Genomic DNA, 110,552 nt, shown 5'->3' on the forward strand with positions numbered 1-110,552 from the left:
CAGGCGCATCGGCGCGCGGCTGATGGGCGCGATAGATCGCAGCCCCCATCTCGGTCGGGAAGTCGGCGGTATCGATGATGTCCTTGATGCCGACCGCAATACCGCGCAGCGGCCCGGCAGTCTGCGCCCGCGCCTTGTCGTCGTGGCGGACGAAGGCGCCGATGGTCTTTTCCAGCGCGCCGATCGCCTCCAGCGACTGGCCGATGGCAGCCTCGGGCGACAGCGCGCCCTGCTCGATACGCGCTTTGAGGTCGGCAAGTGAGATCATGGTCGGCTTCCCCGGAATTGGCGACCGCTTGTAGCGCGTCACGCCCACTGCGCCAATGTCGTGGTTGATCACAATCCCAGGTTGGGCGAAGCTACGCTCCACATGCATGACCGGACGCCCAGCGCTGTAAAACTCACCGACACCGAGCGGCTCAACCGCCTGCGGCTGATCCGCTCCGACAATGTCGGCCCGCGCGGTATTATGGCGCAAACGCCACAAGCGGTTTCAGCACCTTAGTCACGCCTCAGTTTGAAATTTCTTTCTGATATTGTGTTATCGCGCGTCGCAGTAATTCTCTGACAGCAGACGCTCTATTCGGAAGGCGCTCGCGGAACCAAAAGTCTTCAATCGCCTTCTTGTCGTCTTCCGACAATTCCACCTGAAGACGATAAGGGCGCTCTGTCCGCTTCATTCCTCGAAGTCCTCTCGCGTCGTTGCGAAGGCCTGCCGCTAGCATAAAATGCAGCAAAGCGCCAAAGGGTCCTCACAGTTTGGCGCTGATCAAGCTTGGGGCGCTCAAATCTCTTCTAATACCACCTGTTCGAGCTCTAGCGCCGCAACGCAGGCAAGAAAGAAGATCGCCGTAAACGATCCGCGTTTGAGTTTCATCGTGATCCCGGCCTCTGTCTCGTCCTTGAGGCCGTGTTTTTTCAACCGCTTGACCAACTCGGCATAGGTCACGTCGGCTTTCTTCATTTCCGCCTTGAGGAAGTCACTGGCGCGTCGGCCCCATTCCTCTTCCGCCTTGGGTAGGACCATGGCATCTCCTATCGATTCCGTGAGCTAACAAATATGATAGACCGGCATTGACTTCCGGTCAAACGGATCATATCCGTTAGCTATCATATTCGATAGGATGCGGCAATGCGCGGCAGACCGACGAAAGACCCCCACACCCGCCCGGCCATCAACACCCTTGAACGGCTCCATATGGAGCTAGAGCATTTTCCGACCGGAAAGAATCGGGTGGGGATTCCCAAAACGGCGCGAGTCAGATTCAAGCTGCATGCTGGCGAGGGAGGCCAGCATGTATGGCCAGGGCGCTTTCGGTTGATCTTCGCCAAAGGGTGGTAGCCGCGATTGACGGTGGCATGTCCTGTCGACAGGCTGCTGAGCGCTTTGGTGTCAGCGCGGCCAGTGCGATCCGCTGGCGCGGTCGCCTCAAGAAAGTTGGCGACATCGTTCCTAAACGCCAGGGCGGTGACCGCAAATCGCAGCGCATCGAAGCGCATTCGCAATTGATTCTGGAGGCGGTGACAGCGAGGCCGGATATCACGCTTGCCGAGTTGCGAGAACTGTTGAAACGTCGTGGAATATCGACTGGCATCGCGTCGCTCTGGCGTTTTTTCCAGCGCAGAAAGATCACACTTAAAAAAAGACAGCGCACGCCGCCGAGCAACGGCGCGGCGATATAAATGCCGCACGTGAGGAGTGGTTCGAAGGGCAAATCGACCTTGACCCTGAGCGTCTCGTCTTCATCGACGAAACCAGCGCCAACACCAAAATGGCGCGGCGTTACGGGCGCTCGCCACGCGGCGAGCGATGTCGTGCAGCTATCCCACACGGACATTGGAAGACGACGACGTTCACCGCTGGATTGCGCTCCGACGGTCTGATCGCGCCGCTTGTTCTGGACGGTCCAATGGATGGCGACGCTTTCCTGGCCTACGTCGAGCAATTGCTCGCCCCATCGCTGCGGCCGGGCGATACCGTTATCATGGACAACTTGCCCGCTCACAAGGTCCATGGCGTTCGAGAGGCCATCCAGGCGGTCGGAGCTAGCCTGCTCTATCTTCCGCCCTACAGTCCAGACTTCAACCCGATTGAAATGGCCTTCTCCAAACTGAAAGCGCTGTTGCGGGCCGCCGCAGCGCGCACCATGCCCGATCTCTGGCAAGCAATCGCCAACGCTCTCAAACGCTTCTCACCCGAGGAATGTCAAAATTATCTCGTCGCGGCTGGTTACGACGCAACGTGATCGGAAAACGCTCTAGGCGGGCAGATACTCGCGAACCGGCAACAGCACGACGCCCTCAGCGAGCAGATGCGGCACGTCGAGGCCGTCATCAAGATGCTGGACCCCACGTACAACTTGGGGCGGATCGCGGTGAAGCGGCGGAAGCCTAACCCGTGGTTCAAGCGCGGCACCCTCTACAGGCGTGCGCTGGACGTGCTTAGGACGGCCACGGAGCCGATGACGGCTCCCGAGATCGCGGCGGCCGTGCTGGCGGCTCACGGTGTACAGGGCGCCTCCAAGGAGGACACGCAGGGCATTGCGCTGGGGATACAGCACAGCCTCAAGAACCACGAGGGGAAAGGCGTCGCGCGCATTGGTGAAGCCAGCCCAGCGCGATGGCAACTAGCAGACTAGGCCGCCGCTAGGTCACGAATGTAATTTCTAACCGCAGCAGGACTCCGCTGATGAAGCCCCTGCTCGATAAGTTTCTTGTCGCTGTGTGATAGAGAAGAAATGGAATCTTCGATCATGCTGGATAATCGCTCGACCTCTTCTTTTGTCAAAGATTCGGCCGAACGACGCTCTAAATGAAGAGCGATCAATTGATCTTTATAAGCGCTCAAAAGATGTTCGTGAGCGCGCCTTTTGGCCCTCAAGGCCAGCATAGCCCCAGCGAACGCAAATAAAGAACCGATCACCGCAGCGCTACTAGAAACTATAGCTAGTCCCTTCAGAAGAAGGTCGAACGTGGGCTCCATGACACCCTCACTCCGGGAACGACCGGTCCAATGCAACGTGCCACCAAAATCTTTCGGCGGCATGAAGGCAAGCTACGCCAATAAGTAGAGTTCCAGCGTAAGCGTCCATCACATGACTGGCAAATTCGCTGTGAACCGTATCTAGTAGCAAAGAACTAATAAACAACAGAATGTATACCACACGAAATATCTCAGTTCCAGCAGTAAATATAAACGTAGCTGCTAGAATAGCAGCAGTAATAACCATGGTTTCCTTGTCTAGAGCGTTTTCCGATCACGTTGCGTCGTAACCAGCCGCGACGAGATAATTTTGACATTCCTCGGGTGAGAAGCGTTTGAGAGCGTTGGCGATTGCTTGCCAGAGATCGGGCATGGTGCGCGCTGCGGCGGCCCGCAACAGCGCTTTCAGTTTGGAGAAGGCCATTTCAATCGGGTTGAAGTCTGGACTGTAGGGCGGAAGATAGAGCAGGCTAGCTCCGACCGCCTGGATGGCCTCTCGAACGCCATGGACCTTGTGAGCGGGCAAGTTGTCCATGATAACGGTATCGCCCGGCCGCAGCGATGGGGCGAGCAATTGCTCGACGTAGGCCAGGAAAGCGTCGCCATCCATTGGACCGTCCAGAACAAGCGGCGCGATCAGACCGTCGGAGCGCAATCCAGCGGTGAACGTCGTCGTCTTCCAATGTCCGTGTGGGATAGCTGCACGACATCGCTCGCCGCGTGGCGAGCGCCCGTAACGCCGCGCCATTTTGGTGTTGGCGCTGGTTTCGTCGATGAAGACGAGACGCTCAGGGTCAAGGTCGATTTGCCCTTCGAACCACTCCTCACGTGCGGCATTTATATCGCCGCGCCGTTGCTCGGCGGCGTGCGCTGTCTTTTTTTAAGTGTGATCTTTCTGCGCTGGAAAAAACGCCAGAGCGACGCGATGCCAGTCGATATTCCACGACGTTTCAACAGTTCTCGCAACTCGGCAAGCGTGATATCCGGCCTCGCTGTCACCGCCTCCAGAATCAATTGCGAATGCGCTTCGATGCGCTGCGATTTGCGGTCACCGCCCTGGCGTTTAGGAACGATGTCGCCAACTTTCTTGAGGCGACCGCGCCAGCGGATCGCACTGGCCGCGCTGACACCAAAGCGCTCAGCAGCCTGTCGACAGGACATGCCACCGTCAATCGCGGCTACCACCCTTTGGCGAAGATCAACCGAAAGCGCCCTGGCCATACATGCTGGCCTCCCTCGCCAGCATGCAGCTTGAATCTGACTCGCGCCGTTTTGGGAATCCCCACCCGATTCTTTCCGGTCGGAAAATGCTCTAGAGCGTTTTCCGATCACGTTGCGTCGTAACCAGCCGCGACGAGATAATTTTGACATTCCTCGGGTGAGAAGCGTTTGAGAGCGTTGGCGATTGCTTGCCAGAGATCGGGCATGGTGCGCGCTGCGGCGGCCCGCAACAGCGCTTTCAGTTTGGAGAAGGCCATTTCAATCGGGTTGAAGTCTGGACTGTAGGGCGGAAGATAGAGCAGGCTAGCTCCGACCGCCTGGATGGCCTCTCGAACGCCATGGACCTTGTGAGCGGGCAAGTTGTCCATGATAACGGTATCGCCCGGCCGCAGCGATGGGGCGAGCAATTGCTCGACGTAGGCCAGGAAAGCGTCGCCATCCATTGGACCGTCCAGAACAAGCGGCGCGATCAGACCGTCGGAGCGCAATCCAGCGGTGAACGTCGTCGTCTTCCAATGTCCGTGTGGGATAGCTGCACGACATCGCTCGCCGCGTGGCGAGCGCCCGTAACGCCGCGCCATTTTGGTGTTGGCGCTGGTTTCGTCGATGAAGACGAGACGCTCAGGGTCAAGGTCGATTTGCCCTTCGAACCACTCCTCACGTGCGGCATTTATATCGCCGCGCCGTTGCTCGGCGGCGTGCGCTGTCTTTTTTTAAGTGTGATCTTTCTGCGCTGGAAAAAACGCCAGAGCGACGCGATGCCAGTCGATATTCCACGACGTTTCAACAGTTCTCGCAACTCGGCAAGCGTGATATCCGGCCTCGCTGTCACCGCCTCCAGAATCAATTGCGAATGCGCTTCGATGCGCTGCGATTTGCGGTCACCGCCCTGGCGTTTAGGAACGATGTCGCCAACTTTCTTGAGGCGACCGCGCCAGCGGATCGCACTGGCCGCGCTGACACCAAAGCGCTCAGCAGCCTGTCGACAGGACATGCCACCGTCAATCGCGGCTACCACCCTTTGGCGAAGATCAACCGAAAGCGCCCTGGCCATACATGCTGGCCTCCCTCGCCAGCATGCAGCTTGAATCTGACTCGCGCCGTTTTGGGAATCCCCACCCGATTCTTTCCGGTCGGAAAATGCTCTAGCTTTCCGTCCCGTAGCCCTCCTATCACTATTGGAAGGCAGGGCAGCAGAAGAGTAGCCAAGATACTCATCATCCATGTGCCGATTTTGTTCAAAGAACCGTAGCCAATCCTTATAACGTTCCAACAAAATCTCGCGGGCCTTTGTACTATCCATTCAATCATAAGCGGCGGTCGCTCGACTCGATTGCAAAAAACATCAGTCACAACCGCGACAATCAGACGCGCGATGGCACCTGTCAAGTTTGGTGCCGCTGCCAGTAGCCAGTGAAGTCCACGGACTTGCCGCGCTTCATCGCCAGCGCCGCAATGCGGTTCACCTGATCCCCATTCGAGACTCGGCGATTGTCCTCACGCCATGAGGACTCCTGCGCGTAGCGAAGCAGGTAAGCGCCAGCAATATGATGGTGGATACCGATCTCAGCACGGCGCAAACGGCTGAAATACTCCTCCGCCTGATTAGTGCACGCGCCATCCAAGGAGTAAGCTTCTTGGTGGTTGATTCGTTTCATTTCAAAACGTTCGTGTAAACCATCCCAAGAAGCGGCTTCGTCGGCATGAACGACAGTCCCCTTCGCAATGCGAGCACGGATGAAAGCGGCGGCTTGGCTTTCAGAGCCAAACACTGCTGGCACAGAATTTCCGCCGCGCTCACGGACGACGACGACGACCTTCCGTTTCCCATTTTGATTGCGGGCGTATCGGCGGTCGCGGCGATATTCTTTCTGGTTTGCTGGCTTTACGTAACCGCCAAAATAACCGCCATCCACCTCAGCCGTTTTGCCTTCGCCACCGATGACGCGGCCCTTCAATTCCTCCGCCATTGCCTCGCGCAGCTTGTGTAGGAGGACGAACGCGGACTTGTAGGACAGACCCAGGTCGCGGCTGAGCGCCAGCGCGGACTTGCCCTTCACCTCGTTGCAGAACACCGCGATGGCCGCCAGATAGCCGCGCAGGGGCAGCTTGTGGCTGGCGAACAGAGTGCCGCTGGTGATGGTGAAGTCCTTCTTGCAGCCCTTGCAGCGGAAGCGCAGGGAGCCGTTCGGACGGCGCGCTTCGTAAGCCTCTACGGAGCCGCAGGAAGGGCATACGGGAGCGCCAGCGGTATCGGCCCAACGGATAGCCTTGAAGGCCGTCTCGGCTTCCGCGTCAGTCATGCGGAAGACCTGAGCTAGGCTCAGGGTCTTTGCCGCTTTGCTGAGGAGGAAGTGTTGGGACACAGCGTTACCTAACGAATACGATAGGTAACGAATATGATAGCTTTGGCCTTAGGTCAAGAAATCTATCGTTTTCGATAGGTCACGAATTCGTTAGGTGCAATGCGGCGATACCCTTTAGGTGTATTGCAGCCTTGGAACCCCAATAGGTAGTATTGGGGTATTTCAGGGGGCATTCAAATGAGGAAATGGTGGATCGTATGGCCGCTATACGCCGGCCTGATGGGGTTTGCGCTTGGCGCGTGCTTCTTCTTCGGCATGTACGGACGCAACGTGACGGAAGGCACCATAGCTGCCCAGCACGAACATGAGGCCGCCAACGAAGCAGCCAAGTCCAAGAAGGAAGAAGCCGACGAAGCTCTCGCGAACTATACGCTTTGGCTGATGGTCTTTACCGGCGTCTTGGCGTTCGCCACGGTTGGATTGGGCATCGCCACCATGTTCCTCTACGCCACCGGCGAGAAGCAATTCAGATTTGCCATACGATCCGGCGTTCGCCAGTTCCGCGATATGCAGGCTTCGATAGGGATTTCCCGAAAATCCGCCAATGCCGCCACCGCTTCGGTCGAACACGCTGAAAAAACCGCTCAATTGCAGCTCAGGGCCTATATCGGAGTCAGCGAGGTTCGAATCTACCACGCCAACGGCGAGTGGCAGCCGAACATTCAGATTAGCTACCGGAATTACGGACAAACGCCCGCCCATGCCCTTGGAAGTGGCGTCAACTATTTCTTTCATTTCCGTGGAGAGCCAAGCTTCTGGCCCGTGAAAATTGGCCAACGGCCCCTTTATCTCGCCCCGTCTCAAGAAAAAACGATATCGATCCTGATACCGCAATTCCAATGGGAGCCTCATAAGGAGGCTCTCGCTAAGAAAAGCGTCGGCTTCTTCATATTTGGCGAAATCCATTACATCGACGTCTTTGGAGAAGACCGATGGACCAAATTCAGGCTCCAACTTGATCCAGATGAGGATGGGATCAAGGAAGACGGCTTCATATTTTGCGCCGAAGGTAACGACGCTAACTAGGGCTGCGGCTATCAGTAACCCACACATCGTCCATTCCCTTCAAATGGACGGTATTCGACGCGAAGTGCGCTTGTGGCGTTTGCGCCATAATACCGGGCCCGCGCACCTTTGCATCGCTGCTCCGCCATTTTGGCGATGCGGCGCATGCGCTGGAGCGTCTGCCGGATCTGGCGCGCCGCGGCGGCGCGTCGGGGCCCGGGCGCATCACGAGCGAGGCCGACGCGGCTGCCGAGCTCGCGGCCTGCGCGAGGCACGGCATTGATCTCGTCGCGCCGGAGGAAGCGCATTATCCGGCGCGGCTTGCCACCATCGACGACGCGCCGCCGCTGCTTGCCGTGCGCGGCGCAAGGGACACGTTGATGCGGCCGATGATCGCGATCGTCGGCTCGCGCAATGCCTCCGGCGCCGGGCTGAAATTTGCAGGCACTCTCGCGCGCGATCTCGGCGACGCCGGCTTTGTCGTGATCTCCGGCCTCGCTCGCGGCATCGATCAGGCGGCGCATCGCGCGACCGTTGCGAGCGGCACGGTCGCGGTGCTCGCTGGCGGCCACGACAGGATCTACCCGCCGGAGCATGAGGATCTGCTGGCCGCCCTGCTCGAGCGCGGCGCGGCGATTTCGGAGATGCCGCTCGGCCATGTGCCGCGGGCGCGCGACTTTCCGCGCCGCAACCGGCTGATCTCGGGCGCATCGCTCGGCGTCGTGGTGGTGGAGGCCGCGCATCGCTCGGGCTCGCTGATCACGGCGCGGATGGCCGCCGAACAGGGCCGCGAGGTGTTCGCGGTGCCGGGCTCGCCGATCGATCCGCGCGCCGCCGGCGCCAACGATTTGATCAAGCAGGGCGCCACGCTGGTCACCGAAGCCGCCGACGTCATCAGCGCGGTGACGCCGATCATGGAACGCCCCGTCATGCTTGGCGCGCGCGAGGAGGATGAGCCGCTGGACTTCGCCACCGATGCGCCCGATCGCGCCCGCATCATCAATCTGCTCGGTCCGAGCCCGATCAGCCTCGACGATCTGATCCGGATGGCCGATGTCTCGCCCGCTGTCGTCCGCGCGGTGCTGCTGGAGCTGGAGCTTGCCGGCAGGCTCGAGCGTCACGGCGGCGGGCTGGTGTCGATGATCTAGAAATTAAGAGCGCACGCCCCGTGGCGCCGCACCTCTCCCCGTCATCCTGAGGAGCGGCTTCTTGGCCGCGTCTCGAAGGATGCACGGCCCCGCTGGTGGCCGTCGACCCTTCGAGACGCGCTTCGCGCTCCTCAGGGTGACGGGTCCAGATTTCAGTCGCCGTTCCGCGCATCAAAACTGCTGCGCGCGCCTTCGATCTCCGGCAGATGCGCGAACGCCCATTCGCCGAGCGCCTTCACGGGCGCCGCCAGCCCGCGGCCGAGATCGGTCAGCTCATAGTCGACCCGCGGCGGGATGGTCGGAAACACCGTGCGGGTCACCAGGCCGTCGCGCTCCAGTCCACGCAGCGTGAGCGTCAGCATCCGCTGCGAGATGCCGCTGATCATGCGCTTCAGTTCGTTGAAGCGCTTCGGCCCGTCGATCAGCATCATGATCACGAACACGCTCCACTTGTCGCCGACCCGCGCCAGCACGGAGGCGACCGCGCGGCAATCGCTGTGATCGGGACTCGGCCGCGGCGGCGGGGCAGTCACATGGATGTTCTCAGGTCTCATCGCTGTGCTCGGGTTTCAAAAATGTGCGTTCTTGCGGACATTTAGGGCGGTCACTCATATAGCGCCAGTTACAAACCTATACCAATGGTGATCCCAGCCATGAAACTTCTGCACATCGACTCCTCGGTCCTCGGCCCCCACTCCGTCAGCCGGCAGGTCTCCGCCGCCGCCGTCGAGCGGCTGCGCCAGGCCAATCCCGGCCTCGTCGTGAGCTACCGCGATCTCACCAAAACCCCGCTCGCCCACCTCTCCGGCCTCCACCTGGCCGCGAGCCAGGGCGCCGCACCGGACCCGTCGGTGCGCGACGATATCGCGACCGGCCAAGCTGTGCTGGACGAGTTCCTCGCCGCCGACATCGTGGTGATCGGCGCGCCGATGTACAATTTCACCATTCCCTCCCAGCTCAAGGCCTGGATCGACCGCGTCCTGGTTGCGGGCAAGACCTTCAAATACGACGCCACCGGCGTTCAGGGATTGGCCGGCAACAAGCGGGTCATCATCGCGATCTCGCGCGGCGGCTATTACGGCGCCGACACGCCGATGGCAGCCCTCGAGCATCTCGAGACCTATCTGCGCGGGGTGTTCGGCTTCATCGGTGTCAGGAATCTTGAATTCATCCCGGCCGACGGCATCCAGGTCGGTCCCGAGCATCGCGAGAAGGCGGTCGCAGGCGCGCTGCAGGCCGCCGGCAGCCTGAACGCCGCTTAACCCCAGAACCACTGTCGTCACCCGCGAAAGCGGGTGACCCAGTATTCCAGAGACGGCCGTTACTGAACCGGGAGGCCGCGGCGTACTGGATACCCCGCACGCGCGGGGTATGACAGTTGTGGGCGGGACAAGATCTTGGCCAAGCCGCAAGCGTCATGCGCGGGCGACTCGCCGGATGCCTCAGAACCAGACGCCCTGAATGCCGGCGATGACGGCGACGAGGGAGATCAACAAACCGATGCCGGAAAACAGCGCGACCGTCACGAACTGTGCCGTGTCCGAATTCTCGGACGCGGACGAAACTCTGACCGGAGTCGCAATACGAGCTGCTTTGGGCATGACGGCACTCCAAATGATTCCGTGGTGAAAAAATTCCCCGCCCTTTTCAGGAGTCCCGGGAGTACGTCAAAGGTTCAATTCACGCAATGATAGTCGCGCACGCAATCGGCCGGTATGAAGCGCTTCACACCGGCCGGTTCGTTACAATGAGAAACAATTTAGCCGCGATAGATCGGCGCGCCGGCGGGCGAAGCCGTTGCGCCGCCATCGATGAACAGTTCCTGCCCCTGCACATGCGCCGCGTCGTCGGACGCCAGGAACAGCACGGTCTTCGAGATATGATCGGGCTCGCCGATGCGCCCGAGCGGCGTGGTCTTGCCGATCCGCGCCTCGAACACCTTCTCGGCCTCGGGCGTTGCGATCGCCGCGCCCCAGATCGGTGTACGCACCGCCCCCGGCGCCACCACGTTGACGCGGATGTTGCGCGGCGACAGTTCTGACGCCATCACCCGCGCCATCGCGCGCACGCCGGCCTTGCTCGCGGCATAGGCCGAGTAGCCGGGATTGCCGAGCACCGAAATCACCGAGCCGTTGAGGATGATGGATGCGCCGTCGTTGAGATAGGGCGCGACCGCCTGCACCGTGAAGAACACGCCGGTGAGATTGGTGCGGATCACATTTTCGAAAGCAGCCAGCGTGGTGCCGCCGACCGGCGTCTGGCCGGGAATGCCGGCATTGGCAAACAGCACGTCGTATTTGCCGAACTTCTCGGCGCCCTGCTTCACCGCGGCTTCCAGTGCCGCGACATCGGTGGCGTCGGCCACCACCGCCAACGCGTTCGGCCCGAGTTCCTTGGCCGCCGCTGCAAGCGTCTCCTTGTTGCGCCCGGTGATGACGACCTTGGCGCCCTCGGCCACGAACAGTTTTGCCGTCGCAAGCCCGATGCCGCTGTTGCCGCCGGTGATCAACGCCGTCTTGTTTGCCAGTCTCATTGTCCGCCTCCAGTTGGTTGCATTATTAAACTTCGTTGCCTACCTAGGGCATCAGGTTTAATATTGCAACCACACAAGACCGTGATGGCCCAACTTCCGGAGACCGCGCCGTGAAACGAACCAGCCTCGCAGGCGATTCTTGCCCGGTGGCCCGCGCGCTCGACGTGTTCGGCGACTGGTGGTCGCTGCTGATCATCCGCGACGCCAGCCTCGGCCGGCGCCGCTTCGGCGAATTCCAGGCGAGCCTCGGCCTCGCCAAGAACATCCTGGCCACGCGGCTGCGCACGCTGGTCGAGCGCGGCATCCTGAAGATGGTCCCCGCCTCCGACGGCAGCGCCTATCAGGAATATCTGCTGACGCCAAAGGGTCACGGCATCTTTCCGATCCTGGTCGCGCTCCGGCAATGGACCGAGGAGTTCGACGAGCACCCGGACGAGATCGCGACCATCCTGGTCGACCGCGACAAAGGCAAGCCGGTGAAGAAGCTCGCGCTGTTTTCGCAGGACGGTCGCGTGCTTGATGCCGCCGACACGGCGCTGAAGCCGCGGCCTGCCGCGAAGCGCGCGCGGCGTGTATCGGCCTAACTCCGTCCATCAAGATGGCAACCGATGTTGCCCATTCGACACGACGGGCAACTCAGCAAAACCTGTCAATCCTCGCGCGTGAAAATATTTCTATTTATCAGAATGCCCAACTCAGTGTATGGTTCACCCGTCTCACCCGATCGAGGGGCGCTTCGCGGTCGTCACGAACGCGGCGTGAGATGCGGTGGACGCTGATCATGCGAGCGACGAACGCATGTGATGCGGACGGCGAAGTCGTGTGGTCCTGACGCCCTAGCGGCCGGTGTCTCGTCGCAACACGCGAAGGCGTGATGCGAAGGCGGTGACAAACAAGCCCAGTCTCGCCGGGGAGAGCACGAAATAAGCCGTAACCCATCGCGCAGGGAAAGCCGGAGTGTTCCCGGTTACACCTGTGGTCCTACCCCCGAGCTTTCTACCTTTTGCTCGGGGCCCATGGGTGCGATCGGCACCCGGCTTTCCCTGCGCCCTCTTCAAGAGTGAGGGCGAAACGAAATGCAAAGCTCGGACGATTCATGTCGCGAGAACGCAAATCTGTGTCCCCACCGGTACCTGTCATCGCCCGCGAAGACGGGCGATCCAGTACGCCGCGGCCCCTCGGCTCACACACCGGCGCCTCCGGAATACTGGATCACCCGCATGCGCGGGTGATGACACTGAACGAGCTGTTTGACCTTGAATCGAGAACCATCCCCACCGTTGTCCTGGCGAAAGCCGGGACCCATTTCCCCAAATGAGAATTGTTGTGCGATGCTGGGGCAACGATCCCATTCATCATCAAATTCAATGGTTATGGGTCCCGGCCTTCGCCGGGACGACGGTGGAGTGTGCGGAGAAAGTCGCGCGACGAACGCGAAGCTGCATTCTCATCAACATCTGTCATCGCCCGGCCTTGACCGGGCGATCCAGTACGCCGCGGCCTCTCGGCTCACACACCGGCGCCTCTGGAATACTGGATCACCCGCATGCGCGGGTGATGACACTGAACAAGCTGCTTGACCTTGAATCGAGAACCATCCCCATCGTCGTCCTGGCGGAAGCCAGGACCCATTGCCCCAAATGAGAATTGTTGTGCGATGCTGGGGCAACGATCCCATTCATCGTCAAATTCGGTGGTTATGGGTCTTGGCTCCCGTGCGCAATTGCGCACTAGGCCAGGACGACGCGGGGAGAGAGCCGAGCGCGACGTCCCCTCACGACAACCTCCTTCGGCTGCGCACACGCAACTGCTGGTCGGCTTCCAGGCGGGCCATCGCGAACAGCCGGTCGAGGACCTCGAATTTGTGGCGCTGGGCGAGTTTGGCGAGTTCGGTCGCGGCGGCTGCGATCAGGACCAGGGCGTCATCCGGACCGCCCTCCCCACCTGTCTCGTCGCCCGCCGGTCGTCGCCGGCCGGATGCCTTGCGCTTCCGGCCGCCCCCTGTGCTGCTCAAAAGGCCTAGTCCGATTCCCACCCCTATATATAAAGAGATACGCCGTTTCCGGCCGCAACTCTAGGACGTATTTTTCAACTCTTGGGATAGGAACTCCACAGCCTGGACCCTCCCTTCAATATCTGGCGATTTGACAGGGGCCGCCTCAGCACCCATGTTCGCCCCGACACGGCGGGCCGCGAGTCTAGCGGAACCCACCTTCAAGTTTTCCCGTAAGCTATTGGAATGACATGAATATCGTCATTGTGGAGTCGCCTGCCAAGGCCAAGACGATCAACAAATATCTGGGATCCTCCTATGAGGTCCTGGCGTCGTTTGGCCATGTCCGCGACCTCCCGGCCAAGAACGGTTCGGTCGATCCGGACGCCAATTTCCAGATGATCTGGGAGGTCGACGCCAAGGCCGCTGGCCGTCTGAACGACATCGCCAAGGCGCTCAAGGGTGCCGACCGTCTGATTCTCGCAACCGACCCTGATCGCGAGGGCGAGGCGATCTCCTGGCACGTGCTGGAGGTGATGAAGGAGAAGCGCGCGCTGAAGGACCAGAAGGTCGAGCGCGTGGTGTTCAACGCCATCACCAAGCAGGCCGTCACCGATGCCATGAGGGCGCCGCGCCAGATCGATGGCGCGCTGGTCGACGCCTATATGGCGCGCCGTGCGCTGGACTATCTGGTCGGCTTCACCCTCTCGCCCGTGCTGTGGCGCAAGTTACCCGGCGCCCGCTCCGCCGGCCGCGTGCAGTCGGTCGCGCTGCGGCTGGTCTGCGACCGCGAGCTCGAGATCGAGAAGTTCGTGCCGAGGGAATACTGGTCGCTGGTCGCGACGCTGCTGACGCCGCGCGGCGACGCCTTCGAGGCGCGGCTGGTCGGCGCAGACGGCAAGAAGATCGCGCGACTCGACATCGGCTCCGGCGCCGAAGCCGAGGACTTCAAGAAGGCGATCGAGGCCGCGTTGTTCAAGGTCGCGACCGTCGAGGCCAAGCCGGCCCGGCGCAATCCGCAGGCCCCCTTCACCACCTCGACCCTGCAGCAGGAAGCGAGCCGCAAGCTCGGCTTCGCGCCGGCGCACACCATGCGCATCGCGCAGCGGCTGTATGAAGGCATCGACATCGGCGGCGAGACCACCGGCCTGATCACCTATATGCGAACCGACGGCGTGCAGATCGATCCGTCCGCGATCACCCAGGCCCGCAAGGTGATCGGCGAGGACTATGGCAACGCCTACGTGCCGGACGCGCCGCGCCAGTACCAGGCCAAGGCCAAGAACGCCCAGGAAGCGCACGAAGCGATCCGCCCGACCGATCTGTCGCGTCGCCCCGCCACCATCGGCCGTCGGCTCGATACCGACCAGGCCAAGCTCTATGAGCTGATCTGGAAGCGCACCATTGCGAGCCAGATGGAGTCGGCCGAACTCGAGCGCACCACCGTCGACATCGAAGCCAAGGCCGGCGCCCGCACACTCGAGCTGCGCGCCTCCGGCCAGGTCATCAAGTTCGACGGCTTCCTCGCGCTCTATCAGGAAAGCCGTGACGACGAGGAGGACGAGGATTCGCGCCGCCTGCCCGCGATGAGCCAGGGCGAAGCGGTGAAGCGCCAGAGCCTTGCCGTCACCCAGCATTTCACCGAGCCGCCGCCGCGCTTCTCGGAAGCCTCGCTGGTGAAGCGGATGGAAGAACTCGGCATCGGCCGGCCCTCGACCTACGCCTCGATCCTGCAGGTCCTGAAGGACCGCGGCTACGTCAAGCTGGAGAAGAAGCGGCTGCACGGCGAGGACAAGGGCCGCGTCGTGGTCGCGTTCCTGGAAAACTTCTTCTCGCGATACGTCGAATACGACTTCACGGCCGATCTCGAGGAACAGCTCGATCGCGTCTCCAACAACGAGATCTCCTGGCAGCAGGTGCTGAAGGATTTCTGGAGCGGCTTCATCGGCGCGGTGAACGACATCAAGGATCTGCGTGTCGCCGAGGTACTGGATGCGCTCGACGAGATGCTTGGCCCGCACATCTATCCGCCGCGCGCGGATGGCGGCGACGTCAGGCAGTGTCCGACCTGCGGCACCGGGCGGCTCAACCTCAAGGCCGGCAAGTTCGGCGCCTTCGTCGGCTGCTCGAACTATCCGGAATGCCGCTACACAAGGCCGCTGGCGGCCGACAGCGCCGAGAGCGCCGACCGCGTGCTCGGCACCGATCCCGACACCGGGTTCGATGTCACGGTGAAGGCCGGCCGTTTCGGCCCCTACATCCAGCTTGGCGAGCAGAAGGATTACGCTGAAGGCGAGAAGCCGAAGCGCGCGGGGATTCCGAAGGGCACCTCGCCTGGCGATGTCGATCTCGAACTGGCGCTGAAGCTGTTGTCGCTGCCGCGCGAGATCGGCAAGCATCCGGAAACCGGGCAGCCGATCACGGCCGGCCTCGGCCGGTTCGGGCCGTTCGTCAAGCACGAGAAGACCTATGCCAGCCTCGAGGCCGGCGACGAGGTGTTCGACATCGGATTGAACCGCGCCGTCACCCTGATCGCGGAGAAGATCGCCAAGGGTCCGAGCGGCCGCCGCTTCGGCGCCGACCCGGGCAAGCCGCTCGGCGACCACCCGACGCTCGGCGCCGTCGCGCTCAAGAACGGCCGTTACGGCGCCTATGTCGCGGCCGGCGGCGTCAACGCGACGATCCCGAGCGACAAGACGCCCGACGAGGTCACGCTTGCGGAAGCGATCGCGCTGATCGACGAGCGCGCGGCCAAGGGCGGCGGCAAGGCAAAGGGCAAGAAGGCGAAGACGGCAAAGCCCGCCAAAGCCAGCTCTGAAAAGGCCAAGGCAGAAAGCGCCGACGGCGATGCCGAGGCCAAGCCCGCCAAGAAGGCTGCGTCCAAGAAGGCCGCGGCGAAGCCGAAAACGGATGCGACCAGCAAGGCGCGCGCGCCGGTCGCCTCCGGTGCCAAGACGTCGCCTGCAAAGTCATCGGCACCCGCGAAAGCGCCCGCGAAGAAGAGCGCCGGCAAGGCAAGAGGATAAGTGAAACCAAAACCCGACCATGGCTTTCCGGGCCGGGACGCCATCGTCGCCTTCATCCGCGCCAATCCAGGCAAGATCGGCACCCGCGAGATCGCGCGCGCGTTCGGCCTGAAGAACGCGGACCGCGTCGAGTTGAAGCGGATCCTCCGCGAGCTCGCCGACGACGGCACGGTCGCCAAGCGCGGCCGCAAAATTCACGAGCCGGCGGCGCTGCCGCCGACCGTGCTCGCCGACATCACCGGCCGTGACAGCGACGGCGAGTTGATCGCCACGCCCGCCGAGTGGGACTCCGAAGAAAGCGGCACCGCCCCGAAAATCCGCATCGAGACGCCGCGGCGGCCGAAGCCCGGTACCGTCGCCGGCGTCGGCGACCGCGCGCTGTTGCGGGTCGAGGTGACCAACGAGCGCGACGGCACGCCCTATCGCGGTCGCGTCATCAAGGTGATCGATCACGGACGCACCCGCATTCTCGGCATCTACCGCAAGAACCCTGAAGGCGGCGGCCGCCTGATCCCGGTCGACAAGAAGCAGGCCGGCCGCGAGCTCAACATCGCCCAGGCAGACAGCGGCGACGCCGAGGACGGCGACCTCATCAGCGTCGATTTGATCCGCACCCGCGGCTACGGGCTCGCCTCCGCCCGGGTCAAGGAACGGCTCGGCTCGATCGCGAGCGAGAAGGCGATCAGCCTGATCGCGATCAACACCCACGACATCCCGCAGGTGTTTTCGTCTTCTGCACTGCGCGAAGCCGAAGACGCAAAGCCCGCGACGTTGCAGGGCCGCGAGGACTGGCGCGACGTGCCGCTCGTCACCATCGACCCGCCGGACGCCAAGGATCACGACGACGCCGTGCATGCCGAGGTCGACCCCGATCCGAACAACAAGGGCGGCTTCATCGTCCATGTCGCGATCGCCGACGTCGCCTTCTATGTGCGGGCGGGCTCTGCGCTCGACCGCGATGCGCTGCAGCGCGGCAACTCGGTGTATTTCCCCGATCGGGTGGTGCCGATGCTGCCCGAGCGCATCTCCAACAATCTCTGCTCGCTGGTGCCGGGCGAACCGCGCGGCGCGCTCGCGGTGCGGATGGTGATCGGCGCCGACGGCCGCAAGCGCTCGCACACCTTCCACCGCGTGCTGATGCGCTCGGCCGCAAAGCTCAATTACGCGCAGGCGCAGGCCGCGATCGACGGCAGGCCCGACGACACCACCGGCCCCCTGCTCGATCCGATCCTGAAGCCGCTGTGGGCGGCCTATGAGCTGGTCAGGCTCGCGCGCAACGAGCGTGACCCGCTCGATCTCGATCTGCCCGAGCGCAAGATCCTGTTGAAGCCCGACGGCACCGTCGATCGGGTGATCGTGCCGCAGCGGCTGGATGCGCACCGGCTGATCGAGGAGTTCATGATCCTCGCCAACGTCGCCGCGGCGGAGATGCTGGAGAAGAAGGCGCTGCCGCTGATCTACCGCGTGCACGACGAGCCGAGCCAGGAAAAGGTGCACAACCTCCAGGAATTCCTGAAGACGCTCGACCTGCCCTTCACCAAGCAGGGCGCCCTGCGGCCCGCGCAATTCAACCGCGTGCTGGCGCAGGTCTCGGGCGAGGACTACGAGCCGCTGGTCAACGAGGTGGTGCTGCGCTCGCAGGCGCAGGCCGAATACTCCGCCGAAAACTACGGCCATTTCGGCTTGAACCTGCGCCGCTACGCGCATTTCACCTCGCCGATCCGGCGCTATGCCGATCTGATCGTGCATCGCGCGCTGATCCGCGCGCTCGGCCTCGGCGAAGGCGCCTTGCCGACGGATGAGACCGTGGAGACACTGGCCGAAATCGCCGCGCAGATTTCGGTGACCGAGCGGCGCGCGATGAAGGCGGAGCGCGAGACCACCGACCGGCTGATCGCGCATTTCCTTGCTGACAAGGTCGGCGCCTCGTTCCAGGGCCGCATTTCCGGCGTGACGCGATCCGGCCTGTTCGTGAAGCTCGATGACACCGGCGCCGACGGCCTGATCCCGATCCGCACCATCGGCAGCGAATATTTCAACTACGACGAAACCCGCCATGCGCTGATCGGCTCGCGCAGTGGAACCATGTATCGGCTTGGTGACGTCGTCGACGTGCGGCTGGTCGAAGCCGCGCCGGTGGCGGGCGCGCTGCGCTTTGAGCTATTATCCGGCGGCCAGGCAATTCCGCGCGGCAGAAAACGCGACGGCGCAAGGCCTGAGCGCAGCGCTGTGGGATTTGGCAAGGGACCAGGCAAGGGAACTGGCAAGAAGGCACACAAGGAGCGGAAGGCGCGCAACAAGAAGGACCGCAAGCCGGCGAAGTCCAAGCCCGGCAAATCGAAGCGAGGCACGTCATGGAAGTGACACCGCCGACAGTGGTCTGGACTCGCGACGGAGCCGAGCCCGAGAAGCGCGACGTGTGGACCGCGATGAAGCGCGGGTTCCTCAGCCGCTGCCCGCGCTGCGGCAGAGGCAAGCTGTTTCGCAAGTTTCTCAAATGCGACGGCCATTGCCCGGTCTGCGACCTCGACTTCTCGCCGCATCGCGCCGACGATCTGCCCGCCTATCTCGTTATCGTCATCGTCGGCCATATCGTGGTACCGACCGCGCTGTGGATCGAGACCGATTATTCGCCGCCGGTGTGGCTGCAACTTGCGATCTATCTGCCGTTCACGCTGTTCGCATCGCTGGCGTTGTTGCAGCCGGTGAAGGGAGCCGTGATCGGATTGCAATGGGCCCTGCGCATGCATGGCTTTGACGAAAATGCCCCTAGCGACATCCCGCCGGTCTAGCTAAACCGGACCCCAACAAGAAATGAAAGGGATGAAATGACTGAAGCTGCCGCACCTGCCGCCGTCGTCCACCAGGGCGAAAAAGAAGCCGATCATCATGCGTACTTCCGGCCGAAAGATGCGGCGACGCTGATCCTGATCGATCGCTCCGGTGCCAAGCCGAAGGTGCTGGTCGGCAAGCGCCACGACAAGGTGGTGTTCATGCCGGGCAAATTCGTCTTCCCTGGCGGCCGCGTCGACAAGGCCGACAACCGCGTGCCGGTCGCAGCCCCGATCACGCCGGAGCTCGAAGCCAATCTGCTCAAGGGTAGCCCGAAGATCACGCCCGGCCGCGCGCGTGCGCTCGCCAATGCAGCGATCCGCGAAGCCTGCGAAGAGACCGGGCTCTGCCTCGGCCGCAAGGTCGAGAAGACGACGAAGCTCGATGGTCCGTGGGCGCCGTTCGCCGACGCCGGCCTGCTGCCCGATCCGTCCGGCCTGTTCCTGATTGCGCGCGCGATCACGCCGCCCGGCCGCGTCCGCCGCTTCGACACCCGCTTCTTCACCGCCGATGCATCAGCGATCGCGCATCGCGTCGAAGGCGTGGTGCATGCCGACGCCGAACTGGTCGAGCTGGTCTGGGTCGAGATCGGCTCCGAGCCGCTCGCCGATGCGCATGCCATGACCAAGAACGTGCTCGCCGAGCTTGACCGCCGTCTCGCCACCGGCCCGCTCCGCCACGACGCGCCGGTGCCGTTCTTCCATTTCTACGGCGGCAAGATGCACAAGGACGTGCTGGGCGCGTAATATCAGTCAATGCCGGGACGCAGTGTCAGGTCAGTGCACGGCTGATATCACCGAGGGCAGCATGTGCGCGGCGACCACCCTGTGTCCCTCCGGCGTGAAGTGAATGTGGCCCGGCTGCAGATAATTGCGCAGCACCGCATTCCACCACATCGGGATCACGCGGATGCCCCGGCTGCGCAGCCGCGCCTCGATCGCCGCGAGCTCGGCGGTTTGATCCCCTTGATGCAATCGCCTGGCGTTCCAGCCGCCTCCGAGCCGGTCGAGCAGCACGATCTTCGTCCCTGCGGGGACCGCGGAATCGAGCCGGGCCAGCATGCCCGCATTGGTATCGCCGTTGATGCCGGCGTTGGTGACGTGAACGCTGCGGCCCTTCGCCGCGAGCATGCCTTCCAGTTGCGCCGGCCAGGCATCCGAACTGCTGACGCCCCGGCCCGCGACATTGCTCGCGCCGATCGCAACGATCTGCGCCCGCGCCGGGCTGCCGAGACAGAGCGCGATCGCAACCAGGAAGCCCGCGATCAGCCATGACCTTGCCGGATAGATCATGTCCCCCTCCACGATGACAAAGGCGTCGGGTTGAAAATATCCTCTGCTCGTCGCCCAGATTGCAAGATTCTTCTTAAGGACCCTCATGGCGTTGTCCGCGGCGCTCCCTATCTGTTCCGCTAACGACATCAAGAACGGAACGGGGCAATGGCGAAGCGTCAACTCAAGCTCGGCGCGTTCATGCGGCCGATCAGCATCCACACCGGCGCCTGGCGCTATCCCGGGGCCTGGCCCGACGCCAATTTCAACTTCGACCATATCAAGCAGCTGATCCGGAAGCTCGAGTCCGGCAAGTTCGACGCGTTTTTCATGGCCGACCATCTGGCCGTGCTGAACATGCCGATCAATGCGCTGAAGCGCAGCCACACCGTGACCTCGTTCGAGCCGTTCACCCTGCTCTCGGCGCTCGCGGCCGTCACCGAGAATATCGGCCTGATCGCGACCGGCTCGACCACCTTCGACGAGCCCTATCACGTCGCCCGGCGGTTCGCCTCGCTCGACCACATCTCCGGCGGCCGCGCCGGCTGGAATATCGTCACCACCTCCAATCCGGACGCGGCGCTGAATTTCGGCCTCGACGATCACATGGAGCATGCCGAGCGCTACAGGCGCGCCCGCGAATTCTACGATGTCGTCACCGGCCTCTGGGACTCCTTCGCCGATGACGCATTCGTGCGTGACGTCGAGTCCGGGCTGTTCGTCGATCCCGACAAGATGCATGTGCTCAGCCACAAGGGCAAATATCTCTCGGTCCGCGGTCCGCTGAACATCGCCCGCCCCGTGCAGGGCTGGCCGGTCATCGTGCAGGCCGGCGCATCCGACGACGGCAGGCAGCTTGCGGCCGAGACCGCGGAAGCCGTGTTCACCGGCGGCGGCAGCCTTGCGGACGGCCAGAAGCTCTATGCCGACATCAAGGGCCGCATGGAGAAGATCGGCCGCGATCCCGAGCATCTGAAGATCCTGCCCGGCGCCTTCGTGGTGGTCGGCGACAGCGTCGAGGAAGCCAAGGAGAAGCGCGCGTTGCTCGACAGCCGCGTGCATTACGAAAGCGCGATCGCCTCGCTCTCGGTGATCCTCGGCACCGACGCGTCCGGGTTCGATCCCGACGGGCCGTTGCCGCCGATTCCGGAAACCAATGCCAGCAAGAGCGGCCGCCAGCGCCTCGTCGACGTCGCCGCGCGCGACAAGCTCACCGTGCGCCAGCTCGCCCAGCGCGTCGGCGGCTATGGCGGGCTCACCTTCGTCGGCACGCCGCAGACCATCGCCGATCAGATGGAGGAATGGCTGACCGGCCGCGGCAGCGACGGCTTCAACATCATGTTTCCCTATCTGCCGCAGGGATTGTTTGAGTTCGTCGACAAGGTCGTTCCCGAATTGCAGAGGCGCGGGATCTTCCGCAAGGACTACGAAGGCAAGACCCTGCGCGAAAATCTCGGCCTGCCGCGGCCGAAGAACCAGTTCTTCGAGGCCTGATCGGGCGCAGACGATCGATGCTAGTCCGCGTCGGGCTCGGTGCCGACATAGTCCTTCGGCCGCAGCTTCAGCTCGGCCCCGAGTGTCTGCGCAAACTCGTTCGCCTCGTCGCGGCGGCTGAAGGAGGACACCATGACCGGCCTGGTGCCGCGGTCTCCGCACAGGCTCACGTGATATGCGGTGAAGCTGCAATCGGGATCGGAGTGATCGGTGATGCTGATGAAGTTGAATTCGCTGAGTTGCCGCAGGCTGTGAAACTTCAGCGGACCGAACTGATTGGTCACAACCAGCTGCCGCGAAATCGGGTCGACCTCGATGAAGTAGCGCAGCGTCGCCAGGATCAGTCCGGGCACGCCGATCACCAGCGCAAAGCCGGTCAGAAACAGCAGCCCGACCCAGTCCTCGCTCCAGTAGCCCGATCCGGTCAGATCGGCCTTGAGGATCAGGCCCATGTAGTAAGCGAAGTAGAGGCCGCCTGCGAGGAACGGCAGCGAGGCCAGGCGGAAGTACCACTGCTTCAGCCATTCGACGCGCACGCCCTGGCCGTCATGGGTGATTGCAACCGACATCCTGTCCTCTGCCATCAGCTGGAAACGGGAACAGGCGGTAGTCGGCGGTTCGATGCGCCAGGTTCGACGAAAATGGCCGGTTTTGCAGCGAAAGGCCTCGAAATCAGGCCCGTTTCGGCCGGGAAAACCTTGACTTCCCACGGTTTATGGCTAGTTTCCCGGCCAAACGCGGGCCGATTTGGCCGGCTCCCGATATCCCTGCATTTTCGAGGTTTTGCACATGGCCAAGGCGGTCACCATCAAGGTCAAGCTCGTGTCGACAGCCGATACCGGCTTTTACTACGTCGCCAAGAAGAATTCGCGCACCATGACCGACAAGCTGGTCAAGAAGAAGTACGACCCGGTCGCGCGCAAGCACGTCGAGTTCAAGGAAGCCAAGATCAAGTAGGATCGCCTGCTTCTGACGTTTCAAACGGGGCCCTTTGGGCCCCGTTTTTGCTTTGTGTCCACGCGTCATCCCTGATGCGTCCCGGACCGCCCGGGCGAAGGGCTCGCATGATTGCAACCTTGGACGAGGGAAACGTCGGCGGCTATTCGGTCGCCTACGGCCGCGAAGACATCTACTTTCCGGTCTATGTCACGGCCGCGCTGGCCGCGATCTTCCTGACCGCGAGCTGGATCACCGGCGCGATCTACTGGCTGGCTCTGGCGGCGGCGGCGGCCGGCTTCACCTACTACAACATCCCCCTGCTGGAGGCCGGTCGTCCGACCATCGGGGCCAACCAGTACGGCATCTTCATCCAGGCCTTCGGGCTGATCCGCTGGCGCGCCATCGCGCGCATCGACCTCGTCGAGATCGCCGAGCGCGCGATGACCGTTCACGAGTTGCAGATCGCGCTCAACGGGCCGCTCGGCAGCGCGCTAGTGGCCGATTGGCGCAAGCGGCCGGCCTATCGGCTGCTGATGCGCTTGCCCTGGCGCATGGACCATCGTGGCGTGGTGCGCGTCAATCTCGAGCCATTCGATCGGACGCCCGACGAGATCCACCGGACGTTCCTCAGGATGTGGCGCTACTACCGGAGCTAGCGCTTGAACGCCTCATCACGCAGATGCGCATCCGCAATTTGCGCATCAGGATTGTGCGTGATGGTCATGAACCAAACCAGGCTGAAGAACAGCGACCACGCTGTGTTCCAATAGAACCAGTTCATGGGATCACCTCGAACAGCTTTGACCCGCACCGGCCGGCGAACCTCGCCGGCCCTGCGGAACGCCGCCCAGTCTACTGCACGACCTCGCCGTGCAGCGCGAGATCCAGTCCTTCCCGCTCGATCTCCCGCGTCACGCGAAGCCCGACGAAGAGATTGATCACGAACAGGATGACCAGACTCACGACGGCATCATACACGAAGACGGTCGCGACGCCGATGCACTGATTGATGAACTGCGCGGCATTCCCCTCCAGAACGCCTGCCGTACCACCATACTGCTCGACCGCGAACACGCCCGTCAGCAGCGCTCCAACGATGCCGCCGACGGCATGGACGCCGAAGCAATCCAGCGCGTCATCGTAGCGGAACATGCGCTTCAAGCCGGTGCATCCCCAGTAGCAGAACACGCCCGCGGCAATGCCGATGGCAAACGCACCGACCGGGCCGACGAAACCGGAGGCCGGCGTGATCGCGACGAGACCCGCAACGGCACCCGAGCAGATGCCGACGCCGGTCGGCTTGCCCTTCAGCGCCCATTCCACCAGCATCCAGGTGAAGCCCGCCACCGCCGTGGCGATCTGGGTCACCAGCATGGCCATGCCCGCCTGCATTCCCGCCGTGACGGCGGAGCCGGCGTTGAATCCGAACCAGCCGACCCACAGCAGCGAGGCGCCGATGAAGGTCAGCACCATGTTGTGCGCCGGCCCCGTCTCGACGCGCTTGCCGAGCATGATGGCGCACATCAGCCCGGCCACGCCGGCATTGATGTGCACCACGGTGCCGCCGGCGAAATCGAGAACTTTGACATACGCGGCGTCGTTACCCGCCGAGAAGATCCCGTCGGGCCCCCAGACCCAATGCGCGATCGGCGCATAGACGAAGATCGCCCACAGCCCGATGAACCAGAGCATGGCGGAGAACTTCATCCGCTCGGCAAACGCACCGGCAATCAGCGCCGGCGTAATGATGGCGAACGTCATCTGGAAGCAGATGTAGACAGATTCAGGGATGGTCGCGGCGAGCGGATTGGGATTGCCGATGCCGCCCTTGCCGATGTCGCTCAGGATGTCCTTGAGGAACATGCGATCCAGACCGCCGATAAACGGCGTGCCGGCACGGAACGCCAGACTGTAGGTCAGCACGGCAAACAGGATCGTGACCAGGCAGGTGACGGCGAAGCTGGTCATCACGGTATCGCCGACATTCTTCTTGCGCACCATGCCGCCGTAGAACAGGCCGAGGCCCGGTACCGTCATCATCAAGACGAGTGCGACGGATGTGAGCATCCACGCGGTGTCGCCGGGGTTTGGTGTGCACTTCTCGAGAATCTTGCCGCCGCAGGCCGGAGGCGCTGCGTCCTCAGCCAGCGCGAGGTCGCTGAACAGCAGGCACAGAAACGCCACTCCCAGCAGCGCAACCACTGTTCTCACGAGCTTCTGGCGCGTGTATGTCCCAGACTCCATCATCGTCCTCCCATCACAAGAAATGTTGCTGTTCGGAATGGGCGCGGTGCGCTCGAGGCGTGAGCGCCGAGAGGCCACTTGCGCGTTCGGTTATCGGGATGTCTCGAAGTGCCGCGATGCGGGTGGCGGGATGCAGCGAAGCCGCGGCGACATCACGCCGGACGCGAGGCACAAGCGCCCCCTGCTCGGCGGCGCGGCGAAGGCCGTGGTGCGCGGATGGCTGGAGAATGCCGGCGACTAGCCTCATCGCGGCCAGCCCTTCCCATAGGCCCCCAGGCCAGAAACCTCAGCGACGGCTTCCGGCACGATTCCTAGCCATATTCAATCAAGATTCGTGCCATCGGCGCGCACGGAATAACGCTTTGAAAGCGCTGCTACTTCAATCACCGCACGGGACAATGGCGCGCGCCGCTGCACGTTCTCGCAGCAAATAATCGATGTAAAAATAGGCAGTAACAGCGACTGCCCACACACGGGGCAGTCGCCGATCTTGTCGGATCGGACGCTAGGCGGCCTTGAGCAGCGGCGGCTGCGACGGCCGGATCAGCGCGAACGCGACTTGGATGATGCCGCCGGCAAGGCCGAGCGCGACGCCGATGCGCCAGGCCATGGTGTAGGAGCCGAGCGAGTCGTAGATCACCCCGCCTCCATACGCACCGAGGAAGCTGCCGACCTGGTGGCTCATGAAGGCGAGGCCCTGGATCATCGCCTGCCAGCGCAGCCCGAACATCTCGGCCACCGCACCCGCGACCAGCGGACCGACACCCATCCAGAGGAAGCCCATGATGGCGCCGAACAGCAACGTCGAGGCAGGCGTCGCCGGCAGCATGAAATACCAGGCGAGCGCCAGCGAACGTAGGATGTAGATCGCGCCGAGCAGCGCGAGCTTGTTCCAGCGCTGGCCGGCCCAGCCGAAGAACAGAGAGCCCAGCACGTTGAAGCCGCCGATCATGCCGAGCGTCTGTGCGCTCAGCATCGGATCGAGCCCGCAGATCGCCAGATACGACGGCAGATGCGTGGTGAGGAAGACGAGCTGCATGCCGCAGACCATGTAGGCGCAGGTCATCACCACGAAGGACGCGTTGCCGAACGCGGTCTTTGCCGCGGTCGCCGCGGTGGCATTGCCGATATCGTCGGCTGCGGGCTTCGGCAACGGAATGCTGTCGACACGCCCTGCGAACCAGGCGGCCGGAATCATCGCGATCGACAGGATGACAAAGCCGGCGAGCCCGACGCGCCACCCGAACCCTTCATTGAGCATCTGGCCGAGCGGCGCCGAGAGCAGCGCGCCGAGCGAGCCCGCACCGGAGACGATGCCGAGTACGGTCGAGCGCACCGTCTCCGGCACCGCCCGCGCGGCAACCGACATCGCAATCGCCGCCGCGGTACAGGCCAGCGAGGTGCCGATCAACGCGCCGCCGCCGATCATGACACTGACCAGCCCATGCGCGGTCGTCATCAGCACCAGGCCCGCGATATAGAGCAGTGCGCCGACCACCATGATGGGGCGGAAGCCGTACCGCACCGTCATCGCACCGGCGAGCGGCTGCAAAAAGCCCCAGGCGAGGTTCTGCACGGCCAGCGCCAGCGTGAAATCGGATATCGAGATGTGGATGTCGTGCGTCAGCGGCTGCATGAAGATGCCGAGGCTCTGCCGCAGCCCCATGCTCAGCGTGAGCATGATGGAAGCACCGATCAGAATGGGAAGCGTGGGACGCAGGACCTGCAACAGGGGCATTGTTCTTGTTCTCCCAAATGGGCACGGCACGCGTGCCGCAGCCTGCAATTCACGCTTGTTTTGGTTACACAGACCTGTGTACTTAGGCTATACAGGGGGCGAGCTGTCAAGCAAAGAGGATCACGGCTGGCGCATGGCTTCCCCGCCTCCCAAACAGACCATGAAAGAGCGGATCCTCGAGACCGCTGACAAGCTGTTCTACCTGCAAGGCATTCGCGCCATCGGCGTCGACACCATCGCGGCCGAGATCGGCATCAGCAAACGCACGCTCTACAATCACTTCCCGTCGAAGGACGCGCTGATCGAGGCTTACTTGCAGCGCCGCTTCGTGCAGCCCCGCCCCTCCGACAAGCCGCCGGCCGAGCAGATTCTCGCGACCTTCGATTCGCTGGAGCGGCGCTTTTCAGCACGGGATTTTCGCGGCTGCCCGTTTGTGAACGCGGTGGCCGAACTCGGCCCGGAGGACGAGGACCGGACTATCAAAAACATCGCTGTTGCCTTCAAGGAAAGCCGCCGGGTCTGGTTTCGCGACCTGCTGCGGCAACTCGGCGTCGCCGATGCCGAGGGACTGGCGACCCAGCTCACGCTGCTGGTCGACGGCTCGATCGCGCAGGACCTGGTGCGCGACGATCCGGCCATGGCGCGCGCGGCGAAGGAAGCCGCCCGCGTGCTGCTGGCGAATGCGGGCGTCAAGGTCGCCAAAGCCGATCCCGCAGCCAGGAAGCCAGCTGGCTGAATACGGTTGCGTCCCGAAGCGGCGTTTGGTTGGTAGCGCTGACGACGCGCGACGGCGTCCGAAGGAATATTCCGTCAGGCGAGATTGATAGCGACCGCACAAGCAGCCCGCGGCGCAACAGGGAGCGACCATGGAAGATCTGAAGGTGACGGCCACCGGCTACGATTTCGCGCCGGCGCGCGCGGCCATGCAGCGTTATATCGACAACGATCTCCTGTCCGGCATCTCGTCGGCGGTCATGGTCGGCCGCGAACTGGTCGACGTCAGCTGCGTCGGATGGGCCGACAAGGAAGCGCAGATCCCGCTGCGCACCGACCACATCTTCCGGGTCTTCTCCAACACCAAGCTGATCACCTCCTGCGCGGCGCTGCTGTTGGCCGAGGATGGCCGCTTCCAGCTCGACGATCCGATCGAGAAATTCATCCCGCAGCTCCGCAACCGCAAGGTCCTGCTGAAAGGCGCGACGTCGATCGACCAAACCGAGCCCGCGAAGAGCTCAATCACCATCCGTGAGCTGCTGAGCCACAGCGCCGGTTTGAGCTACGGCTTCTTCGATCCCGGCACCGTCATTTTCAAGGCGCTCAACGAGCGCGGCGTGCACAATCCCAATACGACCTTGGCTGAGATGGTAGACGTGCTGGCCGATCTGCCGCTGATCTATCAGCCGGGCACGTCGTGGGAATACTCGCTCGCGATCGACGTGGTCGCACGCCTGGTGGAAGTCGTCAGCGGCCAGACCTTTGACAAGTTCATCAAGGCACGCATCCTCGATCCGCTCGGCATGGTCGATACCGGCTTCGTCGTTCCGCAAGAGGATCAGGGTCGCCTTGTTGCATACTACGCCGGCGCCGATCTGATGGAGCCGATGAAGCCGGGTCTCACCCGCACCGACAATGCGCCCTTCCCCGGCGCCTATCTGCGTCCGGTCGCACGGCTCAATGGCGGCGGCGGCCTGGTTTCGACATTGCCCGATATGGTCGCGCTGATCCGCAGCCTGCAGCCCAGCGGACCGACGTTGCTGAAGCCGGACACGATCGCAATGATGATGTCCAACCAGTTGCCCGAGGGACAGTGGATCCGCTTCGCGATGATGGGCGAGCAACCCGGCAAGGTGCATGGACTTGCCGGCGGTCTGATCCAGAAGCCCTCGCCGATCGATCATCCCGACGCGGCCGGCGAGTTCTATTGGGGCGGCGTTGCGGGCACGCAGTGGTGGATTTCGCCGAAGACCGGCATCGCCGGCGTCATGATGGCGCAGCGCCAGATGGCGTTCGTCCATCCGTTCTCGTTCGAGTTCAAGCGGATGGCCTACGACGCCGTGAAGCGCGGGCGCTAGGTTCGTCTATCCTGTCGTCACCCGCGCATGCGGGTGACCCAGTATTCCAGAGGCAGTGCCGTTTGAAACGAGGGCCGCGGCGTACTGGATACCCCGCATACGCAGGGTATGACGACGGATATGATGGTGTGAAACGCGGATGTTACGCCGCCGCCGAGACCACGCGGTTGCGACCGTCGTGCTTGGCGCGATAGAGCGCGGTGTCGGCGCGCTTGAGCACGTCGGTGACCTGCTCGCCCTTGCGCTCCAGCGTGGTGAGCCCGATCGAGATCGTGACGGTGATCCGCTTGCCGCCCTTGTCGACGGAGAAGGGCTCGCCTGCGATCGAGCGGCGCAGCCGCTCCGCGACCATGCCGGCGACATGCAGGTCGGTCTCGGGCATCACAATCACGAACTCCTCGCCGCCATAGCGGCAGGCGAGATCGATGCCGCGGATCGACTTGCGGATCCGGACGGCGAATTCGCGCAGCACGTCGTCGCCGGCATCGTGGCCGTACGTGTCGTTGATCGCCTTGAAGTAGTCGATGTCGAGGATCATCAGCGCCAGCGGCTTGCCGCGGACCGAGGCCTGCTCCGCGAGTGTCGCGAGGTGGCTCTCCATGTAGCGGCGGTTATTGAGGCCGGTCAGCGCATCGGTGATCGCCATCTCGATCGAGTTCTGCACATTGTCGCGCAAATGATCGGTGTAGCGGCGGCGGCGGATCTGGGTGCGCGCGCGCGCCAGCAGCTCGTTCTTGTCGACCGGACGCAGCAGATAGTCGTTGACGCCGATCTCGAGGCCGCGCATCAGCCGCGCGTTGTTGTCGGCATCCGAAATCGCGAGGATCGGCACCTGGCGGGTGCGCTCCAGCGAGCGGGCCTGGCTGCACAGCCGCAGGCCGTCGTAATTGTCGAGGCTGAGCGACACGATCAGCAGGTCGTAATTGCCCTCGGCAGCATGGAACAGCGCTTCCGCCGGATTGGTCTCGACATCGACGGTGTGCTCGGCAGACAGGATCGGCGCCAGCTTCTCAAAAGACGACGGCCGGTCGTCGACCAGGAGGATGCGGCCGCCGGTGCCCCGATCGGCGATCGCGCTGCGCTCGGGCGCCTGCATGCCGATCTCGAGCGAGGTGATGGCGCGCATGCGCAGCTCATCGGTCATCATCTTCAGCCGCGTCAGCGAACGCACGCGCGCGATCAGCACGACGTCGGACACCGGCTTGGTCAGGAAATCGTCGGCGCCGGCCTCGAGGCCGCGCACGCGGTCGGCAGGGCTGTCGAGCGCGGTGACGATGACGACGGGAATGAAATGGGTCGCAGGGTTCGACTTCAACCGGCGGCAGACCTCGAAGCCGTCCATATCAGGCATCATGACGTCAAGCAGGATGATGTCGCATTCGGCGCGGGTGCAGATTTCCAGCGCCTCCGTCCCGTTGGAAGCAGTCAGCACATCGAAATATTCGGCTGACAGGCGGGCTTCCAACAGCCTGACGTTCGCCGGAACGTCATCGACGACGAGGATACGCGCGGACATGGCACCACAACTCCCCTATCCGATAAAGCGTCGGACAGTCTCAATAAATTTGCCGACCGAGATCGGCTTGGACAAATAGGCTTCGCAGCCGCCCTCGCGGATGCGTTCTTCGTCGCCCTTCATTGCGAAGGCGGTGACCGCGACCACCGGAATCGCGCGCAGATCGGGATCGTCCTTGATCCAGCGCGTGACCTCGAGGCCGGAAACCTGCGGCAGCTGAATATCCATCAGGATCAGGTCGGGGCGCAGCTTGCGGACGAGATCGAGCGCTTCGAAGCCATTGCTGGTGCCCGAAGTCTGATAGCCGTGCGCTTCCAACAGATCGCGAAAGAGCTTCATGTTGAGCTCGTTGTCCTCCACGATCAGGACGGTTTTGGCCATCCCGTCCCTCCCAAACCCAGGAGACAGGCCCCGCTGCGGCACCTCACGCACCGCGCTTGGGGCGCGTCGAAAAAGTGAATTCAAACTAGCGCCAGAATCGGTCTAACCCGTTAATCCCGTAGTCCAAACGTCCGCAGTGTGGTTTCCGTTGCTTGAACACCTGCGGAAGACTCGGGCATGATGGGCCTCTCAATAGAGACCATAAGTTAACGGAAAGGCAAACCGGCGCGTTGAAAAAGCCTGTTCACAACCCCCGGGAAGTTGCTGAAATCGTTGCGATTCAGGCGCTCGGTTTTATTGCCGGCGATCCTGAGCGGCTGGGCCTGTTTCTGGCCGAGACTGGAATCGGTCCAGAGACGCTGCGGAACGCCGCATCCGACCCTCAATTTCTCGCGAGCGTGCTCGATTTCGTGATGCGCGACGACGCCACCGTGACGGCGTTCGCGAAGGCCTCCGAGTTGCACCCGACCAACATCGCTGCCGCCCGTCAGGTGCTGGGCGACCCGCAATGGGAGCGCGACGTGCCGTGACGACGGCAGCGGCAGCTCACGACGGCCCCCTCAGTTTCTGCCGGGACTGCCTCGGCGATCTCGATATCAAGGTGAAGCGCTGCAGCCAGTGCGGGTCGCCGCGGCTGGTGCGGCATCGCACCCTGCCCGCGCTGACGCTCGCTCATATCGACTGCGACGCGTTCTATGCCACCGTCGAGAAGCGCGACAATCCAGATATCGCCGATCGCCCCGTCATCATCGGCGGCGGCAAGCGCGGCGTGGTGTCGGCCGCCTGCTACATCGCCCGCACCTACGGCGTCCGCTCGGCAATGCCGATGTTCAAGGCGCTGGAACTGTGCCCCGACGCGACCGTGATCCCACCCGACATGGCGAAATATGTCCGGGTCGGACGCGAGGTGCGCCATGCCATGCAGGCGCTGACGCCGCTGGTCGAGCCGCTGTCGATCGACGAGGCCTTCCTCGATCTTGCCGGCACGCAGCGCGTCCACGGCATGATCCCGGCCAAGGTGCTCGCCAAATTCGCCCGCGATGTCGAGCGCGACATCGGCATCACCGTCTCGGTCGGCCTGTCCTGCAACAAGTTCCTCGCCAAGATCGCCTCCGACCTCGACAAGCCCAGGGGCTTCGCCGCGCTCGACCAGGACGAGGCGCGCGAGATGCTCGCGAGCAAACCGGTCGGCTTCATCTACGGCGTTGGCCCTGCCACGCAGGAGAAGCTGGTGCAGCGCGGCTTCCGCGTCATCGCCGACCTGCAGCGCGCCGACGAGAACGAGCTGATGAAGCAGTTCGCCAGCGAAGGCCGCAGGCTGTGGCGGCTGGCACGCGGCATCGACGACCGCAGCGTGGTGCCCGACCGCGGCGCCAAGACCATTTCGAGCGAGACCACCTTCGAAACCGACATCCGCGACTTCGCAACGCTGGAACGGCTGCTCTGGAAACTATCCGAAAAGGTCTCGGCGCGGCTGAAGACCTCTGAGCTGTCCGGCTGCACCATCACGCTGAAGCTGAAGACCGCGGACTTCCGTCAACGCACCCGCTCGCAATCGATCCAGACCCCGACCCAGCTCGCCGCCAAGATCTTTGCGATCTCGCGTGAGATGCTGGTGAAGGAGATCGACGGCACCGCCTTCCGCCTGATGGGCACCGGCGTCAGCGCGCTGCGCCCGGGCTCGCAGGCCAACGATTCCGACATGCTCGACCGCCGCTCGGCGCACGCCGAACGCGCCATCGACAATCTGCGCAAGAAGTTCGGCAATGCCGCCGTGATCAGGGGCATTGCTTATGAGGGGCCGGCAAAGCCGGTGGAGGAGTAGGAGATTGTCATTCCGGGATGGTCCGAAGGACCAGACCCGGAATCTCGAGATTCCGGGTTCGATGCTTCGCATCGCCCCGGAATGACGTCGTCCGGCAGAGACACGGCCCTCAATCCGCGACCGCAACAGCCTCGATCTCGATCAGCCATTCCGGCGCCGCCAGCGCGCTGACGCCGACCAGCGTAGAGGCCGGCGGCTCCATGCCCTCGAAGAACGCCGAGCGCGCCTTGCCGATGATCGGGCGGAGCTCCGGCTTGTAGCCGACCACGTAGGTCGTGATCTTGACGATGTTGCCGTAGCTCGCTCCCGCAGCCTTCAGCGCCATGCCGAGATTTTGCATCACCTGCGTCGTCTGCGCGGCGAGATCGCCGGCGCCGACCACCCGTCCCTCCTCGTCGACGGACACCTGTCCCGAAATGTAGATCGTGCGCGCACCCGAGGCGACGACGACGTGGGAGTAGGCCGGATTGTGATGAAGGCCGCTGGGCCGAAGATGGTCGCGCTTGCTCATGATGTGCCTCCCTGACACGCGTGTTTTGGGAAGCGTACTCGCGTCGGACGGTTCCGGCCAGAGCGGTCTCGCGGGGACCGCAGGCTTGCTCCGTTGTCGTCCCGGCGAAAGCCGGGACCCATAACCACCGAAGGTGATTGTTGCGCGACGTTGGGGCCACAGCCCCCTTCAACAACGCAACCCTGTGGTTATGGGTCCCGGGTCGCGCGGAGCCTGTCATCGGGCGGCGCTTCGCGCCGACCCGTTGGCTTGCCCGGGACGACGGCTGTTTATATCGCGTGCTTAGCCCCTCACTTGCAGGGCTTGGAATCCCTGACGTCGAACTTGTCCAGCGCGCCCGAGATCACGAAATCGTTGTAGTCCAGCACCAGCGCGCGGGAGACGCCGTTCTCGTAGAGCTCGAACGACATCGCGTAGACCGGGGTCTGCTCGCCGTCCTTGGCCCGTGCGTCGCTGTCATAATAGCTCACCGTCACCGGCCAGCGCGTCATCGTTTTCATCGCATCGCTCGCCGTCGACGGATCGGGCGACGACGGCGCCCGGTCGCCTGCGATCGGCCGGCCGATCACGGTCAGCGTGTTGTAGACCTTCTCGCCATTGTCGGAGCCGTCATAGACAGTCTGCTCGAGCACCGATTTGCCGTCGCGGGCGGCGACGATGATGTGCTGGATCTGCTCGGTCGGGAACACGACCTTGCCGTCGATATTGAACGTCTTCTTCACCGGCTGGGTCAGCTTCACGGTGATATGATCGCCTACGCGCTCGGCGATACCGTCCACCGGCGCCGGTTCGCTGTCGTTCATTCGGGTGTCGATCTTGAAGCGGTAGCTCCTGCCCGCCGCGTCCTCCCAGGACGAGGAGCGGAGATCAGAGAGCGTCACCTTACCCTCGCCACTGTCGAGCTCCGAGACCTGGCGGAATTCGGAGGTGTAGCCTTCGCAGGAGCTGCCGGAGAAATTGTAGAGGATGCGCCCGCGCGCATCGTTGACCGAATTGGAGCCGCGCGACTTCACGAGGCTCAGATCGTACAGCGCCTGATGCGCGAGAAACGGCCCGCTGGCCGCAGCGGCAGCCGGCCCCTGAACCAGACCGGACCCTGCGGCAACGGCAATCGACAGCACAAGGGCACGCGACGGCTTCCGAAACGGCAGGATCATGATTTCTCCTCAGGGAGGCAGGGATTCGCCACAATAGTGACGGTGGTATTGCGCCGCAACTGGGGCAAATTTTACAAAATGGCAATGTGCGCAGTGAAAATGCCGTCAATTTCGACCGCTTCCGTGCGATTCCACTCGCAACAGCAACGTCATTGCTGCCGTACCCTAGCTTGCAACGGGCGGCACGATGCGCGAAACAAACCGGGCCCTGACCGCGTTTCAGGCTTCGTTCAAATCCAATCTGGGGATCAAAAATGGCGGGTACCGTCGAACAGAAACTGGCGTCACAGGGCATCACACTTCCCGAGCCGACCTCCCCGGTCGCGAATTATGTCCCCTTCGTCCGCAGCGGAAACCTGCTGTTCGTGTCCGGCCAGGTCTGCTTCAACGCCGAAGGCAAGCTGATCGCCAAGGGCAAGCTCGGCGCCGGCGTCACGATCGAGCAAGGCACCGAGGCGGCGCGCGGCTGTGCGATCAATTTGCTGGCGCAGATCAAGGCCGCGCTCGGCGACCTCGACAAGGTCGTGCGCGTGGTGCGGCTGCGCGGCTTCATCAACTCCGCGCCGGACTTCTTCGACGGACCGAAGGTGCTGAACGGCGCCTCCGACCTGATGGTTGCGGCGTTCGGCGACAAGGGCCGTCACGCCCGCACCACCGTCGGCGTCGCCTCGCTGCCGGCGGATGCCGCGGTCGAAGTCGAAGGCGTGTTCGAAGTCTCCTGAGCGATGCGCGCCCCTGATTGGCTGACAAAGCGGCCGGTCGCCCATCGCGGCCTGCACGATGCCGCACGCGGCATCATCGAGAACATGCCGGCCGCGGCCACCGCCTCGGTCGCGGGCAATTTTGCCATCGAGTGCGATATCCAGCTCACCGCCGACGGCGAGGCGATGGTGCATCATGACGATGCGCTCGGCCGCCTCACCGAGGGCTCGGGCCTGCTGTCGAGCAAGACCGCAGCCGAGCTGAAGGCGGTGAAGTTCAAGAATACCTCCGAGCAGATGATGACGCTCAGCGATCTCTGCGCGCTGGTCGCCGGCCGCGTTCCGCTGGTGGTCGAGGTGAAGAGCCATTTCGACGGCGACCGCAAGCTGGTAGCTCGGATGGCCGAGGTGCTGTCGTCCTACTCCGGCCCCGTGGTCGGCATGTCGTTCGATCCCGACCAGGTGCTGGCGCTGCGCGAGATCATGCCGGGCCTGCCGCGCGGCATCACCGCCCAGCGCACCTATGACGACAGTTCCTGGACCAAGCTGACGCAGGCGCAGCGCGACAGCATGGTCTATCTGCGCCACGGCTTTAAAACCGAGCCGCATTTCGTCGCCTTCTGGGTCAACCAGCTACCGGCGCCGGCGCCCTGGATCGCCCGCAAGGTGTTCGGCTGCCCGCTGCTGGCCTGGACCGTGCGGACGCCGGAACAGCGCGAGCGCGCGGCGCGCTACGCCGACCAGATCATTTTCGAGGGGTTTACACCGGGAACCTGACATGTCCCCTTGCAGCCTTGAAGTCGTCGCTGCGATGCACGATCTTGGCAAGGGCTGGTAAGGCGTTGGTTGGTCAAGCGTTGGTCGTCATCGGCGATGGCGGAATGCGGAGCATGATCCGGAAGTGGAGCCAGCTGTTCCGGAAAGATCATGCTCGAACGAGGCACCGGTCTTCATTCTCGATGGCGTCTTCTGAAATCACCCTAGAGGCTGTAGCTGACATCGGCGGCATTCCGGCCGCCGAATGGGACGCCTGCGCCAATCCCAAGGCGGACGCGGACAGCATCCATCACCTCGACACGCTGGCCTCGCCCGGCTCCGCAGGCAATTGCCAGGCGACCGCAAGTTCGAGCTATAACCCGTTCGTTTCCCACGCCTTTTTTGCGGCTGCCGAAGCCTCCAATTCGGCCTGTCCGCGGACCGGCTGGGGCCCCCGGCATCTGGTGGCAAAGCTCGATGGCCGGATCGTCGGCATCGTGCCCTGCTATCTGAAATCGCACTCGCAGGGCGAATACGTGTTCGACCGCGGCTGGGCCGAGGCCTATCACCGCGCCGGCGGCAGCTATTACCCGAAGCTGCAGGTCTCCGTTCCCTTCACGCCCGCGACCGGACCACGGCTGTTGATCCGCGACGGCGCTGACCGCGAGGCGATCGGCTCGGCGCTGGCACGGGGCCTGCGGGCGCTCTGCAACGCCACCGAGGCCTCGTCGGTGCATGTGACGTTTGCCCGTGAGGATGAGGCAAAATTCCTCGGCGCGCATGGCTTCCTGCAGCGGACCGACCAGCAGTTCCACTGGCACAATGAGGGCTACAAGACCTTCGACGATTTCCTCGGCTCGCTGAACTCGCGCCACCGCAAGGGGATCAAGCGCGAACGCCGCGAGGCTGTAACCGCCGGGATCACCATCCACTGGCTGACCGGTTCCGACATCACCGAGGACGCCTGGGACGCGTTCTTCGAATTCTACATGGAGACCGGCTCGCGCAAATGGGGCCGGCCGTATCTCACCCGACAGTTTTTCTCGCTGATCGGCGAGAGCATGAGCCGGGACGTGCTGCTTGTGATGGCCAAGCGCAACGGCCGCTGGATCGCGGGCGCCATCAACTTCATCGGCTCGGATACGCTGTTCGGCCGCAACTGGGGTGCGGTCGAGCACCACCCGTTCCTGCATTTCGAGGTCTGCTATTACCAGGCGATCGATTTCGCGATTCAGCGCGGGCTCAAGGTGGTCGAGGCCGGCGCGCAGGGCGAGCACAAGCTGGCGCGCGGCTACCTGCCGCAGACGACTTATTCGGCACACTTCATCGCCGACCCCGGCCTGCGCAAAGCGATTGCCGATTACCTCAAGCGCGAGCGCGACTATGTCGCCGAAGTCGGACGCGAACTGGCCGAGGCCGGTCCGTTCCGGAAGACCGTCGACGACGACGCTTGACGTTTGGATCGCGACCGAGACACTAGACTTGCAGATTTAGACCTGCAAAATCCAGGGAGCCGCCGCAATGCCCGCCGCCTACGACAACAACAATCCCTTCGCAAAAATCCTGCGCGGCGAATTCCCCTGTTACAAGGTCTATGAAAACGAGCACGTGCTTGCCTTCCTCGACATCATGCCGCGCTCGCCCGGGCACACGCTTGTCATCCCGAAGGCCCCTGCCCGCAACATCCTCGACATCAAGGCTGACGACTACGCCCATGTCGCGCGCGCCGCCCACAAGATCGCCGCCGCCGCGATGAAAGCGTTCGAGGCCGACGGCATCACGGTGCAGCAGTTCAACGAGCCCGCCGGCGGCCAGGTGGTTTTCCATCTCCACATGCATGTGATGCCGCGCAAGGACGGCGTCGCGCTGCTGCCGCCTGCCAGTCACAAGGAAGACGGCAAGGTGCTGGAGACGAATGCGGCGAAGTTGATCGCGGCGTTGAAGTGACGCCCTCGGCGTCATCCCGGGGCGGCGCGTAGCGACGAACCCGGGATCTCGAGATTCCGGTTCGATGCTTCGCATCGCCCCGGAATGACAACGGAGAAATCCTACTCCGTCTCGAAATCCCCAGCCTGCGGCGGGGCGAGTGGGGTGAATTCGCAGCGGTCGGGCTTGACGTCGATCAGCGGCGTCTCGTCGAGGCAGTCGAGGCCGCGCACCAGGATGACGTTGCCCTCCACGCCGACCAGCTTGACGATCGAGGTGCCGATCGGGTTCGGCCGTACCGGCGAGCGCAGCGAGAACGTGCCGCGGGTGTTGCCGTTGTTCTTCGGGCTTTGCAGCACGATGTCGCGGCGCGACTGGTGCAGCCAGTACAGCACTTCGAGGTTCGAATAGAAATCGACGCCCTTGATCGCGGCGACCCAGGGCTCGAAGATCTCGAGCCGGCACACCGGGCCGTCATGCCGCCCCTGCCGCGGCGTCGCCAGCCGCGAGGTCCAGGGCGTGCGGATGCGGCCGATGAAGACGAGGCCGGCATCGCGCGCCGCCGGCATGTCGACGGCGACCTCGCCCTGGCGCAATTCCATTTCACGTACCATGTGTCAGTCCAGCGATATGTTCAGTGCCTTGACTACGCCCGCCCATCGCGCGCGATCTGCACCTACGTATTTGTCGATCTCGGCCAGGCTCTTCGGGCGCAGCGGCGGAAAACCGATCTTGACCAGCGCAGCGCGAAACGCCTCGTCGTTCAAGGCCCGGTCGAGGCTCGCCTTGATCTTGTCGGCGATCTCGTCAGGCACTTTCGACGGCGCTGCGATACCATACCAGACGCTGACCGCATAATCGGGATAGCCGCTCTCGGCAATCGTCGGCAGATCGGGCAAGTCGGAGATCCGCTCGGTCGAGCTGACGCCGAGCGCGCGCAGCATGCCGGATTTGACCGGCGGCAGCGCGGTGCCGAGCGTGTCGAACATCAGCTGAATATTGCCGGACAGCAGATCGGTCAGCGCCGGCCCGGCGCCCTTGTAGGGCACATGGGTCATCTCGATGCCGGCCATCTGCTTGAACATCTCGCCGGCGAGATGAACGGTGCCGCCGGTGCCGGCCGATCCGAAATTGAGTTTTCCGGGATTCTTTTTCGCGTAGGCGACGAACTCGGCGATCGTCGTTGCCGGCACCGAGGGATGAACCTCCATGATCATCGGCGCATCCGTGATCACCGAGAGCAGGCGGAAGTCTTTCGCGGGATCGTAGGGCAGCTTCTTGTAGAGCAGCGGATTGAGCACGAAGATCGAGGCGGCCGTCACGAACAGCGTGTAGCCGTCGGGATCGGAGCGCGCGACGGCCTCGGCGCCGATCGCGCCCTGCGCGCCGGCCTTGTTCTCGACCACGACCACCTGCTTGAGATCGCGCCCCAGATATTCGCCGACCATGCGGCCGAGCACGTCGGTCGGTCCGCCCGCGGCATAGGGCACCACGAGCTTGATCGGACGCGCCGGATAATCGGCGGCACGGACCGGCAGCGCCGCCGCCAGCAGCGCGGCCAGAGTAACGATGAATGCCGATGATGCGCGCCGCTGCATGCCGTTTCCCCCATTGTTGTTCTTGGGGAACGAGACTAGCGGATAATGCGCTCGCCGCAATCAGCCGAGCCAGTATTTGCCTGCCAGCATCACGATTTCGCCCGCGATCACGCCGGCGAAGATCGATTTCCGTGTGAGCATGAACACCACGAAGCCTGCGGCGACGGCGCCGTAGCGCAGCCAGTCCGGCACGCTGGCGAGCGCGCCCGGCGGCTGCACCACAATCTGCGCGATGATCCCGGCGAGGATCGCGGTGGCCACTGCCCTCACCCAGACCAGCAGCTCGGAATTCTCGTCGATGCCGCCGCCGAACCACAGGCCGAGCATGCGCCAGATCTGGTTGGGGATGACGCCGGCAACGAACAGGATCGCCAGCGCGTGCCAGTCGCCGATGAAGCTGCTCATGCGCGAGCCCTCACGCCGCCTGCCCTCGCCCGGTGCACACCATACGCAATAGTTCCCGCGATGACGCCGCTGACCAGGATGTCGACGCCGCTGTTCAGCATCGCCGCCAGAGGGAACAACAACAGCCCGAGCACCAGCGCGATGACATCGGCGAGCTCGCGGCAATTGCGCGCAGTCGAGAACAGGAACGCCAGCGGCGTCAGCATCAGCATGCCGGCAGCCAGCAGCGGCGTGAGGTTGGCCGCGAGCGTGTAGCCGATCGTGTTGGCGATCAGGCAGACGGTGACCAGCCCGCAGCCGAGCCCGTGGATGAAGGCGATCCGCCTGATACGCGGCACCTGCGGCAGGAAGCGGAAGCATTCGACCCACAGTGTCACCGCCGTCAGATGCGCCACCAGGATCAGATGCCGCCGCTTGGTGTCCTCGGTGCGCATCATCGGCAACACGGACACCACCATCGGGAACAGCCTGATCGCGCTGACGGTGACCGCGATCGCCGACTGCAGCACGGTGGCGCCGGAGCCGAGCGTCGTGATCACGATGATCTGCGCGGGCCCAGCCCAGACGAACGCCGTGCTCGCCAGGGTCCAGCCCAGCGAGAAGCCGGAATCATGCGCCAGCGCGCCGATGCCGAGATAGGTCGCAAACAGCACCAGCGTCAGCACCGTCGCGCCGATCGACCGCGCGCCCCACAGGAAAGCGCGGAACGAGGTCTGCCATTGCGGAGAATCGAGCGGAGGAAGCGCCACGGTGAACCGGATGGTTTTGCAATAGCGGCGGCTTAGGGCGCTGTGAACGTAGGGTCAAGCAAGCGACGGCACAGCGCTGCTATGCAGCAGCCCGGATAACCTCTGTCCGTCATTCCGGGGCGATGCGCCAGCATCGAACCCGGAATCTCGAGATTCCGGGTTCACGCTTCGCGTGCCCCGGAATGACGATGGTGCGAAGCGCAATTCGAGATGTCCGGATTTCGCTTCGCTTCATCCGGGCTTCTGTAACGGGCCTTTGTAAGTCAATCCCTTTTTGCGTGATCCACTCGCCGGGCACTTGCTTCTGTACGGGATCGGCGCGAAGGCCGTCGCCTGATGGGGTGCATTGAGGAGCCGGCCGGCCAATCTACGGAAGCGTGGTTGTGAGCCACTTCCCGGATGGCGGCCTGACCGGATCCATCGTCCCGGCGCAGGGACCTCGCTCAGGGAGAGCCTGGTGTCGTGGCCCGCCCAGAACCGATTGCTGCTCCTTGCTTAGGTTGCCGAGGCCTTGGCCATCGGGTTGAACGGTTTGGCGTCGGCGAGCATGCGATGCAGAACGACGGCGAGCTTGCGTGCGAGCGCCACCTTGGCCTTGCGCAGGCCTGCGCGCCGGGCGATCCGCATCGCCCAGCCTTTCAGCGCCGAGCAGTTCCTGACCGGCTTGGTCAGCATGACGTGAGCCGCCTGATAGAGCGCCTCGCGCACGGAGGCATCGCCGATCTTGCTGATGCGGCCGGTATAGTCGGTTTCGCCCGATTGGTACTTCTTCGGGGTGAGGCCAAAATGCGCTCCCGTCGCCTTCGAGGACCGGAAGCGCTTCGGGTCGTCGACCGCCGCGGCGTAGGTAAGCGCCACGATCGGGCCGACGGACGGTGTCGTCATCAGGAGGCGGGCTTGAGGGTGCGACCTGGCGAGCTTTTGGGTGTGCTTATCCAGGCCATTGAACTCGCGCCGCAGCACGGCGTGGGCTTCGAGCAGCGCCTGTGCCACGATCTCAAGTCCGGGATGGCCCGCTACGAGCTCCCGGATGCGTTCGGCGAACGTGCGCTCGGTGGTCGTGCCGACCTTCAGACCGAAGCCGCGGAGCACGCCGCGCAGGCTGTTCTCGATGTCGCGCAGCTTGGACTGCAGCAGCTTGCGTGCCGTCAGAACCGCCCGCGTCTCCTGCGCTTCGATCGACTTGCAGTGCACCGGCCGGAACCAGCCCAGCCGCATCAGTTGCGCGATCCCGCGGGCATCGTTGCGGTCCGACTTCACCGGCATCGCCTTGAAGGCATCGCGGACGTGCCGCGTCTCCAACAGTTCGACTGCCAGGCCCGCATCCCGCATCGCTGCGTAGAGCCATTGCGACAGCGGACCAGCCTCCAGCCCGATCCGTTCCAGCACCAACCCCAGCGACCGCAACCAGGTGATCAAGGCCTCCGGCTCACTCGCAACCCTCGCCTCGCGCAAAATCTTACCTGTCCCATCGACAAGGCAGACGCTCGAGCATTCCAAAGACACGTCGATTCCTGCATAGTGGTACATGGTCGTCCCTTAATGATGCTTGGAGCGGGCTTGCCCGACTCCGTTTATTGACACCATCAGTTTGAGGGACGACCGCCTTCCAACCAACAGGCCGCTCGCGAGCGCGCTTCCAAATCGCGCCGTAGCGAGCGGGCGGCCGGCCCGTTACCCCATCTACGGGATTTAGACATCACGCCCTGTTCTTCAGCACGAAGCACGCGCCGCCCGCCTTGCGGATGCGGCTGCAGAGGCCGTCGGCCTCGGGGCGCGTGTCGGCGCCGATCCGCACCTGGTAGAAGGTCGCGCTGCCGCGGGTGCGCAGCCGCGAGCTCAAGAGGCTCGGATCCTGATCGCCGATCACGCTCGACAGCCGCTTGATGGCGCGGGCATACATCGCGAGTGCCTTGTCGCGGCTGAAGCCGGCGGCGAGCTGCACGCCCCACAGCTTGGCTGCCGACAGCGTGACGTGCTGCTCGAGCCCGGTCACGAACGGATTGGGCGCGCGCTTCAACAGCGCCATCAGCTGGCGGCAGCTCGTGGTCGGCGCACGCGCCGGCATCTTGCCGCTGCGGCCGGCGGCAGCCCAGTCGTCGACGCTGGAGCCGGTGATCGCGGAGACGTAATTGCGCGTCTCCTGCGGCATGTAGCCGGAGCCGGCGAGCCAGTCCTGCACGCGACGCGGGCCGGCATTGTAGGCGGCCGCCGCGAGGCCGAGATTGCCGAACTGGTTGCGCAGCTCGCTGAGGAATTCGGCCGACTTCGGCAGCGCCTGCACCGGATCGAGCGGATCGAGCAGCCCGCGCTCGTTGGCGGTGCCCGGCATGAACTGCGCGATGCCCTGCGCGCGCTGGCCGTTGCGGGTCATGGGCCCGACCGCATCGGCCTGGAAGCGGCTCTCCTGCCAGATCACGCGGGCGAAGAATTCGAGCGGCAAATCATTCGCGCGCGCCGCCGACTCGATCATCAGGCACATCGCCTCGCGGGTGTCGCTCTCGCGCGCGTCATCTGCGGGCTTGTCGCTCGCCGCCGCAGGCGTGTCCCCGGGAGGCGCCGCAGGTTTGTCGGCCTGCGTCCCCGGAGGCGTCGCAGGCTGCTCCGCTGGCGCAGCCGCGGGAGTCTCGGCAGGTGTGGCCGGCTTGTCCGCCGGCGGCGATGCGGGCTGTTCGGGGCCTGGCGGCGTCGCCGGGGCTGCGGCAGGCGCGTCCTCCGCGCCGGCGCCGACCGGCGGCAGCAGCGTCAGAAGCATGACCAATGCGGCGCAAAGACCCGTTCGCATCGCAAATCTGTTCCCGCGCAACGCGGCTTGACACCGCAGGCTCGTGGTCTAGCTATGGACTGAAATGATGGCGCGCAAAAGGGAGCGCAAAATGGCCGCAGCCTCCGACGATCAAGCAGGCTTTGCCCCCGACGACGACGCCCCGATCGGCTACATGAAGCGAACCCGCGATTATTATGCGGCGATCGGCTACACCACCCCCTACCGCTGGGCGCATTACACCTCCGCCCCGTTCCAGCCCCTGAACAAACCGCTGAGCCAGTCCCGCGTCGCCATCATCACGACAGCGGCACCGTTCGATCCCATCAGGGGCGACCAAGGTCCCGGCGCGAAATACAATGGCGGGGCCAAATTCTATTCGGTCTATGACGGCGACACGTCGCAGCCACAGGATTTGAGGATTTCGCACATCGCCTATGACCGCACGCACACCACGGCGACCGACAGCGGCACCTGGTTCCCGCTGGCGCAGCTCAAGCACCTCGCTGCGGCCGGCAAGATCGGCGAAGTCGCCCCGCGCTTCTTCGGCGCCCCGACCAACCGCAGCCATCGCGTCACCATCGAGACCGACGCGCCCGAAATCCTCAAGCGCTGCCGTGACGACAAGGTCGACGCCGCGGTGCTGGTGCCGAACTGCCCGGTCTGCCACCAGACCGTCAGTCTGGTCGCGCGGCACCTCGAGGCGAATGGCATTCCCACCGTCGTGATGGGCTGCGCCAAGGATATCGTCGAGCACGCCGCGGTGCCGCGCTTCCTGTTCTCGGATTTCCCGCTCGGCAACTCCGCCGGCAAGCCGCATGACGAGGCCTCGCAGGCGTTCACGCTGGAGCTCGCGCTGCGCGTGCTGGAGCAGGCCCCCGGTCCGCAGACCACCGTGCAATCGCCGCTGCGCTGGAGCGAGGACGCGTCCTGGAAGCGCGACTACAGCAACGCCGACGCGCTGAGCGCCGAGGAGCTGGCGCGGCTGCGCCGCGAGTTCGACGCGCAGAAGGAGATCGCGAAAGGCCTGCGCGTCGCGTAGCGTAAGGCCGAGCGTGGAAGACTTTTCCAAACCGACAGTGTCATCGCCCGGCTCGACCGGGCGATCCAGTATTCCAGAGGCACCAGTCGGTGATGGAGAAGCCGCGGCGTACTGGGTCCCCCGGTCAAGCCGGGGGACGACAGGCGAGAGGCCTCTCTTACTGCGCCTTCACCAGCACCGGCACCGCATCGTGTGAGGCCGTGTCGTCGCTGCCCGCATAACGGCGCGCGAGCGCCGCGCAGGTCATCAGCTGGATCTGGTGGAACAGCATCAGCGGCAGCACGATCAGCCCGACCGACTGGCCGGCCAACAGCACGCTCGCCATCGGCAGCCCGCTCGCGAGGCTCTTCTTCGAGCCGCAGAACATGATGGCGATCCGGTCGGCGCGGGAGAAGCCGAGCAGCTGGCTGCCGAAATGGGTGATCAGCAGCACGGTTGCGAGCAGCAGCGCATCGAGGCCGAGCACGATGGCCATCTGGGTCGCATTGACCTGGTGCCAGATGCCGTGGCTGACGCCGTCGCTGAACGCGGTGTAGACGATCAAGAGGATCGAGCCGCGGTCGACCAGGCCGAGCATCGCATGGTGCCGCGCGACCCAGCGGCCGATCAGCGGCCGCGACAATTGCCCCGCCACGAACGGCAGCAGCAGCTGCACGACGATGTCGAGCGCGGCATTGCCGGAGAACCCGCCATGGCTCGAGAGCAGCACGCCCGCCAAGAGCGGCGTCGCGACGATGCCGAGCAGATTGGAGGCGGTCGCCGAGCACAGCGCCGCCGACACGTTGCCATGTGCGATCGAGGTGAAGGCAACCGACGACTGCACGGTCGACGGCAGGATGCAAATCAGGATCACGCCGGCCCACAGCGCCGGCGTCAACAGGTGCGGCGCCAGCGCATGCGCCGCGAGCCCGAGCAGCGGGAACAGCGCGAAGGTCGAGAGGAAGATCACGAGGTGCAGGCGCCAGTGCCGGGCGCCGACCAGCGCCTCCGACGTCGACAGGCGGGCGCCGTGCAGGAAGAACAGCAGCGCGATTGCAGCATCAGTGGCATAGCCGCCGATCACGGTGCCCTGCCCGTGCAGCGGCAGCAGCGTGGCGAGGCCGACCATGCCGACGATGGCGGTGATGTAGGGGTCGACGGGCACGAATGAGCTCAGGCGGGCGATGGTCATGGCGGCTTCCTTTCCTTTACTGGAAGGTGCGCCTGCGCGGGGAGATTGTGAACTGCGCTTACCGATGTTATTGTCATTACGTTACGTCATGACGGACCGCGGCCATGCTCGACCCGACCCAGCTCGAAACCTTCCTCACGGTGGTGCGGACGCAGAACTTCACCGAGGCCGGCCGCCGCCTCGGCCTGAAGCAATCGACGGTGAGCCAGCACATCCGCAAGCTCGAGGCCGCCGCCGGCCGGCGCCTGTTCGTGCGCGACACCCATTCGGTCGTGCTGACTGCCGACGGCGAGGCGATGACCGGCTTCGCGCGCCCGATCCTCGAGGCCAATGCGCGCGCCAGCGACTACTTTGCGGGGTCGCAGGTGCGCGGCAAGGTCCGGTTCGGCGCCGCGGAGGATTTTGCCAGCTCGCGGCTGCCCGATCTGCTGCGCGACTTCGTCCGCCGCCACCCGAAGGTCGATCTCGAACTGACGGTGGGCTTGAGCGCCGTGCTGTACCAGCAGCTTGACGCCGGCGAGCTCGATCTCGTGCTCGGCAAGCGGCGGCCCGGCGACGCAGCGGGGCAGCTGGTGTGGCAGGACCGCCTGGTGTGGACCGCCGCGCCCGGCATGCGGCTCGATCCCGACCAGCCTTTGCCGCTGATCCTCTACGCGCCGCCGAGCGTCAGCCGCAGCGTGGTGCTGGAGGCAATGGAGCGGTTCGGACGGCCCTGGCGCATCGTCTGCTCCAGCGGCAGCCTCAGCGGCCTTCGCGCCGCGGCGCTGGCCGGCCTCGGCATCACGCCGCAGGCGCAGGGCCTGATCCCCGACGGATTGGAAGCGATACCGGCGTCAGGCCTGCCGCCGCTTGGCAGCGTCGAGTTCGTGGTCCGCACCGCGCGCCGGACCAAGCGCGGCCCGGCCACAGAGCTGGCGCAGGCCATCACCGCGCATGGCGGCCGCCTGCGGCCCTAACCACGGCGATGTCAGCTCGGATCGGTGCTGCGGCAGACTCGCTGCACCTCTCCCGCTTGCGGGGGAGGTCGGATCGCATCGCTAGATGCGATCCGGGTGGGGGCTCTCTCCACGATACGACTGGCGTGTTCAACCGGCATGATTCCCGACATTTTGGACCGGCATGATCCCCGACAGTTTGGGTTAAGCGGTCTGTTCGCCCGGTTCGCGCAGCCCCTCACGAGGCGGAGCGAACCGGGTGAACAGGCCGCGGCGGTCGATGAGACCGACGTCGAGGTCGCAGAAGCGGACGACGTGGTCACCGGTATCGAGTTCACCAGCGCCTGACCGATAAAGACGAACTTGCCTTTCCATTTAATCTCCCCATTGCCGCGAACACGGCGGGCCTGGTGATCGGCGTCATACCAGGGGTCTTGCTCGCGATCCGGCATGGTGCGTTGAGATGCTCGATAGGCGTCCTCCGGCGGCCGTTGGCCCAGCGCTTCGTGAGGACGTTCCTTATTGTAATGCTCTCGGAAGGCGTCAAAGCGGGCCTGTTGCTCGGACGCATTATCTGCCGGTGGGCTCGATGTTTGCGCCTTCAAGGTGCGATGCATGCGCTCATGGCGACCGTTCTCCTGCGGCGAGGCCGGACGGATGAAGTGCGGCGTAATGCCGAGCTTCAGCCACCAGACCGACAATGTGGTGAGACCGCCGGCGCCGCGCGAGCCGAACGGCGAACCATTGTCGCAGCGGATTGCCCGCGGCAGGCCATGCTCGCGGAAAGCCCTCTCGAAGCGGGGGCGGACGCCCTCGGTCGTCGGTGCGACGATCTGCAGTTCGATCAGGAAGCGACTGTGGCTGTCAGCCACCGTCAACGGATCAATCCGGCACTGGTCGCGGGTGCGGAACCAACCCTTGAAGTCCACGCTCCACTCGTCGTTCGGCTCCTGCACCGGCGTGCAGGGACGCCGCTGGTCGAGCGGACGGCGGCGGCGCTTCACCGGCGAGATCAGCCCCGCGCGCTTGAGAATGCTCCCAATCGTCGACGCCGCCGGCCAATCGATCTCCGGCGCCTGGCGGTCAAGCAGGGCGAGCAGCTTGCGCGGTCCCAGATAGGGAAAGCGCTGCCGAGCCGCGATCACCTTCTCTGCAATCGCCGCATCGGTCGTTTGTCGGCATTGCTGCGGCGCGTGCGAACGGTCCCTGAACCACTCCGGATCGCCGCTCTGCTTCCGCTGGCGCCATGCGTAAAACGTGTCGCGGCAGATACCGTGACGGCGGCACAACTCCGACACGCTCCAGTTCCCGCTCTCGTACTCCATAAGCATCCGGATACGCTCTTCCATCCGACTGGTCTCTCTGAACGGCATCGTCGGGCCCTCCCGCCGATGCTTCTAGAAACCTGTCGGCAATCATGCCGGTCTAAACTGTCGGGTATCTATCCGGTCTGTACCCGCGGTGATACCCCCACCCCAGCCCTCCCCCGCAAGCGGGAGAGGGAACGCAGTTCCGATGTGGCCTGCGCTCGCTCTATCCGAGCATCTGCGGCGTCAGGCGGACGGCGCCGCCGCGACCTGCACCGCGCCCAGCATGCCGGTCCGTTCGTGGCAACCGAGATATTCGAAGAACTGCTCGTCGGCGGCGGCGACGGTGACCTCGTGATACAGCCTGAGCTTTGCGTTCGGTCCCAAGGTCGACAGATACTTCATCGCCGCGCCAAAAATCCTGACATGGGTCGGATGCGATTCCGCCCAGCGCTCCAGCGCCGCCAGACTCTTCCACCAGCTCTGGCCGTAGGATTTTTCGGTCGGCCTTCCCTCGGCGTCGACGACGCGCATATAGCGGTTGGCGTAGCAGCCGATCGGCACGCCCTCGTCGCGCAGGAAATCCATGCCTTCGCGCAGCACCGGCTCGACATCGTCGAGATACATCTTGCGCTCCGACGCCTCGGTGTCGCTCCAGTCCTGCCCGGAGCGGATCAGGCAGAGATTGTCATGCGCAACCACGCGAATCCGCGCGCCTTCGCGGATCACGCAAGGCTCCCCGCCCGGCGTCATCGCGTCGGTCTGGGACAGCGGGATGCGGTCGCGCATGCCGCCCCAATAGGCGTGCTCCTGCACCTCGCCGCTCATGCCATCGGCAAGAACGGCGACGCCCTCCGGGCAGCCGAGCGACGAGAACAGCGTCTCGTAGCGCGCAACATGCGGCCGCAGCACCTCGATGAAGCGGCCGACGCCGCCACCCGCCGCGGCGCTGCCGGTCCAGGCCTCGCGCGCGCCGTCGAACCAGGCATCGAAACGCCCGGCATCGTCCCAATAGGCCACCGAGACGACATTGGTGAAGCCGGCCTGGTCGACATATTGCGCGCGATCCCAATGGGTCGGGCCGTTCTCCCCGGCAAAGCGCTTTGCGATTTGCGCCAGCGCCTCGGCCGCTGCTGCGGTCGGCTCGCCGCGAACCTGCACGCCGAAATAGGCCATGATGACGCTTTTGACCGCGGGCTTGTGGCGCGCGACGAACGACGGATAGGGCGGCGCGTAGTCGTCGGGCACGCGACGATGACGCGACCGTTCTGCTTGCAGATGAGTGGGAATCGCGGATTCCATGGCAGTCGCCTCCGGTTGGATTTCCCGATGCTTCAGCTCGCGGCCGCGTCGATCTCCTCGAGACTGTCGAGCGGCAGCGCGAAATGCTCGACCCGCTTCGAGGGCTTCTTGTTCAGCAAGAGACGCGTGACGTCGGGCCGCGAATAATGCCCGGCCGGATCGGCGGCGTTCTTGGCGATCCCGATCGCGCCGAGATCGATATCGGCGAGCAGCAGGCCTTCCTGATCGGGCGGCAGTTTCTCGGCGATCGAGCTGCCGTCCGGCCCGTAGATCGCCGCGTGTCCACCGCCGACATGCAGCAGCCCGTGCTTGTCCTCGCGGTCGCACATCTCGTCGATCATCGCCTGCGAGACCGTGGCGCAGGGCGCCAGCACGAAGCACGAGCCTTCGACCGCATAGACGCGCGAGGCCGCGTTGTTGACCTCCCAGCCGAGCGCCGGCGCGAACGGATCGTACAGCGAGAAGCTCGGCCAGGCCGCGACGTGGACCTGCTCGTTCTGGGCATACATCGCGTATTTCGACAGCGGCTGCAGGTGCTCCCAGCAGCACAGCGCGCCGAGCCGGCCGATGCCGGGGCGGTCATGCACCGCAAGGTCGCTGCCGTCGCCCTCGCCATAGACGGTGCGCTCGGCATGGGTCGGCCGCAGCTTGCGCCGCTTGGCGATGGTCTCGCCGTCGGGTCCGATCAGCCATTGTGCGAGATAGAGGCTGCCGCCGTCGCGCTCGGACAGGCCGAGCACTGCTGTCATGCCGGCCTTCTTCACCGCGAGCCGCAGCTTCTCGGCCTGCGGGCTGTCGTAGCTCAGCGAATTGTCGAAATAGCGCTGCACAAAGCCGCGCCCGATCGCCCAGGCCGGCGAATCCAGCCAGATATACCAGGGATAGCCGGGGATGAAGGCCTCCGGGAATGCGATCAGTTTGGCGCCTTTGGCGGCGGCCTCCTCGATCAGCGCGATGCTCTTCGCAACGGAGGCGTCGAGGTCGAGCCAGGCCGGTGCTGCCTGCACCACCGCAACGCGATATTTCGGATGTTCGATACCCATGATGTCCTCCTCGCGGCCGGCCACTCCGGCCGGTTCGTACTTGATCGGCCCTATCAGCCTCTGACATCATGCTGCCCCGGGACCGGAAACGCCGTTCGACCAGGACGGAAGGAAAATTCGACTGCGGAGGCGATTCCCCAGCCGTGCCCGGTACGAAGCTTGCTTTGTTGGAGTGGCCAGCGTTTGCACTCGTGAAGGGAGGAAATCATGCCGGCCCTGTTCACCACGGACAACGCGCCCACGCATCGGCGCCTCGCGCTCTGGCGGGACATCGTCTGCGACGTGTTCGTGCAGCTCGACTGCAAGTCCGAGCTCGGCAGCGCCTTCCACGGCGCCATCACCAGCGCGCAACTCGGCGCGGCGAAATGCTCCGTCGTCTCGTCAGGCCAGCAGCGCGTGCTGCGCACGCCGTCGCGTATCGCGCGCGCCAGCGAGGACTTTGTCCTCGTCGCGCTCGGCCAGCGCGGCTGTGGCGCCGTGCTGCAGGACGGCCGCGAGACCGTGATCCAGCCGGGCGAGTTCGCGTTCTACGACACGACGCGGCCCTACGAATTGCGCTTCGACGACGACTTCACGCAAACCATCTTCCAGGTGCCGCGCGAGATGCTGCACCGGCGCTTCGCCGGCACGCAGGGTCTCACGGCGACCACGTTCTCATCGGATCGTCCGGTGCAGCGGCTGGCCTGGCAGTTCATCACGGGCCTCTCCGACGTCGCCGACAGGCTCGATCCGGACAGCGCGATCCGCCTCGCCGATCAGGCCGCCGACCTGCTCGCGATGGCGATAAGCGAACGGCTCGGCGGCGTGGCGCTACAGGCCTCGACCCACCGCTCCGCGCTGCTGTACCGACTGAAGGCGCATGTGCTCGCGCACCTGCAAAACCCCGATCTCGGCCTCACCGAGACCGCGGCCGCGCTCGGCATCTCGCCGCGCTATGTCAACAGCCTGCTGGCCGACGAGGACACCTCGTTCCAGCGCTTCGTGCTGGCGCAGCGGCTGGAGCGCTGCAAGCGCGACCTCGCTTCCCCGGCGCACGCGCATCGCCATATCGGTGAGATAGCGTTCGCCTGGGGCTTTAACGATCTCTCGCATTTCGGCCGCGTGTTCCGCGACCATTACGGCCTGTCGCCGCGTGATTGGCGGCACAGCCGGCTGCCGAATTAGCGTCAGATGGCGGTTTGCGGCGCAAAATAGCCGAGAATCCGCACCCTCACGGATGCTAACAATTTACGCTAACTGCAACCGGTTCCCGCCGCGCCCTTCTTTTCGCAGGTCCGGACCGGTACAGTCCTGCCGTTCATTTGGAGTATTTCCCATGCAGGACCGGCGCCAGAGCCCACGCGACAAGGTATTTTACGGTGCGGTTGCGGAGATCAATGAGCGCGGCTCGACGATGGATTGCGTCGTCCGCAACATCAGCGAAAGTGGAGCCTGCGTCGAATTCGGCGACGCCGCACGCCTGCCCGAGGAGATGAACTTAAGCATCGCGCGCAAGGGCCGCTCGTTCCTGGCGCGCCTGATCTGGCGCCAGGCCAACAAGGTCGGCCTCGCGTTCCGGATCATGACCTCGGACACGCCGGTCAGCGATCTCGACGAGCGGGTCCGCCGCAGCGAGATCAAGAAGCGGCAGCTGCAGCGTCGCATCAAGGAGTTGCTCGGTCAGGACTAAGGCGTCCTCGCGCGGCTCGCCGGCCTCGTTTCGATCGCGGCCGGCGTCTGCCATTTCGGGGGTTGCAAAGGTCAGGCTAATCCAGCATCCGGTAAGCGCGCCGATGCTGGAACCGAAAGCAACTTCACGACATGTCGTCCGCGATCATTGAGCATCCCGACGGGCTGCCGCAGCCGCAGCGCAATTGGGCCATTCTCACGATCGCACTTGGCCTCGTGATGGCCGTCGTCGACGGCTCGATCGCCAACGTGGCGCTGCCGACCATCGCCCGGGATCTCGACGCCAGCCCCGCATTCTCGATCTGGATCGTCAACGGCTACCAATTGGCGATCACGATCTCACTGCTGCCGCTGGCCTCGCTCGGCGAGATCATCGGCTATCGCCGGGTCTATCTGGCGGGACTGTTGCTGTTCGCGCTGGCCTCGCTGTTCTGCGCACTGTCGCACACGCTGCCGCTGCTGACCGTCGCCCGCATCCTGCAGGGATTTGGCGCCGCCGGAATCCTCAGCGTCAACACCGCGCTGGTTCGCTTCATCTATCCGCATTCGCTGCTCGGCCGCGGCATCGGCGTCAACGCGCTGGTCGTCGCGATCTCGGCCGCGGTCGGCCCGACCATCGCCTCGTTCATCCTGGCGATCGGGACTTGGCCCTATCTGTTCGCCATCAACGTCCCTCTCGGCATCATCACGCTGGCACTGGGCTGGCGCTTTCTGCCGCACACCATGCCCGCCGTGCACGCCTTCGACTGGCAAAGCGCTGCGATGAGCGCCATCGCATTCGGGTTTGGCATCAGCGCGCTCGATAGCGCCGGCCATGGCGAGGCGCTGTATCTCTGCGCATTGGAGTTCGCCGTCGCCGTGGTTGCCTCGCATTTGCTGTACCGGCGGCAACAGCATCTGCCCTCGCCGCTGCTGCCGGTCGACCTGTTGCGGATTCCGATCTTCGCGCTGTCGATCGGCACCTCGATCGCCTCGTTCTGCGGCCAGATGCTGGCCTTTGTCGCGATGCCGTTCTATCTCGAGAACCATTTCGGATATTCCGCGGTGCAGATCGGGCTGTTGATCACGCCGTGGCCGATCGCGGTCGCCTTCGCCGCCCCGCTCGCCGGCTGGCTGGTCGAGCGCTATCCGGCCGGCCTGCTCGGCGGCATCGGCCTGCTGTTGTTCGCATTGGGATTGGGCACGCTGGCATTCATGCCGGCCAACGCGACGCCGATCGACGTGATCTGGCGGATGGCGCTTGCCGGTGTCGGCTTCGGCCTGTTCCAGACCCCGAACAACCGCACCATGATCGCCGCCGCCCCGCGCGAGCGCTCGGGCGGCGCCAGCGGCATGCTCGGCACCGCGCGCCTGCTCGGACAGACCATCGGTGCTGCCCTGGTGGCGTTGCTGCTGGCGCGGTTTCCGACCGACGGCACAAGGATCTCGCTGATGGTCGGCGTCGGCTTTGCGCTGGTCGGTGCCGTGCTCAGCACGCTGCGGCTGTCATCGGTCGGCAGCCGCGGCGCCGAACAGGTGCGGGTTCATGAGGGTCAGCGCTTGAAGGGCGAGTGATGCGGCACACGATCCGGATTGATCGCGTCATGCGCCAATCGTCGCCAAACAAAAAGGCCGGCTGTTCAGCCGGCCTTTTCATTTGATTGCTCACTGCGCCTCAGGCCTTGACCATCGGACCCTTCGAGGCCGGCCCCTTGGTGCCGCCTCCGCCGCCGTTGTTGGGACCGCCCTTCGGCGGCTTGCGCTTGCGCGGCGGCAGGTTTTCCGGCTTCGGCGTGACCGGGCCCTCGACATATTCGAAGCCGATCTTGTCCTTGGCGGTCGCCTCGTCCTTGACCAGGACGACGCGGACATGCCCGCCGCCCTTGAGCTGGCCGAACAGAACCTCATCCGCGAGCGGCTTCTTGATGTGCTCCTGGATGATGCGCGCCATCGGACGCGCGCCCATCTGCTCGTCATAGCCGTGCTCGATCAGCCAGGCCTTGGCAGGCTCGGACAGCTCGATCGTGACGTCGCGGTCGGCGAGTTGCGCCTCGAGCTGCAGCACGAACTTCTCGACCACCATGCCGATGACGTCGGCATTGAGGTGCGCGAAGGAGACGATCGCATCCAGCCGGTTGCGGAACTCCGGCGCGAACTGGCGGTTGATCGCCTCGTGGTCGTCGCCTTCCCGCTTCGAGCGGGTGAAGCCGAAGGCCTGCCGCGCGAGGTCGGCCGCGCCCGCATTCGTGGTCATGATCAGGATCACGTTGCGGAAGTTGACCTGCTTGCCGTTGTGGTCGGTGAGCCGGCCATGGTCCATGATCTGCAGCAGCACATTGTACAGATCCGGATGCGCCTTCTCGATTTCGTCGAGCAGCACCACGCAATGCGGATGCTGGTCCACGCCGTCGGTGAGCAGGCCGCCCTGGTCGAAGCCGACATAGCCGGGAGGCGCGCCGATGAGGCGCGACACGGTATGCCGCTCCATGTATTCGGACATGTCGAAACGCAACAACTCGACGCCAAGCGAGGCTGCCAGCTGCTTTGCGACCTCGGTCTTGCCGACGCCGGTGGGGCCCGAGAACAGATACGAGCCGATCGGCTTTTCCGGCTCGCGCAGGCCGGCCCGCGACAGCTTGATCGACGCTGCCAGCGCCTCGATCGCCTTGTCCTGGCCGAACACCGTGCGCTTCAGCGTCTGCTCGAGATGCTTCAGCACCTCGGCATCGTCCTTCGACACGCTCTTGGGCGGGATCCGCGCCATGGTCGCGATCGTGGTCTCGATCTCCTTGATGCCGATCGTCTTCTTGCGCTTGCTCTCGGCGACCAGCATCTGCGCCGCACCGGACTCGTCGATCACGTCGATCGCCTTGTCGGGCAGCTTGCGGTCGTGGATGTAGCGCGAGGACAGCTGGACGGCCGCCTCGATCGCCTCATTGGTGTATTTCAGCCGATGGTAATCCTCGAAATAGGGCTTCAGGCCCTTGAGGATCGCGATCGCGTCTTCCACCGTCGGCTCGTTGACGTCGATCTTCTGGAAGCGCCGCACCAGCGCGCGGTCCTTCTCGAAGTGCTGACGGTATTCCTTGTAGGTGGTCGAGCCCATGCAGCGGATCGTGCCCGAGGCCAGCGCCGGCTTCAGCAGGTTGGACGCGTCCATCGCGCCGCCGGAGGTGGCGCCGGCGCCGATCACGGTGTGGATCTCGTCGATGAACAGGATGGCGTTCGGGTGCGCCTCCAGCTCCTTCAGGACCTGCTTGAGCCGCTCCTCGAAATCGCCGCGGTAGCGGGTGCCGGCCAGCAGCGTGCCCATGTCGAGCGAGAACACGGTCGCGGCCGCCAGCACTTCCGGCACATCGCTGTCGACGATGCGCTTGGCGAGGCCTTCGGCGATCGCGGTCTTGCCGACGCCGGCTTCGCCGACGAACAGCGGGTTGTTCTTCTGGCGGCGGCACAGCACCTGGATCGCACGGTTGATCTCGGCATTGCGGCCGATCACCGGATCGATCTTGCCGTCACGCGCCTTCTTGTTGAGGTTGACGCAATAGGTATCGAGCGCCTCGCCCTTCTTCTTGGCGTCCTCGTTGCCCTTGGTCTCGGTTTCCTCGTCGACGCCGCGCACCGGCCGCGCCTCGGAGACGCCGGGCCGCTTGGCGATGCCGTGGCTGATATAGTTGACGGCGTCGTAGCGCGTCATGTCCTGCTCCTGCAGGAAGTACGCAGCGTGGCTCTCGCGCTCGGCGAAGATCGCGATCAGGACATTGGCGCCGGTCACTTCCTCGCGACCGGACGACTGGACGTGAATCACCGCGCGCTGGATCACGCGCTGGAACCCGGCCGTCGGCTTCGCGTCGTCGGCGCCGTCGGTCACCAGGTTCTCGAATTCGGTCTCGAGATAATTGACGAGGCTGGTCCTGAGCTTGTCGAGATCGACGCTGCAGGCCCGCATCACCGCCGCCGCATCCGAGTCGTCGATCAGCGACAGCAGCAGATGTTCGAGCGTCGCGTATTGATGGTGACGCTCGTTCGCGATCGCCAATGCACGATGCAAGGATTGTTCAAGGCTTTGAGAAAAAGTAGGCATTCGCGTCCTCTATGGCCCCCGGCCATCATGATCGCCATTACCGGGTCAGGCAATAACAACCTTCGTGATCGCCATTGATATAGTTACGACGGATCGTGGCGAAAGACCGGCCCCGACACGATGGTTTTCCTCTAAATTGCAGGCTCCGGAACGTCGCATGCGGCCACGCCCGTGATCAAACGGGACGTGCGGCTGCGTCATGAAACGCGATGCAAGACCCGTTCCGCGGCCCGCGGCGGGTCAATCGTTCCAGCGAACTACTTCTTTTCCATCACACATTGCAGTGGATGCTGATGCTTGCGCGCGAAGTCCATGACCTGCGTCACCTTGGTCTCGGCGATCTCGTAGGTAAACACGCCGCACTCACCGATCCCGTGATGGTGAACATGCAGCATGATCTTCGTCGCCGCCTCGGCGTCCTTGTTGAAGAATCGTTCCAGCACATGAACGACGAACTCCATCGGCGTGTAGTCGTCGTTCAGGATCAGGACACGATACAGGTTCGGCCGCTTGGTCTTCGGCTTGACCTTGGTGATGACCGAGGTCGACGGGCCGGTGCCCGCGCCGTTGCGGTTGTCGTCATTGCTCATTGTCGGCGCATGCGCGGCGGCGACCGCCGGCATGGACGAAACCGGCTCGGAGATCAGGGCTGTAGACGTAAGTCGCAACATGGCTCAGGCGTTCGAATTCCCCAGGGGAAACCGGTTGGCGATTGGAAGGTTGTCGCGATGGCCGCAAGACTGATCGCGGAACCCCCAGCAATGCTTTCCAGATTGCCGCTCCCGGTTCGATCCGGCGGCCGGATCGACCTCCCGAATATGGGCCTCGCGACGCCCTGCCGCAAGCGCAGAACCCCGGCGACCCACCGGTCCGATTCCCGGCGCGGCAACCCTTGGAAGGTTAATCATTTCTGGCCGATTTGACAAAGGAGTCGGGCGTCCAATTTAGACGCCATTGAGGATAGCGAGCGCTTTTGCCCTGATTTTGAGCCTTCCGCAGGGCCGGATGCCGGGTTTCCCCAGCCCGATTCACCATCTGTTTAGCCGCGCGCGTAGAGATGGCCCAGCAATCCATTTTGACGAGAGCGCCATGCTTGGTTCAGCCATTTCCAATCGCTTCCGCTCGGCTGCCCGCCGGTTTTCCAGGGCAACTAACGGCAATGTCGCGGTGATCTTCACCCTGGCCGTAATACCCTTGATGGCCTTCGTGGGCGCCGCGATCGACTATACCCGCGCCAACAACGCCCGCTCCTCGATGCAGGCTGCGCTCGATTCCACCGCGCTGATGCTGTCCAAGGATCTGACCATGGGCAGCATCACGGCGGCGCAGATTCCCGCCAAGGCACAGACCTATTTCACTGGCCTTTATACCAACAAGGACGGCCAGGGCATTGCGGTCTCGGCCACCTACACCACCCCGACCTCCAGCACCGCGGCGACCATCCTGCTGAACGGATCCGGCTTCATCAAGTCTGACTTCATGCAGCTCGCCGGCTTCCCGACCATGAATTTCAGCAGCTCGACGACCACCACCTGGGGCAACGTCAAGATGCGCGTCGCGCTCGCCCTCGATAACACCGGATCGATGGCCCAGGACGGCAAGATTACCGCGCTGCGCAACGCGGTGGCCGGAACCGGCGGACTGATCGACCAGCTCAGCGCGCTGAGCAAGAGCAACGGCGACGTCTATATCTCCGTCATTCCGTTCGCCAAGGTCGTCAATGTCGGCACCGGCAATTCCGGCCAGAGCTGGATCGACTGGACCGACTGGCTCAATCCGCCGACCACGCAGCCCGCCAACGGCACCATGCAGGCAAGTCTGCCGATGAACTGGCATGCGGTCGGACCGGGTGCGCGCTGCCCCTGGACCACCAGCAGCGGCGGCTTCAGCTGCGTGAGGAATCCGACCAGCACGTCCACCACGAACTACATCCCCTCGAGCGGGACCTATTCCGGCTACATCTGCCCGAGCGTCGATGCCAACTCGCACACGCGCTACAACGGCTGCTGGGTGAGCACGGCGGCTGGCACCGGCGTGTTCTGCACCGGGTCGTCGTCCTGCGCCTGTCCGACGGATTCCTCCGGCAACGCCGTGAGCGGCTGTAGCTGCTCTACCAGCGGCGGCGTCAAGTCGTGCACCGGCAATCTGTATACCCACAACTGGACGCAGCCGGGCCCCAACGACACGACCGACAATCCGGGCCAGCCCCGCGTCAGCGCGGTTGTCGGATGGACCAACAACAAATGGACCGCGACCACCCAGACACCCACCGTGCAGAACGATTGGCGGCAGGCGTCCACCAATCCGATCGGCAACTGGACGGGCTGCGTCGCCGACCGCACCCAGCCGAACGATGCGACCGGCGTGCTGCCGGCGTCGTCCGACGTGACCACGCTGTTCCCGGCCAACGAGTACTATGAGAACAGCACGTACTACTGCAACACCAGCGTTTCGACGCCGCTCGAGCCGATCATCCCGCTAAGCTACAACTGGACCTCCCTCAAGACTGCGGTCAACGCGATGCAGCCGACCGGCGGCACCAACCAGGCGGTCGGACTGGCCTGGGCCTGGCAGTCACTGCTGGTGGGCGGTCCGCTGAACGCACCGGCGGAAGATTCCAATACGACCTACAACCGGGTCATCATCCTTTTGTCCGATGGTCTGAACACCGAGGACCGCTGGCCCGACTACGGCGACGGCAGCTCGCAGGCATCCGGCAATCCGATCGACGCAAGGCAGGCGCTGATGTGCCAGAATCTGAAGGCCGCGACGGATAGCGGTGGCCGGCCAATGTACACCATCTACACGATCCAGGTGAACACCGGTACGCCCGCCGATCCGACCTCGACCGTCTTGCAGAACTGTGCGAGCAGCGCCGACAAATTCTACATGCTGACCAGCTCGACCCAGATCGTGTCGGCGTTCAACTCGATCGGAACGGCGCTGAGCAAGCTGCGGCTGGCGAAGTAGCCGCCCGCTTCAGGCACAACAAAAAAGCCCGGCCGCAACGGCCGGGCTTTTCGTTTGTCTCGATCAGCGGGGCTTACTGAGCAGCCGGCGTGAACTTGGAGACCAGGCCCTCATAGGGCTTGAAGGTCTGCTTGGCGCAGTCGCTGTACAGGCCGGCGATCTTCTGCGATTCCGCGACGAAGGTCTCGTAGGACGAGCGCAGGTACTCGGTCTGCGCCTCGAGCGCCTTGTCCAGCGACTTCACGCCCGACAGCTTCTCGACGAACGACTTGGTGTCCTCAAAGGACTTCTTGGCATAGTCGCCATAGGCGGTGGCAATGGCCTGGACGCCGCTCTGCAGGTTGTTCGCGGAGGCGGTAACCGACTCCATATGCTCTTTGCCGTAGCTCTGAATGTCTTCGATCTTGACCATGGATAGAATGTCCTTTTCCCAGACTTGAACGCGCAAATTCCCATGCCGGGAAGCTCCCGGCCCCCTGACTTGATCAGAATACCGCATCGCACAATAAAGTCAACAAATATTGTGCAACGCACAATCACACAGCCCGAATCTTCGGCATTTGCGCTAAACCCCGGGCGACTGCGCAACGGTTGCTTAATCTTTTGGAAACTCGGTCCGCCTAACCTGATTCCCGGGCTCTTGTTCGCCTTCCAACAGACGGCCCCGAAAGCTGTTTGTGAACAACACCTTAGCTAGAAGAGCGACCTGAGCGGCCACCGCGGCGAATGGGTTCTGCCCGAAGTGGTTGGTTGCGCAGGCAAGGATCGATGGCCGCCGGGCACAATTTCGCCTCACGAGCCAGTGATCTAGATAGAAATTGGGACGGGGAAGTAGATGCTTCGAACAACCTTGGCCTCCTCGCGGGCGCTGCGAGTTGGCGTTCTTGGGCTCGTGACCGTCACGACGGCGATCCTGATCACCAGTGATAGCGCGGAGGCGCGCCGGCACCGGCGCCACTACGCCCGGCACCACAACAGCGAGCCCGCGCGCGAAAGCTACAGCCCGCAATTCGCGACGATCATTGTCGACGGCAACACCGGCTCGGTGCTGACATCAAACAGTCCCGACGGCCTGCGCCACCCCGCCTCGCTCACCAAGATCATGACGCTCTATCTACTGTTCGAGCGCCTCGATTCCGGAAAGATGAAGCTCGACACCGAGATGCCGGTGTCCGAGCACGCCTCCGAACAGGACCCGACCAAGCTCGGCCTGCGGCCCGGCCAGACCATCAAGGTCGAAGACGCCATCAAGGGCCTGGTCACCCGTTCCGCCAATGACGCCGCGGTCGTGATCGCTGAGGCGATCGGCGGCAGCGAAGACGATTTCGCCCGCATGATGACCCGCAAGGCCCGCGCGCTCGGCATGAGCCGGACCACCTATCGCAACGCTTCGGGCCTGCCGAACGACGAGCAGATCACCACCGCGCGCGATCAGTCGACCCTCGGCCGCGCGATCCAGGACCGCTTCCCGCGCTATTATCGCTACTTCTCGACGACGGCCTTCAATTTCCGCGGCCACACCATCACCGGTCACAATCGCCTGCTCGGCAGCGTTGAGGGCGTCGACGGCATCAAGACCGGCTACACCCGCGCCTCCGGCTTCAACCTCGTGACCTCGATCCACCGCGGCAATCGCTTCCTGGTCGGCGTGGTGCTCGGCGGCCGCAGCGGCGGCTCCCGCGACGCCATCATGCGCAACCTGCTGGCCGAGAACATCGGCAAGGGTGCGACCACCCGCACGGCCGCCGCGATCACCGAACGCAATCCGGCCGACGCCAATGTCGAGGTCGCCGATGCAGACGATGCACGCGCTTCGGCGGAGACCACGCCGGTCGCAGCGGCGGAGCCCGCCGCGCCTGCGGCGATGCCGGCGCCGCGCCCGGCCAAGCCCTCCCTGATGGCGGCCGCAGCCGCCGCCCTGCCGCCGCCCCCGGCAAAGCCGGAGCCGCAGGCCAAGCCCGAGCCGGCGCCGCTGACCTCGGGCGTGATCCAGACCCAGCCGATCGCCGCGATCCCGGGCTCGGCTGAACCGATGAAGCCGGTCAAGGTGAAGACCGTCCAGATCAAGGCCGGTCAGATCAAGCTCGCCGCCGCTGGCCCGGTGCAGGCCGCGCCCCCGATCACCAGCACGATCCCGTCGCGCGGCGAGATGCCCGAGACCTCCAATGCGATGATGGCGCGTGCCGCCGAGACCTCGAGGCCCGAGATGCCGCCGCAGCCGGCCAATTTCGGCACCGGCAACGGCATCCTCGGCGTGCTGCCGGCTTCGGCCGTGCGTGCGCCCGCCCCGCCGGCGCCGCAGACCGTGGCGTCGATCGAGCCCACCCGCAGCCTGCAGGCCGCGCCGCAGACCAGCGCCGCCAAGCCGAGCGCCGCGCACACCGGCTGGATCATCCAGGTTGGTGCGCTGGAGACCGAAGGCGAAGCCAACAAGCGTATCGATCTCGCGCGCAGCTCGGCCCGCGGCCTGCTCAGCAAGGCGGATCCGTTCACCGAGGTCGTCGCCAAGGACAATCGCAAGCTCTACCGCGCCCGCTTTGCCGGTCTCGAGCGTGACCAGGCCGAAGCGGCTTGCAAGACGCTGAAGCGCGCCGAGATTTCCTGCATCACCGTTCGCAACTGATCGACCCCGGAGTTTCGGTTCTGATTGAATCAGAACCGAAACTCTCGCTTCCTTGTTTTGACGCGTTTTCTTCACGCGAACCGGTGTCCACTTCGCTCGAAAACGCTTCTGACTGCTGATCTCAAAAGGCCGGCGCCAAAAGCGCCGGCCTTTTGCTTGGCATGCCGCCGCAAGAAAAACCGAGCCGTCAGCGCGCGGCGCAATCATGAAACTTCTCGTCAAGCTTTTACGGTTAAGTTTTCCCGAAAGAACATCGGTCACGCCGGACAGCGGCGGGCCAGACGGGGCATCGATCAGAGACGGAAGGCAGCTCTCGGCCGTGGCGTTGTTGGCGTAGCCGGAGTTAGAGATGCGTGCGAAGCAGAGTATCCTTGGCCTCGTTCACCCGGGCCGCGAGGTACGTCGAGCCCCCCTGGTCGGGATGGAGTTTCTTCATCAAGGTGCGGTGAGCCCGGCTGATGTCGTCGCGCGACGCGCCCGGCTGCAGGCCAAGGATCTGATAGGCCTCCTCCTCAGTCATTTTGCCGCTCGCCGCCGCACGGCCCTGCCGCCCTGCCCGGTCGCCCTGCGCGTCCTGACGCCAGGCGGGAAAGCGGCGGTCCAGATAGCTTTCAAGTAGCGCGACGCTCTCGGCGTCGAAGCTCGGGACCATCGCCAACAGCTGCGACAGGTCGAACTCGTCGAGCGTGCGGCCGGCCTGCGGTCCGGCCACGATCTGACCGCTGAGCACACCGCTGCCGTGATCAAGGCTCATGTCGATATATTGCGAGCGCACCCGCGAGCTCTGCCCCGCGCTGCGCGAACCGCCGAACATGCCGCCGAAATTGGGGAAGCCGGTATTGCCGAACGGCGACCAGCCGAGCAGTCCGGCGCCGAAGATGCCGAGCGGAATGGCCACCGCCAATTCGCCCCGCACACCGGTGAAGGCCGCAACGGCGAGCGCAAGCACCCCGCCTCCGATCTTGATTGCGCGCGCGAGCACGGCGGGATTGGCCGCACGAAACATCTGCAGCGCGGAATACAGGACGACAATTGCGACGACGCCGGCGATCAGGGTTGGCATGCGCAGAATATAGGCGGCCCGGCGACAAAAAGCATGCGAACCTTCGTCTCACCGGAGCGTGAAGCGCAGCCGCGTGGCGCCAGCCCCCGCCATTGAGTAGCTTGCGCCGACCGCACCGGAGGACAGTTGATGGCGATTGACGGACTGATCAGCCTTCGCAGCAATGTCGGGCCGAAGCAAACGGCCGATCGGCTCAAGTCCGAACTCGAGGCGCGCGGGCTGACCCTGTTCGCGCAAATCGATCACGCCGCGGGCGCCGCCGGCGCCGGTCTCGCGCTCCGCCCCACCGAGCTCTTCGTGTTCGGCAATGCGAAGGGCGGCACCCCGCTGATGCAGGCCACACAAGCGATCGGGATCGATCTGCCGCTCAAGGCGCTGGTCTGGCAGGACGCCGGCGGCGACACTTGGCTCTCCTACAACGATCCGGCCTGGCTCGCCGAACGGCACGGCGTCGCGGACAACACCCAGGCGGTGACCGCCGCCATGTCGGCGTTGCTCGGCGCAATTGCAAAGACCGTGACGTCAGGCGGGGCCTGACGCAGCGCCGCCCTACTTCATCTGACCGATCAGCTTCGCCGCACCGCTTGCGGTCTTGGCCAACTGCAATAGCGCCTCGCGGCCACCCGCGGCATAGGCCGCGGCGGCGCGCAGCAGCTCGCGGAGCTGCGCGGCCGCGCCGGGATCGAACCTGCACCATGCGCCGCCCGTCAGCCGCGCGATCTCGCGGAACGCTTGCTCGGCAGCCGCGTCGTGCCCTTCCTGGAACATGAAGACCGGTACCTTGAGCAGGCCGAGCTCGCCGGCCTTGCTGCAGAGCTCGTCGACGCTCTCCTCCATCGCGTCGCCCACGAACACCAGCGCGCGCACGCCCGATGCGACCGCCTCGCGACGCGTCTCCGACAAGACCTTGCCGATCTGGGTATTGCCGCCCTGGCAATCGATCTTGCTCATCAGCCGCGCGAGCTGCGCGCTGTCGGAGATCCAGCCGGTGGCACGGCATTCATTGAAGCCGCGGTAGTACACCAGGCGAATATCGAGGCTGCCGAGCGAGCCGGCCTCGCGGAACATGTCGGCCTGCAGCGTGCATGCCATGTCCCAGGTCGGCTGCCGGCTCATCGTGGCGTCGAGCGCGAACACCAGCCGGCCGCGTGCGCCGGCGCGATGCGGCGACATCGCCCGCGCCTTCGCCACGAACGCGGCGATGTCGTTCGCGGTCGACGACGGCACGTCCGGAGTGTCGGCCGGGCGTACATCGCTTCCGGATGTCGGTTTGATTGTCTTGCCGGCCATCAGCGCTTGCCTCGTGCAGCAAACACTATGTGGGCCGCGCCGTCGAGTTGGTCAACGTAGCGGATCGATCAAGATCGCGGACCCCTCTGCCCGGATCGGATCCCGGGCGGCCCCGTCAATTGGTGATCGACGGATCCTTCTTCGTCTCGGTCTTGGTCAGCGAGAGCGACTTCTTGACCTTGTCGGTGAAGGTCTGACGCTTCTCGATCGGCACGTAGAGCGAGACGGGACCCGGCTCCAGAATCTTCGGCGGCGCATTCCTTGTGTCGACCGCCGCGACATCGCTGTCGGTGTCGGCCAGGAATTTATCGAGCATCGCCTGGATCGAGTCCTTGGCCTTCTCGGGTCCGGTGTCGCGCATGTCGTTGTGCTGGAAGTTGGTGTTCACAACGGTGATGCCGGCCTTCTCGCACTCCTCGGCATCGGGAACGACGCCGGGATCAGGCTTGAACTGCGAGTCGTGGGAACGGAACGACAAAATCTTGAACCTGCCGTCGGTCATGAACGGCACGCGCAGATTGTCCAGCGTCACGACCTTCTTGATTTCGTCGGGATACTGCTTGGCGAAATACATCGCGATGTCGCCGCCATTGGAATGGCCGACCATCGTCAGCTTGCTGTAATCGGCGTTCGGGTGACGCTTCTTCATCTCCTCGATCGCGAATTTGATGTTGGTGATGCCGCGCTGATACTGCGGCAAGCGGCCGACATAGATCTCGCCGACCTTGGTCACCATCGGTCCGTCCGACGGCAGGTCGTTCTGAATGCTGATGGTCAGATAGCCGCGCGCCGCGAACACGTTCGCGAGGAAGGAATATTCAGTGAATTTGACGGTATTGCCATGATTGAGGATCGCAACCGGCAACTTGATCATGCCAGCGTCGGCCTGCATCTCCTTGTCGAAGCGCACGGCGACGTCGACTGCGACCGGTCGCTCATCGCGAGTCGGATCCTTGAACATGATGGTTTCGTGACGGATCGCCCACTTGCTCGCGGTGAAGTAAGCCGCCGTGACCACCACACAGAGCGAAAGCAGAACGGAAATTCCACGCTTCATGACGTCCTCAAGGCGCCCGCCTTACAGGGCTGATTTTCGCCGGAGGCTCTTCGGCCTCCTTTCTCAGAATATATGTCACAGCGCCGTGACAGGAAGTCCAAATATTGTGGCTTTGACGCCATAACGTTGTGCGCTGCACCTATAGTTTGTGCATTTGCTTCTACCGCGTTGGCGCGATGGCACCGCAGCACCTCACCCGCCGGCATGACGGATAAGGGAGCGATGGCGCCCTAGTCAAACCGGATTTCGGCTGCTTTGTTCCGGCTTTTTGGCCACTCTGTGGCAAAAATCACCGGAAAACCACGGATTTCAACCGATTTCGGTGTAAATGACCAGCTTCAGGCCGGGATCGTCATTGGCCTGGAAACTGGCGTATTCGAAACGCAGCCGGCCGCGCCTGCGCCGGGTTCTGAACCCGGTTGGCCGATTCCTCAGTCCGGCTGGCCGATTCCTGGGACGTCATCCGGGTTGCCCGCCCCGGACGCGTGCTTCGCGAGCGCGACGCGCCGGAATTCAGTCGGTGTCAGGTCGGTGGCCGCCTTGAAGGCCCGATTGAACGGACCGACCGACTGGAATCCGGCATCCATGGCGATGGTCAGCACAGGCACTTGCTTTTGCCCGAGGTCGGCCAGGGCCGCCTTGGCTTCATCGATCCGGTAGCCATTGAGGAAGGCATTGAAGTTGCGGTGCCCGAGCCCTTCATTGATCAACTGCCGCAGCCGGTACTCTTGAACGCCGAGCTCTGCGGCCAGCGCGCCGATGGTCAGTCCTTCACGCCGATAGGCGCGTTCCACGGTCATCAGCCGCTGCAACCGGCGCAGCAATTCGGCGTCGACCGCGGACGGCTTGTCCTCTCCAGGTGCCACAGCACTGGTCTCGCCCGGAACCCTGTCCGTGGTGGGCAGAAAAGCGGATGCCTGCTGCATTCGGGCCGCCTGAAACAGGCTCCATCCACTGAGGCTCAGCAGCGCCCACAGCCCGACCGCGTTGGCGATGCTCCAAACGGAGGAGCCGAACGCGGGCCAAAGGCCGTGAAAAAACCCCGCGACGCTATAGGTCACCGCGCCGACCAGGACGACGGCGCGCAATCGCCGTCGTCCCACCACCAGGTCCAGCCGCCATGTCGCGAGCGTCTGCGCCGCGGCCAGGAGAGCGAGGCCGAGATAGACGAACGACAGCGGTCGATCGAGGTCGCCTCTGAGCACGGTTCTTGCGGGCCAGAGGTCAAACAGTTGCGCGCCGACAATGGCGACCAGCAAGGCACCATGCCAGGGCCGCAGCACGAAATCGTCATCGAAGGTCGCGCGCGCCCAGAGCCAGAGCAGGACTGCCCCGCTGCTGGAAAGAGCGGCCAAGATCAGGCTCCAATATCGCCATGGCCGCGGAAATCCCGGCGCTGAGGAAATCGCTGATGCCGCGACGGCGACCAGCAGGGCGGCGCTCAGGCGCGCCGGCGCGTCCCTGCGGTCACGCAGCAACACGCCGGCGATCAGCAACGCCAATCCGACGGCCGCGCCCCGACAACTCAGATCGATCGCCATCAACGCGCTGCTGCTCACGATCGCTAGCTGCCGATGATGTCGTGGACTTCCAGCGGCTTGTCGACCTGGCTGAACCATTCCGCCCGGTTGGCGGCCCGGCGGCGGCCGCGCTCGTCGAGCGGCAGCTTGAGCTGGCGTAACAGGCCCATCACCTCCTCGCGCGCGGTGACGTGCCCGAGATTCGGGCGGGTACCGAGCGTCGCCTCGTCGATGTCGTCGAGCGCCGTCAGCCCGCGCGGGAAGAATTCGCGATAGACCACCCGCTCGGCAAAGCCGTCGACCGAACGGAACCCGAGCCGCAGCGAGAGCTGCTTGAGGCCGTCGGCAACCAGCTGCTTGTTGCGTGAGCCGAGCATCGACAGGCGGTTGCGCACCACGATCCAGTCGGTCGAGGCGCCGTCGAGCTGGCGGCGCTTGCGTCTGGTGTCGCGCACCATCTCGGCATAGTGGCTCTCGCCGGTCACTGCATAGGTCGCGGCATCGACGGTGCCCAGCACGTCGAAATCGAGGAAGCTGTCGTTGATCGGCGTCACCAGCGTGTCGGCCATCGAATGCGCGAGCCGCATCAGGTAGCTGTCCGAGCCCGGCGTATCGATGACGATGAAATCATAGCCACGTTCCACCGCGCTCACGGCTGCCATGAACTGCTGGAACTCGGCGTTCTCGTTGTCCTCGATCTGCATCGTCTCGCCGTACTTGATGCAGTGGTGCGCCGGGAGTTCGAGATCGAGCCCGGAGCGCCGCGCCCAAGCCTGGCGATTATTGATGTAGCGGGTGAAACTTTGCTGGCGGCAATCGAGATCGATGCTGGCGACGCGTTGTCCGGCCTTCAGGAGCGCGACGGCGATATGCAGGGCGGTGGTCGACTTGCCCGAACCACCCTTCTCGTTGCCCAGCACGATGACATGTGCGGAGCCGGACTGACCCTGACTAGCCTGCACCAACATGATTCAAACCCCGGCGATGATCTTCAAATCGCGCACGGCTGCGGTCAAGTGAAATGCATCACCGCGAGAGGAAATCAATTGCAGCCGTCCTTAATGATGAATCGATCAGGCAAGATGGCTGCGTCGATCGGCGGCATGACTTGCGTAATACGCGCGCGTCCGGGATCGGGTAAGGCTGGTCGCGACGCGACGGTTTGCCGATAGCGGTGCGGTCTTGATAAGCTGCGCCACCCGCCGAACCGCAAACATCCCACCCGGATCGCCCCACGAGTTGAGACCAGATGCCGAGAAATCCCACCGTCGTTCGTACCGTCCCTGCCCTTCGTCGCGCCCTCGACGCCTTCCGCGCCAAGAAGGCGGCCGTCGCGTTGGTCCCGACCATGGGAGCCCTCCATGACGGCCATGTGTCGCTGGTGCGGCTTGCCAAGCGCCGCGCCAAGCGGGTCGTCGTCTCGATCTTCGTCAACCCGACCCAGTTCGCGCCGACGGAAGATTTCGGCTCCTATCCGCGCACCTGGAAGGAAGACGTCGCCAAGCTCGCGGCCGAAGGCGTCGACCTGATCTGGCATCCGGAGGTGAAGGCGATGTATCCGGACGGCTTCGCCACCAGGATCGTGCCGGAGGGTCCGGCCACCGCCGGACTCGAGGATCGCTTCAGGCCGCATTTCTTCGGCGGCGTGGCCACCGTGGTCGGCAAGCTGTTCACCCAGGTCCGGCCCGACGTTGCGATCTTCGGCGAAAAGGATTTTCAGCAGCTCCGGGTCGTCACCCAGATGGCTGTTGACCTCGACCTCGGCGTCAAGGTGATCGGGTCCAGGACGGTGCGCGAACGCGATGGCCTCGCGATGTCCTCCCGCAACGTCTACCTCTCGGCGGAGGAACGGCGCACCGCCCCCGAGCTGCATCGGGTGATGAAGGAAACGGCGGGCCGGCTGCGTGCCGGCGAGGACACCGCAACCGCGATGGCCGCCGGTGCCGCGCTGATCACCAAGGTCGGCTTCGTGCTCGATTATCTCGAGGTTCGTCACGCCGCCTCGCTGGCGCCGATCGGCTCGCTGAAGGACGGCCCGATGCGGATGCTGGTGGCGGCACGGCTCGGCAGCACACGCCTGATCGACAACATCGCTGTGTAGCCATGGTGGGTTGAGCTTGCTCCGATGCCGCGACGCAGGGATGATCGCGCCTTTCAGGGGCGGTCGGAATGACTGGTTACTTCAAGCACGGCATTCTGCTCGGCATCGCGCTGCTGGCCGCGGGCCTGGCGCAGGCGCAGACCCGGCCACCGATTGGCGGCATCGGATCGGCGCCGGATGCGATGATCTTCTATGTCGCCCATGGCGGCCCCGATGCCTGCGGCCCGGGTTGTTCGGAGTGGATCGCGGCCGAGGGCGTCATTCAGTTCGATACCTTCAAGCGGCTAATCGCGATCCTGGACCGGCAGGCAGGCCGCAAGCTGCCGGTCGTGATCAATAGCCGGGGTGCGTCCAACCTCAACGTCGCGGTCAGTCTCGGCCGGATCCTGCGCGACCGCGGCATCGATGCCATAGTTGCAACCACGGAGGTCGAGGCTTGCAGCGGCAAGTCCGAAGCCGACTGCTTCGCGCTCAAACGGCCGGGCGGCCCGCTGGACGCCAAGGAAAATGTCTCCAGGATCGTCTGCGACCTCGCCTGCGCGCTGATGCTCGCGGGCGGTGTGCATCGCACGCTGCCGCCCGACAGCCATGTGGTCGTGAGCGGCATGTCGATCCATCACCGCATCGCGCCGAACGTCTCCGAAGAACGCCGTGAGGGCCTTACCGCGCTCTATACCAAGCAGTACCGCACGTATCTGCGCGAGATGGGCGTCGGGGAAGACCTGATCGATATGATGGAGCAAAGTGCGGCGGCCGCACAGAACATCGATGTGCCACCGTCCGAATGGACGCGGCTGCATCTGACCACAGCGCCACTCTAAAGCAATCCGATTGCTTACAGCAATCCGAGGTCGCGCAGCTCGCGGCGCATCGGCTCGGGCATCGACGCCACGCTGGCCGCGCTCGATTTGGTGAGATCTGCCGGCGCGGAGTCCGCGGTCAGATAACGCCAGCCCTGGAACGGCCGCATCGGCCGCGGCGAAACTGCGATCACCTTGGGCTGCATGACCAGCCGGCAGCGTCCGATGCCGTCCTTGTCGCGGAATGGCTCGATGGCAATGATCTTCTCGCGCGCGGCGATCTCGCCGCGGATCACCCAATAGAGCGAGCCGCCGGCAAGGAGCTCCTCCTCGCGCTTCGGTGTCATCCGCGTGATGTGGACGTGACGGAGCGGCAGGCCCTTTTTCTTCGCGGTCGCCATCCGTTCGGCGACCCAACCCTTGAGTTCCTTGACGGAGTCGCAACCGACGGCGAGCTTGATGAGATGAAGCGGCATGCGCCGGATGTAGCGGCCGGCGCGCACTTTGAAAAGGGAGCGCTATCCACGGCGGTGGATATCGGGATTTACTGCGCGAAACAGTGCAATGGCGACGGCTCAGGCCGCGGTCATCGCGCTCATCATCACGCCTATTCCTGGCCCTCGGCCGCCGCCGGCGCACTCGCAGCGGCGGGGGCCGCAGGCGCGGCGGAAGCCGGCGCGATCTGGACCGGGCGCTTCGCCGCCGGTGGCCGCTTCGGAGCGGCAGGCGGTGCGGCGGCAGCACGGGCGGCCGGCGGCGGAGCCGCGGCAGCCGGCTTCGTCGACGGTTCAGGCGTCATGATGCTGACCGGCGGCGTCGACGCCGCGCTCGGGAACTCGGCGTTGGTTGGCCTGCCCGTGGGTATCGACTGCGGCAGCGCCGCGACCAGACCGGCGGCCGACGGCTGGCCGGCGGGCGCGTTCCAGGACGAGGCGTAGCGCGTGACCAGGTTCTCGTAGGTGCGCTCGTTCATGTTGGCGATGATCTGATGATTGTCGCCGAGCGAGCGGAACGCGGGGCACGCGGTCGGTGTGCAGTGGTCGCGCGCCATCAGCGCATAGGCGACCAGGCCGTAACGGTCATGCTCGATGGCGCGGCGCAGTGCCTGCAGCTCGGTGGTCGCGTTGCGCTCCGCCGTGGCGAGGTCGCCGAGCGCGGTCAGGCGCGAGACCTGGGCTGCCGCATAGCTGACTGCCGCCGCCGCGGTATCCGATGAGCCGAACAGCACCTTCTCGCAGGCATTGAGAACGGCATCTCCCGCGAGGTCGTCGACGCAGGCCAGCGCCGGCACCGTCTGGCCGGTCAATTGCGCCGTGCGTGTCTCGGCCGGCGACGCCGTTCCGCCCGGCCCGAAGCCGCGGATCGTCGCGGCGACCGCAACCGCGATCGACAGCAGCGTGATGACGGTCAGCGCGCCGTTGGCGACGGATTTTTCCGCGCGCAGCAGCGTGACCAAAACGACCACCCCAAAGAACCCGGCGGCGGCCAAGGTCAGCCACATCGGGAAGGTCGGCGAGCGCCACACCTGATCCAGCGAAGTCCAAGCCCAGTTCATGCGCGATGTCCCTCAACGCAGCGTAAGCACAATCGGCGACGGCCAACGCCGCCACCCCGGCACTCGACCTTCAGCAGAATGTGTCTGCGAACAGGGCCTTTTGACGGCGACGGCGCGGAACCCGCTCCAGCCACCGGCTTGCGCACAACTCCATCAGGACAGCGCGAGCTGACTCTCCTTGGCCACCCGTTCGAACGCTTCGGTCGAGCTCTTGATTCGATACTGGCAGTCGTCACCATCGGTCGGCAGCAGGCGGATCACCTGGTAGGTGCCGCTCGCGGCGGGGCGCGCCACATTGCTGGCCGTGAAATAGACGGTCTCGCCAATCGAGTACTTATGCTTCAACGCCCTCTCCATTTTCTTAGAGATTGCTGGCTGAGCTGACAGTCCCGATAGCTCTGGCCGGCATTTTGAGAACCCTGCGGCAACCTAGCACAGGGCAGGGCTCAAAATCCAGCAACATTGGGGCATGGCAAAGGTACCATTTTTGCAGGTTTTTCAGGGCGATAGGCAGCAATTTATGTGCCAGCCGGAAATTGCCCGCAGACCCGGCCGAAACCGGGTTCCACCGTCCCTCAGGCGGTATGCGGCAGCTTGCCGTTGGGGCTCGCGCTGTCGACCGCCGTCGGCAGTTGCTGGGCCAGCACCTTGGACAGTTCGTCGACCGGAATGTTGAACTTGGCGGCAAGCTGCCTGACGGTGTCGCTGCCGAGCACCTCCTGAAGCTGTTCGGCCGTGATCGGCAGGTTCTGGCCGGTGCCGATCCAGGATTTGACCTGCTCGCCAAGGCCGGCCTGCTGGAGCTTGGCGACGATCGCCGACAATCCGCCCTGCCCGCCATTGCCCATCACCTCGCCGAGCACGACGGGGATCACCGCCGCCCCGAGCTGGCCAAGCATGCCCTTCAACTCCGGCGAGTTCTCCAGGGAATCCAGAATGCCCATGGTCTAAGTCCTTTCACGACTTGCAAAACCGGTTCTTCGGATTCGACGTCTTCGGCCCCGCGGCGTCAAGCCGCGATCTTTGCCGCCGCTGTCACATTTCGGAAGCGCAAGGAGCGTTTTCGAGCGAAGTGGACACCGGTTCGCGTGAAGAAAACGCCTCAAAACAAGAATCTAGAGCTTCGGTTCTGCTTCAATCAGAACCGAAGCTCCAGACGCAGTCAGGCGTCCTCGAATCGATCGATCCGCAGCGTCTCGGCGAGGCCGTCTCGCGTCCATTCGGCAAACGCCGGAAGCGACATCATGGCATCGACGTAATGCTGCGCCTCGGCCCTCACCGGGATCGCGTAGGTGCGGAAACGATGCACCACGGGGGCGTACATCGCGTCCGCCCCGGAAAATGCGCCGAACAGGAACGGGCCCTGCTTGCCGTAGCGCGCGTGGCACTCGGCCCAGATCTCCTGGATCCGCGCCACATTGGCGCGCGCATCGTCCGACAGCGCGACAGCACGGATCGGACGGTGCAGGTTCATGCCGCACTCGCTGCGCAGCGGCACAAAGCCCGAATGCATCTCGGCCGAGATCGCGCGGGCATGCGCGCGCGCGGCGCGATCCGCAGGCCACAGCTTCGCCTCGGGAAATCTTTCGGCGAGGTATTCGATGATCGCCAGCGAATCCCAAACCGTGACGTCGCCGTCGATCAGCGTCGGCACCTTGCCGGCCTTGCTGAAGCTCAGGATGCGGTCCTTGTCGGCCTTGTTGTCGGTGTAGAGCGGAATGAAGACTTCCTCGAACGGGATGGCGTTGGCGCGCAGCGCCAGCCAGGGCCGCATCGACCATGACGAATAGTTCTTGTTGCCGATGACGAGCTTGAGCATGTCCGGAGAATCCTGTTGTCACCGCATGTTGCCATAGTGCATTGCACGCGTTCAACCTGTACATGACGCGGAACGCCGCGCGGCGCGGCAGCCGCGCATTCACAGAGGCAGCCGCGCGTTCACGAAGGAAGGCACCATGACCGGCTATTGGGCCGACATCCTGGCCGTCAGCTTCTTCGCGCTGGAATGGCTGGTCTACGCCATCACGCTGGAGCACAGCGCCTATGGGCGCGACAGCCTGTCGGCGCGAATGCATGTCTATCGCGAGATCTGGGTGCGCAATCTACTCAATCGCGAGGCGCGGATGGTCGACATGCAGATCATGGCCAGCCTGCAGAACGGCACCGCGTTCTTCGCCTCCACCAGCCTGATCGCGATCGGCGGCGGGCTGGCGCTGCTGCGCGCCACCAACGACGCGCTCGCGGTGCTCGGTGCATTGCCGGTCGACCTCTCGCCCTCGCCCGCTCTGTGGGAGATCAAGTGCATCGGGCTGATCCTGATCTTCATCTACACGTTCTTCAAATTCGCCTGGGCCTATCGCCTGTTCAACTATGTGGCGATCCTGTTCGGCGCGATGCCGCCGGCCGGTCAGCGCGACACGCCGGAGGCCGAGGCCCATGTGGTCCGCACCACGCGGCTGTTCGAGACGGCGGGCCGGCACTTCAACCGCGGCCAGCGCGCGTTCTTCTTCGCGCTCGCCTATCTCGGCTGGTTCGTCAGTCCGTGGGTGCTGTTCGTCACCACCGCCGCCGTCGTGATCGTGATCTGGCGCCGGCAGTTCGCCTCGAATGCCTGGCAGGCGATGGGAAGCTGACGCTCGTCCCTGCCCTACGACGCGAAGTCGCGCGGCGTGAAGTCGAGGTCGAGCACCTTCCATTCGCCGTAGCGATCCCTGGGCAGCATCGCATAGGGCTGGCAGGCCTCCAGCGCATCGGTCGCGCTCTTCAGCAACAGCGGCCCCTTGGCCGACGCGCTGGCCTCGATCAGCAAGGGCGATGAGGCGAGCTTGCCGTCGGGCTTCATGAACACCCTGAGCTTGACCCTGACGTCGTCGCCACTGCTCAGCGTCGGCGGCAGCTTCATGCAGCTCTTCAGATGGCGGCGGAATTCGGCTGCTACGCTGGAGCCGACGTCGGCCTTCTCGGTCGCCGCCGCGTCGAAATTGTCCTTGCCGGGCCCGGGGCCGGCCGGCGCGTCAGCGGGCGGCTGCACGGAGATGTCGGGCGGCAGGCCAAGCATGACGTTGTATTTGACCGAGAGATCCGGCTCGGGCTGCACATAGGCCGGTGATGCCGGCGGGGCCGGTTGCTGCGGCGTCGGCGGAGGCGTCGGCGGCGCGGGCGGGACGGCCGCCGCCGTCTGCTGCGGCGACGGGCTGGGCTTGGGCGCCGGCGGGCTCGGCTGCTTCTGCGCGGGCTGCGGCGCGTTCTGTTGCGGCTGTGGTGCCGGCGCCTGCGCGGAGGGCTCCGGCTTGGCGGTGTCGATCGGCTTGTCGAGCGACGGCAATTGCAATTCGGGCGTCGGCGACGGGCTCGGCACCGGATCGGGCTCGGCCTTGATCTCGGATTTGGCGACCTCCTGCGGCGTCACGATCTCGACCGGCACCGTGTCAGCGGCGACGGGATCGAACTGATGGACCTCCGAATAAAGGAAAATCAGCGCGAGCAGCATCAGGTGCACGAACACCGACGCCATCAGATCCGCGTTTGGCCGAAATTTCATCCCACTCGATCACGTCGTGATGCTCCCCTGCCCGGCACCATAGCGGGCAATCAGGACCGGCCTCAATCCCATTCTGGTTCGGGCGGCGGATCCCGGCCGGGAGCCACCGCCCATCATCAGCGCGCAGCAACGTCTCAGTAGCACGCGCGGTTGCGTGTCCTGCAGGGGCGGTTGTTGGCTTGCCCGGTCGTTTGCCCGGCCTTCTTGGCACCGGCCTTCGGCGGGTTCTGCTGGGCGACCGCATCAGTCACTAAAAGCGGCGCCGTTACAGCACCCGCGAACAGAATACTCAAGAGAACGACTATGATTTTCATCGAAACCTCCCTTGAAAATGTCGGCCGGGAAAATCGAGCAAAAGAGATCGGCCGCAGCAAGGCGAACGGAAAAGGATTTCGAAGTCAAGGTATTTTGGAACCAGAGATTGCAGGCAGGGCCGAAGACCAGTCAGGCGATGCAGCGGGTCACCCGGTGGCCGGGCAAGGCGCCCATGCGCAATGCGCCGATCATCGCGCGTTGCCGCTGCCGATCGCCGAAATCTCGCGCATGTCTTCATCCGACAATTCGAAATCGAGGATGTCGATGTTTTCCTGGAGCCGCTCGAGCTTCGAGGTGCGCGGGATCGCGGACACATTCTGTTGCAGCAGCCAGCGCAGGCAGACCTGGGCAGCGGACTTGCGATAGCGGTCGCCGATCCGCCCCAGCGCACGGTCGCCCTTGACCCGCCCCTTCGCGATCGGGCTGTAGGCGACGAAGCCCATGCCATGGCGCGCGCAGGCTGAGATCACACCGGTCTGGTCGAGATAGGGATGGTACTCGGACTGGTCGCAGGCGAGCGGCTCGGGGCACGCCGCCACCGCCTCCTCGATCAGCGCCACGCTGAAGTTCGACACGCCGATATGCCGCGCCAGTCCCGCCTGCTTGACCCGCGCCAGCGCGCCGAGCGTCTCGGCCAGCGGCACATGCGGATTGGGCCAGTGCAGCAGCAGCAGGTCGACCTCGGTCAGGCGCAGCCGCGCGAGGCTCTCTTTGGCGGAGCGCTCGAGATCCTTCGCCATGAAATGCGTGGTCCAGACCTTGGTGGTCACGAACACGTCGTCGCGCTTGATGCCGGAGGCGCGCAGTCCCTCGCCCACCTCGCGCTCATTGTCATAGATCTGGGCGGTGTCGATGTGGCGATAACCGAGCCGCAGCGCCTGCTCGACGATGCGCGCGCAGACCCGCCCGCGCAATTCCCACGTGCCGAGCCCGATCGCGGGGATCATGACGCCGTTGCCTTCGACAACATTCATGCGGCCATTATGCGCGCATGACGACAGCCTGCCAACTCACCTATCGGTTCCGCAGTCGGTCGCGACGGCTTACCGCTCCACCTGGTAGCCGTCGGTCAACGTCTTCAGGAAGGCGATGATGTCGGCTTCCTCCTGCGCCGTCATCGCCGGCGTGTCGCCCAAATGGCGCTCGAACGGCGGATCGCTGACGTCGACATTGCCATGATATTTTTCCGGCAGGTCGTCGTATTTCCGTACTGTTCCGTCGGCTGCACGCGGATACACCTTCTCCGGATTGGTGTCGCGGAAATTATAGAAATCGAGCACCTGCTCGAGGCTGTTGAACACGCCGTTGTGGAAGAACGCGCGGCGCCTTGCGGTGTTGCGCAAGGTGGGCGTCAGAAACATCCCGCAATACTGCGTCTGCTCGGCGACGTCGGTGCGCTGCGGACCGCAGACCCCGAGGTCGAAATAATTGGCATCGGCGTTGCCGGCGAGCGCGGCATTGCGCGGCGCGCCGAGCGCCTCATACTGATGGTCGGTGAACAGCGGCGGCAGTCCGTCACGGGTCGGCGCCGAGGTATGGCAGCCGGCGCAATTGGCCTTTTCGGGATCGTTGAACAATTGCAGGCCGCGCAGCTCGGTCTCGCTCAGCCGCGCCTTGCCCTCCAGCCAGTAGTCGAACTTGCTGGTGTAGGGATGGAAGCTCACCTCCTCCACCTGATAGCGCGCCACCGCGAACATCGCCTCCGCGACCAGGAGCCGCCTGTTGTCGAAGATGCCGGCGCCGAACAGCTCAACGAAGCGCTTGGCGTAGGGCTCGCGGCGCAGCTTGTCGGCCACGATGTCGAGGCTGCCACCATCCATCTCATTGGGGTCGAGCAGCGGCATGATCGCCTGATCCTGCAGCGTGTCGGCGCGGCCGTCCCAGAACAGGCCGCCCTGCGGCACGATGTTCGCTGCCGACGCGGCGGTCGCGGTCGCGGTCTTCTTCGCGCGCGCGGTCTGCTGGCCGAGCGCCGCCATCTGCGCGAGGTCGACGACGTTGTCGTCCTCGTCCTTCTCGGGGCCGATGCTGAAATTCGGGTGACGTTCGAGATAGGTCAGCGACGGAACGGCGCGCGCGCCCTGCCGCTGCAGCGTGCGGCCGCCGAGCATCACCGGGCCATCATTGGGCGGGCCGTAGGCGTGATCGGGGCTGTGGCAGGAGGCGCAGGACAGCGCGCCCGACGAAGATAGCGAGGCGTCGTAGAAGAGCTCGCGGCCGAGTTGCGCCATCGCCGAGAGCGGCGCGACCGGCGGGCGCACGAGCCGGACCGGATTGGGATTGGCTCCCGGAAGCTGGCTTGCATCCGGAAGCTGCTGCGTCTCCACCGCAGCGACAGCGCCGGCCATGCAAAGCAGGCCGGCGCCGAGGAGCCACAAAGTGCGGCCGTTCATCTGACGTCCCGTAATCCGAGCGCGTTAGTGATGATGGTGGTCGTCGGGCGGGCTGACGATCACGGTGCCGCTGGTCGGATCGAGGAACAGCGCATCCTGCCGATCGTCGTGGTCGTGACCGCGGCCGTGATCGAAATCGAACATGTCCGCGATCGATTCGACGCTGTCGTCGAACGCGCCGCCGCCAAGACGCTGGCCGTGCAGCCAGTTGTCTTCGATGAAGCGAACCACGGAGGCCTGCGAGATGCGGGTGTGGCTGACGAAGTTCCTCTTGGCGAAGGGCGAGATCACCAGGAACGGGACGCGGGTGCCCGGTCCGCAGCGGCCGTTCACCGGCTTGCCGTCGAGGCCCTTCGGCTGCGTCTGCTTGCCGATACCGCGGCCGCACTGGCCGGGACCGTTGATCTGATCGGCGGTCGGATCATACGAGGCGCTGGTCGGCGCGACGTACTGGTGGTCGTACCAGCCGTCGGAGTCGTCATAGGTGATGATGACCGCCGTCTCGCCCCACTCCTTCTGCTTCTGCAGGAAGTTGATCAGCTCGACATTGCCGGCCTGCTCGTCGAGCGGATCGGAGTTGCCGGGATGACCGTCCTGATAGGCCGGCATCTTGATGTAGGAGACGGCCGGGAAGTTGCCGGCTTTCACCGAGGCGTAGAAGTCGTCGAGATCGTAGGCGTGATTGGCCGGATCGACGGCCTTGCTGCCGGGAACGTAGGTGTGGCCGACGGCGTTCACCGAGCTCGGCCGCGCATGGGTCGGGTTGGCGGTCGACTTGTAGTACTGGAACCAGGCGTGGTGCGGGATGTAGTCCACGATCGTGCCGTTGACGTTGCTCGAGAAGGTGCTGCGGCCGCAGTTGGTGGTGCCGTTGGTGTTCTTGAGCGTCAGGTCGAAGCCGCCCATGAAGCTGCCCCAGCTGATCTGCTCGGCATTGAGCAGGTCGCCGATGTTCTTGCTGGTCATCAAGACCTGGCTGGTCGTGCTCGAGCAGGAGTCGTAGGCAGGATCGGTATCACCGATCAACGTCAGGCCGCCTTGGCCATCGGCGATCGACGATGACGTGCCGACGATGTTCTGCGCACCGTTGGTCTGACCGGAAACCACCTCGAGCGCGCCGGGCGTCGACGGACCAAAGGTGTCGGTCCAGTGATTGTCGCTCATCGCGAAGTTCTGGGCGTAATTCCAGAACGCGGTGACGGTGTTGCCGTCGAAATAACCCATCACCTGCCCGTTGGTGCCGAAGGCGCCGACGCCGCCGGCAGTGCCGCGACCGGTGAATTCCGGAAACAGGTCGTCCTTGCCGTTGTCGACCGCCTGCTGCTCGGGCGTGTAGGAGTGGTTCTGCGAGCGCGTGTTAGCCTGGGTGCGGTCGAGGCGGAACGGATTGGTCGCGCCGGTGCCGTTGGCCGGATTGGTGTTCGGGTTGTTGGTCAACAGATTGGCGTTGGCGAGGTTGTTCACCTTCGGCGTATGCGGCTTGGCAACGAACGGAATCGAGCCCGACGGATTCGCCGCCTTCGGGTAGGTCGCGAAGTAATGATCGAACGAACGGTTCTCGTTGAAGATGACCACGAGATGCTTGATCGGCGTGGCCGTGTGGATGTCATGCGGATGACGATGATCGCGGTCGTGATCGTCTTGCGCCGCCGGAGCGCTGCTCGCGATCGCCGCGGCGACCACACAGAATCCGACCGTTGAAAGGAATTTCGCCTTCACTTCTTGCCCCATTTTTTAAGGATTTATGACGTCGACATGCGACACATTAGCCAGCGCGCGTAACAGCTCTGTGTCGGTTTTGCGATTGCCGCATCATCGCGACATAATCGTCCCGCGTTCGATTCACGCGGCGGTTGCAGCGCGCCCGAACGGATATTGAATCGATGTCATTGAAGCGATCGCTGCGTCGATGACGCCGGCAAGCACGATCGTCAGATCAATTCATTTGAACGACTTGATATCGTCATATCCATAGAATTTTGGGTTAGCCAAAATTTGATTGACCAGCGACTCCGCCTGGCTCTCCAGGTCAAGCTGCGTCAAAATCTCAATCGTCTTCGATCGATCCGCCGCATGGACCGCCTTGTCCCATTCCGCCAGCCGCCCGGAAACGACGATCCGTTCGTTCAACGTCATGCCAGCGTATGGTGATTGCATATTCCGGCTCCGCGGACGCAACTCGTCGACGTCATAGGAAACCACATGGTTATCCGCGTTCTTTCAGTTTCCCTTCGTACTCCGCCAATATGATTTCGAGCGGAGCGGCGCTTCCAAAAAAATCGACTTCGCCAGTCGCCTTGTTGACGAACACGGGACCATTCCCGGCAAAACGATGCATAAAGATGCCCGTCTCAAGAAACTCCTTAGACTGGTAGAAGAAAATCCATCCAAAGGGCTTCTCGATAGTGGAGCTCTCCACGACGACGTACTGAACATCGTCAGGCGATCTCAGCTCCAGCTGCTTCGAAACGAGTTCGAGTGCTTCTGATATTCGCAGCATAACTTTGCCTCGGCCATCTCGTTGGATACTCGATCCTTAATCCTTCATGCCCGTGATCGAGGCACTCACCGCTCTGGGATCGCGCTGCGGCCAGCGGCCGCTTTCGACCTGCGAGAGGAATTCGCCGACGATCCGGTTGTATTCGTCGGGCTCTTCGATGTTGATGGCGTGGCCGCAGTTCGGTATCACCGCGAGCGCCGCCGACGGGATGCTCTGCTTCATCAGGATGCCCGGCAGCAGGCACGGCCAATCCTCGTCGCCGGTGATGATCAGCGTCGGCACATTGATGCGCTTCATCTCGTCGACCAGCGTGTACAGCGAGGGACGCTCCTTCTGCACGCCCTGCTGGGTGTTGGCCGATCCCACCGCCGAGTGCTCGGCCAGCATGGCCTTGAACTCGGCGTGGCCGCGCGGGTCCTTGTTCTCATACTGCACGCGCGTCGGGCCGTACGCGTAGCGCTCGGCGAAGGCCGGCATGCCTCCTTTCCGGATCATGCCCGCGATGATGTCGGCCTCGGCACGAAACGTCTCGCGCTTGTCGAGCTCGGCGCCATAACCGCAGCCGCCGATACACAGCGACAGCGCCCGCGTCGGATGGCGCAGTCCGAAATGCAAGGTCGCGAAGCCGCCCATCGAGAGACCCACGATATGCGCCTTCGGCGCGCCGATGTGATCGAGCACGGCCAGAATATCGTCGGCGGCGCGCGCCTGCGAGTAGGACGCGACCTGCTCCGGCACGTCAGACGGCGGAAAGCCGCGCGCATTGTAGGCGACGGTGCGGAAGCGCTTGCCGAAATGCCGCATCTGCGGCTCGTAGCTGCGCAAATCACCGGCGAACTCGTGCACCAGGATCAATGGATGGCCCGATCCGGTCTCCTCGAAATAGAGGCGGACGCCGTCATCAGTTGTTGCGTAGGGCATGGTGGTCTCCTGCCTTCTTGCTTTGGGTGTTATGGGATGGTTGCTCCCGCCGGCGGCTTGGCGCGCGGCAAATATGTGCCGTGCTCCTTGCTGCCGACAAGGGCGCCGTCGTCAACGACGACCTTTCCGCGCACCATGGTCAGCACCGGCCAGCCGGTGACCTCGAGCCCTTCATAGGGCGTGTAGTCCGCGCCGTCGTGGATCAGCTCATGGCGGATCGTCACCTTGCGCTTGGCATCCCACAGCGCGATGTCGGCATCGGAGCCGACCGCGATCGTGCCCTTGCGCGGATAGAGGCCGTAGATCCTGGCATGGTTGGTGGCGCTGAAGGCAACGAAGCTGTTGAGGTCGATACGGCCCTTCACCACGCCCTCGGAAAACAGGATCGGCAGCCGCGTCGCGACGCCGGGGATGCCGTTCGGCACCCAGCGGAAGCTGGTGCGCCCTTTCGGCGCGAGCTTGCCTTGCGGGTCGTCGTAGCGGAACGGGCAATGATCCGACGAGAACACCGAGAACACTTTCTGCTGCAGGCCTTCCCAGCACGCCTTCTGGCTCGCGAGGTCGCGCGGCGGCGGCGAGCAGACGTATTTTGCGCCTTCCATGTTGAGCTGATCGAGATCCTTCTCGGTCAGCATGAGATATTGCGGACAGGTTTCGCCCATCACACGCAAGCCCCGCTGCTGCGCGCGCCGGATTTCCTCCATCGCCTCGCGGTTCGACACATGCACGATCATGATCGGCACATCGACCAGCTCGGACAGCGAGATCGCGCGATGGGTGGCCTCGCGCTCGACCGGGATCGGCCGCGAGGTCGCGTGGAAGCGCGGCGCGGTGTTGCCAGCGCGCTCCAGCCGATCGGTGAGGAAGCGGATGGCGTCGAAATTCTCCGCATGCACCATCAGCATGGCGCCGGTCTCACGTGCCACCGACATGGTCTCGAGCAGCTCGCGATCCGACAACGCCAGCCCCTCATAGGTCATGAAGACCTTCAGCGAGGTGTAGCCGTCCTCGACCAGCGCCGGCAGCTCCTGGCCCAGCACATGCTCGGTCGGATCGGTGACGATGAGATGGAAGGCGACGTCGACATGGCATTCGCCCTCCGCCAGCGCATGGTAATGCTTCAGCGCCTCGCGCAGCGTCTGCCCCTTCTCCTGCAGGCAGAACGGCAGCACGGTGGTGTTGCCGCCGAACGCCGCCGAGCGGGTGCCGCTGGCAAAGCCGTCGGCCATCACGATGCCGTCGCCGGACGGCTGGGCGAAATGGACGTGGCTGTCGATGCCGCCGGGCAGCACCAGCCGGTCGGTGGCGTCGATGATCTCGGTCGCAGCGCCGAGATCATGACCGAGCGCGGTGATCTTGCCGTCGCGGATGCCGACGTCACAGGCGAAGGTGTCGGCGGCGGTGACGACGGTGCCGCCGCGGATGATGGTGTCGAAGGACATCAGCGCGTCCCCTCCTTCGGTGAGCGGTGTTCGATGATTGCGGCAAGCGGCTCGGCGAGCCCAAGCGTCGGCTTGGGATCGGGACGGCGGTAGGTGCCGGCGACAGCCTTGCGCGGCTTCAGCACAGCAAGCGTCTCGGCCTGGCGCACCGCGGCCGCAACCGGATCGACCACCGGCACCGGAATGCGGTCGCGGACTTTTGCGGCCAGCCCGGCCAGCGGCGCGCCTGACAGAATCACGACGTCGGCCTTGTCCTGCTCTACCGCCTGGTTGGCGAGCGCGACCAGCAGCTCTTCCTTCTCGGCCTGTACCTCCGAGATCGACTGGAAGCTGCCATCGAGCGCGCGGATGCCGGCGCAGCGAGAGCTCAGCCCATGCATGGCGACGCATTCCTCGTACCAGGGTGCCAGCGCGCCGGCGAAAGTCACGATGGCAAACCGCCGGCCGAGCATGCAGGCGGTGAGCATCGCGGCTTCCGCGAGGCCGACGACGGGAAACGCAAACAGCTCGCGCGCGCCGAACAGGCCGGGATCGCCGAATGCGGCGATGATTGCGGCGTCGATGCCGGGGCCGGCCTCGGCCAGCATCTCCAGCGCGATCGCGCCGCCGATCTGCGCCTCGGCGCGGGTCGCGATATAAGGCACGCCGCGCGCGGCAGTGACCGGCACCAGCTCGGTACCGTCAGACGCCACCTTGCTGCCGGCGGCATGCAGCAGATCGGTCACCGCTGCCGTCGTGTTGGGATTGAGCAGCAGGATCTTCATGGCGCAACTTTCCTCGTCTTGCGGCCGCGTGGCTTCACGGGTGCGTCGGGCACGGCCGCTTCTTCCGGCGTATTGTCCAGCGTTTCGGCGACGATCTCGCCGGTGCGGCGGACGTGATGCGCCAGCATCTGCCCGGCTCGCGTCGCATCGCGCGCTTTCAGCGCGGCCAGTATGTCCTGGTGCTCGCGCACCGATTCATCCCAGCGCCCGAGCACCGACAGCGCGAAGAACCGCGCCCGCTCGGCCCGCGCCAGCAGCGCCTCATGGGTTGCCTTCAGCACCGCATTGCGGGCAAAGCCGACGATCGCCGAATGGATCTGCTGGTTGACCTGGAAATAGTCGCGCAGCTCACCGCGGCCGTGATGCCATTCGATCTTGTCCTGCAGCGCCTCGAGCCGTTCGAAATCGGCGCCCTCCATGCGCAAAGCGGCGAGTTCGGCAGCGCAGCGCTCGATGCCGCTGACGGCTTCGAACAATTCGGTCAGCTCGGCGCGGCGGAACGGCGCCACCACTGCGCTGTGGTTGAGCCGCAGTTCGACCAGGCCTTCGCTCGCCAATTGCTTCAGCGCTTCGCGCAGCGGGGTGCGCGAAATGCCGAGCGCGTCGGATAGGTCCGCCTCGCCCAGCGATTGCCCCGGCGCCAGCTCGCCGCGCACGATCATGGTGCGCAGCCGCGCCGCCGCCTGCTCATGCAGCCCGACCCGCGGCACGCGCAAGCGGCGCCGTTGCAGCGCGGTCATCGCGCGCTTGGGTTCCTTGTTGCGTCTGGTCGCCCTGACCTCGGTCTTGGCTTCAGTCACCGCTTGCCTGCATTGTCATGATTGGAGATCGCATCCTCGATCTGGATCGCGGTCGCCGCGCGCAGATCGGGGTTCGAGAACAGGCTGCCCCAGCTGCGCACGCGCGACGGATCGCAGGCGGCAGCTGCGAGGCATGCCCACAGCGTCACCGCAATCGAATCCAGCACGGGCACGCCATAGCCGCGCTCCAGCCGCTCCGCTGCACCGGCGCCGCGCATGTTGGTGCAGAGCACGACCGCGGCATCGCAGCCCTCGCGGATGACCTCCTCGATCAGGCCTGCGACCTCGGCCTCGCTGACCTCGGCAAAGGAGAAATTGTCCTGCAAGGCGAGATGCCGTTCGGCAAAGCAATGCAGCCCTTCCGAATTCCAGTTGGCGATGATGCGGTCCTGCACATCCCGGCGATACGGCGTCACCAGCCCGATGCGTTTGGCGCCGATCCGCCGCAGCAAATCGCGATAGGCCAGCACCGTGGTGCAGGCCTTGATGCCGGTCGCCGCGGTGATCTGCTCGCACAGGCTCTCGTCGCGATCGAAGCCGAGCCAGCTTGCCGAGGTGCCGTTCCAGGCGATGACGCCAACCTTGGCATGCGCCAGCAAGTCTGCCGCGCGAAGAATCTCGGTGGCGTCGAACTGGCGCAGGGCTGATTCCGACAGCGCGATCTCCGTCACCTTGAAGCGGGCGAAATGCGCCGAGACGTCGTCGATCCCGGCGAGCATCGCATAGGTGATCGGCTCGAGCGCGGTGTTCGACGACGGCGTCAGCATGCCGAGCCGGATAGGACGTGTCATGGACGGGCCTCATCAAGCGGCGCACCCCGTCGCGGGCTCGGCCGCATCCGTTCTAGAGTCTGTTCCGTTCCGATTGAATCGGAACGGGGCTCTAGATTCTTGTTTTGACGCGTTTTCCTCACGCGAACCGGTCTCCACTTCGCTCGAAAACGCTCTAGACCGGGAGCTTGCGGCTGTAGTCGATCAGGGTCGAGCAGATCAACAGCGCAATGCCCGCGGCGGCGAAATACATCAGGGCCAGGAAGTAGGAGCCGGTGGCCTGCACGATGAAGCCGACGATCAACGGCGTCGTGATGCCGGCGATGTTGCCGCCGAGATTCATGCAGCCGCCGAGGAAGCCGGACTTGCCGCGGCCCGCCAGCGCCGAGGGGATCGCCCAGTACATGCCGCACCAGCGCAGGAAGAACAGCGTCGTCGACAGCAGCACCACGACCACAACGGGATTGGTGACGTAGGCGACGAGGAAGATCGAGACGGTCGCCATGATCGCGGCGATGCCGAACAGGGTGCGGAACACGGTGTTCGGCGCCCCGCCCCGCTCCCGCCAGCCATCGCCGATCCAGCCGCCGACCAGTTCGCCGACGAAGCCTGCGAAGAAGATGATGAAGGAGGCGCCGCCCAGCGCCTTGATGTCGAAGCCGTGCACCTTGAACAGGTAGGTCGGCATCCAGGTCAGCAGGCCGTAGAAGGTGGTGTTGAAGAACATCCACCCAAGGCACATGCACCACACCGAGCGAAAGCGGAAATAGGCCACCCAGCTGGCGCCCGACGCGGCCGGCGTCGCCGCGTCCTCGATCGCATGCGCCGCTTCGAGATAGCGCGCCTCGGCCTCATTGACCGACGGATGCTCACGCGGCGCGTTCCGGATGTAGTACCAGGCCCACAGCCCGCACAGCATGGTGCCGACACCCGCGACGACGAAGGCGACGCGCCAGGAGCTGAACGCTGCCATCAGCCAGGCAATCACGATCGAGCCGAGCGCAGCGCCCAACGGCGCGCCGCCGTCCAGCAGAGTGGCCCCGCGGCCGCGCTCGGTCTGCGTCATCCAGATCGCGTTGAGCTTGCCGCCGGCCGGATAGATCGGCGCTTCCGATGCGCCGAGCCCGAGCCGGGTCAACAGCAGCAGCATCCAACTGGTGGACAGCGCCGCCAGCGCCTGGAAGAAGCCCCAGAATAGCGTCGCCAGAGCGATCACGATGCGCGGCTTGAAGCGGTCGGCGAGCATGCCGCCGGGCACCTGCATCAGCGCGTAGGTCCAGAAGAACGAGCTCAGGATCAGGCCCTGCATCGCCGGATCGATGTCGAACTCCTTGGCGATGACCGGCATCGCGACCGAGAGCGAGGCGCGATCGATATAGTTGATCGAGATCAGGAACAGCATCAGCAGGAAGATCTTCCAGCGCACGCCGGAAGGCTTCGCCGTATCTGCCATTGCGATGGTGGACACCTGATCGCTCATTGCTCGCTCCTCTGCCGGCAGATTGTAGTGTGCCCCTGGCACTACCCTCGTCATCGAAGGTCATCGGCCTCTCCTGCCCCGCGCAAAGTCTGCTTCAAGCCGCGCGAGGCGACAAGCACATTTTGTATTCTGCATGCAATTCATTGCAATACATTGATATCATAACATATTTTTCTATTGTAGCATTGCGATTGAGCAACCGGTGATGAGGGATTGGGCGCGAGCCACTTCGTTTTTTCCGAATTTACTCTTGACGTGGACCCCAACTCACCGGTCTAATGCCGGCGTCTCACCCGATTGAGGGGCGCTCGCGATCGTCACGAACGTTGCGGTGAGATGCGGTGGACGCCGATTGCGCAACTGACGAGGACGCAAGAGGCGGACGGCGAAGTCGTGCAGGCCTGACGCCCTAGCGGCAGGTGTCCTCTCGTAAAGCGCGCAAGCGTTTTTGCGAGGGCGGTGACAAGCAAGCCCAGTCTCGCCGGGGCGAGCACGTATAAGCCGTAAAACCATCGCGCAGGGAAAGCCGGAGTTCCCGGTTACACCTGTGGTCCTACCCCTGTGCTTTTTTGTTGCACAGGGCCCATGGGTGCGATCGGCACCCGGCTTTCCCTGCGCCCTCTGTGTGAGATGAGGGCGGAACAAAGAGCAAAGCTCGGACAGATCATGTCGCGAGAATGCGGATGTGTGAATCACAAACAGCGCCGCATACTCACTGTCGTCCCGGCGAAGGCCGGGACCCATAACCCCAAATGCGAATCGTTGTGCAATGCTGGAACGACGCGTCCCGTTCACAACAATTGCTGCGGCGTATGGGTCCCGGCCTTCGCCGGGACGACACCGACATTGTGGCGCGAGAATGCGAAGCTTCGTCCTCACGCACATTTCGCCCGGCTCGACCCGGCGATCCAGTACGCCGCGGCCTCTCATATTGAACTCGAACGTCTCTGGAATACTGGATCACCCGCTTGCGCGGGTGATGACACCGAGGGTGGGGCGACTGCGCTTTGCAGCAGCTCACGCCGCCGTCGGCTCGCTCGACAGCGCGGCGAACACCGTCTCCGGCGAATGGGCGATCACGGCGAGCAGCGCGCGGGCAGGGCCGCGCGGGGCGCGCTTGCCCTGCTCCCAGTTGCGGATGGTTTCCACGGGCACACCGAGCTTGGCGGCGAATTCGAGCTGGGTGAGTTGGGCGCGGCGGCGCAGATCCCGCACGGCCGGTTGCGTGGCCGAGGGCTGCATCGCCGGCACCGCCGGGTGTGCGGGCACGAGCGGGATTTCCTGTCCGTCGCGCAGTTCGACGATCCGTCCGTCCGCCTTGAGCCGCAAGCGCTGCATGATGGCCCCCGTAATGGCCCCCGTGGAGATGCGAGCATCATCCGCCAACCCCGTTAAGGCGCGATTAACGATAAACCGGCCCGCTGGCCCCCGGCTAACAGCATGATCTTTTCGGAAAACCGCTTCGCACTTTTCCGGATCAGGCGCTATTTCAGCCCGAACCACAGCGTGGCGATGCCGAGGAACGAGAAGAAGCCGACCACGTCGGTGACAGTGGTGACGAAGGTGCCGGAGGCGACCGCGGGGTCGGCCCGCACCCGATCCAGCACGATCGGAATCAGGATGCCGCCGAGCGCGCCGGCGACCAGGTTGCAGATGATCGCAAGCCCGATCACGAGGCCGAGACCAGGGATCTTGAACCAGGCCACCGCCGCGATGCCGGTGATCACGGCAAAGGCGAGGCCATTGACGAGACCGACCATGGTCTCGCGCAAGACGACGCGCATCGCGTTGGCCGAACCGAGCTCGCGGGTGGCGAGCGCGCGCACCGCGACCGTCATGGTCTGGGTCGCGGCATTGCCGCCCTGGCTCGCCACGATCGGCGCCAGCACCGCGAGCGCCACCATCTTCTCGAGCTGGCCCTCGAACAGGCCGAGCACCGACGAGGCCAGGAACGCGGTGGCGAGATTGACCAAGAGCCAGTTGAAGCGGCCGCGGGCGATGGTCCAGACCGTGTCGGACAGCTCTTCGGGATGGGTAACGCCGCCCAGCGCCTTGAGGTCCTCGTCGGCCTCCTCCTCGATCACGTCGACGACGTCGTCGATGGTGATGACGCCGACCAACCGGCCGACGGTGTCGACCACGGGCGCTGCGACCAGATTGTACTTGCCGAACATCCGCGCGACCTCTTCCTGGTCCTCCAGCGCGGAGACGCGGCGACGATCCTCGTCGATCAGGTCCTTGACCGCGACCGGACGGCGCGTGCGCAACAGCACGTCGAGCGGCACGGCGCCGAGCAGATGCTTGTCGGCGTCGACGACATAGATCTCGTAGAAGCGGTCCGGCAGATCGGGCGTGTCGCGCATGTAGTCGATCGCCTGCCCGACATTCCAGTCCGGCGGCACCGCGATGAACTCGGTCTGCATCCGCCGGCCGGCGGAATTTTCCGGGTACAGCAGGCTGCGCTCGATGTCCTCGCGCTCGGCCGCCGGCAGCTTCTCCAGGATCTCTTCCTGGTCCTCCTCGTCGAGGCTTTCCAGGAGCTCGACGGCGTCATCGGATTCGAGCTCGCGGACGCCCTCCGCCACCGTCTCCGGCTCGAGCTCCTCGAGGATCTCCTCGCGGACGGTCTCGTCGACCTCGTTGAGCGCCGAGAAGTCGAAATCCGTGCCGGTGATCTCGACCAGGGTGACGCGGTCGTCCGGCTCCAGCGCCGCGATCAGGTCGCCGAGATCGGCCTCGTGCAGTTCCGCGACCACCTCGCACAGCAGCGGCCGGTCCGCGGCGTGAATGGCCCGGGTGACCTCCGCGACGAATTCGGGGCGCAGCTCGCCCTCCTCGTCCCGCATCGGCATCCGGGCCAGCGGGTCGGTCTCGGCGGGTTCGGCAACGTCGAAATTCTCGGCCATGCCGTGTTTCGCCGGTTTGACAGGAGGGGGAAAACTGCTCTGATGAGTGCGGAACGGATTACCTAATCGGCGGTGCCCAGCGCAATGAGAAATATGTCGAGCGGCTCTCGGCCAATCCTGAACACTTGCCTGAGCGTCGTCGCGGCGCTGATTACCGTGGTGCCGGCTGCGCTGTTTAGCCCCGCGCGGGCCGCCGAGTGCCAGCGCAACGACGCGCTCGGCACCTCGCGTGTGCTCGAGGTCGATCCTGCGACCTATCCGCGCGTCGGGCTGAAGAGCTTCCCGCAGACCCTGCCGCTGCGCGACGGCGAGATCGTGCTGACCTTCGACGACGGCCCGACGCCGGGCACCACCGACAAGGTGCTGGCAGCGCTGGCGAGCGAATGCGTGCGCGCCACCTTCTTCATGGTCGGCCGCAACGCGGCTGATCATCCCGATATGGTCCGCAAGGTCGCGCGCCTCGGCCACACCATCGGCTATCACACCTGGGACCATCCGCATCTCAACAAACTCCCGTTGGACCAGGCCGAAGCGAACATCAATCGGGGGATAGAAGCAGTCGGCAAGGCCCTGCGCGGAACCGAGAGCACGACCCCAAGCACGCCGTTCTTCCGGTTCCCCTATTTCGAGTCGACGCCCACCCTGCTGAATCACCTGGAAAAACGCGGTATCGCGGTGTTCGGCGCCGATTTCTGGGCCAGTGACTGGGTCAAGATGGCGCCCGAGGAGGAACTCAAGCTCCTCACCGGACGGCTCGAAGGCCACCGCAAGGGCATTATCCTGCTGCATGACGCGCAAATGCGAACAGCCGAGATGCTGCCGGCCTTTTTAAGGTATCTGCGTGAGCATAATTATCACGTCGTCCACATCGTCCCGGCGGCAATGAAGACCGTGTCCGACCGGTCACATTGAACCCGGAACCAGAACTGGATTACAGACCGTTAAGGCGGCGTTCATGGCGCCATACCTAAGGATTCGTCAGTGCGTTTGGAATGCGGCCGAATTTGATGATTGCGAACGTCCTGGTAACTATCCGGAAGCGGTCGCGGACCGTGATCGGCGCGACGCTGCTCAGCTGCAGCTTCATGACGCCGCAGGCCGTCCGCGCCGCGGATTGCCCGGGTAACCCCAACGCACTCGGCACCTCGCGAACCCTCGTCGTCGATCCCAAGGAGCATCCGCGGATCGGCACCATGCAGTATCCGGAGACACTGCCGCTGGCCGATCACGAGGTGGTGCTGACCTTCGACGACGGCCCGCTGCCGAAATACAGCAACCAGGTGCTGGCGATCCTCGCCAGCCAGTGCGTCAAGGCGACCTTCTTCACCATCGGCGGCCAGGCCAGGGCCAATCCGGAAGGCGTGCGCAAGCTGATCGCGGCCGGACATACCGTTGGCACGCATAGCCAGAACCATCCGCTGACGATGAACAAGATGCCGCTCGAAAAGGTGCGGCAGGAGGTCGACGACGGCATCGCCTCGACCTTGGCTGCGCTCAACGGCGACAAGAGCAAGCTTGCGCCATTCTTCCGGATTCCGGGCCTGATGCGCGCCGAGATCCCGGAAGCTTATCTGGCGTCGCAGGGCATCCAGGTGTGGAGCGCCGACTTCCCGGCCGACGACTGGCGCCACGTCTCGCCGCAGCGGGTCTATGATCTCGCGATCCAGCGCATCGAGGCCAAGCACAAGGGCATCCTGCTGCTGCACGACATCCAGCCGCGCACGGTGGCGGCGCTGCCGCGAATCCTCAACACGCTGAAGGAGCGCGGCTACCGCATCGTTCACGTCGTCCCCGCCACGGCCGACCGCCCGGCGACACCGACCGAGCCGCAGCAATGGTTCATGCATCCGCCGACCGAGACGGTGGCGATCACGCGCTGGCCGAAAATTCCGAACTTCGTCTTCACCGCGACGCGGACGCTGCCAGCACCGGTGTTTGCCGACATGGATTGGCGTGACGCCGACATCCTCGATCACGCACAGCGCAGCCGAATCGCGGTGCCCGTCCGCACGCTGTGGCCGCAGCCGCAGCTCGCGCAGCTGGCGGCGGTCTCGACATTGCCGATTCCCTCGTCCGACGTGTTTCGTGTTCCCGAAGCGCTGGACCTGACCCTGCTCGCGACGCGATCGGCGGCCAGTCGCCGGATCGCGCAGCGTCCGACAATTGCCCCGGGCGCTGTCGCACCGCGTGCGCAGGCGATCTCCGCGCGCCAGGCCAGGCATCCGAAGCAGGCCGCGCATCAACCTCCCGCTGCAGCTCACAGCAGAGCCCACGCCGCGCCCCGGCCTGTCGCGCGGCCCAATGAGAGCAACGCGTCTGTCCGAGTCGCCAATTTGAAGAAGCGCACCCCGCGTGCCGAGGCCTCGGCGGCGGCCAGCAAGCGCGTGCCCGATTAGAGCGTGCTCGGGACGTGGCTTGCCGCGAAGCCGGAGCAACCGCTCCTGCTTCGAAAAATTCAGCGATTTCAAGGATCAGCTGAGGTATGGTGCGCTCGGAGGGACTCGAACCCCCACGGTGTTACCCACTGCCACCTCAAGGCAGCGCGTCTACCAATTCCGCCACGAGCGCTAAGGATGTCGGATGGAACCCTAAGGCGCCGCCGCATCGACGGGGCGATGTAACAAATCATGCATGCAGGGACAAGGCGCTAAATGCGAGAATTAACTGCGAACTCCGGGAGATTTCGGCAGCATTTGCTTGACCTCGACCGCAATCCGGTTGCGGTCGACCAGCACCACGCCGCTGGCCACCGGCAGGTTGTTGGCGAGGATCTTGACCTCGTCGGCCTCGGTGGCATCCAGTTCGATGATGGCGCCGCGGGACAGCCGCATGACTTGGTGAATCGGCATGGTGGTCGTGCCGAGGACCACCATGAGATCTACGCTGACTTTGTCGAGGGTGGGCACTTCTGAACCGCCGAACCGGAACTAAATTGTGGGTTCACCTGACCACGTTAGGGTTAGCTAATGGTTAACGACCGCCAAAGCCTCGATTTGACGACCTTTGCGCGCCCTTCGGGCGGCGGCGCGGTCGAATGGCGGATTTCGGACGGTCCGGTGCCCTACCCCGATTCTCTCGCCGCGATGGACGCCCGGGTGGCGGCGATCGCCGCCGGCGAAGCAACCGAGTTGGTGTGGCTGCTCGAGCACCCGCCGCTCTACACTTCCGGCACCAGCGGCAAGGCAGATGACCTGCTCGCCCCGCGCTTTCCGACCTTCCAGAGCGGCCGCGGCGGCCAGGTCACCTATCACGGCCCGGGCCAGCGCGTTGCCTATGTGATGCTCGACCTCAAGCGGCGGCGGCCGGATGTGCGCGCCTATGTTGCCTCGCTGGAGGAATGGATCATCCGCACGCTCGCCGCCTTCAACGTCCGCGGCGAGCGCCGCGAAGACCGCGTCGGGGTCTGGGTGCGGCGCCCGGACAAGGGACCGGGCTTTGAGGACAAGATCGCGGCGATCGGCGTCCGGCTGCGCCGCTGGGTCTCGTTCCACGGCATCGCCATCAATGTCGAGCCCGACCTCTCGCATTTCCAGGCGATCGTGCCCTGCGGCGTGGTCGATCCGCGCTACGGCGTCACCTCGCTGGTCGATCTCGGGCTGCCGGTCACGATGGCCGATGTCGACATCGCGCTCCGGCAAGCCTTCGCCGAGGTGTTCAGCGACACCGCGGCGCGCCTGCCGGAAGCGACGGCGCTGTGATCTGATGCGCAAGCGGTTCCTGGTCGGGTTTATCGTTCTGGCCTCCGCAAGCCTGGTGTATCGCCTGCTGGACACTCCGGTCGAAAAACTTCGACAAGACGCAACACTGCAGCGCGTCCAGGATTTCATGACGCGTCATGGCAGCGAGAGACCGGTTGCTTTCGTCGGCGACAGCCTGGTCGAAAGCGCCAGTTTTTCGCCTGCGATCTGCGGACGACCCGTCTTCAACGCGGGTTATGCCGGTGCGATCGCCAGCGGCGTGCTTCAGCTCGTCAAGGAGTTCGACCGCATCAAATTTTCGCCGGGCATTGTCGTGATCTCGGTCGGCGTCAATGACGCCCTCGTGGTCGACCGGCGCCCTTTTGCCGAGTCCTATCAGGAGATCGTGCAGCGGGCCGGCGCACTCGGCGCCAAGGTCTTCGTCGTGTCGCTGGCGCCGATTGCCGGGTCGGGCGTGCTGGCCAATGCCATCGACCGGTCACGCTTCGCCGACATCGACCGGGTGATACGGCAGACCGCCCGTGATCGTTCGATCCCGCTGATCGATGTCGGCACGTTGCAGACGCAGGCGAGCCCCCAGGTCGAGGACGGCATCCATCTCAGCGCAGATGGCTATGCCGCCTGGACCGGCACGATCGAGAGCACGATCGGCGGGCAGTGTCCTTGAGGCACGCGCCAGCCGGACAACTGGCAATCATGCCGCCGCCTTCTGCGGCGCGACCTCCAGCTTGCCGGCGATGTAGCGGCGCTCCTGGGTGAGGCCGCCGAAGCCGTAGGCATCGCCCTTCACCTCGTCGACATGGGCATAGCTCTCGGTGTGCAACGGCCCGAGCAGTTCGCCCATCCGCTTGAACAGCGCAGCGAGATAGGCCGCCTTCTCGTCCTTGGTGTTGGTGCCCTCGGTGACGTGGATGTCGAGCCAGTAGCTCGCGAGCCCCTGCTCGGCGAGCGACTTGCCGCCGGCGAACCAGTCGGCGGCGGCGGCCGATTTGACGATGATGGCGGTGACCTTGGGATCCTTGTGCAGGATGTCAGCGGTGAGTTCCGACACGGCGGCGGCGATGTCGGACTTCAGCGACGGCCTCTCGCGCGAGGTCGCATAGGTGACGGTGATAAGCGGCATGATCGGTCTCCTTGAATTCGGTTGGCGCGGGTCAACCGCGCCTCCTCTCACTAGACCTTTCGCCATCATCTTGGTATCTTATCTATACGGATAGCAATGATAACAATCTCTGATCATCAATGACGACGCTCGATATCGATACCGTGCAGGCCTTCCTCCTCGTCGCCGAGTTGCAGGGTTTTACCCGCGCCGCCGAGGCGCTCGGCACCACGCAGGCGGCGATCAGCATGAAGTTGCAGCGGCTCGAAACGCTGCTCGGCAAGCGGCTGGTCGAGCGTTCGCCGCGCGCGGTGCGGCTGACCGCCGACGGCGCCGCCTTCCTGCATCACGCCCGCGCGCTGATCGAGGTGCATGACCGTGCACTCTCCGGCGAGAAACCGGCGCGGCAGCAGCTCACGCTCGGGATCAGCGACCACGCCGCAGGTCCGGAGCTGGTACCCCTGCTGGAGCGGCTGCACGCGATGGCCTCGCAGCTCGCCCTCGCCGTGACCATCGGCTTCTCGCGCGAGATGCTCGACGCTTACGATGCCGGCGAGCTAGATGCTGTCATCGTGCGCCAGGAAGGCAGCCGGCGCGGCGGCGAGAAACTGACGGAGGACGAATTCGGCTGGTTTGCCACCAAGCGCTTCGTATGGCCGCGCGGCGACGCCCTGCCGCTCGCAACGCTCGCACCGCCGTGCGGCGTGCGTGCCATGGCGGTGCGGGCGCTCGATAAAGCCGGCATCGCGTGGACCGAAAGCTTCGTCGGCGGCGGTATCACCGCGGTGGTAGCTGCCGCCCTCGCAGGGCTTGCGGTCGCTCCGCTCGTCCGCCGCATCGCGCCGCCGGGCCTGATCGACATCGCACCTACGCACAGATTGCCGCGGCTCGGTATGTCAAAAGTTATGCTGCATTCGAAGGTCAGCGACCCCGCGAAGTTGGCCGCATTGCGGACCCTGGCCGCGACGTTCCGCAGCGTGGCGTCTGCAGCGTAGTGCGAGCATGGCTCTGCGGCATCACGAAGAATGCTCGGCGGCTTCCAGCTCTCGCACGACAAACCAGTAAGTCAGACCTGCGACAAATCCGGCTGCGACGAACAGACAGACAAGTCCTGATGTCCAGACGGCCGGAGACCGCAGCAGCACCGTGATGCTGAGCGCGCCGATCGCAGCGCCTGCGCCGGCGAAGAACCCGGCGGATCGGATCCGGAGCTCCTCGCCGAGCCAGATCGCGATCGCTGCAGGAATCGCGGTCAGCAGGCATGTGATGACGAAGATCACGGCCGAGGGAATCAAAAGCACCACGATGCCGTACAGAAGCCGGGCGAGATCGCCGCGCGCAGCAAACATCAGCACGGTCTGGCCGATAGCAGCAATCACCGCCGTTGCGGCACCGCAGCCTGCAAGCCAGCCTCCGAATGCACGGGAACAGCCACTGGACATATCGCCCTCCTCACAGGATCGCATCGAACGCGCTGCGCAAGGTTTCGTGCCGGAACACAAAACCGTTGCTCAACGCCTTGTTCGGCAGCACCCGCTGGCCGCCCAACAGCAGCTCATCGGCAAAATCGCCGCCGACGGCGCGGAGCAGCACGGCAGGAACGCGGAAGATCGCGGGCCGATGCAGGCGACGGCCCAATTCCTCGGTGAATTTCGTGTTGGTCACAGGGATCGGCGCGGTGGCGTTGACAGGGCCGGACAGTTCGGGCCTCGCGATCACATGCGCGATTAGGCGCACCAGATCGTCGCGCTCGATCCACGACATCCACTGCTTGCCCGAGCCGAGCGGACCGCCGAGACCGAACTCGAACGGCGTCAGCATCCGCGTGATGAAGCCGCCGTCGGTGCCGACCACGAGACCGATCCGCAAATAGGCCACACGCACGCCGTGATCGGCAGCAGGCCTGGCCGCATTCTCCCACGCTTCGCACAGCTCGTGACTGAAGCAGGCGTGGGATTTCGCCGATTCCGTCAGCACCTGGTCCTGCCAGAGCCCGTACCAGCCGATCGCCGAGCCGCTCACCAGCACCGAGGGCTTGCGCTCGAGGCGCGCGATCAGCCTGACGACCTCCGCCGTCATGTCGATCCGCGAGGCGAGGATCTTCCGCCGCTTGGCCTCGGTCCACAGGCCATTGCCGATCGGTTCGCCCGCGAGATTGACGATGGCGTCGATCCCTGAGTCGGAAGGCAACTGGTCGAGGCTCGTGATCAGCGTCACCGGCGGCGCCAGCATCTCGGCCTTCGCGGGGTTGCGGATCAGCGCGATGACCTTATGGCCTGACGCGGTGAGGCTTGCGACCAGGCGGCTGCCGATGAAGCCGGTCGCGCCGGTGACGAGCACGGTCTGCCGCGCCGGCAATTTCTCAACCAGCGTCGTGGCCGGCACGCTGGCCATCCGTCCGAGGCGTCTTGCCGCGGCGAAGTCTCGCGCACCGAACAGCGCAGCGCCGAAGGCTGCGGCCGTCGCGAACAGACTGAGCAGACCCGCAGAGGCAGGCGCAACGCCGGTCGGCAGCATCGCCCAGCCGATCAGGATCGGCACAAGCAGCACCAGGATCGCGCCATAGTTGATCGCCAGCAGCGTATGGTTGATCCGTTCGCTCGGCGGCAGCTTTCGGCTCAGATCCTCCTCGACGAAATCCATCAGCGTGATGACGACCTCGACGACCAGCACGGCCATGATGGCGATCGCAAAAATGCCGTGCACCTCGAGCCAGCCGAGCACCAGGAACAGCAGCGCGTAGAGCATGTTCCGCACGCTGTGCAGCTGCAGCTCATGGCGCTGCGACGGACGCCAGGCAAGCCGTTCGGTGAATTCGTGGTGATAGAAGGTGTCGAACGCCCCCATCGCGATCTGGATGGCGACGAGCGTCCAAAGCAGCGGCGTCATGACGAGGCCTCCCTGAACACGGCGGACTGACGGATCAGCCGGCCCAAACGCGGGTGGATGATCTCGAGCGTGAAGCGGAAATCGCCGCAGCCGAGATCGGAATGGGTCACGGTGAGAGCGCCGGGCGTCAACCATACGGGCAGCTGCATCCGGAACGGGCCGAGCTGCAGCGAATAGCCGACGCTGCGAAACACCAGCGCCTCGTGCTCGACCGCGATCCGCAGCGCCATGCTGAGGCCGAAGCCGACATACTCCTCGAGCCCGGTGGACCCGGCAAAACGCTTGGCGGAATGAATCACCTGCGGGAAGCCGTCGCGGCGCGCGCAGACGCGGGTCCAGATCTGGCCGCCGCTTGCCGCATCCTCGGTGACGGTGACGATCATCGGCACGCCGGTCTCGGTGCCGGTCGGAAGCGGACCGCCGATCAGCCGTGCGACCTGTGCCAGCCACCAGCCGGCGCGGCTGCTCGAGGCTTCCTCGACCTCGCCGACATAGACGACGGTGTTGCCGTCCTCGAAGCGTTTCGAAAAACGCCGCCAGATCGCAACCGGCAGGCGTCCCCAATCCTCATCCGGCAGCAATGCGCGGAAGCGATGGTCGTCGAGCAGTTTTGTATCCGGGACCGGCGATGTCTTGAGGCTGGATATCCTTGCTGACGCCATCGCACACTCCCGTTACGCCGCGGCCTCTATTTGGCCCTGCCTGTGGGCAGGAAACTTGCGATCTTCTCGCCGAGCTTGATCAGCGCGACCAGGCGCGGCCGCGGCACGTTCAGCATTTGCGTGTACCAGCGGTCGACGAGCTCGGTGAATGTCAGCATCTCCTTCAGCCGCTTGCTGGCGAGCGGACTGATGGCGGGATCGCCGGCCGCGTCGGTAACGCAGGCACGCAGGGCTGCCAGCGCGGGATCGATCTCGCGCTCCTTGCGCCCGGCCGCGATCTTGGCCGCGACTTCCCAGATGTCGGTCTCGGCCTCGAAATGGTCGCGGCGGTCACCGAGGATCGGCACCCGCCGGATCAACCCCCAGGACAACAGCTCCTTGATCGAATTGGAGACGTTGGAGCGCGCCATGCCGAGGGTGTCGGCGATGTCCTCGGCCGTCATCGGCGCCTCGGCGAGATAGAGCAGCCCGTGGATCTGGCTGACCGAACGATTGACGCCCCATTCGTCGCCCATGTCGCCCCAATGCAGGATGAAGCGCTCGACGGCGGCAGGCAGTTTTTTCTTGGCGGTTATTTCTGTCATGACAGAAATATCAGACTGTTCGGAGCGGAAGTCAAGGGGCTCCCGCACCGCTCATAAAGGGGCGCGCGACCCGCAAGGCCTCCTGCCCCGTGTGACGCACCGGTGAGCGCGATTGATCGCAGGTGACCAGTTTTCCTTTGTGGTTACGGAGGTCTTCGGCCAAGCTGATCGGGGTGGATCAGTTCGGGCCGTACGCCAGGCTGTCGACGTGAGCCGGCTTCACGGCCGCCCAGGGAGATTGCGATGCCAGCGTCAGACAAGGAGTTCGTCGGGTCCATTCCAGAACTTTACGACCGGCTGCTGGTGCCGATGATCTTTGAACCCTATGCGCGCGATCTGGCGCAACGCGCCAAGGCTCTTGGCCCGCACGACCTGCTCGAGACCGCCGCAGGCACCGGCGCCGTCACCCGCGCGCTGTCGTCGGCGCTCGGCCGCGCCACGAGGATCACAGCGACCGACCTGAATGAACCGATGCTCGAACGGGCGAAATCGCGGATGCCGGACGCTGCCGATATCAGGTGGCGGCAGGCCGACGCCCTCAACCTGCCGTTCGACAATGCGAGCTTCGATGTCGTCGCCTGCCAGTTCGGCGCGATGTTCTTCCCCGACAAGCCCAAGGGTTACGCGGAGGCACGTCGTGTCCTGAAGCCGGGCGGCCGCTTCCTGTTCAACATCTGGGATCGCATCGAAGAAAACGAGTTTGCCGACGTGGTGACCCAGGCATTGGCAGAGGTCTTTCCAACCGATCCGCCGCGATTCCTGGCACGCACGCCTCATGGGCACTATGCGGTCGACCCGATCCGGGCAGATCTTGCGGCCGCGGGCTTCAGCAAGATCGAGATCGATACCGTCCGGAAGCAAAGCCGGGCGAATGCGCCTCACGATCCGGCGATCGGTTTTTGCCAGGGCTCACCGCTGCGCGGCGAAATCGAGGCGCGCGGCGGGATCGGTCTTGATGCTGCGACCGAGCACGCAGCAGCGGCGCTCGCGCACCGCTTCGGCAAGGGCGCCATCGAAGGCCGCATTCAGGCGCTGGTGATTTCGGCCGTCGCGTAACAACGTGCTTCAGACAGTCGGCAGGACCGAGAACCGCTCCCCTGCCCGGCGCTGGTTCAAAAGATCGGAATTGACCGCCGTAGCGTGCACGGCATCGACGCGCGCAGAGAACGGGCCGCGGTCGCATGCTGCGATCATATCGGCGACAACGTCCTCGGCTCCGGCAAACACCGCCTCGACGCTGCCGTCGCGGCGGTTGCGGACCCAGCCTTCGAGGCCGCGCGCGTTTGCCTGCTCGTCGACCCAGGCGCGATAGCCGACGCCCTGGACGCGGCCGCTGATGGTGACGTGGCGGATCACGCCGCTCATTTCTTCAGACCGAGGAACTCGCCGCTGCGCGCCTTGGTCTCCGCCTCGCGCATCACGCGGCCGGTCAGTTCGGACGAAGCGATGCCTTTGAGGTTCTTCGGCGGGGTGCCTTCGCGCAGCGCCTTCAGCGTCTCGTAGACGGCTTGCGTTGCGGCGGCGAACGGCGCGTGGCCCTGCAGCGCGATCCTGACGCGCTGGCTCGCCAGGTAATCCGGCGCAGTCATCTCCTCCGGCGCCCCGCCGAGCACGATCGGCAGCGTCGTCGCGGCCGAGAGCGCCTCCAGTTCGCCGCGCGACTTGATGCCGGTGAAGAACAGCCCGTCGACGCCAACCGCTTCATAGGCCCTGGCGCGTGCAATCGCGTCGTCGAGACTTGTGATCGAGACGGCGCCGGTCCGGCCGAGGATCACGAGCGACGGATCGCTGCGGCCGTCGAGCGCGGCCTTCATCTTGCCGACGCCTTCCTCGAGCGAGATCAGTTGCGTCTTGGCCTGGCCGAACGCCTGCGGCAGCAGCGTGTCCTCGATGGTGAGGCCGGCGGCACCGGCGGCTTCCACTTCCTGCACGGTGCGGCGAACATTGAGCGCATTGCCGTAACCATGGTCGGCATCGACAAGCACCGACAGGGTCGAGGCACGCGACATCCGGCGTATCTGCTCGGCGAACTCGGTCAGCGTGATCAGCGCGATATCGGGATCGCCGAGCACGGCGAGCGAGGCGACCGAGCCACCGAACATGCCGAGTTCGAAACCGAGATCCTCCGCAATCCGGATCGAGGTCGCGTCATAGACCGAGCCCGGGCGAATGCAGGTTGACCCACTCAGAATCGATCGCAGTGCTTCGCGGCGTTTGCGGAAAGCCATGTCTGGGACTCCTTGTTCGTCCTTGCGACGGCGCCGGCGACAACTGGCCCGCCGATACCTTCGCGAAGGCGGAGCTCTTTTAAGCGAACTCCAGGATCAGCGCATCGACCGCGAGCGTGGCGCCGGCGGCGGCGTGGATCTTCTTGACCGTGCCGTCGCGCTCGGCGCGCAGCACGTTCTGCATCTTCATGGCTTCCACGACCGCCAGCGTCTCGCCGGCCTTGACCTCCTGGCCCTCGGTCACCGCGATCGACACCACGAGACCGGGCATCGGGCACAGCAGCTTCTTGCCGGTGTCGGCCGCCGAGGTCACCGGCATCAGCCGCGCCGATGTCGCCTCGGTCTCGGTGAAGACATAGACCGGCACCTCATAGCCCTGATGCGCGAGGCGGAAGCCGTTGTTGATGGCGCGCACCTGCACGGCGACAAAATTGCCGTCGATGGTGCCCTGCCAGACCGGCTCGCCCGGCGCCCAACTCGACACGAGGTTGTGCGGATTGCCGGGCAGCCCGTCGGTGCCGATGAAGCGCACCGCGATGGCGTCATCCTCGCGCGCGACGTCGAGCGCGATCTCGGCGCGGTCGAGCCACACCGCGCGGCGGCGCTCACGCTGCACCACGCGGCCACCCATCTGGCCGGAAATCTGCCGCTTGCGTTCGCCCAGCACGTGATCGATCGCAGCACCGACCGCGGCCAGCCGCCGCGCGATCTCGCCCTCGGGCGCGCGCGCCGAAAACCCCTTCGGGAATTCCTCCGCGATGAAACCGGTCGAGAGCCGGCCCTCGCGCCAGCGCGGATGGTTCATCAACGCCGACAGGAACGGAATGTTGTGCCTGATGCCGTCGACATAGAACGCATCGAGCGCGGTCGCCTGCGCCTCGATCGCGGCTGCACGCGACGGAGCATGGGTGACGAGCTTGGCGATCATCGGATCGTAATGAATCGAGATCTCGCCGCCCTCCTGCACGCCGGTGTCGTTGCGGATCGTGATGCCGTCATGGCTGGCCTCGGCCGGCGGACGGTATTTCACCAGGCGTCCGATCGACGGCAGGAAGTTTCGGAACGGATCCTCGGCGTAGACACGGGATTCCACCGCCCAGCCGGTCAGCGTCACGTCCTTCTGCGCGAGCGCGAGCTTCTCGCCGGCCGCGACCCGGATCATCTGCTCGACGAGGTCGATGCCGGTGATCAGCTCGGTGACGGGATGCTCGACCTGCAGGCGGGTGTTCATCTCCAGGAAGTAGAAGCTCTTGTCCTGGCCGGCGACGAACTCAACGGTGCCGGCCGAATCGTAGTTCACGGCCTTGGCCAGTGCGACCGCCTGCTCGCCCATCTTGCGGCGGGTCTGCTCATCGAGCAGCGGCGACGGCGCCTCCTCGATAACCTTCTGGTTGCGGCGCTGGATCGAGCACTCGCGCTCGCCGAGATAGATCACGTTGCCATGCTTGTCGCCGAGCACCTGGATCTCGATGTGCCTGGGATCGGTGATGAACTTCTCGATGAAGACGCGGTCGTCACCGAACGACGACTTCGCCTCCGCCTTGGCGAGGTTGAAGCCTTCGGCGACCTCCGATTTGGAATGCGCGATGCGCATGCCCTTGCCGCCGCCGCCGGCGGAGGCCTTGATCATCACGGGATAGCCGATCTCGTCGGCGATCTGGACGGCGTGCTTGTCGTCCTCGATGACGCCGAGATGACCCGGCACGGTCGAGACCTTGGCCTTGGCCGCGGCCTTCTTGGATTCGATCTTGTCGCCCATCGCGGCGATCGCGCCGGGATTCGGGCCGATGAACACGATGCCGGCAGCTTCCAGCGCACGCGGAAACGCCTCGCGCTCGGACAGGAAGCCGTAGCCGGGATGCACTGCCTGCGCGCCGGTCTTGCGGCAGGCCTCGACGATCTTGTCGATCAGGAGATAGCTCTCGGCCGCGGCGGGCGGGCCGATCAGCACGGCCTCGTCGGCCATCTCGACATGCAGCGCGTCGCGGTCGGCCTCGGAATAGACGGCGACCGTCTCAATCCCCATACGGCGCGCAGTCTTGATGACCCGGCAGGCGATCTCGCCGCGATTTGCGATCAGGATTCGTTTGAACATGCTCTTCTTGCTTGGGCTTTTTCGACTTGAATTTGTCTATTGGGTAGGATCCTCCCCGCGCAATCCGGCACGGGCGATTGGCCACTCCGTGGTACAGCAAATTACCCCGGAGGCAACGGTCTAATGCAGACCCTGCCGGGTGCATGGCCAGTCCTTGGCGGTAGCCTGAGGGGTATTTCAGCCCGAATAGGTCTTGAAGCGGCCGCGCGAATGCGCCTTCGCCACGGCTTTCATCAGCTCGCTGACCTCGTTCTCCAGGAATTCATTGGCGACAATCAGCGCCCGGATGGTTGCGCGCAAATTGCCGCCGCAAGCCGAGATGGCCTGATCGACAGCCGCTTCCAGCCCGTCATCGTCGTCAGATTCGGGCCGTGCAGACATCATGAGGTATCCGGGATTCAGTTGGCGCTTCATGTTCCTATTTTGTTCTCATCAAGTCAATCGGATCTTCGATCGGATGCCACCGCGCACGCGGCTCGCACGAACGGGCCCGCACTCGAACGGGCCTTGGTTGGATCGTGCCGGCCTGTGCTAGAAGTTCGGATGCCCGCCGAAGACCTGCCATCAAGATCTGACGCCCAGCCCTGACGCCCAAGCCCTGACGTCCAAAGACCTGAAGTGAGAATGATGCGGTTTCGAAATCCGGTCGCCACGACGCTCCTCCTGACCTGCCTGTCTGCAAGCCTTGGCCTGTCCGCAGCCCCCGCCCTCGCCGCCTCAGCGGTCATCAAGGATGCCGGCGCCGTTCAGCTCGGCAACACGACCTATCGGCTCGACGGCATCGACGCGCCGGCCGCCGATCAGCTCTGCATCGACGAGCATGCCGATGTCTGGAGCTGCGGGATCGAGGCGCGCGACCAGCTCACCAAGCTGATCGGCGGCAAGCCGATTCATTGCGACGATATCGGCGTCGACCCCACCTTCAAGAAGCGCCGCCTCGGCGTCTGCAAGATCGAGGGCGACCCCACCAGCCTGAGCCAGCTGCTGGTCCAGAAGGGCTACGCGCTCAATGTCGAGACGTCGGCCACTGGCCGATTCAAGCCGGATGAAGCGACCGCGAGGGATAATCGTGCCGGGCTCTGGAAAGGCTGCTTTGTGGCGCCGCGCGATTTCCGGACCGGCAAGAAGGACGGCGCCCTGCTCGGCAACGCCTGCCCGGCCGACCGCGACAAGCAGATCCGCGATGCGCTCTTCCCCGACGACCTGCCGATGCCGGCAAGCTGCAACATCAAGGGCAAGTACGCCGTGCGCGCCCGCGTCACCGGCAATGTCGGCATCTATCACTTGCAGGCGTGCCGCAGTTACCCCGGTCTCAACAATCCGGATCGCTGGTTCTGCTCCGAGGAGGATGCCCAGGCCGCCGGGTTCCGCAGGGCCTATAATTGCCGTCCGCCCAAAGACCAAGCCAAGACCAAGTGAAGAGCAAGTGAAGAGCAAGTGAAGAGCAAGTGACCGCGATAAATCACGCTGGCAAAGCCGCCTTGTCCTGTGTGAAAATGCGCCAAGAGGTTGCCGGCGCGTATGACCCCACCCGATCCCGCTGATGTGCTCCCCGAAACTGCGGCAGCCGAACGGCTGCGGCAGCACCTTGAGGAGATCGCGCGCGAACGCGATCGCGCCCATCGCGAGCTCCAGGAGCGCGAGGCCGAGCTGGCGCGGATTCAGCGCATTGCCCGGGTCGGCGGGCTCGAGATCGATTTCCGCGACGGCGTGCGCAACCGCCGCTCTCCCGAATATCTCCTGGTGCACGGGCTGCCGCCCGAAGAGGTCAACGAGACCTATGAGAACTGGGTCGCGCGCATTCATCCCGAGGACCGCGAACGCACCATCCAGCATCTGTTCGGCGTGCTCAAGGCCGGCGGCGAGGACTACACGGCCGAATACCGCATCATCCGCCCGAACGACGGCGAGAGCCGCTGGATCCGCGTCGTCGCCAAGATCGAGCGCGACCGCAGCGGACGAGCGTTGCGGCTGGTCGGCGCCGATCTAGACGTCACCGACCAGATGCTGGCGCAAGAGACCCTGCGCGAGAGCGAGGAACGCTTCCGCCTGATCGCCGACAGCGCGCCGGTGCCGATCTGGGTGACCAAGCTCGACCGCACCCGCTCCTTCGCCAACCAGGCCTATCTCGACTTCCTCGGCCTGCCGTTCGAGGAAGCGGTCGTGTTCGACTGGCGCAAGGCGCTGCATCCGGATGATCTGCCGAATATCCTGCAGGAGCAGATCACCGGCGAGCTCTCGCTCAAGCCGTTCGTGCTCGAGGCGCGCTACCGCAATGCGGCCGGCGACTGGCGCTGGCTGCGCTCGGAGTCGCAGCCGCGCTGGGACCCGACCGGCAAGCATATCGGCTTCATCGGCGTCGCCCACGACATCACGGCCGCCAAGGAAGCCGAGATCGAGCTGCGCAAGCTCAACGAGTCGCTGGAGCGGCGCATCCTGGAGCGCACCGCGCAGCTCGAATCCCGCGAAGCCCAGACCCGCGCGATCCTGGAGACCAGTCATCAATACCAGATGCTTCTCAACCGGGATGGCGTCCTGCTCTACACCAACCAGACTGCGCTCGCCGGCATCGGTACCGATGCCGCCGATGTCGTCGGCAAGCCGTTCTGGGACACGCCGTGGTTCGCCGCGACCGACGGCATGCCACGCCTGATCCAGAATGCCTTCGCGACCGCAATGCGCGGCGAGGAGGTCAAGATCGAGCTGCTACTGCGCCTGCCGGCGGGCGAGCGCTATTTCGATTTCGCGATGCGGCCGCTGCAGGACCAGCACGGCACGATCGTCGGCGCGGTGCCGGAGGCCGTCGACATCACCGAACGGCGCCGCGGCGAGGAGGCGCTGCGGCAGTCGCAGAAGATGGAGGCCGTCGGCCAGCTCACCGGCGGCGTCGCGCACGACTTCAACAATCTGCTCACCATCATTCGTTCGGCGACCGACTTCCTGCGCCGCCGCGAGCTGCCGGATGAGCGGCGTCGCCGCTACATCGACGCGATCGCCGAGACCGTGGAGCGGGCCTCCAAGCTGACCGCCCAGCTGTTGGCGTTTGCGCGCCGGCAGCCGCTCAATCCCGAAGTGTTCAATGTCGGCACCCAGGTCGACAGCGTGACCCAGCTGATCCGCCCGCTGGTCGGCGGACGGATCCACATCGAGATCAGGATCGACGACCCCGACTGCTTTGCGATCGCCGATATCGGCCAGTTCGAGACCGCGTTGATCAATCTTGCGGTCAACGGCCGCGACGCGATGAACGGCGAAGGCCTGATGACGATCCGCGTCAGGAAGGCCAGGAGCATCCCTGCCCTGCGCGGCCAGGCCTCGCGCAGCGGCGATTTCGTGACGGTCTCGATCCAGGATACCGGCACCGGCATCTCGCCGGAAAATCTCGATGCGATCTTCGAACCGTTCTTCACGACCAAGGAGGTCGGCAAGGGAACGGGCCTCGGATTGAGCCAGGCCTTCGGCTTCGTCAAGCAATCCGACGGCGACATCGAAGTCACCTCTACGCCCGGGCACGGCGCGGCCTTCACCATCTATCTGCCGCAGGCGATGCGCCCGGCCGATACCAAGGTCGCAGCCAGCGCGGGCACCGAGCAGACCTCGATCGGCCGCGGCTATCGCGTTCTCGTGGTGGAGGACAATGATGATGTCGGCCAATTCTCCACCGAGCTGCTCGAGGATCTCGGCTATTCGGTCAAGCGCGCCGCCAATGCCAACGCAGCGCTCGCGATCCTGTCGGAGAACGAGTTCGCCGCCGACCTCGTGTTCTCCGACGTGATCATGCCCGGCATGAACGGCGTCGAGCTCGCAGGCGTGATCCGCCATCGCTTTCCCGGCCTGCCGGTGGTGCTGACCAGCGGCTACAGCAACGTGCTCGCCGAGAACGCGCACAGCGGCTTCGAGCTGATCCAGAAACCCTATTCGGTCGAGGCGCTGTCGCGCACGCTCAGGAAGGCGATCGCCGAGCAGCGGGCTTCCAAGCCCTGATCCCGCCTTCGGTCGCGAGCTATTCGATCACCACATGCGCGACGCCGAGCTGAAGGATGCCAAGCGCGCGGGCCGCCGTGGTCGAAACGTCGATGATCCGTCCGCGAATGAACGGGCCGCGATCATTGACGCGGCACCGGATCGATTTCCCGCCATAGGACACCGTGACCATGCTGCCGAACGGCCGCTTGCGATGCGCACAGGTCATCTCGCCGCTCCTGCCGATGCCGTGATAATAGGACGCAAGGCCACTCTCTGCGTTTGCCATGGACGAGGCAAACAGCAGCATGGCCGCGGACGTAGCTGCGGTTCTCATTGATCGCCTGCCGGTCGAGCCCCGCAAGGGAACGCGGTTCCGGCAAAACAGTTCCTCAATGTCCGGGAAAACGACGACCGGCGGCGCCCTATGCCGCGTCCTCGACCGCGTCGGCCGCGAGCAGCGTTCGGACGTCCTGCGCGGGAACCGGCTTGCTGAACAAATAGCCCTGCATCTGCGTGCAGCCGAGCATCTGCACGGTGTCGCGCTGCTGGTCGGTCTCGACGCCCTCGGCGGTGGTGATCATGTTGCGGTCGGCGGCGATCGAGACCACCGCGCGGATGATCGAGGCCGAGCCGCTGTTGCGGGTGACTTCCTTGACGAAGCTGCGGTCGATCTTGATCTTGTCGAACGGGAAGCGCTGCAGGTATTGCAGCGACGAGTATCCGGTGCCGAAATCGTCGAGCGCGATGTGGACACCGAGCGCGCGGAGCTGGCCGAGCGTGACCAGCGCCGCATCGTCGTCGGCGATCAGCACCGCCTCGGTGATCTCGAGCTCGAGCCTGCGCGGGTCGAGCCCGCTCTCGGCGAGCGCGCTCGCGACCTTCAGCGCCAGCGTCTCCGACTTGAACTGGACGGGGGACACGTTGACCGCGAGCCGCACATGCGCGGGCCAGCCCGCCGCCTCGGTGCAGGCAGTGTGCAGCACCCACTGCCCGATCCCCTCGATCAGGCCGGTTTCCTCGGCAAGGGGTATGAACTCGGTCGGCGAGATCATGCCGCGCACCGGGTGCCGCCAGCGCAGCAGCGCCTCGCAGCCGGTGACCTCGTCGCTGCGCAAATCGACCAGCGGCTGATAGTGCAGCTCGAAGCCGCCCTCGGCCAGCGCGGTTCGCAAGTCGGCCTCCAGCGCCCGGCGCAGATGGGCGTGCTTCTCCATCGCCGGGTCGAAGAACCGATAGGTCCTGCGACCGGCCGCCTTGGCGGCGTACATCGCCAGATCGGCGCATTTGAGCAAGTCGAACAGGTCGGAGCCGTGGCGTGGTGCGATCGCGATGCCGATGCTGGCATCGCTCGACAGCCGATGGCCGAGACAGTCGAACGGCGTGCGCAGCGACTGATAGACGCGCGCAACCAGGTCGCTGACGTCGTCATCCGAGGCAATGTCGCGCTGGACGATGGCGAACTCGTCGCCGCCGAGCCGCGCGATGAAGTCGCCCGAGCCGACCGATTGGCGCAGCTTTTCGGCAACGCGCCGGAGGAATTCGTCGCCGATCAGATGACCCAGCGTGTCATTGATCCGCTTGAACTCATCGATATCGATATAAAGAATCGCGAACTCGCGCGCCGTCGGCCCGAGCAGCAGCCCTTCCGCGTGGCGCTGCAGCAGCGTCCGGTTCGGCAGATTGGTCAGGGCATCGTAATGCGCGAGATATTCGATGCGCGCCTGCGCGCGCCGCCCTTCGGTGACGTCCTCGAGCGTGGTGGCCCAGCCGCCGTCGGGCGAGCGCTTGTAGATCAGATGGATGCTGCGGCCGTCCGGGATCGTGATCACAGCGTCCTGGACTTTGTCGCTGTCCGGGTTGATGAAGCGCGCGCAGTACGCATCGACATCGCCGACGAAAGAGCCGGTCGCCTGGCGATGCAGGATCAGGTCGCGCAGATGGCATCCCGGCTTGGCGATGTCGGGCGAGAGGCCGAACATGTCGATATATTGTTGATTGCAGATCACGAGCCGCGCCGAGTCATCGAACAACAGCAGGCCCTGCGTCATGGTGTTGATGGCGGTGTCGAGCTGCTGGCTCTGCTCGGACAGCCGGCGCTGCGCCGCGTCGTGCTGCCGCCGCAGCTGCCGCACGATCAGGAAGACCATCATGATGACAATCAGCACCGCTAGCACCGCAGCGCAGAACTGCAGCTTGGTCTGGGCGCGCCAGTCCGCCAGCGCGCTGGAGGTTCGCGTGGTGGCGAGGATCAGGATCGGAAAGTGCGACAGTGACTTCACGGCCCCGACATTTTCGTCGCCCGACGCGCCGACGAAGCGTCCCGACAGATTGCCGCCAAGACTGATGACCTTCCGGAACGCCGGCTGATCGGCGATGTTGCGGCCAACCACGCTGGCATCCTGCGGATAGCGCGCGATGATGGTACCGTCGCGGTGGATAATCGAGATTACGGTGTCGCCGTTCAGCGCCAGCGAGGCCACGAAATCCTCGAAATGGCTCGGCTCGACGCCGCGGCTCGCAAAGCCGATGATCTCGCCATTGCGCCCGGTGATCTTGCGCGCAAAGATCGTGATCCAGTTGCCGGTCACCTTGCTCATCGCCGGTTCGACGATCACGGGCGACGTGGGCCGTCCCGAGGTGAACTCCTGGAAATAGCGCCGGTCCGCGACGCTGATGTCGGGCACCGGCCACATCTCGGACGAGTTGATCAGCCATCCCTTGGCATTGAACAGATTGAGCCCGCCGACATGCGGCAGTGTCGCCAGCCGCGTGCGCAGCATTTCGTGCGCGCTCAGTAGGGACATGCTCTTTTCGAACTGATCGGCGGTCTCGACCTGCTCGGCCCGCAAATAATTCACGACGTCGTCGTGGACGTGCTGGAGATCGACAAGCTGCTGGTCGAAATGCCGCGACAGCAACAGCGCGGTGTTGTTGAGCTCGCGTTCGGACATCTCGAGCGCACGCTCGCGAAACTGCAGCGCGAGATAGCCGGTGCCAAGCGTGATCGCGAGCACCAGCAGCGCGGCACTCAAGACGAGCCACTGGATGGCGCCCATCCTTGTGGTGCGCGACACACCTTTGATCGACAGCCGCCGGTATTCCGGCATCGCGCTGTTCGTGGAGACAACCGACATTTTCCCGCCCCTTGCGGCTGCCCTTGTAGGGGAACACAACCCAAGGGGCGGTTAGGAAAATCAGTTATCGGACGGTTAAGACGAACGCGGACCAGAGGCGATCCACCGTCAGGAGACAGCTCCGGACGCCGCGCCGGCCTCCTTCAGGCTGCACTCGATCAGCGCGCCCTCGATGGTGAATTTCGAGAACGGTGAATATGGCGTCGCGACCTTGAGCGCAGCGAAGAATTGCGAATCGCCCGGGCTCTTCAGAAGAAAGCGGATATGGGTGGCCGACAGCGCATCCCTCGACAGCCAGACGACACCCGAGAACAGCGCCACGAGCATCTGCCCGTAACTGCCGGAATCGGTGAGGCCGAGATCATAGATCGGAGAGACGTTGACGAACCGCGCGCTGAGCGCCGGCCCGGTATACTTGCTCATCAAGAGACGTCTCACCTGGCAGACCGCATGGACGCGCTCGCCGTCGGTCAGGTGATACAGCCCCTGGCTGTCGCCCTCTCTCGACGCCAGCGCCTCGAAAGCGGTGATGCCTCCGATGGTGGAAAAATCCTCACCGACGCCTTCAGCGTCCTTCTTCCATTGTGCCTTGATGTGACGCCAGGACCGCTCGGGATCCTTGAGTGGCAGAAGCCGCATGGTTGACCGGCGGTTAGCGCGGGGGGCAGTTGACCGCGGGATATTATGTAGCAGGCATTAAGCCTTTGCTTACAGCGGTAACGTGGTGCGTCAGCGCCCGCGAGGCGCCTCAAACCGCGTTCATACGAAGATCGGCTACAATCTACGACCGCATTCAAGCGGCGATAGCCGGCAGGCCGATTCCACCACCGCCGATTGCAGCGGGCTCCGAAGTCCCATCCGATGGCCCGACGGAATTGCCCATTACCGACGAACGCGTCGACGCAATTCATCGACAAGTATGGTTCTGCTTCAGGACCGGCAGCAGTTCGATGCCTCTGAAGGGACGATCTGGGGCTGCGGCGCGCAGCACGCGCTTTGTGTCTCGCCCGGCTTCTCGTGCGCGACGCGCGCAGTTCGCTCGCCGGTGCCGTCGCCATAGACGATGCTCTCGCCCGTCGTATGGAACGTCTCCCACGCGATCCCGGCGGGATCGTCGATCCACGACTTCTCCGACTTGGCATAGCAGCACACTGTCTGGCCCTGCTCGATGACCTCGCCGCCTGCCTTGCGCAGCCGTCCATAGACCTCGCCGAGCTCTTCCGCGCTCTCCACCTGAATACCGAGGTGATCGAGGCCCGGCTCGCGGCCGCGGCTCGAGATCGCGAAGTTGACGCAGGGATCGTCGAGCATCCATTTGGCATAGTCTGACTTCACGACCGTAGGCCCAGCCCCGAACAGTGCCGAGTAGAAGCCGATCGATTGCGGAATGTCCTTGACGGCGACGTGAACATGCATGCGCTTCATGGGGGCAGTCCTTTCAGGCGGCGACGCTGAATGGATATTCCACCTCAGGCATGCTCAGATATCAACATCGATATAGCGAGGTTCACCTGCGCGATGGATGCGCTCACGCTGTTCGGATTGTTCGCGGTGACCATGATGCTCGTCTGCTATGCGGCGGAAGATCGCAGCCCCTGGTTCATCCTGGCCTTCGCGGTCTCCTGCGCGCTCGGCTCGGCCTACGGCTTCCTGCAGGGCGCCTGGCCGTTCGGCCTGGTCGAAGCGATCTGGGCTATC

112 protein-coding genes, 1 tRNA gene and 1 pseudogene (2 of these 114 cut by a window edge) are annotated in these 110,552 nt (G+C 64.5%); 42 read left to right on the forward strand and 72 right to left on the reverse strand.

Features of this window, described 5'->3' with window-relative positions; genetic code table 11:
• Positions 1-268 carry the 5' end (the start) of an amidase gene (locus WDM24_RS23760; protein WP_338827215.1) on the reverse strand. The gene continues 971 nt to the left of window position 1, outside the view, so 268 of the gene's 1,239 nt are visible here — the first part of the coding sequence; its start codon is at positions 266-268; the stop codon falls past the left edge of the window.
• A 102-nt stretch (positions 269-370) separates the two neighbouring features.
• Between WDM24_RS23760 and WDM24_RS23765 the strand changes: the two genes are divergently transcribed.
• Positions 371-505 (forward strand): hypothetical protein, encoded by a 135-nt coding sequence (locus WDM24_RS23765; RefSeq protein WP_338827217.1) that lies wholly within the window; start codon positions 371-373, stop codon positions 503-505.
• Positions 506-784: 279 nt separating this feature from the next.
• Here the strand turns inward: WDM24_RS23765 and WDM24_RS23770 are convergent, their stop codons facing one another.
• A complete protein-coding gene (locus tag WDM24_RS23770; protein WP_338827219.1) occupies positions 785-1,027 on the reverse strand; it encodes a DUF6471 domain-containing protein in 243 nt (80 codons plus the stop codon).
• Positions 1,028-1,299: 272 nt separating this feature from the next.
• Between WDM24_RS23770 and WDM24_RS23775 the strand changes: the two genes are divergently transcribed.
• Both WDM24_RS23775 and WDM24_RS23780 read left to right on the forward strand, forming a co-directional pair.
• Positions 1,300-2,246 (forward strand): IS630 family transposase gene (locus WDM24_RS23775; protein WP_166081867.1). Its coding sequence is split into 2 segments (ribosomal slippage): positions 1,300-1,639 and positions 1,639-2,246, totalling 948 coding nucleotides; the frame shifts between segments, so codons are not numbered across the junction.
• A 66-nt stretch (positions 2,247-2,312) separates the two neighbouring features.
• Entirely contained in the window at positions 2,313-2,639 is a 327-nt protein-coding gene (locus WDM24_RS23780; RefSeq protein WP_338827221.1) for a hypothetical protein, read from the forward strand.
• On the opposite strand, the gene WDM24_RS23785 is transcribed toward WDM24_RS23780, so the two are convergent.
• The 4 genes from WDM24_RS23785 to WDM24_RS23800 form a co-directional block, all read right to left on the reverse strand.
• Positions 2,636-2,983, reverse strand: a complete 348-nt coding sequence (locus WDM24_RS23785; protein WP_338827222.1) for a hypothetical protein — start codon at positions 2,981-2,983, stop codon at positions 2,636-2,638. The genes WDM24_RS23780 and WDM24_RS23785 overlap by 4 nt on opposite strands.
• Before the next feature lie 274 nt (positions 2,984-3,257).
• A protein-coding gene (locus WDM24_RS23790; protein ID WP_166081867.1) for an IS630 family transposase occupies positions 3,258-4,204 on the reverse strand; the annotation gives its coding sequence in 2 pieces (ribosomal slippage) (positions 3,258-3,865 and positions 3,865-4,204; 948 coding nt in all).
• A gap of 107 nt (positions 4,205-4,311) precedes the next feature.
• Positions 4,312-5,258 (reverse strand): IS630 family transposase gene (locus tag WDM24_RS23795; protein WP_166081867.1). Its coding sequence is split into 2 segments (ribosomal slippage): positions 4,312-4,919 and positions 4,919-5,258, totalling 948 coding nucleotides; the frame shifts between segments, so codons are not numbered across the junction.
• A gap of 331 nt (positions 5,259-5,589) precedes the next feature.
• The gene (locus WDM24_RS23800) at positions 5,590-6,570 is read right to left on the reverse strand and encodes an IS1595 family transposase (RefSeq protein ID WP_338827223.1); all 981 of its coding nucleotides are present in this window, start codon (positions 6,568-6,570) and stop codon (positions 5,590-5,592) included.
• A gap of 177 nt (positions 6,571-6,747) precedes the next feature.
• On the opposite strand from WDM24_RS23800, the gene WDM24_RS23805 reads away from it, so the two are divergent.
• A complete protein-coding gene (locus WDM24_RS23805; RefSeq protein WP_338827224.1) occupies positions 6,748-7,596 on the forward strand; it encodes a hypothetical protein in 849 nt (282 codons plus the stop codon).
• A gap of 95 nt (positions 7,597-7,691) precedes the next feature.
• Positions 7,692-8,723: pseudogene (dprA, locus tag WDM24_RS23810) on the forward strand (DNA-processing protein DprA); the annotation flags it as partial.
• Positions 8,724-8,875: 152 nt separating this feature from the next.
• Here the strand turns inward: dprA and WDM24_RS23815 are convergent.
• On the reverse strand, positions 8,876-9,277 hold the full coding sequence (locus WDM24_RS23815; RefSeq protein ID WP_166294404.1) for a winged helix-turn-helix transcriptional regulator: 402 nt from the start codon (positions 9,275-9,277) through the stop codon (positions 8,876-8,878).
• Between the two features lie 99 nt (positions 9,278-9,376).
• On the opposite strand from WDM24_RS23815, the gene WDM24_RS23820 reads away from it, so the two are divergent.
• Positions 9,377-9,985 (forward strand): FMN-dependent NADH-azoreductase, encoded by a 609-nt coding sequence (locus WDM24_RS23820; protein WP_029081050.1) that lies wholly within the window; start codon positions 9,377-9,379, stop codon positions 9,983-9,985.
• Between the two features lie 180 nt (positions 9,986-10,165).
• On the opposite strand, the gene WDM24_RS23825 is transcribed toward WDM24_RS23820, so the two are convergent.
• Both WDM24_RS23825 and WDM24_RS23830 read right to left on the reverse strand, forming a co-directional pair.
• Positions 10,166-10,324, reverse strand: coding sequence for a hypothetical protein (locus WDM24_RS23825; RefSeq protein WP_166294400.1), 159 nt, complete (start codon positions 10,322-10,324; stop codon positions 10,166-10,168).
• 158 nt (positions 10,325-10,482) lie between these two features.
• Positions 10,483-11,256, reverse strand: coding sequence for a glucose 1-dehydrogenase (locus WDM24_RS23830; protein WP_338689367.1), 774 nt, complete (start codon positions 11,254-11,256; stop codon positions 10,483-10,485).
• Positions 11,257-11,366: 110 nt separating this feature from the next.
• Here WDM24_RS23830 and WDM24_RS23835 point away from each other — a divergent pair, with 110 nt between their 5' ends.
• Positions 11,367-11,840 carry a helix-turn-helix domain-containing protein gene (locus tag WDM24_RS23835; protein ID WP_338827227.1) on the forward strand — a complete coding sequence of 158 codons (474 nt, stop codon included), beginning with the start codon at positions 11,367-11,369 and terminating at the stop codon, positions 11,838-11,840.
• Positions 11,841-13,030: 1,190 nt separating this feature from the next.
• On the opposite strand, the gene WDM24_RS23840 is transcribed toward WDM24_RS23835, so the two are convergent.
• Positions 13,031-13,270: a hypothetical protein gene (locus WDM24_RS23840; protein WP_338827229.1), complete on the reverse strand. Its 240-nt coding sequence runs from the start codon at positions 13,268-13,270 to the stop codon at positions 13,031-13,033.
• A 230-nt stretch (positions 13,271-13,500) separates the two neighbouring features.
• Between WDM24_RS23840 and topA the strand changes: the two genes are divergently transcribed.
• The 4 genes from topA to WDM24_RS23860 are packed head-to-tail and all read left to right on the forward strand — an operon-like array spanning position 13,501 to position 19,853.
• On the forward strand, positions 13,501-16,275 hold the full coding sequence (gene topA, locus WDM24_RS23845; RefSeq protein WP_338827231.1) for a type I DNA topoisomerase: 2,775 nt from the start codon (positions 13,501-13,503) through the stop codon (positions 16,273-16,275).
• On the forward strand, positions 16,276-18,639 hold the full coding sequence (gene rnr / locus WDM24_RS23850) for a ribonuclease R (RefSeq protein ID WP_338827233.1): 2,364 nt from the start codon (positions 16,276-16,278) through the stop codon (positions 18,637-18,639).
• A complete protein-coding gene (locus tag WDM24_RS23855; protein WP_029081045.1) occupies positions 18,630-19,067 on the forward strand; it encodes a DUF983 domain-containing protein in 438 nt (145 codons plus the stop codon). Before rnr ends, WDM24_RS23855 begins: the two co-directional genes overlap by 10 nt.
• Before the next feature lie 36 nt (positions 19,068-19,103).
• Positions 19,104-19,853 carry an NUDIX hydrolase gene (locus WDM24_RS23860; protein ID WP_338827235.1) on the forward strand — a complete coding sequence of 250 codons (750 nt, stop codon included), beginning with the start codon at positions 19,104-19,106 and terminating at the stop codon, positions 19,851-19,853.
• 30 nt (positions 19,854-19,883) lie between these two features.
• Here WDM24_RS23860 and WDM24_RS23865 read toward each other — a convergent pair whose 3' ends face one another.
• The gene (locus WDM24_RS23865; RefSeq protein WP_338827236.1) at positions 19,884-20,399 is read right to left on the reverse strand and encodes a GDSL-type esterase/lipase family protein; all 516 of its coding nucleotides are present in this window, start codon (positions 20,397-20,399) and stop codon (positions 19,884-19,886) included.
• 147 nt (positions 20,400-20,546) lie between these two features.
• Between WDM24_RS23865 and WDM24_RS23870 the strand changes: the two genes are divergently transcribed.
• Positions 20,547-21,872 carry an LLM class flavin-dependent oxidoreductase gene (locus WDM24_RS23870; RefSeq protein WP_338827238.1) on the forward strand — a complete coding sequence of 442 codons (1,326 nt, stop codon included), beginning with the start codon at positions 20,547-20,549 and terminating at the stop codon, positions 21,870-21,872.
• Positions 21,873-21,892: 20 nt separating this feature from the next.
• Here the strand turns inward: WDM24_RS23870 and WDM24_RS23875 are convergent, their stop codons facing one another.
• Positions 21,893-22,441 (reverse strand): hypothetical protein, encoded by a 549-nt coding sequence (locus tag WDM24_RS23875; protein ID WP_338827240.1) that lies wholly within the window; start codon positions 22,439-22,441, stop codon positions 21,893-21,895.
• A gap of 220 nt (positions 22,442-22,661) precedes the next feature.
• Here WDM24_RS23875 and rpmG point away from each other — a divergent pair, with 220 nt between their 5' ends.
• Together rpmG and WDM24_RS23885 are read left to right on the forward strand one after the other, a co-directional pair.
• The gene (rpmG, locus tag WDM24_RS23880) at positions 22,662-22,829 is read left to right on the forward strand and encodes a 50S ribosomal protein L33 (RefSeq protein ID WP_018271988.1); all 168 of its coding nucleotides are present in this window, start codon (positions 22,662-22,664) and stop codon (positions 22,827-22,829) included.
• Positions 22,830-22,936: 107 nt separating this feature from the next.
• Positions 22,937-23,467 carry a hypothetical protein gene (locus tag WDM24_RS23885; RefSeq protein WP_338827241.1) on the forward strand — a complete coding sequence of 177 codons (531 nt, stop codon included), beginning with the start codon at positions 22,937-22,939 and terminating at the stop codon, positions 23,465-23,467.
• On the opposite strand, the gene WDM24_RS23890 is transcribed toward WDM24_RS23885, so the two are convergent.
• From WDM24_RS23890 to WDM24_RS23900, 3 genes are all read right to left on the reverse strand, one after another.
• Positions 23,464-23,592 carry a hypothetical protein gene (locus WDM24_RS23890; RefSeq protein WP_256375187.1) on the reverse strand — a complete coding sequence of 43 codons (129 nt, stop codon included), beginning with the start codon at positions 23,590-23,592 and terminating at the stop codon, positions 23,464-23,466. The genes WDM24_RS23885 and WDM24_RS23890 overlap by 4 nt on opposite strands.
• A gap of 71 nt (positions 23,593-23,663) precedes the next feature.
• Entirely contained in the window at positions 23,664-25,058 is a 1,395-nt protein-coding gene (locus WDM24_RS23895) for an ammonium transporter (RefSeq protein ID WP_338827243.1), read from the reverse strand.
• Between the two features lie 502 nt (positions 25,059-25,560).
• Positions 25,561-26,793: an MFS transporter gene (locus tag WDM24_RS23900; protein WP_338827245.1), complete on the reverse strand. Its 1,233-nt coding sequence runs from the start codon at positions 26,791-26,793 to the stop codon at positions 25,561-25,563.
• Between WDM24_RS23900 and WDM24_RS23905 the strand changes: the two genes are divergently transcribed.
• Positions 26,765-27,529, forward strand: coding sequence for a TetR/AcrR family transcriptional regulator (locus WDM24_RS23905; RefSeq protein WP_338827246.1), 765 nt, complete (start codon positions 26,765-26,767; stop codon positions 27,527-27,529). The genes WDM24_RS23900 and WDM24_RS23905 overlap by 29 nt on opposite strands.
• A 130-nt stretch (positions 27,530-27,659) precedes the next feature.
• Positions 27,660-28,865 (forward strand): serine hydrolase domain-containing protein, encoded by a 1,206-nt coding sequence (locus tag WDM24_RS23910; RefSeq protein ID WP_338827247.1) that lies wholly within the window; start codon positions 27,660-27,662, stop codon positions 28,863-28,865.
• Positions 28,866-29,007: 142 nt separating this feature from the next.
• Here WDM24_RS23910 and WDM24_RS23915 read toward each other — a convergent pair whose 3' ends face one another.
• Together WDM24_RS23915 and WDM24_RS23920 are read right to left on the reverse strand one after the other, a co-directional pair.
• A complete protein-coding gene (locus WDM24_RS23915) occupies positions 29,008-30,381 on the reverse strand; it encodes a PleD family two-component system response regulator (protein ID WP_338827248.1) in 1,374 nt (457 codons plus the stop codon).
• Positions 30,382-30,396: 15 nt separating this feature from the next.
• Entirely contained in the window at positions 30,397-30,762 is a 366-nt protein-coding gene (locus WDM24_RS23920; protein ID WP_028336390.1) for a response regulator, read from the reverse strand.
• Positions 30,763-30,992: 230 nt separating this feature from the next.
• Here WDM24_RS23920 and WDM24_RS23925 point away from each other — a divergent pair, with 230 nt between their 5' ends.
• Together WDM24_RS23925 and WDM24_RS23930 are read left to right on the forward strand one after the other, a co-directional pair.
• On the forward strand, positions 30,993-31,292 hold the full coding sequence (locus WDM24_RS23925) for a DUF3572 domain-containing protein (RefSeq protein WP_029083307.1): 300 nt from the start codon (positions 30,993-30,995) through the stop codon (positions 31,290-31,292).
• Positions 31,271-32,587 (forward strand): DNA polymerase IV, encoded by a 1,317-nt coding sequence (locus WDM24_RS23930; protein WP_338827250.1) that lies wholly within the window; start codon positions 31,271-31,273, stop codon positions 32,585-32,587. The genes WDM24_RS23925 and WDM24_RS23930 overlap by 22 nt, the downstream gene beginning before the upstream one ends.
• A gap of 109 nt (positions 32,588-32,696) precedes the next feature.
• Here the strand turns inward: WDM24_RS23930 and WDM24_RS23935 are convergent, their stop codons facing one another.
• Positions 32,697-33,098, reverse strand: coding sequence for a RidA family protein (locus WDM24_RS23935; protein ID WP_165123990.1), 402 nt, complete (start codon positions 33,096-33,098; stop codon positions 32,697-32,699).
• A gap of 290 nt (positions 33,099-33,388) precedes the next feature.
• The gene (locus WDM24_RS23940) at positions 33,389-34,255 is read right to left on the reverse strand and encodes a cell envelope integrity EipB family protein (protein WP_338827252.1); all 867 of its coding nucleotides are present in this window, start codon (positions 34,253-34,255) and stop codon (positions 33,389-33,391) included.
• A 254-nt stretch (positions 34,256-34,509) separates the two neighbouring features.
• On the opposite strand from WDM24_RS23940, the gene WDM24_RS23945 reads away from it, so the two are divergent.
• The 4 genes from WDM24_RS23945 to WDM24_RS23960 all read left to right on the forward strand — a co-directional run bounded on the left by WDM24_RS23945 (position 34,510) and on the right by WDM24_RS23960 (position 37,659).
• Positions 34,510-34,977 carry a RidA family protein gene (locus WDM24_RS23945; RefSeq protein WP_338827254.1) on the forward strand — a complete coding sequence of 156 codons (468 nt, stop codon included), beginning with the start codon at positions 34,510-34,512 and terminating at the stop codon, positions 34,975-34,977.
• 3 nt (positions 34,978-34,980) lie between these two features.
• Positions 34,981-35,733, forward strand: coding sequence for a glycerophosphodiester phosphodiesterase (locus WDM24_RS23950; RefSeq protein ID WP_338827256.1), 753 nt, complete (start codon positions 34,981-34,983; stop codon positions 35,731-35,733).
• A gap of 182 nt (positions 35,734-35,915) precedes the next feature.
• Positions 35,916-37,166, forward strand: coding sequence for a GNAT family N-acetyltransferase (locus WDM24_RS23955; protein WP_338689419.1), 1,251 nt, complete (start codon positions 35,916-35,918; stop codon positions 37,164-37,166).
• A gap of 67 nt (positions 37,167-37,233) precedes the next feature.
• Positions 37,234-37,659 carry an HIT domain-containing protein gene (locus WDM24_RS23960; protein WP_166296945.1) on the forward strand — a complete coding sequence of 142 codons (426 nt, stop codon included), beginning with the start codon at positions 37,234-37,236 and terminating at the stop codon, positions 37,657-37,659.
• 101 nt (positions 37,660-37,760) lie between these two features.
• Here the strand turns inward: WDM24_RS23960 and tsaA are convergent, their stop codons facing one another.
• From tsaA to WDM24_RS23990, 6 genes are all read right to left on the reverse strand, one after another.
• Positions 37,761-38,252: a tRNA (N6-threonylcarbamoyladenosine(37)-N6)-methyltransferase TrmO gene (gene tsaA, locus WDM24_RS23965; RefSeq protein ID WP_050425557.1), complete on the reverse strand. Its 492-nt coding sequence runs from the start codon at positions 38,250-38,252 to the stop codon at positions 37,761-37,763.
• Positions 38,253-38,255: 3 nt separating this feature from the next.
• Positions 38,256-39,236, reverse strand: a complete 981-nt coding sequence (locus WDM24_RS23970) for a tripartite tricarboxylate transporter substrate binding protein (protein WP_338827258.1) — start codon at positions 39,234-39,236, stop codon at positions 38,256-38,258.
• Positions 39,237-39,296: 60 nt separating this feature from the next.
• Positions 39,297-39,641, reverse strand: coding sequence for an AzlD domain-containing protein (locus tag WDM24_RS23975; protein WP_166296947.1), 345 nt, complete (start codon positions 39,639-39,641; stop codon positions 39,297-39,299).
• Complete coding sequence (locus WDM24_RS23980) at positions 39,638-40,390, reverse strand: AzlC family ABC transporter permease (protein WP_338827259.1); 753 nt, start codon at positions 40,388-40,390, stop codon at positions 39,638-39,640. Before WDM24_RS23980 ends, WDM24_RS23975 begins: the two co-directional genes overlap by 4 nt.
• Positions 40,391-40,885: 495 nt before the next feature.
• Entirely contained in the window at positions 40,886-41,920 is a 1,035-nt protein-coding gene (locus WDM24_RS23985) for an IS110 family transposase (protein ID WP_338826979.1), read from the reverse strand.
• A gap of 169 nt (positions 41,921-42,089) precedes the next feature.
• Positions 42,090-43,145 (reverse strand): transglycosylase SLT domain-containing protein, encoded by a 1,056-nt coding sequence (locus WDM24_RS23990; RefSeq protein WP_166306938.1) that lies wholly within the window; start codon positions 43,143-43,145, stop codon positions 42,090-42,092.
• Positions 43,146-43,266: 121 nt separating this feature from the next.
• Here WDM24_RS23990 and WDM24_RS23995 point away from each other — a divergent pair, with 121 nt between their 5' ends.
• On the forward strand, positions 43,267-44,196 hold the full coding sequence (locus tag WDM24_RS23995; protein ID WP_338689431.1) for a glycine/sarcosine/betaine reductase selenoprotein B family protein: 930 nt from the start codon (positions 43,267-43,269) through the stop codon (positions 44,194-44,196).
• Between the two features lie 157 nt (positions 44,197-44,353).
• Here WDM24_RS23995 and WDM24_RS24000 read toward each other — a convergent pair whose 3' ends face one another.
• On the reverse strand, positions 44,354-45,367 hold the full coding sequence (locus WDM24_RS24000; protein WP_338827261.1) for a bile acid:sodium symporter family protein: 1,014 nt from the start codon (positions 45,365-45,367) through the stop codon (positions 44,354-44,356).
• Positions 45,368-45,471: 104 nt separating this feature from the next.
• On the opposite strand from WDM24_RS24000, the gene WDM24_RS24005 reads away from it, so the two are divergent.
• The gene (locus WDM24_RS24005) at positions 45,472-46,323 is read left to right on the forward strand and encodes a LysR substrate-binding domain-containing protein (protein ID WP_338827262.1); all 852 of its coding nucleotides are present in this window, start codon (positions 45,472-45,474) and stop codon (positions 46,321-46,323) included.
• An 11-nt stretch (positions 46,324-46,334) separates the two neighbouring features.
• Here the strand turns inward: WDM24_RS24005 and WDM24_RS24010 are convergent, their stop codons facing one another.
• The 3 genes from WDM24_RS24010 to WDM24_RS24020 form a co-directional block, all read right to left on the reverse strand.
• Positions 46,335-47,651 (reverse strand): integrase core domain-containing protein, encoded by a 1,317-nt coding sequence (locus tag WDM24_RS24010; protein ID WP_338827263.1) that lies wholly within the window; start codon positions 47,649-47,651, stop codon positions 46,335-46,337.
• A 204-nt stretch (positions 47,652-47,855) separates the two neighbouring features.
• Positions 47,856-48,911, reverse strand: a complete 1,056-nt coding sequence (locus WDM24_RS24015) for a phenylacetaldoxime dehydratase family protein (RefSeq protein ID WP_338827264.1) — start codon at positions 48,909-48,911, stop codon at positions 47,856-47,858.
• 32 nt (positions 48,912-48,943) lie between these two features.
• Positions 48,944-49,954, reverse strand: a complete 1,011-nt coding sequence (locus tag WDM24_RS24020) for a carbon-nitrogen hydrolase family protein (protein ID WP_166306941.1) — start codon at positions 49,952-49,954, stop codon at positions 48,944-48,946.
• Between the two features lie 207 nt (positions 49,955-50,161).
• Here WDM24_RS24020 and WDM24_RS24025 point away from each other — a divergent pair, with 207 nt between their 5' ends.
• The 3 genes from WDM24_RS24025 to WDM24_RS24035 all read left to right on the forward strand — a co-directional run bounded on the left by WDM24_RS24025 (position 50,162) and on the right by WDM24_RS24035 (position 53,176).
• On the forward strand, positions 50,162-51,118 hold the full coding sequence (locus WDM24_RS24025) for a helix-turn-helix domain-containing protein (RefSeq protein WP_338827265.1): 957 nt from the start codon (positions 50,162-50,164) through the stop codon (positions 51,116-51,118).
• 151 nt (positions 51,119-51,269) lie between these two features.
• Positions 51,270-51,623 (forward strand): PilZ domain-containing protein, encoded by a 354-nt coding sequence (locus WDM24_RS24030; protein WP_166296959.1) that lies wholly within the window; start codon positions 51,270-51,272, stop codon positions 51,621-51,623.
• 131 nt (positions 51,624-51,754) lie between these two features.
• Positions 51,755-53,176, forward strand: a complete 1,422-nt coding sequence (locus WDM24_RS24035) for an MFS transporter (RefSeq protein WP_166296961.1) — start codon at positions 51,755-51,757, stop codon at positions 53,174-53,176.
• A 100-nt stretch (positions 53,177-53,276) separates the two neighbouring features.
• On the opposite strand, the gene clpA is transcribed toward WDM24_RS24035, so the two are convergent.
• Together clpA and clpS are read right to left on the reverse strand one after the other, a co-directional pair.
• Complete coding sequence (clpA, locus tag WDM24_RS24040; protein WP_166296963.1) at positions 53,277-55,685, reverse strand: ATP-dependent Clp protease ATP-binding subunit ClpA; 2,409 nt, start codon at positions 55,683-55,685, stop codon at positions 53,277-53,279.
• 257 nt (positions 55,686-55,942) lie between these two features.
• Positions 55,943-56,275, reverse strand: a complete 333-nt coding sequence (clpS, locus tag WDM24_RS24045; RefSeq protein ID WP_029083287.1) for an ATP-dependent Clp protease adapter ClpS — start codon at positions 56,273-56,275, stop codon at positions 55,943-55,945.
• Between the two features lie 499 nt (positions 56,276-56,774).
• On the opposite strand from clpS, the gene WDM24_RS24050 reads away from it, so the two are divergent.
• On the forward strand, positions 56,775-58,655 hold the full coding sequence (locus WDM24_RS24050) for a pilus assembly protein (protein ID WP_338827266.1): 1,881 nt from the start codon (positions 56,775-56,777) through the stop codon (positions 58,653-58,655).
• Positions 58,656-58,728: 73 nt separating this feature from the next.
• Here WDM24_RS24050 and WDM24_RS24055 read toward each other — a convergent pair whose 3' ends face one another.
• Entirely contained in the window at positions 58,729-59,067 is a 339-nt protein-coding gene (locus WDM24_RS24055) for a phasin family protein (RefSeq protein ID WP_029083285.1), read from the reverse strand.
• A 423-nt stretch (positions 59,068-59,490) separates the two neighbouring features.
• Between WDM24_RS24055 and WDM24_RS24060 the strand changes: the two genes are divergently transcribed.
• Positions 59,491-61,278, forward strand: coding sequence for a D-alanyl-D-alanine carboxypeptidase (locus WDM24_RS24060; protein ID WP_338827267.1), 1,788 nt, complete (start codon positions 59,491-59,493; stop codon positions 61,276-61,278).
• Positions 61,279-61,621: 343 nt separating this feature from the next.
• Here WDM24_RS24060 and WDM24_RS24065 read toward each other — a convergent pair whose 3' ends face one another.
• Positions 61,622-62,341 carry a DnaJ domain-containing protein gene (locus tag WDM24_RS24065; RefSeq protein WP_338827268.1) on the reverse strand — a complete coding sequence of 240 codons (720 nt, stop codon included), beginning with the start codon at positions 62,339-62,341 and terminating at the stop codon, positions 61,622-61,624.
• A gap of 129 nt (positions 62,342-62,470) precedes the next feature.
• Between WDM24_RS24065 and WDM24_RS24070 the strand changes: the two genes are divergently transcribed.
• The gene (locus WDM24_RS24070; RefSeq protein WP_338827269.1) at positions 62,471-62,878 is read left to right on the forward strand and encodes a DUF302 domain-containing protein; all 408 of its coding nucleotides are present in this window, start codon (positions 62,471-62,473) and stop codon (positions 62,876-62,878) included.
• Between the two features lie 12 nt (positions 62,879-62,890).
• On the opposite strand, the gene WDM24_RS24075 is transcribed toward WDM24_RS24070, so the two are convergent.
• From WDM24_RS24075 to WDM24_RS24090, 4 genes are all read right to left on the reverse strand, one after another.
• Positions 62,891-63,631, reverse strand: coding sequence for a VWA domain-containing protein (locus WDM24_RS24075; protein WP_338827270.1), 741 nt, complete (start codon positions 63,629-63,631; stop codon positions 62,891-62,893).
• Between the two features lie 115 nt (positions 63,632-63,746).
• Entirely contained in the window at positions 63,747-64,688 is a 942-nt protein-coding gene (locus tag WDM24_RS24080) for an alpha/beta hydrolase family protein (RefSeq protein WP_338689455.1), read from the reverse strand.
• A gap of 431 nt (positions 64,689-65,119) precedes the next feature.
• Positions 65,120-66,229, reverse strand: coding sequence for an AraC family transcriptional regulator (locus WDM24_RS24085; protein ID WP_338827271.1), 1,110 nt, complete (start codon positions 66,227-66,229; stop codon positions 65,120-65,122).
• Positions 66,230-66,252: 23 nt separating this feature from the next.
• On the reverse strand, positions 66,253-67,176 hold the full coding sequence (locus WDM24_RS24090; protein WP_166296977.1) for a division plane positioning ATPase MipZ: 924 nt from the start codon (positions 67,174-67,176) through the stop codon (positions 66,253-66,255).
• Positions 67,177-67,457: 281 nt separating this feature from the next.
• On the opposite strand from WDM24_RS24090, the gene panC reads away from it, so the two are divergent.
• Together panC and WDM24_RS24100 are read left to right on the forward strand one after the other, a co-directional pair.
• Positions 67,458-68,309, forward strand: coding sequence for a pantoate--beta-alanine ligase (gene panC / locus WDM24_RS24095; RefSeq protein ID WP_338827272.1), 852 nt, complete (start codon positions 67,458-67,460; stop codon positions 68,307-68,309).
• 68 nt (positions 68,310-68,377) lie between these two features.
• Positions 68,378-69,130: a hypothetical protein gene (locus WDM24_RS24100; RefSeq protein WP_338827273.1), complete on the forward strand. Its 753-nt coding sequence runs from the start codon at positions 68,378-68,380 to the stop codon at positions 69,128-69,130.
• 14 nt (positions 69,131-69,144) lie between these two features.
• Here the strand turns inward: WDM24_RS24100 and WDM24_RS24105 are convergent, their stop codons facing one another.
• The 5 genes from WDM24_RS24105 to WDM24_RS24125 all read right to left on the reverse strand — a co-directional run bounded on the left by WDM24_RS24105 (position 69,145) and on the right by WDM24_RS24125 (position 72,483).
• Positions 69,145-69,585 (reverse strand): DUF1489 family protein, encoded by a 441-nt coding sequence (locus WDM24_RS24105; RefSeq protein WP_024581318.1) that lies wholly within the window; start codon positions 69,583-69,585, stop codon positions 69,145-69,147.
• A gap of 131 nt (positions 69,586-69,716) precedes the next feature.
• Entirely contained in the window at positions 69,717-70,664 is a 948-nt protein-coding gene (locus WDM24_RS24110) for a hypothetical protein (RefSeq protein ID WP_338827274.1), read from the reverse strand.
• 153 nt (positions 70,665-70,817) lie between these two features.
• Positions 70,818-71,021 carry a hypothetical protein gene (locus tag WDM24_RS24115; RefSeq protein WP_018272021.1) on the reverse strand — a complete coding sequence of 68 codons (204 nt, stop codon included), beginning with the start codon at positions 71,019-71,021 and terminating at the stop codon, positions 70,818-70,820.
• 218 nt (positions 71,022-71,239) lie between these two features.
• Positions 71,240-71,608, reverse strand: coding sequence for a YidB family protein (locus WDM24_RS24120; protein ID WP_166205628.1), 369 nt, complete (start codon positions 71,606-71,608; stop codon positions 71,240-71,242).
• A 218-nt stretch (positions 71,609-71,826) separates the two neighbouring features.
• Complete coding sequence (locus tag WDM24_RS24125; protein WP_338827276.1) at positions 71,827-72,483, reverse strand: glutathione S-transferase family protein; 657 nt, start codon at positions 72,481-72,483, stop codon at positions 71,827-71,829.
• Positions 72,484-72,619: 136 nt separating this feature from the next.
• Here WDM24_RS24125 and WDM24_RS24130 point away from each other — a divergent pair, with 136 nt between their 5' ends.
• Positions 72,620-73,297 (forward strand): DUF599 domain-containing protein, encoded by a 678-nt coding sequence (locus WDM24_RS24130; protein WP_166296985.1) that lies wholly within the window; start codon positions 72,620-72,622, stop codon positions 73,295-73,297.
• 14 nt (positions 73,298-73,311) lie between these two features.
• Here WDM24_RS24130 and WDM24_RS24135 read toward each other — a convergent pair whose 3' ends face one another.
• The 15 genes from WDM24_RS24135 to mgtE all read right to left on the reverse strand — a co-directional run bounded on the left by WDM24_RS24135 (position 73,312) and on the right by mgtE (position 88,496).
• Entirely contained in the window at positions 73,312-74,205 is an 894-nt protein-coding gene (locus tag WDM24_RS24135) for a hypothetical protein (RefSeq protein ID WP_338827279.1), read from the reverse strand.
• Between the two features lie 134 nt (positions 74,206-74,339).
• Complete coding sequence (locus tag WDM24_RS24140; protein WP_029083270.1) at positions 74,340-74,519, reverse strand: hypothetical protein; 180 nt, start codon at positions 74,517-74,519, stop codon at positions 74,340-74,342.
• A gap of 189 nt (positions 74,520-74,708) precedes the next feature.
• Complete coding sequence (locus WDM24_RS24145) at positions 74,709-75,494, reverse strand: aldo/keto reductase (RefSeq protein WP_338827280.1); 786 nt, start codon at positions 75,492-75,494, stop codon at positions 74,709-74,711.
• A 69-nt stretch (positions 75,495-75,563) separates the two neighbouring features.
• Positions 75,564-76,913 (reverse strand): cytochrome-c peroxidase, encoded by a 1,350-nt coding sequence (locus WDM24_RS24150; protein ID WP_338827281.1) that lies wholly within the window; start codon positions 76,911-76,913, stop codon positions 75,564-75,566.
• A 24-nt stretch (positions 76,914-76,937) separates the two neighbouring features.
• The gene (locus WDM24_RS24155) at positions 76,938-78,632 is read right to left on the reverse strand and encodes an alkaline phosphatase family protein (RefSeq protein ID WP_338827283.1); all 1,695 of its coding nucleotides are present in this window, start codon (positions 78,630-78,632) and stop codon (positions 76,938-76,940) included.
• Between the two features lie 222 nt (positions 78,633-78,854).
• Complete coding sequence (locus WDM24_RS24160; protein WP_338827285.1) at positions 78,855-79,070, reverse strand: hypothetical protein; 216 nt, start codon at positions 79,068-79,070, stop codon at positions 78,855-78,857.
• A gap of 49 nt (positions 79,071-79,119) precedes the next feature.
• On the reverse strand, positions 79,120-79,413 hold the full coding sequence (locus WDM24_RS24165; RefSeq protein ID WP_338827287.1) for a YrhB domain-containing protein: 294 nt from the start codon (positions 79,411-79,413) through the stop codon (positions 79,120-79,122).
• Between the two features lie 36 nt (positions 79,414-79,449).
• The gene (locus WDM24_RS24170; protein WP_338827289.1) at positions 79,450-80,334 is read right to left on the reverse strand and encodes an alpha/beta hydrolase; all 885 of its coding nucleotides are present in this window, start codon (positions 80,332-80,334) and stop codon (positions 79,450-79,452) included.
• Between the two features lie 29 nt (positions 80,335-80,363).
• Complete coding sequence (hydA, locus tag WDM24_RS24175; RefSeq protein WP_338827290.1) at positions 80,364-81,776, reverse strand: dihydropyrimidinase; 1,413 nt, start codon at positions 81,774-81,776, stop codon at positions 80,364-80,366.
• Positions 81,776-82,540, reverse strand: coding sequence for an aspartate/glutamate racemase family protein (locus WDM24_RS24180; RefSeq protein WP_338827291.1), 765 nt, complete (start codon positions 82,538-82,540; stop codon positions 81,776-81,778). The genes hydA and WDM24_RS24180 overlap by 1 nt, the downstream gene beginning before the upstream one ends.
• Positions 82,537-83,340 carry a GntR family transcriptional regulator gene (locus WDM24_RS24185; RefSeq protein ID WP_338827292.1) on the reverse strand — a complete coding sequence of 268 codons (804 nt, stop codon included), beginning with the start codon at positions 83,338-83,340 and terminating at the stop codon, positions 82,537-82,539. Before WDM24_RS24185 ends, WDM24_RS24180 begins: the two co-directional genes overlap by 4 nt.
• Entirely contained in the window at positions 83,337-84,131 is a 795-nt protein-coding gene (locus tag WDM24_RS24190) for a maleate cis-trans isomerase family protein (protein ID WP_338827294.1), read from the reverse strand. The genes WDM24_RS24185 and WDM24_RS24190 overlap by 4 nt, the downstream gene beginning before the upstream one ends.
• 154 nt (positions 84,132-84,285) lie before the next feature.
• Complete coding sequence (locus WDM24_RS24195; RefSeq protein ID WP_338827296.1) at positions 84,286-85,590, reverse strand: MFS transporter; 1,305 nt, start codon at positions 85,588-85,590, stop codon at positions 84,286-84,288.
• A gap of 1,017 nt (positions 85,591-86,607) precedes the next feature.
• Entirely contained in the window at positions 86,608-86,928 is a 321-nt protein-coding gene (locus WDM24_RS24200; protein WP_175619304.1) for a helix-turn-helix domain-containing protein, read from the reverse strand.
• A 146-nt stretch (positions 86,929-87,074) separates the two neighbouring features.
• Positions 87,075-88,496 (reverse strand): magnesium transporter, encoded by a 1,422-nt coding sequence (gene mgtE, locus WDM24_RS24205; RefSeq protein ID WP_338827298.1) that lies wholly within the window; start codon positions 88,494-88,496, stop codon positions 87,075-87,077.
• 84 nt (positions 88,497-88,580) lie between these two features.
• Between mgtE and WDM24_RS24210 the strand changes: the two genes are divergently transcribed.
• Both WDM24_RS24210 and WDM24_RS24215 read left to right on the forward strand, forming a co-directional pair.
• Positions 88,581-89,408: a polysaccharide deacetylase family protein gene (locus WDM24_RS24210; RefSeq protein WP_338827299.1), complete on the forward strand. Its 828-nt coding sequence runs from the start codon at positions 88,581-88,583 to the stop codon at positions 89,406-89,408.
• A 95-nt stretch (positions 89,409-89,503) separates the two neighbouring features.
• Positions 89,504-90,892, forward strand: coding sequence for a polysaccharide deacetylase family protein (locus tag WDM24_RS24215; protein WP_338827300.1), 1,389 nt, complete (start codon positions 89,504-89,506; stop codon positions 90,890-90,892).
• 87 nt (positions 90,893-90,979) lie between these two features.
• On the opposite strand, the gene WDM24_RS24220 is transcribed toward WDM24_RS24215, so the two are convergent.
• Positions 90,980-91,064 (reverse strand) — tRNA-Leu (locus tag WDM24_RS24220).
• Between the two features lie 92 nt (positions 91,065-91,156).
• A complete protein-coding gene (locus WDM24_RS24225) occupies positions 91,157-91,402 on the reverse strand; it encodes a FliM/FliN family flagellar motor switch protein (RefSeq protein ID WP_021080574.1) in 246 nt (81 codons plus the stop codon).
• 60 nt (positions 91,403-91,462) lie between these two features.
• Here WDM24_RS24225 and lipB point away from each other — a divergent pair, with 60 nt between their 5' ends.
• Together lipB and WDM24_RS24235 are read left to right on the forward strand one after the other, a co-directional pair.
• On the forward strand, positions 91,463-92,194 hold the full coding sequence (gene lipB, locus WDM24_RS24230) for a lipoyl(octanoyl) transferase LipB (RefSeq protein ID WP_166297008.1): 732 nt from the start codon (positions 91,463-91,465) through the stop codon (positions 92,192-92,194).
• A 4-nt stretch (positions 92,195-92,198) separates the two neighbouring features.
• The gene (locus tag WDM24_RS24235) at positions 92,199-92,861 is read left to right on the forward strand and encodes an SGNH/GDSL hydrolase family protein (RefSeq protein WP_338827301.1); all 663 of its coding nucleotides are present in this window, start codon (positions 92,199-92,201) and stop codon (positions 92,859-92,861) included.
• 27 nt (positions 92,862-92,888) lie between these two features.
• Here WDM24_RS24235 and WDM24_RS24240 read toward each other — a convergent pair whose 3' ends face one another.
• On the reverse strand, positions 92,889-93,317 hold the full coding sequence (locus WDM24_RS24240; protein ID WP_166297012.1) for a tautomerase family protein: 429 nt from the start codon (positions 93,315-93,317) through the stop codon (positions 92,889-92,891).
• Between the two features lie 119 nt (positions 93,318-93,436).
• Here WDM24_RS24240 and WDM24_RS24245 point away from each other — a divergent pair, with 119 nt between their 5' ends.
• A complete protein-coding gene (locus WDM24_RS24245; RefSeq protein WP_338689524.1) occupies positions 93,437-94,291 on the forward strand; it encodes a LysR family transcriptional regulator in 855 nt (284 codons plus the stop codon).
• Between the two features lie 21 nt (positions 94,292-94,312).
• On the opposite strand, the gene WDM24_RS24250 is transcribed toward WDM24_RS24245, so the two are convergent.
• Genes WDM24_RS24250 through WDM24_RS24265 form a run of 4 tightly spaced genes read right to left on the reverse strand, consistent with a single transcriptional unit; the run spans position 94,313 to position 97,431 of the window.
• Positions 94,313-94,738, reverse strand: coding sequence for a hypothetical protein (locus WDM24_RS24250; RefSeq protein ID WP_338689526.1), 426 nt, complete (start codon positions 94,736-94,738; stop codon positions 94,313-94,315).
• A gap of 10 nt (positions 94,739-94,748) precedes the next feature.
• Positions 94,749-96,185, reverse strand: coding sequence for a TIGR01777 family oxidoreductase (locus WDM24_RS24255; protein WP_338827303.1), 1,437 nt, complete (start codon positions 96,183-96,185; stop codon positions 94,749-94,751).
• The gene (locus tag WDM24_RS24260) at positions 96,182-96,847 is read right to left on the reverse strand and encodes a DUF4166 domain-containing protein (RefSeq protein ID WP_338827305.1); all 666 of its coding nucleotides are present in this window, start codon (positions 96,845-96,847) and stop codon (positions 96,182-96,184) included. The genes WDM24_RS24255 and WDM24_RS24260 overlap by 4 nt, the downstream gene beginning before the upstream one ends.
• A gap of 26 nt (positions 96,848-96,873) precedes the next feature.
• Complete coding sequence (locus tag WDM24_RS24265; RefSeq protein WP_338827306.1) at positions 96,874-97,431, reverse strand: GbsR/MarR family transcriptional regulator; 558 nt, start codon at positions 97,429-97,431, stop codon at positions 96,874-96,876.
• 243 nt (positions 97,432-97,674) lie between these two features.
• Here WDM24_RS24265 and WDM24_RS24270 point away from each other — a divergent pair, with 243 nt between their 5' ends.
• Positions 97,675-98,487: a class I SAM-dependent methyltransferase gene (locus tag WDM24_RS24270; protein WP_338827309.1), complete on the forward strand. Its 813-nt coding sequence runs from the start codon at positions 97,675-97,677 to the stop codon at positions 98,485-98,487.
• A 9-nt stretch (positions 98,488-98,496) separates the two neighbouring features.
• Here the strand turns inward: WDM24_RS24270 and WDM24_RS24275 are convergent, their stop codons facing one another.
• The 4 genes from WDM24_RS24275 to WDM24_RS24290 form a co-directional block, all read right to left on the reverse strand.
• Entirely contained in the window at positions 98,497-98,796 is a 300-nt protein-coding gene (locus WDM24_RS24275; protein ID WP_338827311.1) for an acylphosphatase, read from the reverse strand.
• Complete coding sequence (locus WDM24_RS24280) at positions 98,793-99,659, reverse strand: isocitrate lyase/PEP mutase family protein (RefSeq protein WP_338827312.1); 867 nt, start codon at positions 99,657-99,659, stop codon at positions 98,793-98,795. The genes WDM24_RS24275 and WDM24_RS24280 overlap by 4 nt, the downstream gene beginning before the upstream one ends.
• Before the next feature lie 79 nt (positions 99,660-99,738).
• On the reverse strand, positions 99,739-101,754 hold the full coding sequence (locus WDM24_RS24285; protein ID WP_338827313.1) for an acetyl/propionyl/methylcrotonyl-CoA carboxylase subunit alpha: 2,016 nt from the start codon (positions 101,752-101,754) through the stop codon (positions 99,739-99,741).
• Between the two features lie 177 nt (positions 101,755-101,931).
• Positions 101,932-102,138: a hypothetical protein gene (locus WDM24_RS24290; protein ID WP_016840474.1), complete on the reverse strand. Its 207-nt coding sequence runs from the start codon at positions 102,136-102,138 to the stop codon at positions 101,932-101,934.
• A 243-nt stretch (positions 102,139-102,381) separates the two neighbouring features.
• Between WDM24_RS24290 and WDM24_RS24295 the strand changes: the two genes are divergently transcribed.
• Both WDM24_RS24295 and WDM24_RS24300 read left to right on the forward strand, forming a co-directional pair.
• The gene (locus WDM24_RS24295; RefSeq protein WP_338832437.1) at positions 102,382-103,173 is read left to right on the forward strand and encodes a thermonuclease family protein; all 792 of its coding nucleotides are present in this window, start codon (positions 102,382-102,384) and stop codon (positions 103,171-103,173) included.
• Positions 103,174-103,275: 102 nt separating this feature from the next.
• Positions 103,276-105,738: a PAS domain S-box protein gene (locus WDM24_RS24300; protein WP_338689547.1), complete on the forward strand. Its 2,463-nt coding sequence runs from the start codon at positions 103,276-103,278 to the stop codon at positions 105,736-105,738.
• A gap of 19 nt (positions 105,739-105,757) precedes the next feature.
• Here the strand turns inward: WDM24_RS24300 and WDM24_RS24305 are convergent, their stop codons facing one another.
• From WDM24_RS24305 to WDM24_RS24320, 4 genes are all read right to left on the reverse strand, one after another.
• Complete coding sequence (locus WDM24_RS24305; protein ID WP_338689549.1) at positions 105,758-106,054, reverse strand: septal ring lytic transglycosylase RlpA family protein; 297 nt, start codon at positions 106,052-106,054, stop codon at positions 105,758-105,760.
• Positions 106,055-106,142: 88 nt separating this feature from the next.
• Positions 106,143-108,854, reverse strand: coding sequence for a bifunctional diguanylate cyclase/phosphodiesterase (locus tag WDM24_RS24310; protein WP_338827315.1), 2,712 nt, complete (start codon positions 108,852-108,854; stop codon positions 106,143-106,145).
• Between the two features lie 108 nt (positions 108,855-108,962).
• Entirely contained in the window at positions 108,963-109,493 is a 531-nt protein-coding gene (locus tag WDM24_RS24315) for a hypothetical protein (protein ID WP_338827317.1), read from the reverse strand.
• 291 nt (positions 109,494-109,784) lie between these two features.
• Positions 109,785-110,279, reverse strand: coding sequence for an ArsI/CadI family heavy metal resistance metalloenzyme (locus WDM24_RS24320; protein ID WP_338827318.1), 495 nt, complete (start codon positions 110,277-110,279; stop codon positions 109,785-109,787).
• A gap of 93 nt (positions 110,280-110,372) precedes the next feature.
• Between WDM24_RS24320 and WDM24_RS24325 the strand changes: the two genes are divergently transcribed.
• Positions 110,373-110,552: the 5' portion of a hypothetical protein gene (locus tag WDM24_RS24325; RefSeq protein WP_338832438.1), read on the forward strand. 48 nt of this gene lie beyond the right edge of the window; the window shows 180 of its 228 coding nt (coding positions 1-180); it begins with the start codon at positions 110,373-110,375; its stop codon lies off the right edge, out of view.

This window comes from Bradyrhizobium sp. 27S5 (assembly GCF_037217225.1).
Taxonomy (GTDB): domain Bacteria; phylum Pseudomonadota; class Alphaproteobacteria; order Rhizobiales; family Xanthobacteraceae; genus Bradyrhizobium; species Bradyrhizobium septentrionale.

What these genes read in the sequence shown, in the direction of transcription:
- WDM24_RS23820 (WP_029081050.1), top strand. Translation starts at nt 9,377, where the DNA reads ATGAAACTTCTGCACATCGACTCCTCGGTCCTCGGCCCCCACTCCGTC.
- WDM24_RS23855 (WP_029081045.1), top strand. Translation starts at nt 18,630, where the DNA reads ATGGAAGTGACACCGCCGACAGTGGTCTGGACTCGCGACGGAGCCGAG.
- WDM24_RS24235 (WP_338827301.1), top strand. Translation starts at nt 92,199, where the DNA reads ATGCGCAAGCGGTTCCTGGTCGGGTTTATCGTTCTGGCCTCCGCAAGC.
- WDM24_RS23780 (WP_338827221.1), top strand. Translation starts at nt 2,313, where the DNA reads ATGCGGCACGTCGAGGCCGTCATCAAGATGCTGGACCCCACGTACAAC.
- WDM24_RS24170 (WP_338827289.1), bottom strand. Translation starts at nt 80,334, where the DNA reads ATGCCCTACGCAACAACTGATGACGGCGTCCGCCTCTATTTCGAGGAG.
- WDM24_RS24115 (WP_018272021.1), bottom strand. Translation starts at nt 71,021, where the DNA reads ATGGAGAGGGCGTTGAAGCATAAGTACTCGATTGGCGAGACCGTCTAT.
- WDM24_RS24320 (WP_338827318.1), bottom strand. Translation starts at nt 110,279, where the DNA reads ATGAAGCGCATGCATGTTCACGTCGCCGTCAAGGACATTCCGCAATCG.
- WDM24_RS24005 (WP_338827262.1), top strand. Translation starts at nt 45,472, where the DNA reads ATGCTCGACCCGACCCAGCTCGAAACCTTCCTCACGGTGGTGCGGACG.
- WDM24_RS23875 (WP_338827240.1), bottom strand. Translation starts at nt 22,441, where the DNA reads ATGTCGGTTGCAATCACCCATGACGGCCAGGGCGTGCGCGTCGAATGG.
- WDM24_RS23945 (WP_338827254.1), top strand. Translation starts at nt 34,510, where the DNA reads ATGGCGGGTACCGTCGAACAGAAACTGGCGTCACAGGGCATCACACTT.
- WDM24_RS24130 (WP_166296985.1), top strand. Translation starts at nt 72,620, where the DNA reads ATGACCGGCTATTGGGCCGACATCCTGGCCGTCAGCTTCTTCGCGCTG.
- WDM24_RS24200 (WP_175619304.1), bottom strand. Translation starts at nt 86,928, where the DNA reads ATGCAGCGCTTGCGGCTCAAGGCGGACGGACGGATCGTCGAACTGCGC.
- WDM24_RS24260 (WP_338827305.1), bottom strand. Translation starts at nt 96,847, where the DNA reads ATGGCGTCAGCAAGGATATCCAGCCTCAAGACATCGCCGGTCCCGGAT.
- WDM24_RS24090 (WP_166296977.1), bottom strand. Translation starts at nt 67,176, where the DNA reads ATGTTGGTGCAGGCTAGTCAGGGTCAGTCCGGCTCCGCACATGTCATC.
- WDM24_RS24105 (WP_024581318.1), bottom strand. Translation starts at nt 69,585, where the DNA reads ATGCCGCTTCATCTCATCAAGCTCGCCGTCGGTTGCGACTCCGTCAAG.
- WDM24_RS24060 (WP_338827267.1), top strand. Translation starts at nt 59,491, where the DNA reads ATGCTTCGAACAACCTTGGCCTCCTCGCGGGCGCTGCGAGTTGGCGTT.
- WDM24_RS24195 (WP_338827296.1), bottom strand. Translation starts at nt 85,590, where the DNA reads ATGAGCGATCAGGTGTCCACCATCGCAATGGCAGATACGGCGAAGCCT.
- rpmG (WP_018271988.1), top strand. Translation starts at nt 22,662, where the DNA reads ATGGCCAAGGCGGTCACCATCAAGGTCAAGCTCGTGTCGACAGCCGAT.
- WDM24_RS24310 (WP_338827315.1), bottom strand. Translation starts at nt 108,854, where the DNA reads ATGTCGGTTGTCTCCACGAACAGCGCGATGCCGGAATACCGGCGGCTG.
- WDM24_RS24145 (WP_338827280.1), bottom strand. Translation starts at nt 75,494, where the DNA reads ATGAATGTTGTCGAAGGCAACGGCGTCATGATCCCCGCGATCGGGCTC.
- WDM24_RS23990 (WP_166306938.1), bottom strand. Translation starts at nt 43,145, where the DNA reads ATGCTTCTGACGCTGCTGCCGCCGGTCGGCGCCGGCGCGGAGGACGCG.
- WDM24_RS24135 (WP_338827279.1), bottom strand. Translation starts at nt 74,205, where the DNA reads ATGAAATTTCGGCCAAACGCGGATCTGATGGCGTCGGTGTTCGTGCAC.
- WDM24_RS23860 (WP_338827235.1), top strand. Translation starts at nt 19,104, where the DNA reads ATGACTGAAGCTGCCGCACCTGCCGCCGTCGTCCACCAGGGCGAAAAA.
- WDM24_RS24180 (WP_338827291.1), bottom strand. Translation starts at nt 82,540, where the DNA reads ATGAAGATCCTGCTGCTCAATCCCAACACGACGGCAGCGGTGACCGAT.
- WDM24_RS24100 (WP_338827273.1), top strand. Translation starts at nt 68,378, where the DNA reads ATGACTGGTTACTTCAAGCACGGCATTCTGCTCGGCATCGCGCTGCTG.
- clpS (WP_029083287.1), bottom strand. Translation starts at nt 56,275, where the DNA reads ATGAGCAATGACGACAACCGCAACGGCGCGGGCACCGGCCCGTCGACC.
- WDM24_RS24315 (WP_338827317.1), bottom strand. Translation starts at nt 109,493, where the DNA reads ATGCGGCTTCTGCCACTCAAGGATCCCGAGCGGTCCTGGCGTCACATC.
- hydA (WP_338827290.1), bottom strand. Translation starts at nt 81,776, where the DNA reads ATGTCCTTCGACACCATCATCCGCGGCGGCACCGTCGTCACCGCCGCC.
- WDM24_RS23955 (WP_338689419.1), top strand. Translation starts at nt 35,916, where the DNA reads ATGGCGTCTTCTGAAATCACCCTAGAGGCTGTAGCTGACATCGGCGGC.
- mgtE (WP_338827298.1), bottom strand. Translation starts at nt 88,496, where the DNA reads ATGGCCGAGAATTTCGACGTTGCCGAACCCGCCGAGACCGACCCGCTG.
- WDM24_RS24065 (WP_338827268.1), bottom strand. Translation starts at nt 62,341, where the DNA reads ATGCCAACCCTGATCGCCGGCGTCGTCGCAATTGTCGTCCTGTATTCC.
- WDM24_RS24025 (WP_338827265.1), top strand. Translation starts at nt 50,162, where the DNA reads ATGCCGGCCCTGTTCACCACGGACAACGCGCCCACGCATCGGCGCCTC.
- WDM24_RS24055 (WP_029083285.1), bottom strand. Translation starts at nt 59,067, where the DNA reads ATGGTCAAGATCGAAGACATTCAGAGCTACGGCAAAGAGCATATGGAG.
- WDM24_RS23885 (WP_338827241.1), top strand. Translation starts at nt 22,937, where the DNA reads ATGATTGCAACCTTGGACGAGGGAAACGTCGGCGGCTATTCGGTCGCC.
- tsaA (WP_050425557.1), bottom strand. Translation starts at nt 38,252, where the DNA reads ATGGTACGTGAAATGGAATTGCGCCAGGGCGAGGTCGCCGTCGACATG.
- WDM24_RS24035 (WP_166296961.1), top strand. Translation starts at nt 51,755, where the DNA reads ATGTCGTCCGCGATCATTGAGCATCCCGACGGGCTGCCGCAGCCGCAG.
- WDM24_RS23830 (WP_338689367.1), bottom strand. Translation starts at nt 11,256, where the DNA reads ATGAGACTGGCAAACAAGACGGCGTTGATCACCGGCGGCAACAGCGGC.
- WDM24_RS23805 (WP_338827224.1), top strand. Translation starts at nt 6,748, where the DNA reads ATGAGGAAATGGTGGATCGTATGGCCGCTATACGCCGGCCTGATGGGG.
- WDM24_RS24275 (WP_338827311.1), bottom strand. Translation starts at nt 98,796, where the DNA reads ATGAGCGGCGTGATCCGCCACGTCACCATCAGCGGCCGCGTCCAGGGC.
- WDM24_RS24010 (WP_338827263.1), bottom strand. Translation starts at nt 47,651, where the DNA reads ATGGAAGAGCGTATCCGGATGCTTATGGAGTACGAGAGCGGGAACTGG.
- WDM24_RS24165 (WP_338827287.1), bottom strand. Translation starts at nt 79,413, where the DNA reads ATGCTGCGAATATCAGAAGCACTCGAACTCGTTTCGAAGCAGCTGGAG.
- WDM24_RS24015 (WP_338827264.1), bottom strand. Translation starts at nt 48,911, where the DNA reads ATGGAATCCGCGATTCCCACTCATCTGCAAGCAGAACGGTCGCGTCAT.
- WDM24_RS23960 (WP_166296945.1), top strand. Translation starts at nt 37,234, where the DNA reads ATGCCCGCCGCCTACGACAACAACAATCCCTTCGCAAAAATCCTGCGC.
- WDM24_RS23975 (WP_166296947.1), bottom strand. Translation starts at nt 39,641, where the DNA reads ATGAGCAGCTTCATCGGCGACTGGCACGCGCTGGCGATCCTGTTCGTT.
- WDM24_RS24070 (WP_338827269.1), top strand. Translation starts at nt 62,471, where the DNA reads ATGGCGATTGACGGACTGATCAGCCTTCGCAGCAATGTCGGGCCGAAG.
- WDM24_RS23900 (WP_338827245.1), bottom strand. Translation starts at nt 26,793, where the DNA reads ATGCCCCTGTTGCAGGTCCTGCGTCCCACGCTTCCCATTCTGATCGGT.
- WDM24_RS23920 (WP_028336390.1), bottom strand. Translation starts at nt 30,762, where the DNA reads ATGGCCAAAACCGTCCTGATCGTGGAGGACAACGAGCTCAACATGAAG.
- panC (WP_338827272.1), top strand. Translation starts at nt 67,458, where the DNA reads ATGCCGAGAAATCCCACCGTCGTTCGTACCGTCCCTGCCCTTCGTCGC.
- WDM24_RS23995 (WP_338689431.1), top strand. Translation starts at nt 43,267, where the DNA reads ATGGCCGCAGCCTCCGACGATCAAGCAGGCTTTGCCCCCGACGACGAC.
- WDM24_RS23895 (WP_338827243.1), bottom strand. Translation starts at nt 25,058, where the DNA reads ATGATGGAGTCTGGGACATACACGCGCCAGAAGCTCGTGAGAACAGTG.
- WDM24_RS24280 (WP_338827312.1), bottom strand. Translation starts at nt 99,659, where the DNA reads ATGGCTTTCCGCAAACGCCGCGAAGCACTGCGATCGATTCTGAGTGGG.
- WDM24_RS24295 (WP_338832437.1), top strand. Translation starts at nt 102,382, where the DNA reads ATGCGGTTTCGAAATCCGGTCGCCACGACGCTCCTCCTGACCTGCCTG.
- WDM24_RS23825 (WP_166294400.1), bottom strand. Translation starts at nt 10,324, where the DNA reads ATGCCCAAAGCAGCTCGTATTGCGACTCCGGTCAGAGTTTCGTCCGCG.
- WDM24_RS24290 (WP_016840474.1), bottom strand. Translation starts at nt 102,138, where the DNA reads ATGATGTCTGCACGGCCCGAATCTGACGACGATGACGGGCTGGAAGCG.
- WDM24_RS23865 (WP_338827236.1), bottom strand. Translation starts at nt 20,399, where the DNA reads ATGATCTATCCGGCAAGGTCATGGCTGATCGCGGGCTTCCTGGTTGCG.
- WDM24_RS24265 (WP_338827306.1), bottom strand. Translation starts at nt 97,431, where the DNA reads ATGACAGAAATAACCGCCAAGAAAAAACTGCCTGCCGCCGTCGAGCGC.
- WDM24_RS24300 (WP_338689547.1), top strand. Translation starts at nt 103,276, where the DNA reads ATGACCCCACCCGATCCCGCTGATGTGCTCCCCGAAACTGCGGCAGCC.
- WDM24_RS24150 (WP_338827281.1), bottom strand. Translation starts at nt 76,913, where the DNA reads ATGAACGGCCGCACTTTGTGGCTCCTCGGCGCCGGCCTGCTTTGCATG.
- WDM24_RS24305 (WP_338689549.1), bottom strand. Translation starts at nt 106,054, where the DNA reads ATGAGAACCGCAGCTACGTCCGCGGCCATGCTGCTGTTTGCCTCGTCC.
- WDM24_RS24030 (WP_166296959.1), top strand. Translation starts at nt 51,270, where the DNA reads ATGCAGGACCGGCGCCAGAGCCCACGCGACAAGGTATTTTACGGTGCG.
- WDM24_RS23870 (WP_338827238.1), top strand. Translation starts at nt 20,547, where the DNA reads ATGGCGAAGCGTCAACTCAAGCTCGGCGCGTTCATGCGGCCGATCAGC.
- WDM24_RS24085 (WP_338827271.1), bottom strand. Translation starts at nt 66,229, where the DNA reads ATGGCGATCGATCTGAGTTGTCGGGGCGCGGCCGTCGGATTGGCGTTG.
- WDM24_RS24240 (WP_166297012.1), bottom strand. Translation starts at nt 93,317, where the DNA reads ATGCCGCTTATCACCGTCACCTATGCGACCTCGCGCGAGAGGCCGTCG.
- WDM24_RS24210 (WP_338827299.1), top strand. Translation starts at nt 88,581, where the DNA reads ATGAGAAATATGTCGAGCGGCTCTCGGCCAATCCTGAACACTTGCCTG.
- WDM24_RS24270 (WP_338827309.1), top strand. Translation starts at nt 97,675, where the DNA reads ATGCCAGCGTCAGACAAGGAGTTCGTCGGGTCCATTCCAGAACTTTAC.
- WDM24_RS23815 (WP_166294404.1), bottom strand. Translation starts at nt 9,277, where the DNA reads ATGAGACCTGAGAACATCCATGTGACTGCCCCGCCGCCGCGGCCGAGT.
- WDM24_RS24050 (WP_338827266.1), top strand. Translation starts at nt 56,775, where the DNA reads ATGCTTGGTTCAGCCATTTCCAATCGCTTCCGCTCGGCTGCCCGCCGG.
- WDM24_RS23940 (WP_338827252.1), bottom strand. Translation starts at nt 34,255, where the DNA reads ATGATCCTGCCGTTTCGGAAGCCGTCGCGTGCCCTTGTGCTGTCGATT.
- WDM24_RS23770 (WP_338827219.1), bottom strand. Translation starts at nt 1,027, where the DNA reads ATGGTCCTACCCAAGGCGGAAGAGGAATGGGGCCGACGCGCCAGTGAC.
- WDM24_RS24250 (WP_338689526.1), bottom strand. Translation starts at nt 94,738, where the DNA reads ATGTCCAGTGGCTGTTCCCGTGCATTCGGAGGCTGGCTTGCAGGCTGC.
- lipB (WP_166297008.1), top strand. Translation starts at nt 91,463, where the DNA reads ATGGTTAACGACCGCCAAAGCCTCGATTTGACGACCTTTGCGCGCCCT.
- WDM24_RS24110 (WP_338827274.1), bottom strand. Translation starts at nt 70,664, where the DNA reads ATGAACTGGGCTTGGACTTCGCTGGATCAGGTGTGGCGCTCGCCGACC.
- WDM24_RS24080 (WP_338689455.1), bottom strand. Translation starts at nt 64,688, where the DNA reads ATGAAGCGTGGAATTTCCGTTCTGCTTTCGCTCTGTGTGGTGGTCACG.
- WDM24_RS23935 (WP_165123990.1), bottom strand. Translation starts at nt 33,098, where the DNA reads ATGAGCAAGCGCGACCATCTTCGGCCCAGCGGCCTTCATCACAATCCG.
- WDM24_RS24125 (WP_338827276.1), bottom strand. Translation starts at nt 72,483, where the DNA reads ATGCTCAAGCTCGTCATCGGCAACAAGAACTATTCGTCATGGTCGATG.
- WDM24_RS23915 (WP_338827248.1), bottom strand. Translation starts at nt 30,381, where the DNA reads ATGTCCGCGCGTATCCTCGTCGTCGATGACGTTCCGGCGAACGTCAGG.
- WDM24_RS24215 (WP_338827300.1), top strand. Translation starts at nt 89,504, where the DNA reads ATGATTGCGAACGTCCTGGTAACTATCCGGAAGCGGTCGCGGACCGTG.
- WDM24_RS24000 (WP_338827261.1), bottom strand. Translation starts at nt 45,367, where the DNA reads ATGACCATCGCCCGCCTGAGCTCATTCGTGCCCGTCGACCCCTACATC.
- WDM24_RS23985 (WP_338826979.1), bottom strand. Translation starts at nt 41,920, where the DNA reads ATGTACCACTATGCAGGAATCGACGTGTCTTTGGAATGCTCGAGCGTC.
- WDM24_RS23765 (WP_338827217.1), top strand. Translation starts at nt 371, where the DNA reads ATGCATGACCGGACGCCCAGCGCTGTAAAACTCACCGACACCGAGCGG.
- WDM24_RS24075 (WP_338827270.1), bottom strand. Translation starts at nt 63,631, where the DNA reads ATGGCCGGCAAGACAATCAAACCGACATCCGGAAGCGATGTACGCCCG.
- WDM24_RS24140 (WP_029083270.1), bottom strand. Translation starts at nt 74,519, where the DNA reads ATGAAAATCATAGTCGTTCTCTTGAGTATTCTGTTCGCGGGTGCTGTA.
- WDM24_RS24120 (WP_166205628.1), bottom strand. Translation starts at nt 71,608, where the DNA reads ATGGGCATTCTGGATTCCCTGGAGAACTCGCCGGAGTTGAAGGGCATG.
- WDM24_RS23930 (WP_338827250.1), top strand. Translation starts at nt 31,271, where the DNA reads ATGGGAGCGCGACGTGCCGTGACGACGGCAGCGGCAGCTCACGACGGC.
- WDM24_RS24190 (WP_338827294.1), bottom strand. Translation starts at nt 84,131, where the DNA reads ATGACACGTCCTATCCGGCTCGGCATGCTGACGCCGTCGTCGAACACC.
- WDM24_RS23910 (WP_338827247.1), top strand. Translation starts at nt 27,660, where the DNA reads ATGGAAGATCTGAAGGTGACGGCCACCGGCTACGATTTCGCGCCGGCG.
- WDM24_RS23785 (WP_338827222.1), bottom strand. Translation starts at nt 2,983, where the DNA reads ATGGAGCCCACGTTCGACCTTCTTCTGAAGGGACTAGCTATAGTTTCT.
- WDM24_RS24160 (WP_338827285.1), bottom strand. Translation starts at nt 79,070, where the DNA reads ATGCAATCACCATACGCTGGCATGACGTTGAACGAACGGATCGTCGTT.
- WDM24_RS24285 (WP_338827313.1), bottom strand. Translation starts at nt 101,754, where the DNA reads ATGTTCAAACGAATCCTGATCGCAAATCGCGGCGAGATCGCCTGCCGG.
- WDM24_RS24255 (WP_338827303.1), bottom strand. Translation starts at nt 96,185, where the DNA reads ATGACGCCGCTGCTTTGGACGCTCGTCGCCATCCAGATCGCGATGGGG.
- clpA (WP_166296963.1), bottom strand. Translation starts at nt 55,685, where the DNA reads ATGCCTACTTTTTCTCAAAGCCTTGAACAATCCTTGCATCGTGCATTG.
- topA (WP_338827231.1), top strand. Translation starts at nt 13,501, where the DNA reads ATGAATATCGTCATTGTGGAGTCGCCTGCCAAGGCCAAGACGATCAAC.
- WDM24_RS23950 (WP_338827256.1), top strand. Translation starts at nt 34,981, where the DNA reads ATGCGCGCCCCTGATTGGCTGACAAAGCGGCCGGTCGCCCATCGCGGC.
- WDM24_RS24020 (WP_166306941.1), bottom strand. Translation starts at nt 49,954, where the DNA reads ATGGGTATCGAACATCCGAAATATCGCGTTGCGGTGGTGCAGGCAGCA.
- WDM24_RS23890 (WP_256375187.1), bottom strand. Translation starts at nt 23,592, where the DNA reads ATGAACTGGTTCTATTGGAACACAGCGTGGTCGCTGTTCTTCAGCCTG.
- WDM24_RS24245 (WP_338689524.1), top strand. Translation starts at nt 93,437, where the DNA reads ATGACGACGCTCGATATCGATACCGTGCAGGCCTTCCTCCTCGTCGCC.
- WDM24_RS23970 (WP_338827258.1), bottom strand. Translation starts at nt 39,236, where the DNA reads ATGCAGCGGCGCGCATCATCGGCATTCATCGTTACTCTGGCCGCGCTG.